The following is a 99,526-nucleotide window of genomic DNA, read 5'->3' on the forward strand; positions in this document are numbered from 1 at the left end:
GCTTTAGGATCTTTACTTGTTCGTAGGTCATTAATGCTACCCAACTCTAACTTATTTGTCCCACGCATCTGGGACTTTTGCAAGAGGTCTAATATCGCCACCCTCTAAAGCACTGTTGTAACGGAAGATATCAGCTCCTGCTCCACCAGCTAAGATATCTTTGCCCAATCCGCCAATCAGAATATCATTACCATCTCTACCATCAAGGTTGTCATCACCCGAACCACCGTTCAGGGTATTGGCTCCAGCATTCCCAGTTAAGCGGTCATTTCCATTACCTCCGGTAAGGTTGTCAAAGTTCACAACTCCGAAATTTAAAGAACCGAAACCGGGAATATTGCTGACGTTGACTTGTTGTGCGGATAAATCACCAATTAGCTGTACATTGGTTCCAGAAGCGTCTATCGTATCTATCGCAGTTGCTGAACCAATAATTTTTTCAATCCTAATAAGTTGGTCTGCACCACCACCACTTTTTTGAACTGTACCTGTTGGTAATACTGTGACACCACCACTGAGGCTGTAATCTACGGTGTCTTGTCCATCCCCGCCATCAATGCTGTCGTTACCCTGACCACCCTTAATGGTGTCATCGCCTTGTCCACCGTCTATCAGGTCGTTGCCACCTCTACCATCAATCAGGTCATTGCCACCAAGACCAAATAATTGATTATTTTGGGCATCGCCCTTAATGGTGTCATTGTTAATTGTGCCGATAACATTATCAAAGTTGACTACATTAAATGTCAATGTTCCCAAACCAGGAACGTTGAGGGCAGAGATAGTTTGGGCTTCTAGGTCAGCGATCGCTGCTACCCCAGGCAAAGATTGAGATGCATCTATGGTATTGTTGGCAACAGTGGCATCAGCAACTACCCTTTCTACTTGAAAAACTGTGTCTGTTCCCAAACCACCAGCTTTGATAATTGTCCCTACACCTGAGAGGGTAATGCTTTTACCCAAGTTACTGTAGTCTGCGGTATCAAAGCCAACTCCGCCATTAAGACTGTCGTTGCCCTGACCACCCTTAAAGGTGTCATCGCCTGCACCACCTAACAATGTGTCATTGCCTGCACCACCATCAATCAGGTCATTGCCATCAAGACCAGATAATAGATTATTTTGGGCATCGCCCTTAATGGTGTCATTGTTAATTGTGCCGATAACATTGTCAAAGTTGACTACATTAAATGTCAATGTTCCCAAACCAGGAACGTTGAGGGCAGAGATAGTTTGGGCTTCTAGGTCAGCGATCGCTGCTACCCCAGGCAAAGATTGAGATGCATCTATGGTATTGTTGGCAACAGTGGCATCAGCAACTACCCTTTCTACTTGAAAAACTGTGTCTGTTCCCAAACCACCAGCTTTGATAATTGTCCCTACACCTGAGAGGGTAATGCTTTTACCCAAGTTACTGTAGTCTGCGGTATCAAAGCCAACTCCGCCATTAAGACTGTCGTTGCCCTGACCACCCTTAAAGGTGTCATCGCCTGCACCACCTAACAATGTGTCATTGCCTGCACCACCATCAATCAGGTCATTGCCATCAAGACCAGATAATAGATTATTTTGGGCATCGCCCTTAATGGTGTCATTGTTAATTGTGCCGATAACATTGTCAAAGTTGACTACATTAAATGTCAATGTTCCCAAACCAGGAACGTTGAGGGCAGAGATAGTTTGGGCTTCTAGGTCAGCGATCGCTGCTACCCCAGGCAAAGATTGAGATGCATCTATGGTATTGTTGGCAACAGTGGCATCAGCAACTACCCTTTCTACTTGAAAAACTGTGTCTGTTCCCAAACCACCAGCTTTGATAATTGTCCCTACACCTGAGAGGGTAATGCTTTTACCCAAGTTACTGTAGTCTGCGGTATCAAAGCCAACTCCGCCATTAAGACTGTCGTTGCCCTGACCACCCTTAAAGGTGTCATCGCCTGCACCACCTAACAATGTGTCATTGCCTGCACCACCATCAATCAGATCGTCACTACTAGTACCCAACAAAAAGTCATTGTTAGGAGTACCAACAATAATGGACATATTTTATAACCTTTATAATTGTGGAGATCAAAATTGATTCGATCTATGTAATACTCGCATCTTGCAATAATTCAAACGATAAACTTCTCATAAAACATCATGAAGTTAAATCTATAAAACGATAATTTTCTGATGAAATATATATAAAGATAAATAATGTTGATGTCCTTTTATATATCTGTAAGACTTACACAGTCTACAAATTAGCGATAATATTTATTAGGCAAAATGAAAGTTTCCGGCGCTGAACATAACCCTTATTTTGGTCGCATATTGCTGAAGGTGCGTTAGATATGGCTCAAAAGCCAAAATTTCGTACCCCACATATATATTTATGATGCGTAAGTCCTAATCTGGTAAAATAAAAATGCGTAAGCATTCAGGTTTCTCTAAAACGCGGGCACTTTTGTGCCGGAAATATTGGGAAGCAATAAAATATTTTTTGAAAAGGTAACATGATTCAGTCACAAAATTATGTTTAATATCAAGACACAAATTATGTTACAGAATGTAAATTTAACAAATTCCGTGGGTTTAAGTTTCATAGCAACTAAGTAGGTGGTGTAATTAAACATAAGATCAAACCTCACCCTCAATCTCTCTCTGTGAGTTCGGAGAGGGAAGCCGGAGGCAGGGTGAGGTTTTATATTTAATTTGACCCACTTACTTATCAAGACGTTCGGCGATCGCTCAGTCGAGTCGCGGTAAGTTTTTTGTTGGGGTTAATTGTTCACGTCTACTTATACCAATTGGCTTTAAACGAACCACCAACTACGTCAACGTCTTCTGGTGTGTCCGCTAGGCGTAGCTTGCTTCACCGTTCCCGTAGCATTCCGTAGAGAAAGGGTACGACGAAGCGATCGCAGTTAGATCGAAATTGCCTAGCTCTCAGCCCAGGAGAGCCTAACTTTGGATATATTACCGCAAATGCGCTGATACTTTAATTTCCCCTCTTCATAAATTCCGCAAAAACACTGTTACGCTATTTGTACTTGTGATCAAAACTTAGAGCATCCAGTTTATTAGGGCGTGTTTATGACCAACCCTGTAAAGACGGTTATCCAAGTCAATCTGGAGATGGCTCTAGAAGTAGCTCAAGAATTGGAGCAAGCTCCATACACTCAATTCAGTACTTATTGTTTGGAGATTTTACGGGAGATCGGATGTCCTAGTAATGAACTCCCAGTTAACTTACAAACTCGTGATCAGCAGCTAAACTTTATTACAGGCTTTGCATCTTATGCTTTTGGGGAGGTACAAAGTGTATAAAGCATTAATTGATGATACATTTCATGATTCAGAAGGAGCAGAAACAACTACTTTCCCTGCCACAGATAAAAGTTTGTTAGTTTTAATAGAAAAATTTTTAGGGTTTGAAATTCCCCCAAAAGTTTTTTTGCAAGCTATAGCCATTGCTGATTACGACTGTGCAGCTGCTTTTCGCTACGTTGAGAATTATTTGATTGTCCTCAAGAATAAGAAGAAGCGTAAGCATAAGAAATTACTTGTGTTAGGGTATTCGACTAGGTTTGAAAATAATTGAAGTGAATTTTCACGAGCTAACCCTGAACGAATACGATTTAGATAAGATAATTTGCTCTACCGATGTAGAGATGTTGCTTTGCAACGTCTCTACACATATTTTTCCCACACCGACAAGAAATAACAATTGTAATTTACAGCAGATTTCAGGCTTATGAGGTACAGTAGCAGCAGTTTGCAAACCAATTTCTTAGATGCTTAGGATTGAATAAGTAAGGAGACAAATTAAGAGTAGTTGCAGCAATGGATTCAATTAAAGTTTCAATTGAAGCTGTTTTGTGGACAGGAACATTATCTATGACAACAACTGCACCCGACCATAACTTTGGGACTAAGCATTCTTTTATAAAAACTTCACTCGTGGTTTCCGTCCATCGAACCATTTAAAATAATTCGTAATTCGTAATTCGTAATAGAGCCTCCGGCACGCACTCGCGTTCGTAATTAAGTTTTGTGACGGGGATTTTAATTAGGCTTCAATTCGTGCTGCCTGTCTTGCTGGAGAATTAAACTGAACATACTTTGTTAAAGTCATTACTGCTAAAACTTGTTTGAGGCTTACTGCCCCAATAACCGTGTTTGGGATGAATTATAGTGAATGAAAATACTAGACCGGAATTTGACTAGACCATTTCAGACAATTTTTACTGAACACCGCGTATTTTGGGCTGTTTTACTCTTTGGTACAGCACTGGTGGTAACGCTAGCGCTGTCGCTTTCTCAAGGAGCAGTACCCTTAAGTATGTCAGAATTTTGGCAAGCTATACTCCACCAAGGCGATCCGGTTAAACAGACAATTCTCTGGGATTTGCGCCTCCCGCGCATTACAGCTGCTCTGATTGTCGGCGCAGCCTTGGGAATGTCAGGGGCACTGCTGCAAGGAATGTTACGCAATAGTCTTGCTGATCCATTTATTTTGGGCATTTCAGCAGGTGCAGGATTAATTGTGATTCTGATGATCGTGTGGCAAATATTCCCGATCGCAATTCCTTTAGCAGCGTGGATGGGAGCTATTTTGACTTCTGCGATCGTGATTTTGATCGGTCGTTCGGGGTCGGGAATTTCTGTTGAGCGGTTGATTTTAGGCGGAGTGGCGGTGAGTTCTTTATTTGGTGCTGTCCAAAGTACATTGCTGCTTTTAGCTGAAGACGGTCAAATTCAAATTGCGCTGAGTTGGCTGGTTGGTAGTCTCAATGGACGGGGGTGGCAAGAAATTGCTACGGCTGGCCCTTATATCATCGTTGCATTGATCGGGGGATGCTTGCTGGCGCGATCGGTAAATGTGTTGGCTTTGGGAGATGATTTGGCTGTGGGTTTGGGGGTTTCGTTGACGCGATCGCGCCTTTTGATTGGTGGTGTCGCCACTCTATTAGCCGCAGGTGCAGTCAGCATCAGTGGCTTGATTGGATTCGTTGGTCTTGTTGTTCCTCACGGTGTCCGCCTGATCGTTGGTACAGATCATCGCTTTGTGTTGCCACTTTCCGCCCTTGCGGGTGCATGGTTACTGACTTTTGCAGATTTACTCTCTAGACTAGGAGCAGTAGAATTACCAGTAGGTTCCGTTACTGCCTTGCTGGGTTCACCCTTATTTATCTGGTTACTTTATCGTCGTTCTGCTGGGTTTAATAAATAACTACAAGCCTGGAGAAGACACGAAAGCTTTCCGGCTTTGCACTGCGTGTCTACACTTTTATCAGTGAATCCAAATGTACTTTCCTAGACTCATTTATTGACTTGCATTTATGCCAATTACCCCCATGATTATTAAGGCGATCGACATAAGTTTTATGAATGTGGCAGATTCCCGAAACCAGATAATACCAATGATCGCAATTAGGATAGTTCCCAATCCAGCCCAAACAGAATAAGCCACACTCACTTCAAGTCTTTTGAGAGCAAGGGTCAAAAAACTAAAACAAAGTCCGTAGAAAACAAATATTAATACCGAAGGAACTATTTTAGTAAATCCTTGCGATAACTTCATGCAAGTTGTGCCTGAAACTTCAAAGAGGATTGCTGCAATAAGGTAAAACCAACTTGTTGACATATCTGTTATCAGCAGTTTGTTAGGAATCTCTTATTATCTCTGTGAAATAAAAAAAATACAACAGGTCTAATTATGATCATTAGTCGCGTGAATATACTAAATATTTGTAGGATACGTTACTCCTAGCAAGCTTTAAGAGTAGGGCGCGGGTGAGAATAGTATCAGTGTTTTCAATAGAATTACTATATTTCAAGTCTGCTTTTGTAGAGTTTACCGAACACACACTATTGAAAATTACCGTACTTGTTATTAACTAGATTTTTGGTTCGGTAATCTTCCTAAATCAGGTGATAAAAACCGAATTTACACCACTTTTATTTTTAAATACTATGAGAACAAAGCAAGGAATCAAATCCTCAATTAGTTCAACAGCAAAGATACTGATTCTCCGAGGTAGATATATGACATTAGTACGTTGGAACCCCTGGCAAGAATTTAACACAATACAACGCCAAATCAATCGCTTATTTGATGAAGATACTTTGGCAACTGCATTTTTGGATAGAGGTTTATCTAGAGTTCCCTCTGCTGAGTTAAAAGAAACTGAAGATGCAATTCACCTGAAGCTAGAACTTCCGGGAATTGAAGCTAAAGACGTGGATTTGCAAGTTACAGAAAATGCTGTATACCTGAGTGGTGAGCGGAAGTCTGAAGCAAAATCTGAAGATAAAGGTGTGATCAAAAGCGAATTCCACTATGGTAAATTCCAACGTGTAATTCCTTTACCTGCTCGGATTCAAAATACCAACGTCACGGCAGATTATAAAGATGGCATCTTGAATCTGACGCTACCCAAAGCTGAAGAAGAAAAGAATAAAGTTGTCAAAGTTAATCTAGCATCATCTGGCTAATTTTCACTTGATATCTGCTAGCTATCTATTAAACTAAATAAAAAGCGCTCTACTTTTAGAGAGCGCTTTTTAGTATGAATTATTCAGCCTATACAGATTTATTAGGAAAGTGCAAAATTTTAAATCTTGTAGACTATGTTATTGCGTAGGATAACGCACCATTTCAGATTTTAGGTACGCTGGGACGAATGTCCTAACGTATCTGACAAAACTTGCTCTTGATTAAATCCACATTTGTTGGTTAAGCGTTAAGCGCATCTTCTTGATGGGTTTGGATTACACAGTCAGAAGTGGCATAGGCAACGCAGGTGAGAACCCATCCCTCGTCAATTTGATCGTCGTCTAAGAAATTCTGATCATCTTGGTTAACTGTACCTGAAATCAGCTTTCCGGTGCAGCTAGAGCAAGAACCAGCATTACAGGAATAGGGTAAGTCTAGCCCATTTTCCTCGTTAGCAATCTCTAGGATGTACTCATCATCAGGGACTTCAATTGTTTTTTCTCCATCTGGAGTACGTAATGTGACCTTGTAAGTTGCCATGTAACAGTCCCTAGTTAAGATAAACTCTATTTCCGATACTACGGGTTTATGTGCAGCTAGTCTAGAGTGAAATGTGGTTGATTACCCTACATCACCAAGCGCTGAGTGTGAACTAGAACTGAGAGTAAAAAATTCTGCGATCGCATCACCAAATCCCTCAAATGAACTATAATCCGCAGACACGATAGAGACATTCATACCCAACTTTTGGGCGTTAGCAGTTGTATAAGGGCCAAAACACGCAATAATACAGCCTTCATAATCGCTTTGCGAGTTGACCATTGTCAAAAAGCTTTCAACTTCCGCCGTGCTACTAAAGGCAATTACATCGATCATTCCTTGACGCATCAGGTTTAATTCAACACCATAGATACTTGTGTCTAAACCCTGTGTAATATAAGTGGGTACGCGAGTAACTTCTATGCCCAATTGCTGCAAATCGGTAATTAAATTGGGTACAACATCAGGCTCAGGCAAACCCACAACTTCTGGAGCCGGTATCAGCACTTTTTTCTGGTTAATTTCCGGTAGTTTCGCTAGTTCAGTGACAATTCCGCCTGGGCTAGATTCTGTAGGAATTAAATCCACTTTGCCACAAAAAGATAATAAGCTTTCTGCGTCTTTTCCTAATGCACATAAGTGACATTTTTCTACCACAGACACGGGAATATCTAAATCATTCATGCGATGAAAAAATGCCGTGATGCCGTTTCTACTGGTGAAGATAATCCAATCAAATTCGTCTATATGGACTAGAGCAGTATCTAACTTAGTGTAGTTTGATAAATAGCTGGTTTCGATAGTAGGCATGAAAATAGGCAAGCCACCTTGTTTGATGATTTGTTCAGATAACCTATAAGCATAATTTCTCGGCGCTGTGACTAAAATTCTCTTGCCATATAAAGGTAATTCTCTAGATGGAGTGAGCAGGTTGATTTCTCTTGATTGGGTGTGCATTTGTTTATCTGCCATTTGATTGCTATTCCAGCTTAGAATGCAATATAGCAGTCCTAAATCATTTGTAAAAAGAAATTAACCGCAGAGGCGCAGAGAACACAGAGAGAGGAATCGGAGATTTTCACGACTCATTTAGTATTGCTGTACGCTCGATGTTGTTGATATTTTCTCCCTGTTATCTACATTTTTGTAACAGTCAAAGTGTCGTGCTAACCAATATCCCGCCCAGAACTTAAGTTCTAGGCTAATAGCTCAAGTCCACTAAGCGTGGACTGAAATTTTTCCTTTCACCGAGGATAGCCATTTACATCGCTTGAAATGTTATTAGGACTTACGCAAAATATCTCTCAAACTCTGATTTCTCCATGCCCTCTGCGCCTCTGCGGTTCGTTATTCTGTAACTCGTGCGTAAGTCCTAGTTATGTTTAGTCCTCTTGAGAGGACTTTAGCTATTAGCCTCGGAATAAATTCCGAGGCGGGATGGCAGCGAAGCAAAAGATTTATAAAGATGTTGCTAATGATAAGCCTTAACCCAAACGTATTGCACAAAATTATTCATATCTTGATTCAGCAACCCCAAAAAACTTATATAAATCCTAGCCATTTTTCTAGGATGAATTCTCCCCATTTTTCCGATGTCATCTGTGTGTAGAAGACGGCACGATATGAACATCTAAAGAACATTTGCAGAAAAATCTTATGTCTTCATTATTGGCTTTATCCAACAGTTTAGCTGACACCGTAGAACAAGCTGGGAGTGCTGTGGTTGCTGTGAATGGGGGTACTCGTGTTTCTCCAACTGGCATTCACTGGCGTAATGGCATCATTGTTACCTCTGATGAGTCCCTACAGCGCTATGACGACATCACCATCACTCTCTCAAATGGTAGCACTGCGCCAGTAACACTCGTTGGTCATGACTCTAGCACCGATATCGCTGTTTTTAAACTAGAAAATGTAGAAATACCTGTGGCAAAAGTTGGCGATGCCAAAACGCTGAAAGTTGGTCATCTGGTATTAGGACTGGCAAGAGGTAGCGAAGGTGATTTAAGGGCGGCGATGGGTGCAGTGAGTGTGGTTAGCGGTGCTTGGCAGAGTATGAGTGGCGGGAATATTGACCAATTCATTCGCCCAGACATCACCCTTTACTCTGGTTTTTCAGGTGGTCCGCTCGTAGATGCTGCTGGTTTTGTGGTAGGTATGAATACATCAGGGCGACGTGGTACTGCTTTGACTATTCCCACTGCTACAGTCGATCGCGTGGTTGACCAATTAATCGCAAAAGGACGCATTTCTAAGGGCTACTTGGGTGTGGGAATGCAACCTGTACGCTTACCAAACAACTTGAAAACTGCTCTCAATTTAAGCTCTGCAACTGGGATAATTGTCGTTAATGTTGAGGCTTCTGGTCCTGCTGAAAATGCAGGTGTGCTGCTTGGCGATGTTTTGGTAACGTTCGATGGCGTAACTGTAGGCGATACAGGTGATGTGTTGGCGCTACTCAATAGTAGCGATCGCATTGGTAAAACTGTCAACCTGCAATTTGTCCGGGGTGGAACGTTAATTGAGTTAGCGATCGCACTTGGTGAAAGACCTACTAAGGAGGAATAATCCCAATTTGGGATGGGTTTAACTAGCTCTGTCAAGATTTATCTAAATTTTCTATTCATTCGACTTTTTTGCTCGAATGTTGAGCTTCTGAACTCGGAACTTTCACCTTTTTGCTCGAATGTTGAGCTTCTGAACTCGGAACTTTCACCTTTTTGCTCGAACGTTGAGCCTCTGAACTCGGAACTTCCACCTTTTTGCTCGAACGTTGAGCCTTTGAACTCGGAACTTCCACCTTTTTGCTCGAACGTTGAGCCTTTGAACTCGGAACTTCCACCTTTTTACTCGAACGTTGAGCCTCTGAACTCGGAACTTCCACCTTTTTGCTCAAACGTTGAGTCTTTGAACTTGGAACTGTCAGAATTTGCTTTCCAAAGTTGGGTTGACTGATATCTTGGAGCATTCTCAATTATCCCAACCCGACTAAAAACTATTGTCAGTTCACTGATTCTACTTTGACGTGCTCAAAAATTGTATAACATGGCAAACACAACATTAACTAACATCGCTGCTGAATTGACAGAGGTAGCTGCTAAACTACGCGATCGCACTGTCAAAGTAAAAAGCGGCTCTCTGGGAGTCGGTTCTGGTGTAATTTGGCAATCTGACGGACTAATTATCACTAATGCTCATGTCGCAACCAGCAACCGCGCAACTGTGGAATTGGCTGACGGAAGGGTATTTGATGCGGTGCGTACACAATTTGATCCCCAGCAGGATTTAGCCGCCCTAAAAATTGTCGCCATTAATTTAACTGCTGCAACCATTGGTAATTCTGAGGGGTTACGAGTCGGTGAATTAGTCTTAGCGGTGGGTAATCCCTTTGCTGAGAGTGGTGCTGTAACAACTGGAATTATCTATGGAAATAATCCGCAAGCAGTTATGGCCGATTTGCAGCTGTATCCGGGAAATTCTGGGGGACCGCTTGCCGATTGTCTCGGTCGAGTCGTGGGAATTAACACCATGATTGTTAATGGTTTGGCTGTGGCAGTTCCCAGCAGCACAGTTGAGCATTTTTTACAAGTAAATAGTCGTCCGCAACTGGGAGTCACACTGCAACCTGTGCTTTTAGATCGGCGTAGCTTGGGTTTATTGGTGTTGTCAATTTTACCTGGCAGTGCGGCGGAAACTGCTGGTGTGCAAATCGGCGATGTTTTAATTGGAGTTTCGGGGCGATTATTCACTAGCATGAATGATTTAACTAAAAATCTCCATGACAGTAAAGGATCTCTGCCGCTACAACTCCTACGCGGTGGACAGCAATTCGTGATTTATGTTGCCGTGCAGTCTGGGAAAACTGCTGCGGAGGCGAGATGATCCGGGTGATGGTAGTTGCGACTTCCCCTGTAGTGCGGGCAGGGTTATCAGCTGTGGTAACTACCAATCCTCGGCTAACGGTTGTGGGGAGTGCATCCGATTTGGATGTATTGGCAAGGGAAGTTGGGCAATTACAGCCAGATGTAGTGCTGGTAGATTTGAGCAGTAATCTTCAACAATCCGTGTGGGAAAAATTGCTGCTTATTCAAGAGAAAGAATACCCATTAGGAATGATCGTCATTGTTGAGGAACTCGATAGCATCGACTTAGAGACGGCATTACGTTCTGGTATCCGGGGGATATTGCCCACTACTAGCACAGAGTCAGAAATTGTCGCAGCTGTGGAGGCGATCGCATTTGGTTTAGTGGTGCTGCACCCGGATGCTGTAGAATTACTATCTATCCGCGAAAAAGTGGTAACAAATCCTGTACAAAGCTTGACACCACGGGAGATAGAGGTTTTAGGAATGCTGGGGTCAGGGTTGGGGAATAAAGCGATCGCTAAACGTTTGCATATTTCTGAGCATACCGTCAAATTTCATCTCTCATCCATTTTTCAAAAGCTCAGTGTCTCCAGCCGTACCGAGGCTGTTGCTGTGGGTGTGCGACTGGGTTTGATTATGCTGTGATTTGTAGTCATTATCATAGGACTTACGCACTCAGATCCCCCAACCGTTGCTTAAATATGAACATTTTAATGCTATCTTCCACTTTTCCCTACCCACCAACACGCGGGGGAACCCAAGTGAGGACATTTAATTTACTTAAATATTTAAGTCAACGCCATACTGTCACCCTCGCGACTCAACGCGAGGGCGATGTTACAGACGCAGAAATAGCAGGATTACGCGATTGCGTGGATCATCTAGCCATTTTTGAACGCCCGCCAGATTCGGCAACCACCGGAATATTGCAGAAAATACAGCGATTTGGGAGATTTTTGCAAGAGGGGACACCGCCAAGTGTACTCAACCGCTACTCAGTTGAGATGCAAACATGGATTGATAACTGGGTGGAAGCGGGGAAATGTGATGTAATTACCTGCGAACATAGCGTCAATGAAATTTATGTAAAATCGCATTTCCACAAACAGCTAAAAACCATAGTTAATGTTCATAGTTCCGTTTACGCTACCTGTCGGAACCAACTAGCAACGGGCATTTCCGAAAATTCCCTCAGAGACAAAATTAATCTGCCACTTTTGCGTCGTTATGAGCAAAACTACTGTGCTAAATTTTCGGCAATTGTCGCCACAACAGAAGAAGATAAAATTCAACTACAAGAATTTAACCCCAATAGTGAAATTACAGTTATTCCTAATGGCGTAGATTTAGTTTCTTTCCCCAACCGCACCACCGATCTAGGAGGACATCGCTTAATTTTCATCGGGGCAATGGATAATTTAGCAAACATTGATGCTGTCTGCTTTTTCAGCAACGAAGTTTTGCCAGAAATCCAAAAATTGTATCCTGATACAACTTTTGATATTGTCGGTTCTCATCCGGTGCCAGCAGTTTTAGCACTTGATCAAAAACCAGGAATTAATGTGATTGGGCGTGTGCCTGCGATGGTAGAATATTTACATCAAGCCACCATCTGCGTTGTACCGATGCGGACTGGGTTTGGCATTAAAAATAAAACTTTAGAAGCAATGGCCGCTGGTGTACCTGTAGTAGCGAGCGATCGCGGCTTAGAAGGATTAGCCGTAGATGTTGCTAGTCATACACTACGGGCATTACGAGCCAATAAACCAGCAGAGTACGTCACCGCTATTAGTCAACTATTTGATCATCCACATCTGCGTTTAGAATTGTCTCACAACGGCAGACAACTGGTAGAAACAGAATTCACTTGGGATATTGCTGGTAAAAGCTATGAACAAGTTTGTCTTGGGAAAGAGTAAGGGACTTCCAAATAAAAAAACATCCCAAATTCTCTTGTGGGATGGGTGTCCTCACCCGTCCGATATTCAGGGCGGGCAAAGATGCTATGCGTGTCAACTTAAGCCCTGGCGAATGGAATTCGCGGCTACACAAACAAAGTCTACCTTCGTGGACTAATGCAAAATCAAGGGTTCTTAACCCACGAAGGTGGGTTTTGCCTGTGTAGACGCGGTTTCTAACCGCCCTTTTAACCTTAAGTTGATACCAATGGCAAGATGCCCACCCCACAAGATGGATAATTTATTTCTTGTCAGTCCCTAAGTCAACTCCAGCCCACCTTGATAGCCAGTGACAATGCGGCCACCATCCTTGAGGATGTGGACTTCTATCTGGTCGCTAGCCCAAGTAATTTGGTCTTGAAAAGCTGGATTTAAGACACGAACCCGTTGATTGCTAGAAGAAACTGGAGAATTGGGAGAATTAATTGCCAGAGATTGTACAAAAGGCCCGTCAATCAGGATATCAAGTTGTTCTAACAATGCTTGAGAACCTGGTGGCGCAGATTCAGACTGTAGCTGCTTAAGAGTGAACCCAGAAAAAGACATTACATTTAACCCAGCAGCTTTTACTTTTTGAGCTAAAGATGCCAGTGCAGTTGCTTGCCAAAACGGTTCTCCACCAGAGAACGTTACACCCATATTGCGGGGATTGCTGAGAATATTCTCGGCAAGAGTATCAATAGCAATCAATTGGTTAGCCTCAAATGACCAGGAGTTCGTATTAAAGCAGCCAGGACACTCACGAAGACAACCTTGTACCCAGACGACTGCGCGACAACCAGGGCCATTAACTTCTGACTGATCAACGTAACCCATAATGTTGAGATAGCCAGAGGGAATTTCTATGAGTGCTAGCGATGGGTCAGTTGGCTTAATTTCCATCTCTTTAACTCCTTTTAGCCATTGCCTGTTAACCGTTAACTATAGCGAATCTCCAATTATATAACCGTGACAATGGTCATATAACTGGAGAAGCAGAAGGCAGGAGCAATTTCCAAAATCCAAAATTTCACGAATTCGGTCAATCAGGTTATAACGGCGTTGATGGTAATGTTACTTACCAGATTATTATCAGGAGAGCTATAAGCGATCGCATTGTTGTAGTTCACTGTGATCGTGCCAGAGTTAGAGTTGTAAATCCTACTATTATCTATCTTGTAACCATCAGAAGTAGAAGTGAGTTCGATCCCAAAAGCGTTATTGAGCTTGATAGTGCTGTTGCCCACCGTGAGGGAGGCATTATTGTAGATGTCACTGCCAAGGGGTGCCTGATTGCTACTAATGGTAGTATCATTCACATTAACGATACCTAATTTATTGGAGCTGCCGTTATTAACAGTAGATCCATAAATGTCGCCGCCATCGTTGCCATTATTGTAAATACCACCGCCGGCTTTCCCTGCCTGATTACCACGAATGATGCTATTAATCACGTTAACGATGCCTAATTGATTGTAGTCGTTGTATTCGTTAGAGCTAGAGTTGTAGATGCCGCCACCGTAGTCGCTAGCATAGTTATCACTGATCAGGCTGTCACTACTCACCGATAGGTTGCCATTATTGTAGATGCCGCCCCCAGTGGATGCATGATTCTTAGTGAGAGTGCTATTGTTCACCTTAAAGGTGCCATATCCGAGAATATCTGGGTCATGGTAGCCGGGAATGATAAAGCCCCGATTATAGATGCCGCCGCCTTCGATTGCCGTGTTGTCACTGATGGTAGTCTCACTCACCATTACAGTGCCATAACCAGCAATACCGCCGCCGTATGATGCACTATTGCCATTAATGGTGCTGTTATTCACGGTTATAGTGCCGGCAATTATATTGGGTCCGCCGTCTGTCTGACCGCCATTATAGATACCGCCGCCGTATGAGGCAGTGTTGCCACTGATGCTGCTGTCATTTACGGTTATAGTGCCATCGCCCTCGTTAAGACTGCCGCCGTCATCATAGATACCGCCGCCATCATAGATACCGCCGCCGTATGAGGCATTGTTGCCACTGATGGTACTCTTATTCACTAATAGGGTGACACCAGTGTAAATGCCAGCGCCGTTGCTGGCCTTGTTGCCACTGATGACGCTATCACTCACGTTTATAGTGCCTTCATAGATACCATAGATACCGCCGCCATATTCGGCAGTGTTGCCACTGATGGTACTCTTATTCACTGATAGGATGCCAGAACTAAAGATGCCGCCGCCACCGTAATAGCTCGATCTGAAGCTGACGCTGTTCCCATTGATCAGGCTGTTATTCACGGTTATAGTGCCACGTTCGTAACCATAGATACCGCCGCCGTCGTATGACGCAGTGTTGCCGCTAATGGTGCTATTACTTACGGTAACGATGCCTATATTGGAGCTGCCGTTCTCGTTAAAGACATAGTTGTAGATGCCGCCACCTTCGCGGTCTGCCGAGTTATCACTGATGGTGCTTTTACTTACCGATAGGATGCCAGAGCTGTTGATACCGCCGCCGTTGCTGGCCTTGTTACCACTGATAAGGCTATTACTCACGGTTATAGTCCCTTCGCTGTAGATGCCGCCGCCTGCATCCGTAGCTGAGTTGCCAGTGATGGTGCTGTTGTTTACAGTGAAGCTGCCAGAGCTAGAGTTGTAAATGCCGCCTCCGTCCGCAGCCGAGTTGCCAGTGATAGTGCTGTCGCTTAAGGTAAAAACGCCTGCATTGGAGATAGCACCGCCTCCTCCGGCATTTTTGTAGCTATTAGTAATAGTCAGCCCGTTGATTGCAGCTGTTACACCACTGCCAATGTCAAAAACACGAGAAGCACTATCATCACTAATAGTTAGTAAGCTCGAATTTGTGCCTTTAATGGTAAGGTTATCTGTGATACTTAGACTACTACCAGTCAAACTGATGGTATGAGCGATCGCATCAGTAAACAGTCCACCAAATTCGATGATGTCGCTTCCTGTAAGAGCATTGGCATCTAGAATTGCCTGCCGCAGTGAACCTGTACCACCATTGTTGGTGTTAGTGACGGTAAATAGAGACATTGAAATTACTCCGATTTTTTTTCAGGTGTATAAATATTGCGCTCAAGGCTCGTCTTTTTACTAATACGAGTCTTTAGCATTTTTTCTACTGCTCACTGAGTATTCAGAACTGAGTTTTCTCAAAGAGGATCAACTACTACGCTGTTGTAAACAGCGCTGTGTGAGGTGTATCAAAAATTACTGATCTTTATAGCCAAATCTTTAGTACAGTACAGCGAAAATCCAGCTATCATCTCAATTAACAAGACTTGGGGCTTAACACTCTTGTCAAAAGCAGGCAAACCTCCGCCACAGTGTACTAGGGAACTGTTTTTTCAAACTTTAAAAGCGTTTGAATATATACTTCAACTTCAAAACTTTTGTAACACAGATATGAGGTGATAATTTTAAATTTATTCAGAGTTTATTTTACTTTATATTTGCTTGTATCGAAATCGAATTTAAGCTGGAAAAATACTAAGTAATAATACGGCTAGATACATTTTGTCTAATATCGAAATAATTGTTTAACTGATGACTAATGACTAATGCCTCAAAAACCTTGGAGGATTTGGAAAAGTCAGCTTTAACTGACTAGACTGAAGTTAGTTGCTCAACCAATATTGACTGTCCCATAAATAGAATAGATGACTCAACAAACTTCTAGAATTTGTATCCTTGGCGGAGGCTTTGGCGGTCTTTACACAGCCCTGCGCTTAAGCCAGTTACCTTGGGAATCTACGCAAAAACCCGAAATTGTTCTAGTAGATCAAAGCGATCGCTTCCTATTTTCTCCTTTACTTTACGAATTACTCACTGGCGAACTGCAAACCTGGGAAATTGCCCCACCGTTTGAAGAAATTTTACAAGGCACAGGAGTGCGTTTTTATCAAGGGGTTGTGTCTGGAATTGACATCAACCAGCAACGGGTAAATATACAGTCAGGGCCGGAAATCGCTTACGACCGATTAGTGCTGGCGCTAGGAGGTGAGACACCGCTAGATTTAGTCCCTGGTGCAACATCTTATGCCTACACATTCCGCACAATCTCTGATGCTTATCGTTTGGAAGAACGCCTGCGATTTTTAGAAGAATCGGATGCTGATAAAATTCGGGTGGCGATCGTTGGGGCTGGCTACAGTGGTGTAGAGTTAGCCTGTAAGTTAGCCGACAGACTAGGAGAAAGAGGACGCTTTCGGATCATTGAAATCGCTGACCAAATTTTGCGAACTTCCCCAGAGTTTAACCGGGAAGCAGCAAAGAAAGCTTTAGAAGCCCGTGGCGTGTTTCTTGATTTAGAAACCAAAGTAGAATTAATAGAACAAAATAGCATCTCCCTAGAGTACAAAAACCAGGTAGACACGATTCCGGTAGATTTGGTAATTTGGACTGTAGGAACTAGGGTTGCGCCCGTAGTGAAATCTCTTCCCCTCAAGCAAAATCAGCGTGGTCAAATCACTACTACATCTAATTTGCAAGTCCTTGATCATCCAGAAATCTTTGCCTTGGGAGATTTAGCAGACTGTCATGATGCTGAAGGGCAGGAAGTTCCCGCTACGGCACAAGCGGCTTTTCAACAAGCTGATTATACTGCTTGGAATATCTGGGCAACTCTGACTAATCGCCCCCTCCTTCCCTTCCGCTACCAACAGGTAGGAGAAATGATGGCACTAGGAATAGACAACGCCACTCTCACTGGTTTGGGAATTAAACTAGATGGGCGCTTGGCATACGTCGCCCGACGTATTGCCTATTTATATAGATTGCCAACTTTAGACCATCAACTCAAAGTTGGTTTTAATTGGCTAGTCCGTCCGATCATCGAATCACTTTCTCAGTAACTTCAGGTTGGGCATTGGGCATTGGGCATTGGGCATTGGGCATTGGGCAGCCAGCGCGTTGGGCGGGTTTCCCGACTTGAAGCGACTGGCGTCATTGGGCATTGATGCCCCAGTCCCGATTCAATTTTGAGTTAGTCGAGTACTAAAGTTTTTAACAAGGCAAAATCTAAAATTCAAGATTTAAAATCTTCAAACTTTGATGGAACAACCGAAAGTTATTTTTTTAGATGCTGTGGGTACACTCTTTGATGTCAAAGGTAGTGTGGGCGAAGTTTATAGTCAGATAGCTGAGGAATTTGGCGTTACAGTTCCAGCCGAAAGATTAAATACAACGTTCATCCAAAGCTTTAAAGCAGCACCGCCGCCAATATTTCCAGATGCAGAAGTGCAAGATATTCCCCAGCGCGAGTTTGATTGGTGGCGGATAATTGCCCTGAACACTTTTGAAGGTGCAGGTGTTCTCAAGGAATTTTCTGACTTTTCGGCTTTTTTTAGTGAACTTTACATCCACTTTGGCACTGGCGAACCCTGGTTTGTCTATCCCGATGTCTTACCAGCTTTAATTAACTGGCGGCGGTTGGGAGTTAGTTTGGGGGTGCTGTCCAATTTCGATTCTCGGATTTACTCAGTATTGCAAAGTTTGGGATTGAGAGAGTTTTTTACCTCCGTCACCATTTCTACCCAGGTACGTGCAGCTAAACCTGATCCTCAAATTTTTGCCATTGCCTTAGACAAACATAAATGTTCCCCAGAGGCAGCATGGCATATTGGCGATAGCATCATAGAAGATTACCAAGGAGCGAAAGCATCTGGACTCAGAGGTGTTTGGATCAATCGTGGGAAATGAGGGAGATAGGTGACGGAAGAATAAGGGTTTGGGCTGACACGATCGCACACCTGCGAATTTTATCGCGATCGCCACAGAGTTACTCGAAAAGTTTGATCGGGCTTCTGGAAATCTTTTCGTTCTCCTGATTGTTACCCGCACGCGTCACAACACGGGAGGATATCACTTTGAAGGATTTGATGATGGTATTCTGACCATAGGTTAGATTATTTGCCCTTGTACACTGAGGCTAATAATGTCTGATTATTAGCTCAAAAGGTATGCCAGCCCCGTAATTATCCTTAAATGCTGAAGCAAACTTTTCCTTCCCCTGAAGCACTGCGACGGTTCCCTTTTGGCCTAGCTGATATTGCCCTTATTCTGGGCACATTGGTTCTGCTGGCGCTAATTGCGCGTGTCGGTGCTGGAACGTTGGTGAGCTTTGTACCACCAGATGTGGTGCCAGGTATCAGCCTCGACCCGCGTAATCTACCGTATTATGCTGGGCGCTCAACCCTGCGAATGTTTATTGCCCTGTTTTACTCAACGCTGTTCACCTTAATTTATGGCTACATTGCTGCCAAAAGCCGCCGCGCTGAACGAGTTCTGATCCCACTACTCGATATCTTGCAGTCGGTTCCGGTACTAGGCTTTTTGTCGATCACGGTTACAGGTTTTATTGCCCTGTTTCCCGGAAGCCTATTAGGACTGGAGGCAGCATCGATTTTTGCAATTTTCACCAGTCAGGTCTGGAACATGACCTTTTCCTTCTACCACTCACTGAGAACACTGCCACCGGAACTGGATGAGGCCGTGAAACTCTATCGGTTGTCGGGATGGCAACGATTCACCAAACTGGAATTGCCTACAGCGATGATTGGGCTGCTTTGGAATGCAATGATGAGTTTTGGAGGTGGCTGGTTTTTTGTCGCTGCCAGTGAAGCGATCAGCGTACTGAAGCAAGAATACACACTACCGGGAATTGGCTCCTATGTAGCAGCCGCAGTTGTCGCTGAGAATTTACCTGCTCTAGGTTGGGCGCTATTGACGATCGCGGTAGTGATTGTGCTGGTAAATCAACTGTTCTGGCGACCGTTAATCGCCTGGGCAGATAAGTTCCGTTTGGAACAGAGTGCAGCCGCACAACCGCCTGAATCCTGGGTCTACGATCTGCTAAAAGCAGCCCGAATTCCTCGTCTGCTGGGGCGGGCGCTAGCTCCTTTGGCTGAAGCTATCAACCGGATTCTATCATTGCTCACGCCACCGCAGACTCCCCGATATGTGGAGACTAATCGCCATGAAATGGGCGATCGCCTCTATAACTTTATACTGCTGGCTGTGATTGGAGGGCTGTTGGTTGTCGGGTTGCACTTCATTGTCACAACAGTGGGACTGGGTGAAGTCCTCAAGACTTTTGGACTGGCATTACTGACTCTGTTACGTGTACTGGTATTGCTGGTATTTGCAACTCTAGTTTGGACACCCGTGGGAGTGGCAATTGGGTTTAATCCCCGACTGGCAACTTTGTTGCAGCCCGTGGTGCAATTCCTGGCCTCCTTTCCAGCAAACTTTATCTTTCCCTTTGCTACACTATTCTTCATCCGTTCCCATATCAGCATTGATTGGGGTAGTATTCTGTTGATGTCACTAGGCGCCCAGTGGTACATCCTCTTCAACTCCATTGCTGGAGCGATGAGCATCCCAACGGATCTACGCGAGATGGCAACCAGCCTTGGTTTACGTGGTTGGCGGCTGTGGCGTAAGTTAATCATTCCCGGCATCTTCTCCGCCTGGGTAACAGGTGGGGTCACTGCTACCGGTGGGGCATGGAACGCCAGCATTGTCTCAGAGATTGTCGCTTGGGGGTCAACCACCCTGACGGCCAATGGGTTGGGAGCATATATTGCTCAGGCAACAGCAGCAGGTGACTGGCCTCGCATTACACTGGGGATTGGGATGATGAGCCTATTTGTTGTCGGCCTGAACAGAGTGTTTTGGCGACGACTGTATGAACTAGCAGAAACCAAATACCATCTTTAAACCATCGCTCACCGAATTTTAGATTTTAAATTTTGGAATCTAAAATCTAAAATCTGTCTTGAAAAGTTTGCTCAACGGGGGGAACCCCCGCACGCAACTTTTCGCAAAATCCTTGCATTGTGTGACTAGAGGAGCAAGTATGACATCTACGCAAGTTATTAATAACGTACTAATCGCTGTCGAACAGGTCAATAAGAGTTTTCCTCGGCCAGAGGGCAAAGGTGAGTTTAACGTTCTCCGCAATATTAATCTGACAGTAGCTACGGGTGAAGTCCTAGCGTTGCTGGGGCGCAGTGGCAGTGGCAAAAGTACCTTACTGCGAATTATGGCAGGCTTGATTCCCCCAAGTGAAGGAAAGGTGATCAGCAATGGGAAACACCTGCAAGGTGCTAACCCTGGTGTAGCAATGGTATTTCAAAGCTTTGCACTACTGCCCTGGCTGACAGTACAGGAAAACGTCGAGTTAGGGCTAGACGCGCAGGGTGTCGGTCGGGATGAGCGACGACAACGAGCGCTTAAAGCCATTGACTTGGTGGGCTTAGATGGTTTTGAGAGTGCCTATCCTAAAGAGTTATCTGGGGGGATGAGGCAGCGAGTTGGTTTTGCCAGAGCATTTGTGCTGGAGCCGCAAGTACTATTTATGGATGAGCCATTCAGCGCCCTAGATGTGTTGACGGCTGAGAACCTGCGGGGTGAAATTGATGATTTATGGAATGCTGGCACTTTTCCCTCTAAAAGCATTTTGATTGTCACTCACAACATTGAAGAAGCGCTGTTTCTGGCAGATCGGGTAATTATATTGGGATCAAATCCGGGGCATATTCGCGGTGAGGTTGTGATTGATATGCCACGACCTCATGACCGTACCAGCATCCGCTTCAAATCGCTGATAGACTATATTTACACGGTGATGACTAACCCAGAAGTGGAAGTGAGTGGGGCTGTTGCAGCATCCACATCACCTGTAGAAGTATCGCGATCGCCTAGCACAATCCAACAATCGCCCTATGCAAAACCCCTGCCCCACGTCAGAATCGGTGGTATTAGCGGTCTACTGGAGTTAATTGTGGATCAACCAGAGGGCAAGGATGATATTCCTCGCCTAGCAGAACGAATCCAACTATCGGTGGATGATTTGCTACCGATGCTTGATGCAACTGTGATGCTGGGGTTTGCGGAAGTTGCACAGGGAGATGTTAAGCTGACCGAGATTGGGCAAGATTTTGCCACCACAACCATTCTTCGCAGTAAAGACTTGTTCCGGCAGCAGGTGTTGTCAAATGTGCCAGTCGTAGTTAGCATGGTGCAGACATTGCGGGAAAAACGGAATCGGTCAATGCGTGCGGATTTCTTTATCGATTTACTTGAAGAATACTATCCCCATGAAGAAGCCGAGCGGCAATTTGCCACAGCCGTAGATTGGGGGCGTTATGCCGAACTGTTTGAGTATGATGCTAGTGAAGATAGACTGTATCTGCCGGAGCCAGTAGTAGCGCAAACTCGTGAATCGGAATCGATTGAGGGATGAGAGGGATGAGGGAGATGAGGGGGATGAGGGGGATGAGGGGGATACTTTGGGTAGAGTCGAGGGGAGCTATTAGACTCCGCCCCTCATTGAATCACATTATCAATACCAATGCGATGGCCTTTGATACGATGTCATCTGGGTCTAAAAACTCAAAATAATCTTCTAATTCCATTAAATAGTTTCATGCGATCGCTGAGATACTGTAGCTTGCATTTTTTCCAAGTCTTACAGCGTCAAGTACTTACTATAAATAGTATGTATGGAGACAGTAAACCTCTTCAAGAGCGATCGCCTGATCAATTCCCGACTCATTGCAAAACCTAATTACTCCAAAAACTTCCTATGTTCTACTCAAACGATGAGGGATAAGGGGGATAAGAAAGAGTTAGAACTCCATTCATGAACCTCGGAACTCCATTAATAAACCTCAGAACTCCATTCATGAACCTCGGGACTTCATTAATAAACCTCAGAACTCCATTCATGAACCTCAGAACTCCATTCATGAACCTCAGAACTCCATTCATGAACCTCGGAACTCCATTCATGAACCTCGGAACTCCATTCATGAACCTCGGAACTCCATTCATGAACCTCGGAACTTCATTAATCCCCAATGCCCAATGCCCAATGCCCAATGCCCAATGCCCAATTCCCAATACCAAATGCTGCCCTAAGACCCGTATGATCAAAATATCAGGAAAACATAACAGCCAGATTTTTACCGCAAAACATGGGCAGTATTTGGGAAATCGATTTTTACTCCCGTCCGATTTTGGACGCTAATCAGAAAAAAATTTGGGAAGTCTTAGTCTGCGAAAGCCCCTTGGATATCAGCACAAAAGCAGATTCTTTGTTTCGCTATGCTCAATATTGTCCCAGTACCCAGGTAAATTCTGGCTGGTTGCGGACAGCATTGCAGGAGGCTATTAACCAAGCTGGAAAAGCACCAATTAAAATCCGCTTTTTCCGCCGCCAAATGAACAATATGATTACTAAAGCTTGCCAAGACTTGGGCATTCCCGCCCAGCCTAGCCGCCGCACTTTGGTTCTTAACCAATGGTTAGAACAGCGTATGGAGGAAGTGTATCCTCAAGAACCAGGGTATCAAGGGGGGACTAATCCCTCAGTCCGGTTAGAAAAACCTTTGCCACAACGTTTACCAGATGCTTTGGAAGGACAGCAGTGGGTATTTGTTACCTTAGATGCTGCGGCTTTGGCAGAAATGCCAGAGTGGGAAATTGGCTTTGGTGAAGCTTTCCCCCTGGAGTTGGCGCAAGTTTCACCCGAAGCCCGGATTCCTGGTATTTTGATTTTCTCACCGAGAGCGTTGCCTTTGGCAGGCTGGATGTCTGGTTTGGAGTTAGCTTTCTTAAGATTTGATACCAGCGAAGAGGCAAGATTGCTTTTAGAAACTGGTGTAACTGAAAGCTGGATTGTGGCAAATATCAAAAAACCTCAGATATTAGCAGAGGCCAAAGGTTTTGAAGAAGCCAAGCAAAAAGCTAACGGAGTGCATTTTATTGGTGTACAGTCTGATCCCAAGGCAGAATCTTTTGCTGGTTTTTGGCTGTTACAAGAGGTTAATCTTTGAAAATTGGGCATGGGGCATTGGGCATGGGGCATGGGGCATTGGGCATGGGGCATGGGGCATGGGGCATTGGGCATGGGGCATTGGATATTGGGCATGGGGCATGGGTGGAGAATGAGGGACTTCCAAATAAAAAAACATCCCAAATTTTCTTGTGGGATGGGTGTCCTCACCCGTCCTATACTCAGGGCGGGCAGGATGCCCACGCCACAAGATGGATAATTTATTTCTTGGAAGTCCCTCACAAATGACCAATGACTAATGACTAATGACCAATGACTAATGACCAATGACTAATGACCAATGACTAGATACGTCGAGATATGGCGATGATTTGGGATAATTAACTGCGTCCATCAGCGTTGATCTGCGGTTATAAATTGCAACTGCCGAAATACGCTGATGATTTTTGGATAGTTATCTGCGTCCATCAATGGAAAGTCCAATCCCTAGCGATCGGACTTTCAAGAGACAGCGTTGATATACGGTTCAAAATCCACAATTCACTAAGGGTCATGGGTTCTGAAAATTTATCACAAGATACACTAGCAGAACAGCTGCTGGAACTAGCTATAAAATCTGGAGCAGAAGCTGCTGAGGTGTATCAGTCGCGATCGCTTTCTCGTCCAGTGTTTTTTGAGGCAAACCGACTCAAACAACTAGAAACCAACCAATCTGAAGGTACAGCACTACGGCTTTGGCGAAACGGGCGACCGGGACTCATGGTGGCTTACGGTTCTGTCCTTGCCGAAGTAATGGTGGAAAAAGCTCTGGCACTGAGTCAACTCAATCATCCAGAAACAGTAGAATTAGGCTCTAACTTTCAGCCCTCTTACTCAGATTTAGGGGAAAGTGTGCCGATAGAAGTTTTGGTAGATTGGGGCAAAGAAGCGATCGCACTCGTCCGTGATGCCTATCCAGATGTTGTTTGCAATGGTGACTGGGAATGTGATATTGAAACCACTAGACTAGTTAATACCAAAGGTTTAGATTGTCATTATACTGATACTACCCTCAGTTGCTATATATCAGCAGAATGGGTGCGTGGGGATGATTTTTTGAATGTTGCTGATGGACAAACCAAGCGGGGCGAACTCCACCCGGAGAGATTAGCTAATCAAATTTTACAGAGGTTAATTTGGGCTAGAGAAAATGTCTCACCTCCTACTGGTCGCGTCCCGGTTTTGTTCACTTCTAAAGCCGCCGATATGCTTTGGGGCACTGTGCAAGCAGCTTTGAATGGCAAGCGAGTTTTAGAAGTAGCTTCCCCTTGGGCAGAACACTTGGGGAACCTAGTAGTTGCACCCAGCCTCACCCTCTACCAAGACCCGGAAGCGGGCCCTTACAGTTGTCCTTTCGATGATGAAGGCAGTCCGACTCAATCTTTAGTATTTATCGAAAACGGGACTTTACAGCATTTCTATGGCGATCGCATCACCGGACGCCAACTCGGTACTGACACCACTGGAAATGGTTTTCGCCCTGGTTTAGGCAGCTATCCCACCCCTGGTTTATTTAATTTTCTCATCCAGCCCGGTTCGGCATCACTACCAGATTTGATTCAACAACTAGATGATGGCTTGATTGTGGATCAAATGTTGGGTGGTGGCGGCAGTATTTCTGGAGATTTTTCGATCAACGTAGATTTAGGCTACCGCGTCCAAAATGGTCACGTAATTGGGCGTGTTAAGGATACGATGGTTGCAGGTAATGTCTACACAGCCCTGAAGCAATTGGTGACACTGGGCAACGATGCTGATTGGAATGGTTCTTGTTATACTCCATCTCTGATAGTAGAAGGGCTATCCACCACGGGGAGAAGCTAATTGAAGAAGAATTCAGAATTCAGGAGTCAGAATGGAATCAATTCATCGCAAGTAAGTGGGTGTGAATAATTAAATTTGCATTACGTAACAAAGTTTGATTTATCCTTGCCCACTTACTTAACGGGTTTTACAAGTAGCAAATATTGCCTTTGATTCGTTGAAAGTTTAGTAAATCATCTCCGAATAACCCAAGAGATTTGACATCATGTGGTATACACCTATCTTCCAGCGCTTTCGGCAACTGCTACAACCACGGCGTCGTTTAGCAATTTTTGAAGCTTGTCTGATTGGTTTGGTTTCAGCCCTTGCAGCAGTCTTACTTAAATCGGGGGTGGGATTGCTAGGTGCTTGGCGAGTGCAGACATCGCTGTTGCTACCAGCTTGGTTTGTGCTACCCGGTATCGGACTCGCCTTTGGATTCCTCGCCGGATGGCTGGTTGAGCGCGTAGCCCCAGAAACTTCCGGGAGCGGTATTCCTCAAGTCAAAGCAGTCCTAGCCCGCATACCAATTGCTTTAGATTTGCGGGTTGCTCTGGTGAAGTTAGTCGGTGGTATTCTGGCACTGGGTTCTGGGCTAGCTTTAGGGCGGGAAGGCCCAACAGTTCAGGTGAGCGCCGCTTTAGCAGCTCAACTCAGTCGGTGGTTTCCGACTTCACCAGACCACCGCCGCCAGTTGATTGCGGCTGGTGCAGGAGCAGGGTTAGCGGCTGCCTTCAATACGCCGATTGCAGGTGTGTTGTTTGTCGTCGAAGAACTGTTACAGGATTTCTCGGAATTTACTCTCGGCACTGCAATTCTGGCTTCTTTTATCGGTGCCGTCGTCTCGCGCTTATTGGGTGGTCGCAGCCTGGATCTGAATCTAGCATTAACTGCTTCCAAAACAGAGTTTTTTGTTCAAGATATTCCTTTCTATTTGGTGTTGGGGATTGTAGCTGGGTTGATGGGGGCGCTGTTCAATCGCGGGATTATTGCCAGCTTAACTGTTTACCGCCGCTCTCTACGTTTTGGATTACCGGCTCGTGTGGCACTAGCTGGGCTAGTGTCGGGGATGATTGTGGCATTACTACCGCTAGCCTTTCGAGATAATACGGGACTGCGGGAAATTTTAATTACAGGTGAGGCTAGCTGGTCAATGGCCGCGATCGCCTTTTTATCCCAGTTTATCCTCACCTTGGTAGCCTATGGCTCTGGTGTACCCGGAGGATTATTTGCCCCCGCTTTGACCCTTGGGGCTGCCCTTGGCTACTTGGTGGGTATGGGAGAACACAGTCTGCTTGTTCCTTTCGGGATTGTGACTGGATTACCAATTACCTACGCTTTGGCAGGAATGGGGGCATTTTTTACTGCGGTGGCCAGAGTGCCAATCACGGGGATAATAATTGTGTTTGAAATGACTACAAATTTCAACTTAGTGCTGCCCTTAATGATTGGTTGTGCGACGTCGTATCTAGTCGCCGAAAAGTTAGAGCCAGGATCACTATACGACAAACTTTTAGCGTGGAATGGCATAACTATCGAAAAAGCGGCACCTGCGGGGGGGATAATGACAAATTTGACTGCCAAAGATGTCATGCAGCAACAAGTAGAAACTCTGGATACAGAGATGCCTTTAGATGAAGTGATCCAAGCATTCGCCCGTTCCCACCATCGTGGCTTTCCAGTGGTAGAAAACAGTAAGCTTGTAGGGATTGTGACGCAATCAGATTTATTCAATATCCGCGATCGCAACTTAGCAAACGATACTCCCTTACGGGAAATTATGACCGCCGCTCCGATGAGCGTAACACCCATCCACACATTGGGCAATGTGCTGTATTTACTGGATCGCTATCAAATCAGTCGCTTACCAGTGGTAAATGGACGGAAACTGATTGGAATTATTACCCGTGGAGATATTATTCGGGCGGAAGCAGACCATCTTAATGGTGAAAATGACACCCCAAGACTACGACCAGATCCTTCATACATAGTTTACCAAACGCGATCGCCCAGCATCGGCAGAGGTAGATTATTAGTGCCAGTAGCTAATCCCGAAACAGCCGGTATTTTATTAGAAATGGCAGCAGCTATTGCCCGCGATCGCCATTATGAAATAGATTGCGTGCAAGTGATGCTCATACCCCGCCACAGTTCCCCATCGGAAACAGAGGTAAGAACGGCAAAAAGTCGCCGCTTGCTACGACAGGCGGAAGTCTTAGCAAAAAAATGGGAAATTCCCCTGCACACGCAGATTCGAGTTACCCATGATGTCGCCCAGGCAATTTTGGAGACAATCAACGAAGAACACATCGACCTCATCTTAATGGGATGGAAAGGTGGCACATCTACCCCTGGTCGGATTTTTGGCAACGTTGTAGACACCATAATTCGCCAAGCCACCTGCGAAGTAGTGTTAGTAAAATTAGGCACTACTCCCCACTCCCCAGTACAGACGCGATTAATCGCCTCTGTGCCAACTCCCCACTCCCCACTCCCCACTCCCCACTCCTTCAATCGCTGGTTAGTTCCAATAGCTGGCGGTCCCAATTCTCGACTGGCGATTAAATTGCTCCCAGCTTTACTGACATTGGCAAATGATCCACAAATTCGCCTGACACAGGTGTTTAAGCCATCTGAACTCAAGCCAGATATGTCAATTTCAGAACAAGCCATCCGCCATTTGATGCGTCGCCGCAAATTGCCGAGTACTGTAGTTGCTCTCCCAGTCGAAGCTAATTCAGTTGCAGAAGGTGTAATTAACCTAGTGAAAACCGAAGGTTACGATGTTGTAGTTGTGGGAGCTTCGCGTGAGGGATTGTTGCAGCAGGCGATTCAAGGTAATATTCCCGAAGCGATCGCTTCTGGCGTAGAAAGTACAGTAATTTTGGTTAGGGGTGCAATTAACAATAAATATTGATTTTACTTACGATAAAATAAATATACCAATAATCAGAGAAAAAATTATTGGTATTGGTAAACTTCACTGATTTTATAGACAAGTAGTGATAAATGTAGCCAAATGGTTGAGAATGGTTACATAGGTCGAAAAACAAGTATGAAATTATCGGATTACCCTAAATCAATAGGTGTGAGCTATAAAAAGCGATTGCGAATGTGGAAACGCGGAGATTTAAACGCAACTCAGCTAACTACTGGAATGGAAAAACCCATAAAACTGAATGTATTGTTAAATGCTTGCAGGAGGAGGAATGCAGTTAGTTGAAAAACACGTAATCAAGAGTTCTCATAGGTACTACCAAGAAATTGATCACTTATGCTTTCTGTCTAAAAACCTTTACAATGCGTCTAACTACTTGATTAGACAAAATCTATTTAAGACAGGTAAAATTCTGAATTATAATCAGGTTCAAAAACTCACTCAAGAATCTGTTGATTATAAAGCAATGCCTGCGAAAGTAAGTCAACAAATTTTAATGGTTCTAGACAGAAATTGGAAAAGTTTTCCAGCTGCTTTAAAAGCTTACGAAAAGAATCCATCCAAGTTTTTAAGTAAGCCAAAGTTACCCAAATATAAAAATAAAGTTGAAGGTAGAAACTTAGTTGTTTATACTGTTCAAGCTTTGTCCAAACCGGCGCTAGTAAAAGGTTTGATTAAGTTAAGTCAGACGAAAATTGTACTGAGAACAAAAGCTAATAATATTGCACAAGTTAGAATAGTACCAAAGCTTGACCATTATATTGTTGAAATTGTTTACAACAAAGAAATAGAACCTCATCTTCTTGATCAAAGTAAAATTGCTAGCATAGATTTAGGATTGAATAATTTAGCGGCTGTAACTTTCAATCAGTCCGGTTTAGTACCGTTCCTGATAAATGGCAGACCTTTAAAATCTATCAATCACTTTTTCAATAGACAAAAAGCACTTTTTCAAGCTATTCTGAAAAGTGGAACTTCTAAGCAATTACAAAAGCTTTGTACTAAACGGAATTTTAAAGTTGATGATTACTTGCACAAAGCCAGTAGATATTTAATCAATAAATTAATTGAATTAAATATCGGAACTTTAGTTATTGGTAAAAACGAAGGCTGGAAACAAGAAATTGCTATAGGCAGTCGTAACAATCAAAACTTTGTACAAGTACCTCACGCCAGATTTATTGACCAGATTACTTACAAAGCCGAGTTAGTTGGAATTCAAGTAATTGTCAATGAGGAAAGCTATACATCTCAGGCAAGTTTTCTAGATCAAGATTTAATTCCTAGCTACCAAAAAGGCAGTTTTCATACTTTTTCTGGTAAAAGAATTAAGCGAGGTCTTTACAAATCTGAAGGAGGTAGTTTACTTAATGCAGATATAAATGGATCGTTAAATATCTTGAGAAAAGCAATCCCTGAAGCGTTTGCCCAAGGGATAAAGGGGATTGTAGTTTCCCCAGTGAAGGTAAAACTTCCTAAGTAAAAGTTGTTAGATATTTGTCTACATTTTTTACAACTATTAGGATTGGAATAGCAACTATAAGTTGACAACAAAAACAAAAAACAAAGCCTGCATCAGCAGGCTTTGTTTACCCGTAATTATCTTTAGAACTTACGCCAAATTGTATGCAACTTGTTATTAATAGTTAGAACGGGAGCCAGAGGAACCTCCCACATTAGAGTCACCATAACCTACAGTATCATTGGCTCTACGACTCTTGCGACCAAACAGACCAAATAAACCGAGCAAGCCCAGTAAACCCCAATCACCATCCCGATAATTTCTGTCGGTAGCAGTGCGGTTTGTAGTAGTATCCCTAACTGTAGCATCAGGAGTGGTTGTTGTCTGAGCAGAAGCAGGTAGAACTGTGGGCAAGGTAGCTAAACTTAGAGCTAGAACACTACTTCCCAAAATTTTGGAGATATTAAAGCGTTTCACGATCACATTCCTCAATTGAATTGCTGCAAGTAATAGTTAAAGTTTATTAAGTTATGACAGCGCCAGCATCAATCTTTAGCTGCAAATATAAATCCACTTCAAGTTGGATTTGTGTTCAAGCAAATAAGCATTTTGGCATACAAGAAATTACCGTGTATGGTAAATTATGCAATACTGAAGTTACCGATTACATTAAAGCTAGCTCGATTTCAGAAGCTAAAATCCTGAATTCTGTTTCGATATTATCCAAAAATCGGTTCTAAAATCTAATAAAAATCCTGGTAATACATCTTCACCTGATAGATTTCGGGGAGATTGTAAAACTTCCACTGGTTGGTTAGAGCGATAAATTTCTACTTGCCTATTTTTAGGATTAATCAACCAACCTAGACGCAAACCATTCTTGATATATTCCCGCATTTTTGCTTGGGTATCTTCTAAATCATCAGTTTCAGAAACTAATTCCACTACAAAATCAGGACATAAAGGTGGAAATTTCTTTCTTTGCTGTGGCGTGAGAGCTTCCCATCTTTCCATCTTTACCCAAGACGCATCAGGAGAACGAGTTGCACCATTTGGCAACTTAAAACCTGTAGAAGAATTAAACGCTTTTCCGAGCTTATTTTGACGGTTCCATAACCATAATTGACCTTCTATATCCAAGTTACGCTCTCCAGTTTCTCCCCCGGTGGGTGACATAATAACTAATTCTCCTTGAGCAGTTAATTCCAGTCGTAACTCCTGATTAACAGCAATCAGCTGTTCAAATTCTTCGTCTGTCAATTTCAGCGCCGGAGGGAAATGTAAAGTTAGAGCATTCATACCAATTTTGGATTTTAGATTTTAGACTTCGACTTCTCTACGAGACGCTGTTCGCGTTCGCTCAGTCGAACGATTTTAGATTACAGGAATTTTCAGGTAAATGTTTCTAACCGTCGATTTCACTGAGACAACCGCCAAATCTTAATAGTGCTGTCCTCACTACCACTGACAAGGGTTTTGCTATCAGGACTGAAGGTGACAGATGTCACGGTGTTAGTATGTCCCGTTAATGTGAGAATTTCTTCTCCTGTGGCTGGATTCCAGAGTTTGATGGTGCGATCGCGGCTACCACTAGCAATAATTTTACCATCGGCACTAAAGGCTATGGATGTAATAGTGTTGCCATGTCCCGCCAGTGTGCGAATTTCTTTTCCGGTAACTAGATTCCAAAGCTTGATGGTGCGTAGGCGTTGCCCGTCGTAGACATCGCGGCTAGCACTGGCTAAAGTTTTACCATCTGGACTAATAGCTACGGCTGTTACTGTTTGAGAATTTCCCTCTAGTGTACGGATTGAGTATCCCTTTGTCAGATTCCAGATTTTGATCGTCTTGTCAAAACTGCCACTGGCAAGAATCATCGCATCGGGGCTGATGGCTACCGATCGCACCCAGAATGTATGCCCTAGCAGTGTCCGAATTTGCTCTCCTGTTGCTAAATCCCAGATTTTGATCGTGTTGTCATCACTGCCACTAACCAGAGTCTCGCTATCAGCACTGATGGCGAGGGCATGAACTGAGTCAGAATGCCCTGACAAAGTGCGAATTAGCTTTCGCGTTGCCAGATTCCAGATTTTGATCGTCTTGTCATCACTACCACTAACCAAAGTTTTCCCATCTGGGCTGATCGCCACAACATTCACCTGCTGCGAATGCCCCTTGAGTAAAGAGATTTGTTTTCCGGTTGCGAGATTCCAAAGTTTGATTGTGCGATCGCCGCCACTGCTGGCAATGGTTTTCCCATCGGGGCTGATGGCGACAGATAAAACTGAGCTTTCGTGTCCTTGGAGGGTGTTAACTAAGGAAACCTCGCCCAAAGTAATCTTTGGTGGTTCACCTAAAAGCGCCTGATCTTTGCCAAAGCTATTATGCTGACTCAGCCTAGAGAACAAACTCCTCTGAATCTGGCGAAAATGTTTATACCAAGATTCTCCAAAGCCGAACAACAGAATCAAAGCACTTATTAAGATTAAAATTCTCAGTAAGGGATAACTTTTTGGTAAATCTGGGGCTTTAGTTGGTGGTATTTTCCCAGACGATTTACCAGCTGGTGGCAGTGCCAGGAGTTGCTTTGGAATCAAGTCTCTGAGAACTTCATCGGCTGACTGGTAACGTTCTTGGATGTCTTTTTTCAAAAGCTTGTCGATCACAAAATCCAACTCAGGAGTTAATGGACTCCGCAAATATTCCCGCCAATTACTCACCCAGGCGTACCCAGATTCCATCCATAACTGAAAGGGGGAATTTCCCGTTAGCAGATGAAAACAGGTAGCGCCCAAACCGAATAAGTCACTGGCGGGGAAAGCTTTACCATCTCTAATTTGTTCTAGGGGGGAATAGCCATGTGAACCAATGGATGTGCCAGATTTATGCTGAACTTTGGCGGTGAATTGCTTTGAGGAACCAAAATCAATCAAGCTTAATCGCCCATCACTTTTATGACGGATAATATTTTCTGGCTTGATATCCCGATGAATGACTTTGCGATCGTGGATAAATTTCAGGATGGGTAGTAAATCTAGCAAAATAGATTGAATTTCCCTAGCGTTATACCCCTTGCGCTGTTGCAACTCCTTTAACAAATTTTCTCCATTGATATACTGCTGCACCAAATACAAGCAGCCCTCTTGCTCAAAGTAAGCTAGCAAAGTCGGAATTTGGGGATGTTCCCCAAGGTCTTGTAGTCGCTGCGCTTCTTCAGCAAACAACTCCATCGCCTTTTTTTGCGACCAAGTTCCTTGGAATTTTGGAGCTAATTGCTTGATAACACAGCGTTCATTGAGTTTATCTACATCTTCTGATAGATAGGTTCTGCCAAATCCCCCCTCATCTGAAAGGACTCGGATGACACGGAAGCGATTTCTTAAAAGTGACACCAATGGGGTGTTACAACTTTGGCAAAACTTCTTTCCATTGGGATTCAGGGGATTTGAGCAATCGGGATTTAAGCAGCAGATCATGATCTGACAGGCGCGACTGCATGACAACTTCGGCTAAGTTTGCCCCGAACTTTCCCTGAAAAAAAAATTAGCTCTCGCTTACTTGTGGTAGAAAACCCTGTTCTGGGGATTGGGGAATTACTTAATATTAGTTAGCGTTTGTAAATAGTAGTCAGTCTTCCTCATCTGTGGAAAACTACGAGAGCCATAGGATTAATTATTCTATCGATTATATAATAATCTGAATAGAAATTTTTTTTGATGTGCCAGCCCTAGTAATTTTGCTTGTATATTGGCCAGCAACAAGTGACTAAGTATTAAAGATAAACCCTTTGAAATCAACCATTACTGACTAGAAAATGTAGTCAAAATGCTTACTAAATTTGTTTTTTATATTTTCAATCTTCCATGATTAATTGTTAATTTGATACTTTAGCTCAATCAGCGAGCTAGTTTATTTTACCCTTGCTTTCCATTTCCGAATAGCACTAGCAGTTCTGGCAGCAGGTGACATATATACGTCAGGCTTTTCGTGAAGATTTTCGTGTTGTGTAATACTTTTATTATTTAATTTTTCGGTAGATTTTTGGGTAGTTAGACAGTCAGCCAAAGTAGGCACATAGCTTTGATTACCTAAAGCTTTCATTACTTCATCGGTAGTCTTAAACCGATCATTTAATCCAACTTTCACCATTTTTCCTAAAATCTGGGCGAAACTGTAGCTAATATTTACCTCTTTTTGCCAGCATATCTCACCAGTATTCGCGTCATACTCAAAGTCTAAAGGACTTTTCGCAGTCAACATATAAATACAAGTTACACCCAGTGCATAAATATCACTGGCATAAACTGGACGTAGAGAAAACTGTTCTGGTGGTGCAAATCCCCTAGTTCCAATAAAATTGGTGTTTGCAGCTTGATTGATTGAGTTTTCACAAACGTCAACTAATTGCTCTTTCACCGCCCCAAAATCAATCAGCACTACCCGTGCGTCATACTCACACCGTAATAAATTCTGGGGCTTAATATCCCGATGAATCACATGATGTTTATGAATATACTGTAATACAGGTAATAATTCCTGTAAAAATTGTTTAACTGAGGCTTCACTTTTGATCCCAGTTTGCCGCACTTCTCGTGCCAAAGTCAAACCCGGCACGTATTCTTGAATTAAAAAAAACTCCCCATTCGATTGAAAGTAGTCTAAGAGCATGGGAATTTGCGAATGACTACCGAGTTGACCCAAGGTTCTTGCTTCTTTTTCAAAGCGCATACACGCCCTTTGCCAACTTTGAGGATTAGTCACTTTCGGACAAAGCTGTTTAATTACACACAGGGGATTCCCAGGTAATACGGCATTTTTGGCTAAAAACGTGATCCCAAAGCCACCTCGACCCAAAATTTGCAATATTTCATAGCGATCGCGAAATAGTTGCTTGGAACCACACATCTGGCCAAGTTGAGTTTGCGGTGAAATGCTCTCTTGAAAATTTGTAATTTTGTGATAAAAGCGATGCATTAGTATAAGATATATGCTCTGCAATGCTTCTAATTCTACGACAAATATTCATTGGCAACAGTAAGATTACTGAATCTTTGCCAAATCATTAAAATCTTTCAAAAAGTAAAAATAAATTTATTTATGTAGAATTTACGCATTGACAATAAAGATTAAATATGATTTTAAAAATCTTCAAACCTCGTTTCCAGCCAGAGGCTGGAAATGCTCTTCAATTGCGGCTCTGCCGCCAATAAGGAAGGCGGAGCCTCAACGACGGGCATTCCCAGTCTGAGACTGGGAACGAGATAACCGCCCTTTTAACGTTAAGTTGACTAGCTATTTTGTGAAATGGTATAACACCAACGGTATTGAGTTCTAAGGCACCTCAATGGGAATCAAAGCATTTTCTGGCAAGTAGTTGGAAAAACGCCCTTCATCCGCAAGCACCAAAATCAGGCGCAGGGGATAATCTGGCGGAACTTGCAAGTCTGCCCACGGTACTGCCAACTCTAAACAATTATTTAAAGCTACTTGAGCGCGACTGAAACGGGGCTGCCATTGATGATTGTCTCCAGCTTCCCGAAACTGAATCGATTGCGTCAGTAAGTTAACTTCTAAAAGATGGTGAAAAAGGTAATTAAGTGGCGCTGCATCTGGTACATCTGCCAAGGGAACTGGACTGTTGACCATTGTTTTTTCTGGATAGAACCACAGCAAATTCAACTCTGCTGGCAAATCTCGCCCTGGTGCAACGCCACTTTTAAAGTCCAGCCGCAAATAGAAATTCAGGTGATCCACCCCATACCAAAGTCGCTGGATGACGCTGCTATTGTGCATTGTCCCCCGCGCCCCGCCGATTTCTATGCGTCCAGCTTTGTCCCAATCTTGTTCATCACCCCTACCGTCGATGACGGGATGAATAAACCCTTGTGGGGCGTGGTTTGCCTGTGCTTGGTGGTTTTCCACTGGTTGCTTGAGATAGGGCGGTACAGGTTCATTTAATGCCTTGTAAATGCCAAACAAGTGTTCTCGAAACAATCGATCAAAGATGGCATCTTGATTTGAAGAGTGTCCTGCACCAAACCACCAGAACCAGTCGGAACCCTCTGCGGCATACAATGCTTCCCAGGCTTCTGGGTTGTTTTCTTCCGTCGCTTCGGGATGACTTGCGAGCATAACCCTTGCTGCTGTCAAGTAATCCCAAGCACGATTTTTAGCGCGATCGCCGATCCAAGTGGTGAAGTTGCCATCCACCCAAGAACCACTATGTAGTTGCTCTCCGGGAATGGTGGCTGTGGCGGGAAATTCTTCCAGAAATTCAGAAACTGTGACAAGTTTGAGGTGGGGTTCGTCGCTCAAGCTTTGATACAAAGCTTCTAGGAAGGGTTTGCCGTCTTGGGGATAAAATTCCCAGCAATTCTCCCCATCCAAGGCGATGGTAACTAGCCAAGGCTGTTCACTTTGACTATCTCTTTGCATTTTAGCGATCGCTTGCAAATGTCCCACTAAATCTGCTGCGGCTTGTTTTGCTGGCATCGCACTGTAGGTAAAGCCAATCAAATCTGATAATCTGTGGTCACGAAACACAATTGACAAATCACCCTCGGCGGTTTGCAGGCGATAGGGTTGGTACAGCAGTTCTGGTTGCTCCACATTCCCCGCCCCATCCCGATGAAAAAAGTGTTTCAGCGTCCACCCTAAGACGGCTTCATCTGAGCATATCCACTTAAATCCTTGGTTAATAATATATGGTAGTACCGCCGGACTTACTGACTGTTCCGAAGGCCACAAACCACGAGGTATCTGTCCAAAGCGGTCTTTATAAAAGTTCCAAGCTTTCCGCAAGTGGCGGGGGATATCTTCTGCCCACTGAAATCGCTGCTCAGGTAGTGTCATATTTGGCACAGCTACCCGACCGGAGTTGGTATCAGCTAGCAAGGGTAAAATTGGGTGAGTGTAGGGTGTAGTAGTAACTTCTAACTGCCCCGCCTCCTGCATTTTCCGATGTTGGGGGATAATGCGGCTGAGAATTTCTCGCTGTTTAGAATAAATGCGCTGGCGATCGCTTAAAGTAAAATTCCGACCCTGTTTTAACCAAGCAGCAATTTCCAGGTCATCCCAAAACAACGGATCAATCCAAGCCAAATTGTGCCAAGCTAGCAAATCACTATAATCTGGCAATTCCCAATTTGCCAAACACCAAGCTTGCCCTTTTTCCTGTCTTTGCTGGTACAAATTGGCATAGCGGGGATGAGGGTCAATCAGGGTGTGGTGATTGGCATCGAAAAAGTGTTGGATAATGAATTCGCGCTGTTGCTGGGTGAGTTGTTCATCTGGTGTCAAGCTGGCGGTGAGATAAGGGTCAAAAGCAGTCCCAGCAATATAATCTTCGAGTTGCAATATCAGCGATGGTACTAAATTCACCGTTTGGTGTAACTTAGGATACCGCTCTAAGAGCAATACCAAATCCAAATAATCTTTAGTCCCATGCAAACGTACCCAAGGTAGACGGTACTGCTGACTCGGAGATAGCGAAACGCCGCTGCCAGGAGATTTGTACAGAGGCTGATGTTGATGCCAGATAAAAGCAATGTAGAGAGGATGGGACATAGGAATAGTTAGGAGTTAAAAATAAGGAGTTAGGAGTTGATTCAAAACTCATAACTCCTAACTCCTAACTCCTAACTTTTACACCACTTGCTCAATTTCTGCAATTTCGGGAATCATTTCCTTGAGGCGGCGCTCAATACCCATTCTCAGGGTCATTGCAGAACTGGGACAAGAACCGCAAGCACCTTGCAACCGTAGTTTCACAACAGGCCCATCAAGTTCTACAAGTTCCACATTGCCGCCATCAGACATGAGATAAGGGCGCATTTCATCTAAGACTGTTTCAACGTTATCAATTGTGAGTTCCATAGTTTTAGACCTGCTAAGTTAATGATGGGCATTGGGAATGGGGCATTGGGCATGGGGCATTGGGCATTGAATAATAATCATCCTTGTACCGTATACGCCGTTACTCAGTGAAGTACTCCAACCTGCAACGCTTACGGTTGGAGCTTCGCGTCTCATTCGCCGTCGCCACGTTAGGAACAATCATTGCTGAATGTCCGGAACCAAATCCGGTGATGGTCTGACACAGCGTTTCTCGGTTTTCACCGTTTATCCTCTCAAGAAGGAACCCGCGCAGCCGCCCGTCTTCCACGGGCAGATATTGATTTGTGTTCCCGGGGTTCGCCATGATTATCTAAGAATCAGCGGGCAATCCCATTTCCCCTTTCTCACGCTAGTTACTTATGGTTTGCGTACTACCGCTAATTTGACCTGTTGTTTGCAGCCGTGTGGGTGGTTAAATCGATCCTAAATCTAATTGCCGCTAGATTGTCAAGTGTCAGTTTTTAATGACTTTTGACTAAACCACTGCTGGTTTTAGCAACTTGATATCAGATTAGCTAAAACATTGTTTTTGCGTGAGCCTCCTACTTTACTCTAGCCTTTAGGTTCTGCTTTGCAGTCCGACGGAAGGCAGGGTTTAATCTTCCTAAGTACACCTTTGCGTCAAAAGGAGTCAAAAATCTATTTTTCGTAGATTGAGTAGAGCCGAGCAAAAGCCAACATTTAGACGTTTGTTGGGTTTTGTTCTTCAACCCAATCTATAATTATACAATTTTGTCGGTTATATTAGGGACGGAATTATTCCCAATTTCCAATTTAGTTATTAAATAATAATTTAATTGCTCAAAAAATTTAAATTTAAAAACTCAAAACCCAGTATTGCCAAGTATCCTAACTCCTAACTCCTAACTCATCACTGTTTGTTGAGTCGCTATCACTAGATGAAACCATAACTGGTTGTTGATATAGTGGCACTGTAAATGTGACTGTTGAGCCAAGTCCTTCGCCCAGACTATAAAAATGTACCTCACCGCCCATTGCCTCCACTAGCTTCTGGGATATAGCCAGTCCTAAACCTGTACCGCCATAGTGACGAGTGCGGGAGCCATCCACCTGAGAGAATAATTGAAACAGTTTATCTTGTTTGTCCAAAGAAACACCGATGCCAGTATCCGCAACACGTACTCTCACCATGCCAGGAAATTCCTGACCTTGAAAGTTCGGCTTCGCTTTTTTGAGTACTAAATCAGCGCTGACGGTGATACCACCTTCATGGGTAAATTTGATGGCATTACCTACCAAATTGAGCATAACTTGTAGCAACCGTTGGTAGTTGCTTTGGACAATAATTTCATCGGAGATAGCAGGCATTTGCATCCGAAAGCTGAGGTTTCTCATTTCTGCTTGGGGACGCATGAAATTTTCTACAGCACTGAATAGCTCATCTAGCTTGACTGGAGCGTAAACTAGCTCCATTTTGCCAGCTTCGATTTTGGCAATGTCCAAAATATCGTTGATGATATTCAGCAGATGTATCGATAAGTGGTGAGCTTCTGCCAAAAATTGGTTTTGTTCTTCTGGGTCATCTGCCATCCCTTCTAAAATTAGCTTCAAGAAGCCTATCATGCCATTGAGGGGGGTACGAATTTCATGGGATACATTAGCCAGAAATTCGCTCTTCAGGCGGGAAGCTTCTTCGGCTTTTTGACGTGCTGCTTCTAATTCTTTATATAAAGTAGCATGTGCGATCGCAGTTCCCAATTGATCTGCTGCTTCTTTTGCCAGTTCTAATTCCGATTCTGTTAATGTGTAGCATTCATCCTGCCAATTCAAGGCAACCAATCCATTCGCCTGGTCTTGATAGCAAGTCGCAATCACCAAAGTTTTCTGCCGTCCAGACTCTGTGTATCCAGCCACTTCCATCACAACTGGTTCTAGGGTTGCCAAGACCTGAGCAAAGGCAGGCTCAGAAGCTATATCTATTTCTAAGCCAAGCATTGATTTGAGTTCTGGCTGGCGATACTCAGCCTTCACCTCCACTTTTGAGCTAGAGGGCTGATAAGGACAAATAATGCAGCGATGTAGGCGCAGTGCTTTCCCCAAACTGTCAACTGTTTGCTGCCAAATAATATCTAAATCCAATGTCCGCCGAATATTTCTGGTAATCCGATTTATCAGTTTTTGGTGTTGCTGTGAACGTATTGCCAACTCTATTTGTGTGGGCGTTTTTGATGCCACACCCACTTGTTTTTTGTTGAGTGTCGCTTGCACTAACCGTCCCATCACTAAAACTGTAGTGGCAGCCGTTCCCAAACTCGGCATAATCGGACTAATCACTAAGTCCAACTCAAATAATTCCTGGTGGTAGCTAAACCAACACTGAAACCTTTCTGGCACCAAACTGATCAAAATTCGGTGCAATCGTTCCAAATAAGTAACCTTATCCACCGGGGCAAAAGTTTGGGTCTGGTTAAGTTCGTCAACTATCTTTTCGGCATTTAACCCCAGGAGTTCGCTGTGCTGCCAACAAAAAGTTAGATAGCGCCCTGCCCCATCTTGCGTATATACCAACTCGGCTCCTAGAGTTGGTAATGAGCCATCAGTTTTACTGGTAATAGATTCCAGATTTTGGGAAAATACATTCGGCAATTGGGAATTGGCAGTAATAGTCATTAATTGAGTTGGATAGACAAAAGGTATCCGACCGTAATTTTCTTAAAGCTGCTCAAATTTTTGCATAAATTTTTACAGCTTTTTCGTTTTTTATTGAGTATTTCTTGGTATTTTGAAATCCAGATTGGCAAACTTCACTTTTTTTAAGTTGTATTGACAGTTGACTGATGGCATCAATCGTTCCATTCACCGCGAGGAGGAACGGGGGTACGCACAGGGGTACGCGTCAATTCATCATCTCTGAGGATTTCACCCCGCAACCACTGGCGAATCGCCACCTCAATCACTTTACTTGGGTCATTGGTGAGATGCTGAATTTGCTCTAGTAACTTGGAGTCTAGGCGGACAGCAATTTCTACCTTTTCGGCTCGTGTGTTTTCCGCTTCGGCAGTTTTCTCTTGCATATTCATAGGTTTATATACTCTGAATTGGTTTTGTCTAAAGCTTTGTGAAGTAGTTATATTGATCATTTGGGCTAATTCACTGAAAAACCTTCAAGGGCACAATTACATAGTTCCCCGAAATAGCACTAAAGTAACAGCCTTAAGTTTCAAATCGCATTTTTCATATAACTGACTAAACAATGGCTCTAGAAGTTTTGTCGATAAATCGGCGATTATGGGTAATTACGAGTCGCAATTGCCCCTGATCCCTACATGATCCCTACATGTACTTATTTACATTCATTGTACGCTCCTAGCTGTTGAATACTAGCAGCGACAAATAGACTTTCATAATATTCTTAAAAGTCCACCTATTTAGATCCAAAGCTAAAGATGGGGTGAAGAGGGGCATTGGGCATTGGGCATGAGGCATTGGGCATTGGGCATGAGGCATGGGGCATTGGGCATGGGGCATGGGGCATGGGGCATGGGGCATTGGGCATGGGGCATTGGGAAGAATTTATTCACTATTCTTTACTCCCTCATCTCCCCCATCTCCCTCATCTCCCTCATCTCCCCACTCCCCACTAAAAGCTAGGAGCGTCTTGGCTAAGAAAGCATTAAAATACATTAAGTAAATTGCTCTTTTAACTTTGGTTGCTGCTAAGGCAAAGATAGTATATGACTGACGTTCCCGCAGTTCGCATTCGCAATTTTTGTATTATTGCTCACATCGACCACGGGAAATCAACCCTCGCCGATCGCTTGCTGCAAGCTACTGGCACTGTTGCAGACCGGCAGATGAAGGAACAGTTTCTCGATAATATGGATCTGGAACGGGAGCGCGGCATTACAATTAAGCTGCAAGCTGCCCGGATGAACTACACAGCTAAGGATGGTCAGCAGTATGTGCTGAACCTAATTGATACTCCAGGACATGTGGATTTCTCTTATGAAGTCTCCCGCTCTCTTGTTGCTTGTGAAGGAGCGTTGTTAGTAGTGGATGCGTCCCAAGGTGTGGAGGCGCAAACTTTAGCAAATGTATATTTAGCGTTAGAGAGTAACCTGGAAATTATCCCGGTTTTGAATAAAATCGATTTGCCAGGGGCAGAACCAGAACGGGTAATTGGCGAAATTGAAGAAATTATCGGTCTAGATTGCAGTGGGGCGATTTTGGCCTCTGCCAAAGAAGGAATTGGTATTGCTGAGATTTTAGAAGCAGTTGTCGAGCGGATACCGCCACCGCCCAATACGATAAATGAACGTTTACGAGCGTTAATATTTGATAGCTATTACGACAGTTACCGGGGAGTAATTGTGTATTTCCGGGTGATGGATGGCACCGTGAGAAAAGGCGATCGCATCCATTTAATGGCATCTGGTAAAGAATTTGAAATTGATGAGTTAGGCGTCCTTTCTCCCACTCAAAAGCAAGTTGAAGAACTGCACGCTGGGGAAGTAGGCTATTTGGGAGCGGCAATTAGAGCTGTAGCCGATGCACGGGTGGGAGATACAATTACCCTAAGTAAGGCGAAAGCAGAGTCACCCTTACCAGGTTATGCAGAAGCGAAGCCAATGGTTTATTGTGGGATGTTCCCCATTGATGCTGACCAATTTGAAGACTTGCGGGAAGCCCTGGAAAAGCTCGAACTCAACGATGCAGCGCTGCACTACGAACCAGAAACTTCGAGCGCGATGGGGTTTGGTTTCCGTTGCGGGTTCTTGGGTTTGCTGCACATGGAAATTGTCCAGGAACGTCTAGAGCGAGAATATAACCTAGATTTAATCATTACAGCCCCCTCGGTGGTTTATAAGGTGATTACCCTGAAAGGTGAGGAACTGTACATCGATAATCCCAGCCGCTTACCTTCTCCCAACGAGCGCGAAAAAATTGAAGAACCCTACGTCCAAGTAGAGATGATTACGCCGGAAACCTATGTGGGCAGCTTGATGGAGTTGTCACAAAATCGCCGTGGTATCTTTAAGGATATGAAATATCTCGCCCAAGGACGAACTACACTTACGTATGAGCTACCTTTGGCGGAGGTTGTGACTGACTTTTTTGATCAGATGAAGTCGCGATCGCGCGGTTATGCCAGCATGGAATATCACCTGATTGGCTACCGTGAAAATCCTCTGGTGAAGCTGGATATCATGATTAACGGCGATCCGGTGGATTCCTTGGCGATGATTGTGCATCGAGATAAAGCTTACAACGTCGGGCGGGCAATGGCAGAAAAACTCAAGGAACTAATTCCTCGCCATCAATTTAAAGTGCCAATTCAAGCATCTATTGGCAGTAAAGTTATCGCCAGCGAACACATTCCCGCCTTGCGGAAAGATGTGCTAGCCAAGTGCTACGGTGGTGACATCAGCCGCAAGAAGAAACTTTTGCAGAAGCAAGCAAAAGGTAAAAAGCGGATGAAATCTGTTGGTACTGTGGACGTACCCCAGGAAGCGTTTATGGCAGTACTGCGCTTGGATCAAAGCTAATATTAACTAAGTTTAGGAGTTTAAGTCCCCTGCTATCAATTGCCAGAACGTTTTGGGTCGGGGTCTGTCTTGAGAAATCGCTCCACTTGGGCAAAGCCCAAGACCGCGTTTCTCGCTAAATCCCCGTCACAAAACTTACTTGCGACTTGCGACTTGTTTTAATCCTCAGAGACAATTGACTGCTTGCGGCTACATGTAAACCTGAAAAAAGATAAAAACCTAACCGCCCAGCCTAGTCTGGGCGGTTAGGTTTTTGATGACTGATAAATGAATTCACTGCTTTAAAAAACCGTGTGGACAAGGGGTTTTTTGCTTTTTCCCCTTGCCCCCTTCGGTCAAAGGAGCCACGAAAACAATATAATTCACCCCTACTTACAGATCAGAAAAACAGCAGTTATTATGACTCAATACTGATTATCGTAAAAAAGCTTGTATATTAGCACAGGAAACAACGTATCAGAATCCTAACAGAGGAATAAAATATGCTGGAATTATTGGGTTCAGGTTTGGTGTCGCTCTGGCTGGAAATGGCCGGGGTACAAATCAAGCCACTAGATGCCTTAGATGCATTGACTTGGCAAAGTAGCCCTGGTTTGGTTCTTGCCCCTGATCCCAATCCAGCTGGGGCGACTACGGTGCAGGAATATCTGAAAAAGCTGATCACATCAAAAGTGGTGGCGCCAAATCTAGCCCAGAGTCAGGGAATTTGGATGCAGTCAGGGCCGATGCTGATGGCAAATCACCAAGGTACAACACCTCTGCCGGCTGCCTCCTTAACCAAAATTGCCACGACATTAGTTGCTTTGAAAACTTGGGGGCCAGATTACCAATTTGATACTTTGGTCAGCGTCACTGGGCCAGTGGTAAATGGAGTTGTGCAGGGCGATTTGGTAATTACAGGCCGTGGCGATCCTTTGTTTGTTTGGGAAGAAGCGATCGCTCTTGGTAATACTCTGAATAAAATGGGCATCAAGCAGGTAAAGGGAAATTTGCTCATTACTGGCAGTTTTGCCATGAATTTCCAACGTCAGCCGATGCTAGCGGGTCTAATGCTCAAGCAAACACTAAATCGGGCAACTTGGGGCCGCCCCGCTATTTACACGTACTCAATTATGCCCAAGGGAACACCTAAGCCTCAAGTTCTGATTGCAGGTGGGGTGAAAGTTGAGGCACAACCAAATTCTCAACAAACTTTGTTACTGCGTCATCGTTCGTTGCCCTTGAAACAACTAATTAAGGAGATGAACGTTTACAGTAACAATGATATGGCAGAGATGCTGGCAGACTCAGTAGGGGGAGCAAATGTGGTGCAGTCAACCGCCGCCAACCTTGCGAGGGTGCCACAACAGGAAATTCAGTTAATCAATGGTTCTGGACTGGGGCCTCAAAATCGCATTTCCCCCAGGGCTATCTGTGCCATGTTGATGGCTATTCAAATTGAGGCATCTAGCCATCAACTGAATCTAGCTGACTTGTTCCTCATGTCTGGATTTGATCACCGGGGCACACTGCACTCCAGACACATTCCCCTGGCGACTGTGATCAAAACTGGCACTCTCCGAGATGTGAGCGCTTTGGCGGGAGTGATGCCCACACGCGATCGCGGTTTAGTGTGGTTTGCGATTATCAACCGTGGCACAAATGTCGGGGGTTTGCGGACTGGACAAGACCAACTATTGCAAAGTGTTATCAAACAATTACAAGTATCTCCAACCGTTCCTGCTGCCATCACTCCCCACTCAGTGATCAACTCTTTACCCCAGCTAGGCGCAACTAGTCGGAATGAAATCTTGTTCAAAAGTTAGTTTATCTTGGTAAAAATAACTATATATAGATTTGTCACGACTAAGCAACAATTAGGCTTATAAGAATGTTGGCTGTGATTATGCGATTTCCCAAAATATACCGATCTCTACGTCAACTTACTACTCATGTTTTAGCGATCGCGCTCGGAGTTGTGCTAATGGTTAGTACATTGCAGGTGTTGCCCTCCCAAGCCGAACCAGCAGCCAGAGTAACTGCTTTTGATACCTTTGATACTTCAAAACTAACTGTCCAACGGCAATCACCAGCCACTGCTGCGATCGGTAGCACTAGCTTTGTCACAGCAGCAGTGAATCGCGTCGGCACAGCAGTTGTCCGCATTGATACTGAGCGGACAATTACTCGTCGCGTTGATCCATTTTCGGAAGACCCCTTTTTCCGTCGGTTTTTTGGTGACGGTTTCTCCCAACAGATGCCTTCTGAGCAGCAGTTGCGCGGTTTAGGTTCAGGTTTCATTATTGACAAGAGCGGGTTAGTTCTGACTAATGCTCATGTGGTCGATAAGGCTGATAAAGTAACAGTCCGACTCAAAGATGGCCGCACCTTTGAAGGAAAAGTTAAAGGCATTGATGAAGTCACAGATTTGGCAGTAGTCAAGATTGAGGCTGGTAACGATTTGCCAGTCGCGCCTTTGGGTTCTTCCACTAATGTCCAAGTAGGAGACTGGGCGATCGCAGTTGGTAATCCTTTAGGATTTGATAACACCGTTACCTTGGGAATTGTCAGTACTCTCAAACGTTCTAGCGCCCAAGTCGGCATAAGTGACAAACGTTTGGATTTTATACAAACCGACGCCGCGATTAACCCTGGTAACTCTGGCGGGCCACTATTAAATGGCCAAGGTGAAGTGATTGGCATTAACACAGCCATTCGTCCTGATGCGATGGGTATTGGGTTTGCGATTCCCATTGATAAAGCCAAAGCGATCGCCGCGCAACTGCAACGTGATGGTAAAGTTGCTCACCCGTATCTAGGCGTGCAAATGCTAACTTTGACACCCGAACTTGCCAAGGAAAATAACACCGATCCCAACTCTCCGATTCAGATACCAGAAATTAATGGTGTTTTTGTGATGCGAGTTGTCCCCAATTCTCCAGCTGCATCTGCGGGTATCCGGCGCGGGGATGTAATTCTGCAAGTTGATGGTAAAGTTATTACCACTGCTGAACAATTGCAGAACTTTGTAGAAGACAGTCGTCTTGGTCAAGTATTACAGGTGAAAGTGCAACGAGGTAATCAAACACAGCAGCTTTCAATACGCACAGCTGAGTTGCAAAATGCTTCGTAGCACACATTTGTTATTGGTGTCAACTTAAGAATATTAGACAGTCTAGAAAAGCTTTCTCTCGTTCCCAGCCTCTGGCTGGGAATGCGCCCTGTGAGGCTCCGCCTCGTTTACTAGCGGCAGCAGCCCAATGAGGTAGATTTCCCGATTCTACCTTCTTTTCCACCCAAATATGTAATTTAAAAAATTTATTATCGCTGAACTCTTTTCTAGAGTCTGTTTATGTTTCGATGTCTCCATACCTTTGATGAACCTCATTCAGAGTACTTAAACAGCTTGAGCTTAAGCCCAGATGGAATTCTTCTGGTAGGCTGTTTTCACAATCTTGTCAAGGTTTGGGATTTAACGACTGGGAATAGCAACCATTCATTTGGACTGCATGGAGATCGGTATGGTCACTTTAATACTTTGGTAAATCCAGACTGGAAAACCATCATCAGTGATGATAGCTATGGCAATCTCCGAACCTATGACTTTTGGACAGGAGAGGAACTCATCTCTTTTCAAGGAGATTCCAGTGCTTTAGCATTTACTCCCGATGGAAAAGTATTATTTTCAGCCACATGCAAAGCTCCTTATGGTACGAATGCCACGATTGAGATTAATGTTATTGAATCCTCAACGGGACAATTACTCCGCACCTTGCTATTTGCAAATGCATATCTTCCAATTCGCTGTTTACTACCCAGCCCAGATGGTAGTATTTTGGTAGCTCAAGCATTTGATCTCCTAACTCAAGTTTGGGATTGGCAAAATGGGCAAGTTCTCAGCACATTTAATGCCCTACCTTCAAATTCTTCCCTCCATTCCCCCAATTGTATTTGTAGGCATTGGCTTGATGCAGTTGCAACTCGCCCAAATGGTCAAATCATTGCTGGTGTGGCACAAAGGGACAAACCTAGTGAAGAAACGACCGTTGCCATTTGGGATATACAAACTACGGAATTCCTTTATACACTTGGCATCAGCCAGCGCGAACCTGATTCGGATATGCCTCATAGTGCTATGACACCTGATGGTTCACTGCTTGCCGTTGGCAATATTAACGAAATTGAAGTTTGGGATCTAGAGAATAGGCAGCAGCTTTGTGTACTGTATGGGCATAAGTCTAGGATTGACAATCTCACAATTAGCCTAGATGGGAAAACCATTGTCAGCTATGCGTTTAATGACAGCATCAAAGTTTGGCATAGTAATGAGAGTTGCCGTAATCGTTAGGTTATCAAAGGGTGCGATCGCTCCAGGAATACTGCTCGCTGGTTCCGCTTAGTCATATCACGACACAGTTAATAAACTTCATCATGCGTCCCGATGTCGAGCAGAACAATGGCTTCACTATTCGTTTCTGCATCCAGTTCAATTGAGAAGACAACACGACAATCATAGCCGCAAGAGCAGGACTGAAGACCGTCGAGTTTGCCACTCAGTTTGTGGGTGCCCAAGGCTGGGGCAAATACGTCTGCTTCCATTTCTTGAAGCGTGTCTTCAATGCGTTGCTGGAGTTCAGCATTTCGCTTCACAAACTTACGGAATGCTCGTTTGAATTTTGGGGTCAAAACTAGCAGTCTCATTTCTCCGGTTCGTTTAAAGACTGGCGTAATGCTGAAATAACATCTTGGGCTGACTGATGCCGAAATTTACCTGTATGAAAATCAGCTAGGGTTTGTTGAGCATCCGCCGCTATTTCTGCACGACGATTTTCGTGGTGGCGGTTTTGGAGAATCTTGATCAGCATTTCTTGCTGTTCGGAGGAAAGTTGCAAAGCGTCTTTCAGCACTTGTTCTAGAGTACTCATGATCGAATTAGACTATCAACTGCTCTTAGAAACTTGATCGTGTCTAAATCACTTACCAACAGCTAATACTAGACCTTCATGGGCTAGTATGGCTTGAGGAAAAGCAGATTTAACATCGACTTGAACCTGGTCGAGAAAATCATCATGGTCATCTGGGTGATGATGAGAAATGGCTAGCCGTTGGACACTAGCATTCAGAGCCGCATTCACCGCAGCTTGCCAGAGTAAATCAGCAGAGTCATGATTGTGAGATGTCGGGGGAGTGTAAGTGGCATTGGCAATCAGCAAGTCAACGCCTTTAATAAACTGTAAAATCCGCTCTCGCTCCACTTGATCTGCATTCTGGTGCAAATCGGTGACATAAGCAACACTATACTCTTGCCAAGTAACTCGGTAGCCAACTGAACGCTGAGTTTGATTGATTAATGCAGTTGTAATGGTGACATCATCTAGCTTTACCTCACTGTCTGGAGTCAGATTGTAAAACTGCAATTCCGACTGCATTACCTGTAAAGGGTAAGGAAAGTGTGGCTGGAGCATCTGGTCATACAGACATTGTTTGATTGAGGCTCCATTTGAGGCAGCTGTGCCGTAAATGTGAAAACAATTTTCCCCAATAAATGCCGGAGCAAAAAAGGGAAACCCTTGAATCCGATTTGCTTGGCAGTTGGTAAAAAATAAATGGGCTTCTAGTGGCTCTTGTACTTGTTGCCAAGTTTTACCCAGTATGCGTAAGCCAGTACCGCCATCAAAAATCAAGCGTTTCCCAGCTACATGCATTTCTACACAAGCGGTATTACCACCATAATGATTGGTGTTGCTAGTTGGAGTGGGAATCAAACCTCTTACACCCCAGAATTGCACGATAAATTCACTTGCTGGACTACTTGGCATGGTAGCTGACTTTTCTCTTATGTAGCTCTGGGAACCCGACAACTCAAAATTTGACATTTTCTTTGAAATTAGACCTTACTGAGGAGGTCATCGTAGCGCCGCACTTCCAACAGCCTGTTTTTTTCGTCCACAATGACTACCGTAGGAGAGTAACTTTTTAACTCTTCTGGAGTTAACTGCCCGTAAGTCATTATAATCAAGCGATCGCCAATAATGCCCAGACGTGCCGCACCCCCATTTAATTCAATGACTCCTGAATAGGCTGGAGCCGGGATCGCATAGGTAATAAAGCGCTGACCGTTGGCACTATTAACTACTTGCACCTGCTCATAGGGTAAGATACCAGCTTTTTCCAAAAGGATTTCATCAATGCTGATACTACCCACGTAGTTGATATTCGCCCCTGTGAGGGTGCAGTTATGAATTTTTGCCAAAAGGATAGTACGCTGCATTCTGGTTTGGGATTAGTGGCAGTTTTTGCGATCCGTAACAAGCGAAAGTTATTAGAGTGAAAAGTGAGGAGTGAGGAGTTAGGAATAAAAATTCATAACTCTTAACTCCTAATTCTTAACTCTTAACTCTTCTATTATCCTCTATAAGCTTTGACGGATTTTTCTACTAAAGCTGCAACCTTGTCCACATCTTGCCAACCGAGAATTTCAGTCACCTTTTTTTCCAAATTTTTATAACTACGGAAAAATTCGGCAATTTCATCTAAGCGGTGTGGGGCTATGTCTTTCAGGGATTTTACTTGAGTGTAGCGCGGATCTTTGTCAGGAACACAAAGGATTTTCTCATCGCGATCGCCACCGTCAATCATCTCCAAAAAGCCAATCGGTCGTGCGGCAATCACACAACCTGGAAAGGTTGGCTCGTCAATGATCACCATACCATCTAGGGGATCGCCATCATCAGCCAAAGTATTGGGTACAAACCCGTAGTCATAGGGATATTGTACCGAAGAATAAAGTACTCGGTCTAGAGCAAAAGCTTCTAGTTCCTTGTCGTATTCGTATTTATTTTTACTTCCACCAGTAATTTCAATCAGAACGTTGATTAGACCCGGTTTCGGTTGGGCAGGAATACGAGATAAGTCCACAAAAAAACTCCTCCGCTAACAGTGAATCATCAGGGAACTCAACTTCGCTCCCCGTGTAGAATTTTAGGGCAATATGGATCTCTTCCCAAGGTATTTATTCCAGGGCATGGGGCATTGGGCATTGGGCATTGGTTATTTCTCCCTCATCTCCCTCATCTCCCTTGAATTAGCCAAAAAATGGAAAAAGCGTTGCGAGGAAACTTCGCAACGCTTTATTCAAGAGGGTATTTAGAGATATCCTCCGCCCTTGATTGCTGGGGGAGGAATTTCTGCCCCTATTCTGTCAATACAACTGAAACCTGGAGTCACATAATACAGATTCAGCTTCTTGCTGATTAAACTAAAGCCAAATTTACAGAGATTGTCTCAAAATCTGTTTTCTCCTTTTTTCTAGCTCTCCTGCTGGTGAAATGCTACTGGGAAGCTTTATCAATCTTTACTTCCTTGTAGGTTTTGAATCAGGGGTTGCTGGTTGTTTTCAACATTAGTTGAAGAATAGTGGGCGATGACAAATACGGGTAGGGTGAGAGTTAACAGAGCGATCGCAGTTCCCACAATGTCTGCCAAACGTTGGGAATATGTGTCGGCAGAATTGGCAGACTGGCTATTTGAATTCATACAAAATTGAAGTTATTCGTAATACTGTGCAGGTCTACTCTCTCAGTGAGAGTCTTGATGCTATTTTAGCTATTTTTCAATTGTAAAATGTGTAGCATTGTACAAGCTCAACCAGTTTTACAACTGTCATGATAGCGTTTTAATACATGAAATTCTTAATACCAAATTACAAGTCAACAAATCATGTTTTATTTTGTGATTAATATTTTCAGATGTTTCCCTGTATGGTGTAACGGTTCGCATACGCAAAGCCAACTTTAACAGCATCATAAATTACATTTTTTCGCTACTTAAAGATTAATTAGCAAAATGTATTTGTCCGATACTTTATGATTATATCATTCTGCAACGCCTTTGATAAGGTCATTTTACTGAAATTGCTAATTTGTGATACAGAATACAAAACCGCAAAAGCACTGAATATCTATCGGTGCTTTCGATTGTTGTATAGTAGATATACACAAAAATATTTGACACCAAAGAAGAAACTAGTAGGAATGATTTTTGTAACCACTCTAACTACCGAATAAATACAGATACCTCAACTGTGTGGTGCAGCATGAATTCAGTGATACCACTAAACAAATATTTCCGAATTTCAATTTTCAAATCTATGTAATATCACAGCAATTTTGTCAATCTATATATAGGTAGAGTAAAAATGCTTTGTCAGGTGGTACAGACGAGTAACGGATTCTCGCCAGATTTCGTTTGTGTCTTTCTCTCTGTTTGTATGAAACCACTCTGCCTCTCCTTGATTAAGGATAGGACTTACGCACGAGTTACGGAATAACGAACCGCAGAGGCGCAGAGGACACGGAGAAATCAGAGTTTGAGAGATATTTTGCGTAAGTCCTAAAGGAGATGGGTTGGGGCTAAAAAAACCGCCACTAACTATAGTAGGGCGGTCTGGTTAAGCAATCGGAGGGTAATTACAGATTACTCTGCTAATAAATGAAATTGCTGTAACGAAGTTTGCACTTGCAAATTCGGCATTGGGCATTGGACAATTCAATTTTGGATTTTGGATTGACGATTTTGGATTAAATTTCAATTCTTTAATCTAAAATCTAAAATCTAAAATCTAAAATTCTTACTCCCTTCCGTAAACACTCATTGGTTCCTTGATAAATCGGGTGTAAAGATGCTTAAACGTAGACTTAATTACGCGGGGCATACCAAAATCGATGGGCATTAACTTGTCTGGTAGTCGCCAATCTTCTATTTTTAATAAGTCAGGATTTAAATGCGGAAACTCTATGGCAGCAAGTTCTGGACAAACTCCTAATCTTTGGGAAGCTGCAACTGTAGGCACTTGTTCAGGAGAAACATTGAGGATTTCTATCATTGCCCGATCTAAAGCAAATATATCTGATGCGGCTGCTAAAATACCAAGTTGGCGAGGTTCGCCGTTGCTGGGGCCATTGCCTTCATGACCGATTATGCCATCTAATATGGTTAAGTTAGGATTAATTGCTCTGGCAGTTTCTACTAACATTTCACCAAATCTATTCGCGTCTTTTCCGGCTTCCATGTGCCACCAAGCTTTCATTTTGCCAGGGACGCAACCAAACAAGTTTTTTACGCCCAGTGTTAATGTCAATTGCATATGTGATTTCACTTTAGGTAGGTTAATCACTACGTCTGCTTCCATTGCTTCTTTAGACAGTCGCAAATGGTTAAAATTGTCACTAATGGTTTGGTAACGCTGACCGTGAAAATCAATAATGGGAAGATTGAGTTCTTCTAAAATAGGCAGATAGCCATTTGCCACTGCTACGCCCTTGGCACTGCCAAAAGCCGGACTATCGCCCAAAAACGGCTTACCGCCAACCTCAATTACCATCTGGGCAACTTCGTAAACTAGTTCGGCACGGGTGATACACTCTTTACCAGGACGCGTCCCTGTAAGTAGATTTGGTTTGAGTAAAACGCGATCGCCTTTTTTTACAAATGCTGCCATCCCTCCAAAAGGTTCCAGGAGAATGACTAAGGATTCCCGTAACGCTTCTCGTTCGTAGGATGTAGCCCGAATGAGACTGACAGATGGTTTTTGAGTCTGCATGGATAGATAGGGGAGTGGGGAGTGGGGGATGAGGGAGATGGGGGAGATGAGGGAGTGAGAATTTTAGATTTTAGATTTTGGATTAAAGAATTGAAATTTAATCCAAAATCCAAAATTGAATTGCCCAATGCCCCATAACCTATTATTCTGTTTTGAGCGGTAAGATACCACTCATTTGTTCTAGATTTAAGACTGTGGCTAAGTCTGTTTCACTCATCAATCCTCGTTCTAAAACAATTTGGCGCAGGGATTTACCAGTTTCTAAAGATTCTTTGGCGACAGCAGCAGCATTTAAATAACCGATGTGGGTATTTAGTGCGGTTACTAAAGCTAAACTGCCTTCGGCATAAGCCAAACAACGTTCCTGGTTAGCAGTAATTTTCTGGATGCAGCGTTCGGTGAGTGCGGCGATGGTATTGCCGAGAATTTCGATACTGTGAATTAGGTTATAGGCAATCAGCGGCATCATCACATTTAATTCTAATTGCCCTGCTTGTGCGGCTAATGCGATCGCACTGTCGTAACCCATCACCTGAAAACACACCATTGATGTCATCTCTGCCATGACTGGGTTATATTTCCCTGGCATAATTGAGGAACCGGGTTGCACTGGCGGGAGTTGAATTTCTTTTAAACCTGTTTTTGGCCCTGAATCCATCAGTCGCAAATCATGAGATATTTTGACTAAATCCTGCGCTAAGTTGCGTAAAGCACCGGAAACATTTACAAATGATGCCATACTTTGCATGGCTGCCATGAGATGGGGCGCAGGTTCTAAAGGAGTTTCAATCAATTCTGAGAGAACTTCTACTACACGGGCGCGATACAGAGGATGAGTATTTAAACCCGTTCCGGCTGCACTACCTCCCAAGCCCAACACCATCAAATCTCCAGAGGCGGTGTAAATCCGGTTTTGATGTTCTGTAAGAATTTGCGCCCAAGCCCGAAAATTTTCACCCAAACGCACTGGTACAGCGTCTTGTAAGTGGGTTCTGCCAGATTTGACGATATCTTGAAATTCTACAGCTTTGTCTTCTAAAGATGCGATCGCCCCATCTAGTGCTGGGTGTAATATCTTGGATAATGCCAATAATCCACCAATGCGGATTGCCGTAGGAATCACATCATTGGTAGACTGCCCATAATTAACATGATCATTGGGACTAACACGTTTATAATTGCCCTTTTCTTCACCAAGAATTTCTAGGGCGCGATTTGCGAGAACTTCGTTGACATTCATGTGGTGAGATGTTCCAGCACCCGCCTGATAAACATCCACGACAAATTGATCCCGGAATTTCCCAGCCAGGATTTCATCAGTTGCTTGCACAATCGCCTGACTAATATCTTGGGGAATGCAATTCAGTTCAGCATTCACAATTGCTGTAGCTTTTTTAATTAGTATTCCAGCATCTATGTAAGTAGATAAAGGCTTTAGTCCGCTAATTGGGAAGTTTTCGATTGCCCGGAGCGTTTGAATGCCGTAATAAACGCTACTAGCAATTTGGCGATCGCCCATCGAATCGCGTTCGATACGGAATTGGGAGTCTGTTTGTTCAGTCATAGTATTATTTTAAGAGAGCTACAGAAAACAGATTTTCCCACGCAAGCACACTCAGATACACTAATCTGCATAGATTTTGCATATTTGCTTGGCTGCTTGTTGCTTTACACTTGTTAACTTTGATTTTTGAATTCCCTATGAGCATACCCAACTGGATTACTTTCTCTCGCTTATTAGGGATACCATTTCTGCTTTACGGTTTATATAATCCCACACCTCAAGCTAAGTGGATATGTTTAACGATTTTTCTGATTGCTGCATTGACTGATTGGTTAGACGGCTATTTGGCGCGGAAACTCAACCAAATTACTGACTTGGGTAAATTTCTTGATCCTTTAGTGGATAAATTGTTGGTACTTGCGCCGTTGCTGGTTTTTATTGAACTAGGAAAAGTGCCAGCTTGGGGAGTGTTTCTGATTTTAGCGCGGGAATTAGCGATCGCAGGTTGGCGAGTAAATCAAACGACAATTACCGGGGCGAATATTTGGGGTAAACTCAAAACTGTTAGTCAAATAGTTGCGATCGCGCTTTTGATTGCACCTCTACCGGAAGTGTGGCAAATTCCCTCTGTGATTACCTTTTGGGTTTCTGTTACCCTGACTTTAATCTCTGGGGGTATTTATCTTTTGCCGCAAAAAGCTAGCACTGAACATGAATGAAACCACAATATAGTATTGTAATTCAGTGGTCGATGGAAGATAAAAAGCAATACAGTTCAGTTAAGCATTTCTTCCTTCTCTCTCTTTCTCTCTCTCTGTGTTCTCTGCGCCTCTGCGGTTCGTTAAAAAATTAACTTTCACAAAGACTTTTAGCCTTAACTGAACAGTATTGAGATAAAAAGTACATTGTCAGCCTACCTGAGTTTGGCCCTTATACACTCATGGAAATACCTACGCTGATGCTCTCAATAATGGTGAGGAAGTGCTGGAACTTTTGATTGAAGATTACCAAGCACAAGGAAAACCACTACCACAGCCTTTAACTGCAAATGTTTCCTTTCAGTTTATCTAAGTTAAACGAAATCAGTACTCTATCAGTTTATCAGAATTTTTTGAAACCACTCTTCGGTGCGATCGCCCATAGCTTCTAAAGAGTATAAAGTTTCTGCTTGCTGGCGACAAGCTTGGCGATCAATTTCATCCAAATGCTTAATTGCTTCTACTAAACCTGGGACACTATCAGGTTCCACCAAAAAACCAGTTTTGCCTTCTTGAACAATTTCTGTTAAACCACCCCGACGATAAGCAATTAGAGGCACTCCACAAGCAAGCGCCTCTATTGCGACATTTCCAAATGCTTCTATCCAACGAGGAGTTACTAAAACTGCTCGACATTGGCCTAACTCTTTTTGTAGCTCAACTGTTGGTAAAAATCCGACATATTCTATGGGAGCATCAGGGTATTCTTGACAAATCTTTTCCCAGTAAGATACATCCTGTTTTAATCCGAATATTTTCAGTGTAATCCCGGTGATTTCTGCTGCTGCTACTGCGTCTTCTAGTCCTTTTTCAGGAGCTATCCTACCTACCCACGCCAAGCTCTGAGTTGGTTTGGGACAAAATTGATAAATAGATAAATCCAAACCATTTAGTAGACAAATACACCGTTTTGCAAATGTGAAAGTTGCCGCCTGTGTTTGACTGTGAACACCGATAGTATTCGGGAAATTGATTGCTACTTGTTCAATAATTTCATCCATTGCATCTGTCAAAGAACCCATGCTGATCAGATGTGCGATCGCACAGTTGAAAAATGGTGTTAAATACAATGGCAACCAATCATAAGCAAAATTAACAATCAAATCATAATCTGCTTGCACTTGGCGAGCATAATCCCACATATTCGCTAAAACAGAATTTTTATGCAGAAAAATCGGATCACTACGACTCTGATTTTGCGCTGGTATCTGTATTAGTTCTCCGGGAATTTCTTTAATAGGCAATGAATTACTGATAGATCCTTGCGGTGCAACAATTTCTAATTTATGTCCCCGCCGCAGCATCTCTATAGCAATATTAGATAGGGTCAACTCTACTCCGCCTCCCAATCCTGAACCTAACGCACCCATTGGGGTAGACATAAATAATAATTTATGGTACATTTTCACCGTTAACATATTTTCATAAAGATCATATTTTCATCTAAACAACGTACTTATTGGCTTTCGCTATGGCTCCACCCAAAAGATATAAAACTAAATTCAACTCTGCTTCCGGTAGCAGCGAGTTGTAATCAGGTAAGGGCGAAAAACTTCTAAGAAGTGACTCTGAAGTGTCTGGAAAAATATTTCTACTACTTTCGGATCATCTAAATGAAAAGGGTATTCTTGATTAAAACCTTTAAAGAAATACCAATTCACTATCATCTTACCTTCAGAGTTCAAAGCTTGATAAAATTGTAATAACTGCTGGCTAGGATCTAACAGATGTTCTAAAACATCAAAGCACAAAATTGTATCAAATTTCTCTTTTGCAGGCATTTCCACAGCAAAAATTATTTTTTTATCCAGTCCCATTTTCTCAGCTCGATACTGAACAAAATCACGATTTATCGGATTAATATCATAATAAATCACTTGCTCCACTTGTGGAGAAAGAGCAGCGCCAAGGGTATGAGTTCCGATTCCACCACCAAAATCTAACACTCGACCTTGGGCATAATCTGCAATCAACCGCAAGGTATCTCCTATATATTCATGACTTGACAGATGCCAAGCCCCCAATTCAAATAAGTAAAGTTCTCCTACTTGATCACGATAGAAAGCACTTGCTTCTTGCCAATTAAAATCTTTGTGTCCTAAGTTTTTTATTTCATCTTGTTTTGCTGCTAACTTTGTCTCTATGGTTTCTGAATCTAAATGTAAAAAATCTTGTAGATGATGCTTGAAGTGAAATGAATTTTCTAAAAAGCTACTTAAGAAAAAAGGCGTGGTAGAATTTACCATCAAATTTGTGTGCCAAGTAAATAAACGTATTCTATATAGAATAAATATATACTAGTTTTACTTATTTGCACTCGTAAATATACGGAGAAATATAGTATATTTGAGCAATATTTTCTAAATTAGAGAGATTTTTTGATAAAAATTGCCTTAGTTGCTGGATTTTAGATAATCTTGGATATAAAGGAGATATTTTTAAATATAAAAATATGGATAAAATCAATAATTGTAATTAAATTTTTATGTATTTACACGCCGATATTTTTTTAAATTCAATAAAACCATTGAAGCAAAGTATTATTTCACCTTAAAAACTTGCATGATAATTACCCTTTTTCAATCGAAAATTCCGAGTTTTTACCGCCAGTTGACCAATTCTGCTTGGCGGCTTTTGCTGATGGGAATTATTCTGAGTATATTTTTCATATTCTTATATAGTTGTCAGGGGACAGTCCAGAAAAATGACGGAGTAATTCATCTGAGTTTATGGCAATCAATCAATCCCCCTAGTAATCGGGATGTGTTTGACAAACTAGTAGATAAATTTAATCAGACTCATCCTGATGTTCAGGTAGAATCTATCTTCATCGGTCAACCCCAATTGCCAAAAATATTAACAGCAGTTGTGGGCAATGCGCCTCCAGATATTCTGTCATTCGATCCTCAATTGACAGGTCAGTTTATGGAATTAGGGGCAATTCGACCTTTAGAAGAATGGCTGGATAAATTGCCAGTGAAGTCGGAAATTAGCCCCAACTTATGGGAGGAATTAAAATTAGATGGTCATCTTTGGTCAATCCCACTTTACACGGCCAATCTGGGCATTTTTTACCGACCTAAACTTTTCCAAGCTGCGGGAATTACCCAAATTCCTCAGACTTGGGAAGAGTTGAGGGAAGTCGCCAAAAAATTAACCATAGACCGGAATGGCGATAATCGACCTGAACAGTACGGAATGTTACTGCCTTTAGGAAAGGAAGAATGGACTGTCTTTAGTTGGTTCCCCTTTTTATTGAGCGCTGGCGGAGAAGTTGTGACAAATAATCGCCCAAATTTGATGAATCCCGGTGCGATCGCAGCCTTACAATTTTGGCAAGACCTATTAAAAGATGGTTCAGCAACTCTTTCTTCCCCAGAGCGAGGTTATGAAGAAGACGCTTTTATGGCAGGTCGGGTTGCTATGCAAATCACAGGCCCTTGGACTTATATAATGAAGTCCAATGTTGACTTTAATGCATTCCCTATACCTGCAAATCTGAAGCCGACGACGGTGACAGCTACTGGAAATATGTATTTGATGAAGACCACACCAGCAAGAGAGCAAGCTGCACTGAAATTTTTAGAGTATGTCTTGAGTGAAGAATTCCAAACAGAATGGAGTATGGGGACAGGTTTTTTGCCAGTTAACCTCAAATCTGCCCAAAGTCAGGCTTATCAAGAATTTCTCAAGCAAAAACCTGTCTTAAAAGTCTTTATTGACCAAATGCCTGTAGCAGGTTCTCGACCAATCATTCCTGGCTATAGTCGTTTATCTGACAGTTTAGGTCGAGCCATCGAAGCCACCATGTTAGGCGCTTCTCCAGAAACAGCACTCAAACAAGCCCAAGCAAACCTCGACTCAATTTGGGATTCCCTGTAATCTAGATGAAATCTAAAATTCTGCCAGCACCTCTAAAACCTGGTAACTTGCTACGAGTTATTGCGCCCAGTGGGGCTTTACGAGAATTTGAGCCGTTTGAACAGAGTTTAGAAATCTGGCGATCGCGTGGCTATCAAGTAGAAATCAGCCCAAAGATAGATGATAAATGGGGCTATTTAGCAGGCAGAGATGAAGAACGTCGTAACCAGCTAGCAGCAGCATGGCAAGATCCAGATTGTCGCGGTATCCTCTGTGCCAGAGGTGGTTTTGGTAGCACCCGCATCTTAGAAAACTGGCATTGGCAACAAAACTCAGAACTTCCAAAGTGGTTGATTGGCTTTTCTGACATCACCGCCCTTTTGTGGAGCCTTTATAACGTAGGGATTTCCAGCGTTCATGGCCCAGTGATGACAACTCTCGCCGATGAGCCAGATTGGTCAATCGAGCGATTGTTTGATTGGCTAGAAGGGCGATCTCTCGAACCTCTCAAAGGTTATGGTTGGGGTGGCGGGATTGCGACTGGCATTTTGCTACCAGGAAATCTCACAGTCGCAACTCATCTTTTAAATACACCAATGCAACCAAATTTTGATGGTGTGATTTTGGCACTTGAGGATGTCACAGAACCACCCTACCGCATTGACAGAATGCTAACACAGTGGCGTTTAAGTGGTTCTTTATCAAAACTTCGGGGGATTGCTTTAGGGGGTTTTACTCGGTGTCAAGCCCCGCCAAATGTGCCTAGTTTTAGTGTGGAAGAAGTTCTGCACGATCGCTTAGGCGATTTGGGGATTCCTGTTGTCTCTCATCTACCTTTTGGTCATGATACCCCGAATGCAGCCTTACCAGTGGGTGTAGAAGTAACTTTAGATGCTGATCAGGGAATATTAAAAATTCATAATTCGTAATTTATTAGGACTTACGCACAAGTTACGGAATAACGAACCACAGAGGCGCAGAGGACACAGAGAAATCAGAGTTTGAGAGATATTTTGCGTAAGTCCTATTCGTAATTTATGTACGGTGATGTGAATTTTTTTTCAAAGTACATAAGCCAATTGCTGGTATAATTCCCAGAATTATTGCTGTAAATAATTGTCCACTCCAATACAATATAAAATTACGGTTGGCTTCTGGAATCAAGCTTTGTAGAACGAAAAGTAACCAAACCAAAATACTAATTAATAAGAAAGAAATTGAGGGTAAAAAATTCCACCACCAAATACCTGCTGTATATCGCCTCAATACTAGCCATTGGCAAATACCCAGCCAAATTCCAGAAATTATATATGCGATCGCAGATAGAAATCCCAAAATCAAAGTATCTTCAAGAGATGATGAGGCAATGCTTGAAATGTAGTTAATCCAGGCTGTAGAAACACCGTTGGCAATTAGCCAACCGACGCTAGTAGCAAATATCCACTGCCAACCCGGTAAATATCGGTAAAGGATCAGGCTCTGGTCGGCAGCGAAAATCACGGCAAATACAACGTTACTGAGACTTCTGACCAAAATGCCCCATGTTTGTGGTTGGATAGCAACGCCAGGTGAGAAACTCTGGAGAATAATTTTCTCTAAGGCGATACTGGCAACGCCACCCACAACCCATCCGATCAGGGTCATTAAGGTAAACTGAATAAAGAACCTCTGTCGCTGCGATCGCGGAATCAAAAACTTTCCTGGGTTAGGCTCGTTATTAGCAGATGCAACATGATCGGGACTGTTAGAGTCAGTTTGCATAGGAGTTAGGGGAGTGGGGAGTGGGGAGTGGGGAGTGGGGGATGAGGGAGATGAGGGAGATGAGGGGGATGAGGGGGATGAGAGAGTAGGGGAAGAAGAACTATTGATTATTGACCAATGCCCAATGCCCAATGCCCAATGCCCCATGCCCTATGCCCAATTCCCAACTCCCAATGCCCAATCCTCAATTCAATATTGATTCCTGTTTTATCCTATTTCCCACTCCCTACTCCCCACTCCCCACTCCCCTTTTACTCCAAACCTGCTGAAAAAGCGTAATCCCGGAATGATAAGCTAAACAGTGGCATAAAAATTGTGACTTAGGGTGAAGTAATAAATGGGTGTTTCTTCAACGACTCCTCATCTCTTACGGGCTGCTCGTGGTGAAGTAGTAGATCGTCCCCCTGTTTGGATGATGCGACAAGCGGGACGATATATGAAAGCATATCGAGACTTAAGAGAGAAGTATCCTTCGTTTCGCGATCGCTCGGAAATTCCAGATGTAGCAATTGAAGTTTCCTTGCAACCGTGGAGAGCTTTCCAACCAGATGGAGTAATTTTATTTTCTGATATTGTCACCCCATTACCTGGTTTGGGCATTGACATGGATATCGCCGAAGGTAAAGGGCCAATCATTCACTCGCCCCTCCGCACTCAAGAACAAATTGATCGTCTGCATCCTTTAGAACCAGAAGCAGCTCTACCATTTATCAAAACCATTTTGCAAGCGCTGCGCTCGGAAGTAGGCGATAAATCAACGGTGTTGGGCTTTGTGGGTGCGCCGTGGACGTTAGCAGCTTATGCAGTTGAAGGAAAAGGCTCTAAAACCTATTCCATCATCAAAAACATGGCATTTTCCGACCCGACGATATTGCATCAACTGTTAGCTAAATTAGCAGATGCGATCGCCATCTATGCCCGCTACCAAATCGATTCTGGTGCCCAAGTTGTGCAAATGTTCGATTCTTGGGCGGGTCAATTGAGTCCTCAAGATTATGACACCTTTGCTCTCCCCTATCAGCAGAGAGTTTTCCAGCAAGTCAAGCAAACCCACCCCGATACACCTTTGATTTTGCTAGTTAGCGGTAGTGCGGGTGTGTTGGAAAGAATGGCACAATCTGGCGCTGATATTGTCAGTGTAGACTGGGCAGTGGATATGGCAGATGCACGAGCAAGATTAGGTAAACAAGTAAAAGTTCAGGGAAATCTTGACCCAGGCGTACTATTCGGCTCTAAACAGTTTATCCGCGATCGCATTCTCGATACCGTTCGCAAAGCTGGCAATTGGGGTCACATTCTCAATCTCGGTCATGGTGTCTTACCAGAAACACCAGAAGAAAATGTTGCTTTCTTCTTTGAAACGGCAAAGGAACTTAATCTTGCAGGAGTTAAGGCTTGAGAGTGAGGAGTTATGAGTTATGAGTTAGGAGTTAGGAGTTATAAACTATAAAGTTATCAGTTGCGAGGTGCAAAGTTATTTTTTACTTCTCACTTCTAACTCCTAACTTTATTAATAACTCCTGATTCGGAACTTTTAACTTTATTTTTAACTCTTTAGTTTTAACTGCTAACGTTTGATAAATTATTTATGAGCCAGAAACGGATTTTAGTGACTGGTGCAAGTGGTTGTATAGGTCATTATTTAACAGAAGCCTTAATTAAAGAAACAGATCACGAACTGTATCTACTAGTTAGGAACCCAAGTAAACTGCAAGTTGATACCAAGGCACGTTCAGGTATCAACGTTTTGCAAGGTGATATGCAAAATATTCGCCAGTTTGCCGATTTGCTATCCACAATTGATACGGCGGTACTCACAGCCACAGCTTGGGGTGGTGATCAGACATTTGATATTAATGTCGTCAAGACTATAGAGTTGCTCGAACTGCTAGATCCAGAACGTTGCCAGCAGGTGATTTATTTTTCGACAGCTAGCGTTTTGGATCGCTACAATCAACCATTAAAAGAAGCCGGGGAAATTGGTACAGATTATATCCGTTCCAAATATGAGTGCTTACATAAAAAAGAAAAATTAGCGATCGCACCCAAAATTACCACACTATTTCCGACTTTAGTAGTGGGCGGTGATGCCAATAAACCCTATTCTCACCTCACATCCGGCATTCCAGAAGTTACGAAATATATTAATTTAATTCGCTTTTTGGAAGCAGATGGCAGTTTTCACTTTATCCACGGACGAGACATTGCCACTGTCGTGCGATATTTAATTGATCATCCTCCCGAAAATGATCAACCACGTCGGCTTGTTTTAGGTCAAGCGCAATTAACAGCTAATCAAGCAATAGAACAAGTTTGCGCTTATTTGAGCAAAAAGATTTACTTTCGCATTCCCATATCTATAGCATTGGGTAATTTGATTATCATTCTGTTCCGCATTCAGATGGCTGCTTGGGATAGGTTTTGTATGAACTATCGGCATTTTACTTATGAAAAGGCGATTAATCCCGATAGTTTCGGCTTGCCAAATTATTGTGTAACCATGAGTGATGTTTTAAAAATCAGTGGTGTTAAACGTTAGCCAGTAAGGGAGTTTATGCCTTCCTGGTTTGATAAGGCGAAAAAATAATGAGCATTGACTTACGAGTAACTTATTAGGTAATCTGATGATCGTTACTGTTGTGCGATCTAGAGGCAACATTCGTTGGTTTCGGTCTGATATAGATATCTGGATACTTGACTGGAACAAGTGGCGGGATGAATTTTTAAATGCTGGTTATGAGGTTCCAGAGCTAGATGTTTCTGAAAGATTTGGAATTACTGTAGTTAACCAAGAGACTGCGGAAATATTTCTATCAGCAGTTTCGATATTCCAGATATCTAAGAATAATTTGCACACCGAATTGCTTACCCGTTATACAAATGCAAAATCATGGTGGGATGTTTCCGATCTATTCCCGACAGTATTTGTTGATTTTGATAAAAATCGGGTTGGTGCATTTTATTTTGAAGGTCCTGGGATAGAGAGGTATGTTCCAGATGGGTGGATTGGAGAGTTTGTAGACTTTGCTAATACCTACAACGAAAACGTATTTCCATCTAGCGAGAAATTTTGGATTTCAGATGGTTTTGACATACTTAAAATCCTTAACGAGCGAGGTAGTATGTTGAATGGTACATAAATTAGATTGGTACTAATTTTTTGACTTGTGGCAGACGCAATCAGGAGCATTTCCAGGTAGAACCTGGAAACGAGGTTTTAATACAGACCACTCGTAAGGGCACAGCATTGCTGTGCCCCTACCATCTGTTGCATCCAAACGAGAACTGCTATAGTTACCCATTCAGGTAAAAATATCAATGTTAAAATAAAACAACTTTAATAAAAAGTCAATAACTCTTTATTTTCGTTAGAGTGGAATAACAATCAAAGTGTGAGGATTGATACTACATGCGAATCTTGTTAGTGTATCCGATATTTCCCAAAACCTTTTGGTCATATGAAAAAATCTTAGAGTTAGTCGATCGCAAGGTTTTATTACCACCTCTGGGTTTAGTAACAGTAGCCGCGATTCTGCCCCAAGAATGGGAATTCAAGCTGGTCGATCGCAACATCCGCCCAGCAACAGAAGCAGAATGGGCATGGGCAGATGTAGTAATTCTCTCCGCGATGATTGTCCAGAAACAAGATTTACTTGACCAAATCCAGGAAGCAAAAAAACGTGGCAAGCTAGTCGCAGTTGGCGGACCCTACCCCACCTCTGTACCTCACGAAGTTGAAAATGTTGGCGCAGATTTTCTAATTCTGGATGAAGGGGAAATCACTTTGCCCATGTTTATTGAGGCAATAAAAAGGGGAGACACATCTGGCACTTTCCGCGCCACAGAAAAACCTGATGTGACAAGCACACCAATACCCCGCTTTGATTTATTAGAATTGAATGCCTATGACATGATGTCGGTGCAGTTTTCGCGCGGGTGTCCCTTCCAGTGCGAATTTTGCGACATTATTGTTCTCTACGGGCGCAAACCGCGCACCAAAACCCCAGCACAACTGTTAGCAGAGTTAGATTATCTCTATGAACTCGGTTGGCGGCGGGGTGTGTTCATGGTGGATGACAACTTTATTGGCAACAAACGAAATGTGAAATTGTTGCTGAAAGAGTTAAAAGTCTGGATGGCAGAACACAAGTATCCCTTCCGGTTTGACACTGAAGCTTCAATTGACTTAGCAGAAGACTCAGAAATGTTGGAGTTGATGGTTGAGTGTGGTTTCGCGGCGGTGTTTTTGGGAATCGAAACGCCGGATGAGGATAGTTTGCAAATGACCAAAAAGTTTCAAAATACTCGCAGTTCCCTAACTGAGTCAGTGCAAACCATCACCAAAGCGGGATTACGCCCAATGGCTGGGTTTATTATCGGCTTTGATGGCGAAAAAGCCGGCGCAGGCGATCGCATTGTCCGCTTTGCTGAACAAGCAGCTATTCCTTCTACTACTTTTGCCATGTTACAAGCGTTACCAAACACCGCACTTTGGCATCGCCTGAAAAAGGAAGGACGACTACGGGAAAATCAAGATGGCAACATCAACCAGACAACATTGATGAATTTCCTCCCCACCCGTCCCCTGGAAGAACTTGCCAGAGAATATATTGAGGCATTCTGTACTTTATACGACCCAGTGCAGTACTTAGATCGTACCTATCGCTGTTTCTTAATGATGGGTTTGCCGAGTTGGAAAGCCCCAGCAAAAATGCCAGAGTTAGTAGTTGTGAAAGCGCTGCTGACTGTGATTTGGCGACAAGGCATCAAACGGGAAACTCGTTGGAAGTTCTGGCATCATTTGTTCAGCATCATCAAGCGTAACCCTGGAGTTGTTGAGCATTATATTGCCGCTTGTGCCCACAACGAGCATTTTCTAGAGTATCGCCAAATTGTGCGCGATCAAATTGAAAGTCAGCTTGCAGAATATCTAGCGCAAGGTGCAGAAAAGCCTTATGTGCTAGTGAAGGAAAAAGTAGAAGAAAAAGCTGAAGCGGTAGTCAGTTAAGGGTGGTAATGGGTAATACGTAATAGTAAGACTCTATTTTCTCTTTTCTGTAACTCTTTTTTGAAGAATTGGTATAATTACAGCCCATGATTTGAGAGTTACAAAGCAGTAGTGCTACAAAGTTAGGGATACTAGTCAGTACCCCTAACTTTTTTAGGTTTTGGACTTTAACTATCAACATTACACATCTAATTTTAAGAAAAAATATAAATTTTCGATAAAAGTCTCATTATCTATTAAGTTTAAACACTGAATCATAATCACAGTACATGAGGTGATTAATTCAGTCCATTTTTCAGTAAAAATACTTGAAATAAAGAGCTATTTAAATATACAAATAAAAGCCAAAATAAAGATTGACTTTGCCAAAGCATAGCTGTTAGAACTTGAGTAGCGAGACAGACGGAGTGCTAAAAATATTACTGTCTAAATTGTTTTCCCTACTTAATGAATTCTGATATGAAAGCTACTTTGTTGACTACCTTGATTGCCGCTACAGCTACCTTGACCGGATTAGTTTCCAAAGTAGAAACTGCATCTGCTGCTGGTTTTACTTGGAATAATGCCTGGACTCAACCAACGATATCTAGTGAATCTGCAACTGGTTTTAACGACACTCCTTTTCAACAATTTGTCCAAAAAGAAAGCGTTGCCATCCCAAATAGCGGACAAGTTAAATTAGACCCTAGTAAATTAAACCTAAAATACGACTACAACGTATCTGTTGACTTTATCAATGAGGGCGCTAGTTATAGAAACCAGTTAGCCTTCAATGCCACAGGAACTACTAACAAGTCTGGACTGCTTTTTAAGGATGCTTCTTGTGACGAATCTAAGTGTATAATGGGCGGGGCTAGTAGTGGACTAAAAATCGGTGATGGGGTCAATATTGGTACTATTGCCGGAGGTACTCAACTGGACTTATTTTTGAAAGCTAATGGTTTGAACAATGCCAATGGCAACATCTTTGGTACTCAAACTGCCTCTAATGCTGACGGACTACAGCACGTAGTTGCTTATGCTTATAACAACTACATCATTCTGGGATTTGAGGATTTATACGGGGCTTTACACGCAACTGGTGACTTAAACCAAAATTCTGACCGTGACTTTAATGATCTTGTCGTCGTTCTTGATATCGGCGAGGCAAATGTTAAAGCGCTAATTAGCGCTACCGTTCCTGAACCATCTGTTACTCTGTCAATGTTTGCAGTGGCAGCAGTTAGTATGTTTGGATTGCGTCGTCGCCTTCAAACTCGCACTTCTAACTAAACTTTGAAACCTTCTTAATATCCGGTGCGTTTAGTTTGATTGAAAAATAGCAAGTGATTAATCGCATTTTCACCCGTACACTTCTACGGGTGAATTTTCGTGTATAGTGGCATTTATATTTTATTTACCGCGATCGCGTTCTAAATCATCAATTACTTTTTGCAAATACCACTCGTCTGACATCCCAGGATGATAATCCTGCTTCTGCTGAATCAATCGGTCGGCAATTTCCCAATATCCCCCAACCATTTGCAAAAGTCGCTGACGTAGCAGATTATACTTTTGCTTTTTTGCCTCTGGACTAAATTTCTGGATTTTTTCTAGGCTAGTTAAGACTTGTTGATAATTTCCCCAGTCTTCTTGTTCACAAAAAATACTCGCCGCCCGTTGATAATCTTCCAGAGCATTTTGCATTTCTTCTAAGCAAGTATAGGCAATGCCGCGATTGTAGTAAGCTTGAGCATCATCGGGATTGATTTGCAGCGCTTGGGTGTAATCTTGAATTGCACCGAGATAATTGCCCGTTGTCCGATAGGCATTACCTCTGGCAATATAGACTAAGGCATCTTGGGGTTGCATCTGGAGTGCTTGGTTAAGATCCGCGATCGCACCTTGATGATCTCCCAATACAGAACGGGCTTTACCTCGGTTGCGATAGACAATGGCATCTTGAAAATTTAGTCGCAATGCTTGATTAAAATCTGCGATCGCTTCTCGATAATTCCCCATTTTACAACGCACAACCCCACGACAGCAGTAAGCTTGGGCATCTTGCGGATCGGCTTTTAATACCCAGTTTAAATCGGCGAGTGCCTCTTGGGTATCTCCCTTTTCAGCTTTTTCTAATAATTGCGTGAAATATTCATTTGTGGATAAAATTGGCGCATTTGGAGAACGTGATTGCTGTACAACAGGTAATTCTTTGGGTTGTAGCTGTTTAATTAGTTCCAGACACAGACGACAATTCTCTTTATCCTGTTGCTCTAGATATAATTGTGCAGCTTTTTTAAAGTTAGCGATCGCATCTTGAATATAACCCTGTTTGCGCCGCACCATCCCCCGCAGATTATAAGCAGCAGCATAATTTAGATTCAGACGAATAGCACGGTCAACATCCTCCAGCGCCCCCGGCAAATTTTTCAGCGCCACCCTAGCCAATGCACGACAATAATATGCTTCTACACTCTCAGGATTAAGCTTCAGTGCTTCGGTATAATCGGAAACAGCCTTAAGGATTGCACCTGAGTCATAATATGCCAAACCCCGTTGCAAGTAAGCTTCGGGAAAGTAAGGTGTCAGTTCTAAAGCCTGGTTAAATTCTTCAATTGCTCCAGCGTAGTCTTTTCGCCTAGCCTTTTCCAATCCTCTATTGTAGAATTCGTCATTCATGGCATTTGTTTGGTTGATTCAGTTAGTTAAATTCCAGTAGACTTCCTTCGTAGCCTAACCTATCCACTTACCCTTAATATTCTAAGTATTCAGCGTGGCTTTGCTTGATTTCGTATTTTGAGTGAATTCAAACGAACACACCACCCTAAGAGGATGTTTTAAAAGCCTTTGGCGAATAGAATAGAGCCTCTCGGCACGCTGACGCGTAGCTTGCTTCTCCGTAGGAGTACGCTACTATGCAAACAAAGTCCACCTGCGTGGACTAATAAAAAATTATGGGTTTCATAACCTGCGGAGGTAGGTTTTGTCTGTATAGCCAACGCAAGTAAACAACCACTATCAGCCCGATTATTTTCAATTCCAAATAAAAAAGGTGGGGAAATGACTACATTCAATTCCCCATCTCTCGTAGATTGCAAAATATTTACAGTTGACTAGAATTATTCTGAAAGCAAGCTAGGAGAAGTTAGTACAAAAACATCCCTACTTCCTTGAGCGTCAGTCTGTGGTTTTATGGGAGTGGTAAAGTGCAAAAAATCATGGTCATTAACCAATAATAGTTCTCCCGGATTTAGAATTTTGCTAAACACAGGCTTTTCTTTTTTGGCAGTATACAAATGTGTTTCTGCACCTTCAATATTATCTCTATCTACTGAGAATATGCCAATAAAATCAGTACCATCTTGATGTATACCTTCAGGCGCTGGATTACCCAAATTATCTGGCGAACAAATAGTTCTAATTTGATGAACTCCGATTTCAGCTTCAGGATGAAGTTTACAAGAATCACTAAATGCTAAGACAAGATTTCTAAAAATATCAAGTTCTATGAGTGCATCATCTAATTCTGCAAACTCTCTTTTTATGTCACCCACTAATGGATTATACTCTTTAGTTTGAAAGAGGTAGCCATGAGGTAATTTGATTAACTGATTTCCAGAAGCTGTGAACCGAGATAATCTTCTCGAACGATAGTTGCCTTTGATATAAGGGTCAATAGGCATATTACTAAAAAATGGCTTGAAACCTTCTGGATTGATCGAATTTACCTTTCTTAGAGTAAACAGAAAAGCATATTCTAATTCCGTTGCTGTCCACACTTTTTGTATAGGATTTACCTCCTTGCACGTTGAAATTCTCCCAGATTTTTCTTTATGGGAGGCTTATAACACCTAGTATATGCTAATTTTTATTAAAATGTTGTTAATTTAACTACGAAATTTGACACTTTATGATATATAAAGTTACTCAAATGCTGTCACAGGGCGGAGTAATGCTGATGGGTGTATGAGTAGCTGCTGAAAAGATTTGCTGATGGGGGTTCGGTCAGCAAGAAATCGACGTATATTTACTAGAGCAACAAGGTTTCATAATGATTGATTGGCTTTACCGTTACCCACCTTTATATCCAGGTATTCTGCTAAAACGCTACAAGCGGTTTTTTGCTGACGTTCAACTTACTTCTGGCGAAATAGTGACAGCACACTGTCCCAATACAGGGCCAATGACTGGAGTATCCACTCCCCAAAGTGCTGTACAGCTTTCCAAAAGCGATAATCTTAACCGCAAATTGGCTTACACTTTAGAACTAATTCAGGTACATGACAATGAGCCAACTTGGGTAGGTATAAATACTTTTTTGCCCAATCGGGTGGTAAAACTGGCTTTGGCGAAACATCTTTTCCCAGAATTGGGCGACTATAGCCAAATTAAGGGCGAGGTGGTTTATGGGCTAGATAAAAAAAGTCGAGTGGATTTTTTCTTGACGGGGAGTGATGAGGAACGCCCGATTTATTTAGAAGTGAAAAATACAACTTTATCAGAGGGGAGATTAGCCTTATTTCCTGACACGGAGACTACAAGAGGACAAAAGCACTTGCGAGAACTAATGGCGCTGTTACCTCTAACTCGTGCAGTGATGCTTTACTTTATCAATCGCAGTGATTGTACTGAGTTTTCCCCTGGCGATCGCACAGATCCTATATATGGTAAATTATTACGGGATGCGATCGCTCTTGGTTTAGAAGTCTTACCTTGCCGTTTTGACATTTCCCCCGAAGGTATCCGTTATTTGGGTTTGGCAAAACTAAAAATTTGATTACATATAATTAAGAGAGGTTGCAATGCAACGTCTCTACACCTATAAAACAATAAATCCATCTAGACAGTATCTAGATGGATTTATTGATAGTTGGTATTTACTAAAAAATATTCAACCAGACTGTAATCGAGAAACGACTATAGGTAGTCGCCGCCCCACAAATAGCATTCGCTATTCTGAGGTTTGCTTATGCAGGAATCAAAACTGTATCAATTACGTGGATAACACCGTTATCAGCAGCAACATCTGCTGTTGCAACTTTTGCATCATTTATCTTAACGCCATTAGAAGCGTCAATTTTTACATCTGAACCTTCAACTGTTTTAGCTGTCTTCAATTTAGCTACATCAGCAGCCAGCACCTTGCCTGAGACGACATGATAGGTCAAGATTTTCTTGAGCTTGGGAATATCTTTCAGTAATGCATCTACTGTGCCTGCTGGAAGCTTATCAAACGCTGCATCAGTGGGTGCAAAAACGGTGAATGGACCAGGACCTTTCAGTGTATCTACCAGACCAGCCGCTTCGATTGCTGCTACTAGTGTCTTGAAAGAACCATTATTAACCGCAGTGTCAATTATGTTGGACATGTGTTTTACCTAGTTCTGTGTAAGCTGCTACAAACCTAAACTATTTATTTAATAAAATCTATCTATCATTAGGTGTATGTTAAATAAAAATTTTTATTGATATCATAAAAGTTTATATATATTTTTATACAAATAAAGAATTATATGTACATTGTCTGGGTGGATGTGTTATTAGCGCTCCTGGATACGTAGTTTACCGCCGCAGGCATCGCTGCTTTTTCTAGAAAGTGGTAGGGGCGGCCTGTTCGCTAGTATCAACACAGCATTTTTTACCAAAAAAGTTAGTTTAAAAGATGGGTAAAGGCATCTTAATTTTATAAAGTTGGTATAAAACTAGGTTTTTCGCTATTTAAAATTTACCTGAAAATTTTTAACGCGACCCTTGTTAAGCAGGCAATGCAGAGCTTATTTAGTGTTTATATTCCTTTTGTCCTAGCCTTTTGTCAGGATTTTATCACCAAAAATATTGGTAATACGCGTATTTAACTGATATTATTTCATCACTAAATACATTTCACCCGCTGTTTGTGTAATCCTACTCGGAAATAATAAACGGCTGATCACACTAATGCTTTTAGCAATTGCGATCGTCCGTTTATTTCCAGAATTGATTATACGTAGGACTTACGCAAAAACCCTCTGAAACTCCCATTTATGCATATCCTCTGCCATCTCTGTGGTGGTTTTTCTGTTGCCTGTGCATAAGTCAGGTATGTCAACAATGAGACTCTTAGGTAATATTTTCCTCGAACTATAACTTTTATGAACAGAAGAAGACTTATTGTTTGGATTGCTACGGCAGTTACCAGCATGATGCTGGTAATAGGCTTGCAGTTTGTCAATTTATCGCCAGCAAGCTCCGTAACCACACTTAACGTCTATGCGGCTGTCAGCTTAACAAACGCGCTGAATACCATTAAGACTCAGTACCAAAATGCTAATCCAGGTGTCAACGTTGTTTATACGTTTGGTGCTTCTGGTACCTTACTGAGCCAAATACAAGCAGGAGCTCCAGCAGATATTTTCATTTCTGCTGCTACCGACCAAATAAATGTTTTGCAGAATGCAACCCCAAGTAAATTAGTTACAGGTAGCCGTAAAAACGTTGTCAAAAACAGTCTAGTTTTGATTGTTCCGACGACATCTGCTGTTAGTCCTGCTCTCACTAGCTTCAATGGTTTGACCAATGCCAATATTACTGGTATTGCTATAGGTGACTACACGGGTACTCCTCCAGTTGTGCCAGCAGGAAATTATGCCAAACAAGTTCTCACTAGCCGAGGTATTTTCACTACTCTCCGACCTAAATTATACCTTGCTAGTAATGTACGTAACGTTTTAACTGCTGTTGAAAGTAAAACTCTTGTAGTTAATGGTGTAAGTAAAACTATCAGTGCAGGCGCGGTTTACAAAACCGATGCTGCCATTTCTAACAAGGTAAGAGTCGTAGACACTGCCCTGACCACAGAGAGTAATCCGATTGTCTATCCACTAGGTATACTCACCAGAACTAAAGTTTTATCCACGGCACAGAGTTTTTCTAACTACTTAAGTGGTAGTACTGCCAAGAATATCTTCAAAAATAATTATGGCTTTATCCTGCCTTAATCGCTGCAAAGTAAATCAACTAAGTACTCGTTGTTGTGAATTTTGAACTATTTGGAGTAATGTCTTGTGAAGTTCACTAAAAAACTTTCAATTATTGTTTGTAGTTTGACCACTGCCTTCTTGCATACTGCTGTGATTAGCAATACTTATAAGTCAGCAGCACAAGCAGAAGGACAAAATTTGATTATCAACGGGGGATTTGAAAGCGACCCTCTCGCAGATCCGAATAATCCCAACATTACAAATTCTCATGTTACAGGATGGGTTAAATCTGGTGATCCGATAGATATATCAGGTATTACAATTAGCAACTTTCCTAAAACTGGGAACCAAGGTTTATCGCTTGGTGCATTTTCAGGTATTAGCTACATATCACAGACTATCCATACAGTTCCTGGTCAAGACTACCAACTTACTTACTATTTAGCATCTACAGAAGAAGCACCTGAGCTTAAGAATGAATTTAAGGTTTTTATCGGTGGAAAGACCGTTTCTGTTAAAAACAATACTCCTTTTCAACCCTACACACAATACACATTAGATTTTAAAGCGAAAGGAAGATCCACAGAGATCAAGTTTGGTTCCATCGCAAAGTATGCGTTTTTATATTTGGATGATGTGAGTGTCAAAGCTACACCTGAACATTAAGGAGAAAACTATGGAGATAAATAAATCACAGATGACAAGCTAACCCTGATTCTATTAGAGGATGTTTGAAAAGTCCTATTGTCGGTATCAAATAGTTTTAGATCCCCCTAAATCCCCCTTTTCAAGGGGGACTTTGATCCGGTTCCCCCCTTTTTAAGGGGGGTTAGGGGGGATCTAAAAGTGCATAAAGTCACAACAGCGAAACACTTTTCAAACATCCTCTAAGAGGATGTTTGAAAAGTGTTGGCGAAGAGAATTCGCTACTACACAAACTAAGTCCACCTCCGTGGAATAAGAGAAAATCAAGGGTTTTAAACAAACAGAATTCAGAAGTCAATAGCCCACTCATTGATTCTGAATTCTGAATTATTCTTTGGTTAATTGTCGTAATTTGGAATTATTTGGAGTCAAGTTTCATGAAGTTAACTAAAAAACTCTCAATTATTATTTTTAGTTTTACTACTACCTTAGCTAGCACTGCTTTGATTACTGGTATTTATATTCCAGTAGCGCAAGCAGAATATGATCCCAACTATGCTCTAGAACCGAGAAACCTTGTTTTTAATGGAGGATTTGAACTCGACTCTCTCATAGATCCTAATAATCCCGACACTACAAATCCTAACGTTACAGGATGGACTAAGTTTGGTGATCCAATGGATAGATCAGGAACTAGAATTAGCAATTTTCCTCAAAGTGGTAATCAAGGCTTATCACTTGGTGGATTTATAGACCTCAGCTACATATCACAGACGCTTTCTACACAACCGGGTCAGAAATACGAACTAAGTTACTATTTAGCATCTACAGACGAGCCACCTAACCTTGATAATCAATTTCAGACATTTATAGGTGGAAAAAATCTTTTTGATCAAAAGAATATTTCTTTTCAAGCATACACACCATATAAGTTCAATTTCACGGCAGATGCATCATCCACAGAGTTAAAGTTTGGCTCTATGGATAGATATGCATTCTTATATTTGGATAATGTCAGTGTAAAACCTGTGCCTGAGCCATCAACTATTGGAGGAATAGCAGTTACTGCTGGTTTATTGGGAATATGGCTGAAGAAAAAGAAGGTAATTAGTTAGAAAGCTTGGAAAAAACAGGGAAGCATCTCAATACTGCGTAGGTTTTGAGTCGATCCCCCCAACCCCCCTTAAAAAGCTACGGTGTATACACAAGTCTCTCTTGATGCAATTTACGGTTTATCGAATAGCCCAAAGAAACCTCACCCTGATTCTGCTACGCAAAACCTGTCCCTCTCCTTAGTAAGGAGAGGGAGCAAGAATCTTGTTTCTCATCTGGTATATTTGTTCAAATTTGATAATCTAATGCAACTAAAACTCTGCCACAATGCTGATTTGCCGGTACAGCTTCCAGCATCTTTTTCGGTTGGGGTAAGTTGAGGTTTTTCATTAGTTCGATGAACTGGTTGCGGCTGCGTCCAGCAAATCGAGGATTCCAGCGCTTTTCTTCGCCAATGGTGGATACTGTCTGTCCTTGGTAGTCGTGACCGGGATATACCAAGGTGTCATCTGGTAATGTAAATAGCTTCTGAGTGACTGCATCATACAGTGATTCAGCGTCGCCGCTTTGGAAGTCGGTACGACCGCAACCCCTGATAAACAGGGCATCTCCAGTTAATAGATGAGTGTCGTTGACTAAGTATGCCATGTGGCTGTCAGTGTGACCAGGGGTAGCGATCGCCCGAATCTGCACGTTCCCTAATTCCAATATATTTCCATCGGCAATGTAGTGGTCTGCACAGTTAGCCGCCGCATTCTCAGGCAAAATCCCCAAACAACCCGTCAATGTCCTCAGTCTGTCTGTTCCAGTAATGTGGTCAGCATGGATATGGGTTTCTACACAGTAGCTTAGGGTCAGCCCCAATTGTTGCAATATCTGAAGATCACGTTCGACTTGCTCCAATACAGGATCAATTAGAATAGCTGTTTTACTTTCTGGGTCGGCAATTAGGTAAGTATAAGTACTAGATTCTTTATCGAATAGTTGACGAAATAACATAACAGGTTTCTTCAACATAAAAGTAGTAGCATCGGGTTTTGGATTGAGAGGCTTCAGTAACTCCTGTGCCAAATTTCCTGCCTGAACCCGAATTTCGGGAACAGCAGTACTTTCCCAAAGATTGCCCTTGCGCGGTGTCCCCAAGGTGTACAGCATTTGAGATGCATTTCCATCTGCATCAATTAGCGCACCATTTGCAGCAGTGTCGATTCCCATTGATAATGTGTTGGGACGGATCAGCCGTTGTTCTTGAAGGCTAGCGACTAATGGGTGCTGCAATCTGCGGTAATCACAATTTGCACCAGTGCAGTTGATAATCCGCTTCACCTGCAAAACGATATTTTTGTGCGTTCCCCGTTCGCAGATGCTCACATTCACTCCATTCTCAAACTCCTGACAACTTTGAATCCGACCTGCGTAATGGATTAGTTGACCAGATTCCATTGCAGCATCCAATATTTCGGCAATTCCTTCAGCAATCCGATGACGGTGAACTTCCCAGTAAGCTTTGACATGGCGGAGAAATCGCTTTTGTTCCGGTAATGGCAGTGCTTGCCAAAGTTCTGGAATAATTGGGCGGATGGCATCGATTACCGCCCGCCAATCTTGAGCCAGTCCGTTGTTGTCGGAACTGGCGTGTCCTTGAGTAAGAGCCTCCCGCAGTTCTTGACGTACCAGATGCAGCAGTCCTCGCGCCGTTTTTGGCGCAGTTTCTACGTCAATAAATGCCGGATAAGGGTTCGTTGATTTGTGGCTACAGGGCATCAATCCGTGGCGCGAGACGGTATGAATTTGTCCCTGGAACCCTTGTTGATGTAGGGAAACAACCGCATCTACCATTGTTAACCCAGTACCCACCAGCAGAATAGCATCCTCTGGATTTAGGTCTGCGATCGCATCCGCAGACCAAGCATCTTTGACATAGCGGTTGTCTAAAACGGCGAGGGGTGCAGGCAGAATTGCCGGGAAATTGCCCAACGCTAACACCGCCTTTTGCACATCCAAACATTGACCACTGCTCAGGTAGACTATTGTATTGTGGGGTTTTGTTTCGATGGCGATCGCTTCATCCACAATCTTCTCTAGCTGCACATTCGCTGGTGCATTTACCTCTGCTGCTTTTAAAGTCGCCTGCACATAGTCCCCATAAACCCGACGCGGAAAGAAGGTAGATGAAGTTACCTGTTCATGCCCATTTTTATGCAGCCAGTTCAGGAAGTGATTTGGTTGATCAGCAAACGCGCTCATCTTACCTGCTGGCACATTCAGCAAGTGACAGTCCACTGGTGTACCATAAGCAACTCCTCTACCCACTTCCGAATTACGTTCAATCAACTTGATCGACAATGGCATGGTTGCGTTGCGTAAAAGATTCGCTGCAACCAGAGAACCGCTAAAGCCACCACCAATAATGGCGATCGCAACTGGAGAGACGGTTAGGTTAAAAATGCTGTTGTTCATAGGACGTGTGAGTTGCTGCTTTCTACTCATCAATTTACGGCCAACAAACTGAAATTTACGCTGATTGGAAGTTATTAAGCGGATGAATTAACTCAAAAAACCACATAGGCACATGAATAAGTGGGAATTGCCCTTGAGTGTCCAATTCCTCAAATCGAGAGAGTGGCGATCGTTAGATTACACAAACTAAAATCTAGAGTAGACAAGGTTTTGGAACTATTTATCTAAAATTTATGTGTCTATTGCATCCAAATCCGATGCAAATACCGTGGTTTTTAGTTAACATTAAAAAACCCTTCAAAAGCGAGAATTTTACCTCTACAATTGTCAATATTTTCTGACAATACTAGTATTTAACTTTCAGATCATGTTTGGCTTCATGTCTTAAAAGTAATATATAGGAATCATATTTGATTTCTGAAAAAATCTCGGTAGTCTTGTAGTGCATTTCAAAAATCAAATACTAGTCCTATAGAGGTATTGACAAATACAGTCGCTCTAAATCGATTGTGAGAAAATAATCAGGTTGTGAATGTCACTAGGTATTGGGTGCAAAAAGTGGAGGCGTTCGCGTAGCGTGCCGGAGGCATTCGCTAACTGAATTGAACCAAGCCTATCCAAAACTTCGTGAAATCAAAAGCGCATTTACACACAAACTTCTAAGGGAATTAAAATGACTTACGATTCAGAAGATGTGGAACAAATCCTTCAAATAGCACTCACTCGTAAACAGGAAGGTGAATTTTCACGAGAACAGCTTGTAGAAATGGCATCTGAGTTAGGTATTTCTTCTAATATTTTGGCAACAACTGAGCAAAAGTGGTTAGCTCAACAAAAAGAGGAAGGTTCGCAACGCACATTTAATACTTTCCGACGTAGAGCTTTTTGGGCACACTTTGTTTCCTTCCTAGCGGTGAATTTATTCCTGATTCTCTTAAATTTAATCACTAGTCCTAGTTATTTTTGGGCTATCTTCCCAATATTAGGCTGGGGGTTAGGATTATTTTTTCATTGGTGGAGCGTTTATCAAAGTAAAACATGAAGATTAAGATAGCATTTCCGAAATGGCGTGCAGGAATTTAACTTCGGGAGCATCTCAGTGGGAGCAAATATACCAGATGAGAAACAAGATTCTTGCTCCCTCTCCTTACCAAGGAGAGGGTTGGGGTGAGGTTTTACAAGGCTTTTTATGAAAGTGAGATGCTCCCTTTAACTTCTCCCGACTTTCAAAAATGGAGCCATCAACGCACAGCTATGCGTCCCTACGACTTGGGAGTAATCTTTCACCTACAAATGGGGAAATTTCCGTACTTGATACTCTGCTGACTCCACTATCGGATCGGATTCTCCCAGTATTGGGATGAATTTGTTTTCAATAGTCTGCAAATGTGCTTGGGGTATGGCTTTTCACGGCTCCAGCGTTGCCTAAGAAATGATCAGGATAAATTCTTTGTGGTCATTGGGGCTGATTCAAACCTCTTTAGCGAGAAATTTAGGATATTCAGCCAGCACTGTTGTCCAAATTTGTGCATCCTTCTGGATAAAATCTTCCCGTAAATTCGGGGCACCCTTAAAGTTGAGGAATTTTATAACCACGCCCTTTGAACCCTGTACTTGCTAATTTGTCAAAATAGAGCTGTAGGCTAGAATAACTACGCTTTCAGCATAGCTTGATTGCCTACACTCAGGAGCAAGGGTCGGCTGATTAATAAGTAAGAGGAAGGGATTATGGACAGCAACAACTGGTTGCAACAGCTAATGATGGTGGGTCTTGGCACAACGTCTTTAGTAGCAGAAAAACTGCGGCAAGTCGGCGATGATTTAGTTAAAGACGGTAAGCTCAATCCTGAGCAAGCCAAGGCGGTAATAGATGATATTGCCCAGCAGTTAAAGTCCGAGCAGGGAAACTTCGATGTCCAAATGCAAAGGCAAATGCGAAATATGATGCAAGATTTGGGAGTAGCTCGTCAGTCGGAAGTGGACGAACTCAGGGGCAGAATTGACCGTTTAGAGCGTCAACTGCGCGATTTAGAAAATAAGCTTTGGCGTTAGAATGCCCTTTCTGATTTAAACTAATTGTGTCCTGTTGGTAATCTTTTTCCCTGGATACTTAAGTAAGGAGAACTGATTTTGAAACCAATTTTTCTCAGCGTGGCGTTCATGCTGGTATGTGTTGTGCTTTTGGTTGTGGGGCAAGTAGGCAGTAAACAGAACACTGCCATTGCTGCCCAGTTTACCCAAACGCCGCCAGCGCCCACAACTGTAACTGAAAACAATATCTTAATTGCGAGTAATGCTATGTCTGATGCTAATGTTGCAAGTACCCCCTCGTCTGATGATAATGTTGTAACTACCCCCTCTGGATTAAAGTATGTCGAGTTAAAAGAGGGGACGGGGGCGACTCCTAAATCTGGACAAACGGTTGAAGTTCACTATGTTGGCACTCTCGAAGATGGAACTAAGTTTGATAGTTCACGCGATCGCGGCCAACCCTTCAGCTTTAAAATTGGCGTTGGACAGGTAATCAAAGGTTGGGACGAAGGACTTAGCACCATGAAAGTAGGCGGTCGTCGTCAGTTAATCATCCCCCCAGAGTTAGGTTATGGCTCTCGTGGTGCTGGTGGGGTGATTCCGCCCAACGCCACTCTACATTTTGATGTGGAATTGCTGGGAGTTAAATAGAGACTGGGGCATGGGGATTAGAGACTGGGGACAAGGGAGAATTATTAAAAGAAATTTCTATTCTCTCTGTTCCCAATGCCCAATGCCCTATCAAATAAATTACTTATTTAATGATTTTGATCATTTAATGATCAAAATCATTTAATGATCAAAATCATTTAATGATCAAAATCATTTAATGATCAAAATCATTTAATGATCAAAATCATTTAATGATCAAAATCATTTAATGATCAAAATCCTCGCTTTTGCGTGAACTCGACTTGTAATTAATATATTGCTGTATCACTATGAGTTATAGCTGATACCAAAATTAGACTAGTTCCCGGTGCGAAACTCAGAAGGCTCATTCTATAAAGCCTAAAAACCAAGGTTTTAGTTCCTGGAAACATCTTAAATCCGTATCCTTATTTTTTGGAAATTTAGTTTCGCACCGAGAACTAGACTATACTATTTGTGAAAAAATAAGAAAGATATAAACCCCAAACTCAAAGACCACTGGCGAACACTTCAGTCCATTAACTCAAGCAATCGCAGTCAGATTTGGGGGATTTTAGCCACAAAAGCCGAGAAACTTTAGCGTTGAAGTAAACTTTGTTTTGGCGGGGTTCCGTTCCAAGAGAAAGTAGGTTCGCTTTCGCAGTAGCTCCATCTGGCCTCCCAAGGCATGGGAAAATTAGGAACCTTAAAGCGGATCGAAAATCGTCCCCAAGTGTTGCTCAACTTACCAGAACCATCTTCTCGTGACGTATCACATTTGACATTCGATTTACCAACCCAATAGCCGTGATAAATTCCCCGATTGCTTGTTATTCCAGCCAGCCCTTCAATGAAGATAGTTCCAGATGGATAAGTCCAGATCGCACTTTTACCGCGATCGCTTTCATAGACCACTCTGCCGTAGTCACTATTCCACACTTCATCTGCGATCGCAATACTCGGCGCAGCAGCCCAAACAAATACTGCACTGACAATTACTAGTTGCTGAAGCTTCATTGCACTCCTGGTTTATAGTCAGCAGATAACACCACACACAGATGATATCGCTTACGGTCATAAAACTAACAATTATGATGCGATCGCCGTCAGCGAGGAGTGCGTTTTTTGAGAGTGGATGAAAGCCAAGTACAACAACCTTGTACACAAACAATAAAGTTCTTTACTGGCAACGCCCGAAATACTGATTATTGCGTTGCCAGTTTTTTGTTAAAGTTCTTTATTGGAGAAGGTGCTAACCCCAATATAATGTGAGCCACAAACAATAAACTTCTTAACTGTCACAAGTTCGTATGTACTAATTGAGAAAGGTTGATTGTTATTCTTGGAGAAGACTCCCTCACCATAAAGTATAGAACCCATTTGACATCTTATGAGGTTTTGGATTAAGGTACTCCTCAGCATCTACAATCCAATGCTAATGGCGTATTCCAGCAACCTCACTGATACAGAATGGGAAATTTTTGAACCCTTATTGCAAGATATCTTACCGACTAAGAAGCAGACTAGACCGACCAACTGGACAAAGCGAGAAATATTCAATGGAATTCTCTATCAACTGAAAAATGGGTGCAATTGGCAAGACTTACCCAAGGATTTTCCTCCTTATTCCACCGTCTATTGGCACTACAAACAGTGGCGAGCAGCTGGGGTATTTGAGGAACTGATGAGTGTCTTACATGTCCAAGTGCGTGAACAGGTTAAAAAAAACCGTACTGGACGACGTTAATTATCATTGACTCACAAGCGGTGAAAAATACCTGCAATGCCAGTGTGGAGTCGAAAGGTTTTTGTTTCTACAAAGCCACCAACGGTATTAAAAGGCATCTGGCTATTGACACCCTTGGGTTTCCCTTCTTTACACACTGCACTCGAGCCAATGTCTCGGATGATGCCGGATTAATTGAGATGTTTACTCTCAACATTGAGAAGACTTACATTAACATTAGACGATTTGAAGGATGATTTAGAGGATAAGCTTACAGGAAATCTCACCAAGCTAGGAGAAAAACACTACTACGTTATGCAATGCAGCTATTTGCGTTATACCTTAACGAATAATCAGGAATTAACTGAATTACTTGCGGAGTCTATTACAGCAGAATTCAGAATTAAGGAGTCAGAATTCAGAAGTAAAACAGGCTTTATACCTGACTTTGAGACTTAGCTTGTGTACTTCACCAACCTGAAATCTGCTGTAAGTAATAAATTTTATAAAACTTATTCACAAAATGCTAGTAGACTTCGAGTTTACAACTTTTGGTCAACTAATGCCTTGTATTTCTACTCTTGGTCAACTAATAATTGTCAGTGGGTTTTCCTGCTGCGATCACTCTAACGAAAGAATAAACATTTCTGTCACTTAAAGGATAAGATAGCCGCTTTTCAAAGATAAAGTGTCCGCTCCTGAAAAGCTGTAATGCTTATTTTTATGTTGCTATGCTCTGCACGCGATCGCATTTAAATCCCTCAAATACTCTTTTATCTTAAGTTTTTGCGGTCATTTTATCCTTTAAGTGACACTGGCTGCCATCGGGGGCAAGGCGATCGCGATTACGAATCGTCTAGGAAGTTCATTCCTCTCCTAAGAAAACAGAATGGTTTGTTTCATTCATAGTGGGCGATCGCTCGTACCAATCGTGTCTTAAGTATTTTTACTCTGTGACAGTTAGTAAAGGACTTTACGAACCAGTAAAGAACTTTACGAACCAGTAAAGAACTTTATTGTTTATGTACAAACCTACACCTGAAACCAAGCAGTCAATGCTACCGCCAAAGCATCCGCAGCATCATCTGGCTTGGGAATTTCATCTAAATCTAACTCCCGCGCCACCGCCTCTTGCACTTCTGACTTATCAGCATTGCCATAACCTGTTAAAGCTTGCTTAATTTGAGCAGGAGTAAACTCTACGTAGGGAAGACGACGCTGGCCCAACACCAAAATGAGTACACCCCGCGCCTGTGCAACCACGATTGTATTTGACATCCGATAGAAGAATAGCTTCTCGATCGCCACCAAATCCGGTTGGAACTCCTCCATCAGGGTGTGTAAATCATCAAACAAGGTACATAGGCGCTGTCCCATTTCTACATCTGCTGACGTTCTGATTACCCCAAAATCCAGCATATTTACTGTAGTTTCTTGTACCTTGTGAGAAATTTGTGTGCAGGTAATTGCCCCAAATCCTAAAATTGCCAGTCCTGGATCTAATCCTAAAATTCGTTTTTCCATTAAATTCACTTTTACCAAGCCAGGCTATTGTTTAACTAGGAATATTGGCAATCTTCACGACTTGCTCTTAGTCTAATGGGATTGACAAATATAATAGTTCCACGCCTGGTGTTTTAAACCAAGTGGTATACATTTTCTGTTAATTATTGTTTGTAGCACTGCTCCAAATCAGGTATGTCAATTGGTTTTCTCAGACAAGCCCTCAACGCCCTGCAAAAGCAGTCGCGTTCTCGTACTTCCTATCGGGTTAACCAGTGGTTCAAATGGTTATCCCCTGGACTATCGGTAAAACGTTGGTTGTTGATCAGTGTTGGGGGTGTACTGCTGGCGAGTTTGGGATTAGCTATCTGGATTAAGCTGACCCCAATTTTTTGGATGATCGAGTTGGTTAGGGGTTTCCTGGGAGTAATCACCAACATCTTACCCAACTATATCAGTGGACCTTTGGTGCTGCTTGGCGGCTTGCTGTTGGTGCTTTGGGGACAAACTCGCACCGTAGGCTCAATTACTAAGGTACTAAGAGCAGAAGGCGGAGAGGAACTCATTGATGTTTTGCTAGCCCATCGTCGATTGTACCGAGGCCCGAAAATAGTAGTAATTGGTGGTGGTACGGGACTTTCTACGTTGTTGAGGGGACTGAAAACCTACAGCGCTAATATTACTGCGATCGTCACTGTCGCCGATGATGGTGGATCTTCTGGGCGGTTACGTGAAGAGTTTGGTGTGCTACCACCAGGGGATATTCGCAATTGTTTGGCTGCACTAGCAGATGAAGAAAAGCTATTAACAGAATTGTTTCAATACCGTTTTCGGGCTGGAGATGGGTTAACGGGTCACAGTTTTGGTAATTTGTTTTTAACGGCAATGAGTGATATTACTGGAGATTTAGAACAAGCAGTTGCAGCTAGTTCCAAAGTGCTAGCGGTACGGGGACAAGTATTACCAGCAACTCTCAGTGATGTTCGTCTCTGGGCAGAATTAGCCGATGGTCGCCGCATTAATGGGGAGTCTAGCATTCCCAAAGCTGGCGGTAAAATTGTTAAAATTGGCTGCATTCCAGCTAATCCTCCGGCGGTACCAGCAGCGATTAAGGCACTTAAAGAAGCTGATTACATTATTATTGGCCCAGGTAGCCTTTATACTAGCCTGATTCCTAATTTATTAGTACCAGAAATTGCCGATGCGATCGCTCAGTCAGATGCTCCTCGGATTTATATCTGCAATATAATGACTCAACCAGGAGAAACTGAAGACTATACTGTTGCCGATCACATCAGAGCAATTGATGCTGCTTGTGGGCAAAGACGGCTATTTGATGCTGTGCTAATACACAACAAATCCCCCTCGGAGCAATCACTCATCCGCTACGCCCAACAAAACTCCCATCCCGTTTTCCTGGATAGAGAAGCCGTAACTCAGCTAGGGCGAAGGATTGTTCCAGCTAATGTTTTGTATGAAGATGAAACAGGTTTTGTACGTCATAATCCGCAGAAGCTAGCGCGAGTTTTGTTGCGGTGGTACGGTAGAGCTCATCACGGAAAATGAAAATTAGTCATTAGTCCTTTGTTTAGACTAATGACTAATGACGAATGACGAATGACTAATGACGAATGACTAATTATGAAAATTTTTCTTGCAGATACAGAGGCGACGCTACGCTTAGGTATTACTCTTAGTGAATCCCTGACCCCTGGCAGTGTAATTTTACTAGAAGGTGATTTAGGTGCTGGTAAAACTACCCTAGTTCAAGGTATTGGCAAGGGTTTGGGAATTGCTGAACCCATTGTCAGTCCCACTTTCACCCTGATTAATGAGTACACAGAAGGACGCCTCCCCCTTTACCACCTGGATTTATATCGCTTAGAACCACAAAAAGTTGTAGCCCTAAATTTAGAAAGTTACTGGGAAGGTGTTGAGGTCATACCAGGAATTGTGGCAGTTGAATGGGCAGAACGATTGCCTTACAAGCCAGATAGTTATTTAAGTGTGAGTTTAACTTATGGGCATGAAGGCACTCGTCAAGTCGAACTTATACCATTCAATTGTGCCATTAGCGAACTTATTGCCGCGATTTAAGCTCATCTCCTGACTTAAGTACGAGGGATTTCACTTTTTTGATCACAACACTAGAAAATTTCTGCAAATAGTCGAGGAAGAACTCTACACTCGTCCTATCTGCCACTACCACGCTCACCACTGTCAGTCCCTAACATTGTTATCTCAACTAAAAATAAACGAAAGAATTGTTCAACAGCAAATACAGCAGAATTCAGAATTAAGGAGTCAGAATTCAGAAGTAAAACAGGCTTTATACCTGACTTTGAGACTTAGCTTGTGTACTTCACCAACCTGAAATCTGCTGTATATTGCAACAGAGCAAATGTTAATAAACTGTTGTTGGGTTAAATGAGAGTTTTTACAGAACTTAGTTAGCTTGGTTGAACCAGATTAGTTCTCTACTGTCATTCGGAGATCCAATCGGAATTATTTAGCAGCGAAAGCTAGTAGAGAAAAGTTAAACAACAATAAAGCTCTGTAGAAGTCGGTCGTCTAACTTTCCTTACATTTAGTATTCCCAAGTTAGGTTCACAATCTATACAAAAAAAGAAATTAGTTGATGATTTTTCAAAATAATTTTAAATGATTTTAATTAGCAAATAATTATTATATTTACATCTGTAATTAGCGCTGATATCAAGGAAATATTTAATAAAACATTTCGTATTTATACGATAATTCTGTAGAAATACGAGATATTTAAACCTCGTTTCCAGCCAGAGGCTGGAAATGCTCTTCAATTGCGGCTCTGCCGCAAGTCTTGAGGCGGAGCCTCTAAATAGGCATTTCCAGTCGGAGACTGGGAACGAGACAAAATCACAAGACTCAGCTCCCCGACTTCTCTAAGAAGTCGGGGAGCTAATTGTTCACGAATAATTAAGGACTTTAATCCTTATTTTCTAAGCACTAAAGTCCTTACTACAAACCCTTCATTACTAGCTTGACAAAGTACTAGTACCGTGCGGCGTAAATACACATACCATCTTTGAGCCTTGGCAGCAGCAAAATTTTCGTAGCTTTTAATGGTCTGCTTATTTCCGCCAAGCTGTACTAGTTATCTCTAATGAAAGAGGCGATCGCATTTTTTATCGGATAACCGGAGTCATCTCTGGTATAATACGTCAGACCTTTATCAATGAATGCAGAGGTAGTATCTATTAACTGCTGAAGAACCTCGGGATTAGTGTTATCTATTTCTTCAGTGACTTTTTCGCCTGTAAATCGGTTTTTTCGATCTTCTGGAGGTAATACAATCCGAGGATCTTTATAAGTTTCTTTTGGCTTAGGTTTAAATGTCTCATTTAAGTCAAACTGAAGACGTAAGTAACGTTTAGAATCGTATCCACCCATGATTTGTCGGGAAATTGTACTACCAATCTCAGATGTAGGTTCCATAAAGATATTAGTAAGATTTTTTGCCCAGTCGAAGCCTCTCCATTTGCTTATTTGCTTATATTGATATGGTTCACCAGTTTGACCTGTGCCAATAGAAAGGATAGAAATATCTTCCAATCGCAGATTATCCAGTTTATATTTTTGCTTGATTGTTGGAGAGACTGAAGACTGACTGATTCTCATAACTAGACTCAAAGCTGCGAGAGAGGGGTTATTAGCAGAAACTCCTCCATCAATGTGTGGGAATTCCCAATCACCAAATTTTTCTTTATCTACAGGTTCTAATTTGTATGGTGGGAAAAAAGTGGGAGCTGAGGCAGAAGCAGTACATATCTCCCATAAATAACAGTCATCGTACCATCTGTCTCCTAGATCGGGATGACAATTTGTAAAAAAGGTTGTATTCCGATATAGCGTATCGTAAGCAAGAATCAAAATAATCGGTTTTTCAATATCCTTTATTCTTGTGGATTTATACGCATCTTTGAGGACGCTAATAATTCCATCATGAGAATATTTAGGTGGTGAAAGTACATCCAAAATCGATTTTATGATCGGCGGTAAGTTTTTGTAGCGGTCTTTTCTCTGCTGCGGGAATATATCTTTCCCCCGATCTTTATACAGTTTAATAAGTTCATCACTCTCCTTTCCAACACCAATACCTCCTGTTAATATTGAACCAGTAGAAGTACCAGCAATTAGGTCAAAGTATTCGTGTAAAAAGTTTCCTTTACCCTGATTTCTAATTTCTTGCTCTACTTGTTGAAGTATTCGAGCTGCAATGACTCCACGAATACCGCCACCGTCTAAAGCCAAAATTTTGAAGGACATAGCAATTCTCCTTGATTATTTCTTTTGATGTGTATAGCGGTTCTCGCTTGAGTAGGTACTGAACCCCCTCCCCGCTCTTCGCTATCCATTAGTCACATCTTTCTTTACAATCTTGAAACGCTTGTTTTATAAGTATCTTGAACACTGAGGTGTCAGGCATACTTGACAAATTAGCTCTTACTATTCTCGCCAAAATGAGGTTTTTATTGAGAATGAACAACGAACGAATAAGGTTTAGAAAAAACGTGAGCGTAGACGCAAAGCGTCTTGTCGTCAGACATCGCTCTCGCAAATGTTAAGAAAGATCCGGGTAATGGATAGGCTCTTCGAGAGAGGGGGCTATGATGTACCTTGTATGATTAGGAAACGCTATAACTATTTGTCTACTACGTAAGCTTAAATAAATATTTGCTACAAGAAAGTTAAAGCTTGACCCCGCACTTGCGTATTTACCTGGCCTTTGTCATAAACTATCTCACCGCCGACAATAGTGGTTGTAGCCCAGCCGGTGAGGTTCCAGCCTTCAAAGGGACTCCAATGGCATTTGGTTAAAAGTTCTTCGCGCCGGACTTGACGGTATGTGTTTAAATCTACAAGCACTAAATCGGCATCGTAACCAGGCGCGATCGCTCCCTTATTGGGAATACCATAAGCTACAGCTACAGCTTTAGACATCCAGTTCACAACTTGAGCCACACTACACTGTCCTTGCATCGCCGCAGTTAACATCAAAGCTAGAGAAGTTTCTACCCCAGGCATTCCCGAAGGACTATTGGGGTATTCTTGAGCTTTTTCTTCTAAGGTGTGCGGCGCGTGATCTGTAGCGATGAAATCAATCACGCCATCGCGCAAAGCTTGCCAGAGAACTTCATTATCGTGGGGCGATCGCAAAGGTGGATTCATCTGTGCTAAGGTACCAATCTGCTTATAAGCACTAGTATTCAACAACAAATGCTGTGGCGTTACCTCTGCTGTCACCCAACTAGGTTTATTCTGACGCAGCAAATCTGCTTCTTCGGCTGTTGACATATGCAGAATATGCAGACGACGTTGATATTTTTGAGAAAGTTTTAATGCCAGTTGAGTTGCAAGCATTGCCGCTTGATTATCTTGAATTTGCGAGTGAACGGCGGGATCGTGAATGTTGGCAAATTCTTGGCGGCGTTGGTTGATTCTAGCTTGGTCTTCGGCATGAACGGCAATCAAGCGAGCGCCTTTAGCAAATATCGCCTCCAATGCTGTTTCGCCATCAATCAGCAATTGACCATGCATCGACCCCATAAAAATCTTAATTCCTGGTGTTGGCTTTGCCAAAAGCAAATCTGGTAGATTCTCTGCTGTTGCCCCAATAAAAAAGCCATAATTAACCAAGCACTTCTGGGAGGCACGTTCTAGCTTATCGTCTAAAGCCTGCTGTGTGGTTGTCAGGGGGCGCGTATTGGGCATTTCTAAAAAGGAAGTAACTCCGCCTTTAGCACAGGCACAACTGGCGGTGAATAAATCTTCCTTGTGTTCTAGTCCAGGTTCGCGGAAATGCACCTGCGGATCAATAACTCCTGGCAACAAAGTTAACCCTTCTGCGTCAATTTCAGTGGCTAGTGCTGTTTGAGAGATTTCTGGCGCAACTTCGACGATTTGGCGATCGCGCGTCAACACATCCCCAATCATCAGCTCACCATTGGGTAAGATTATACGAGCGCGGCGAATCAGTAAAATTTTTGGAGATGACATAAGCATAAGGAATTCAAAATTCAAAATGGGTAAATGCAATCTTGGCAAGCATCCTGGCTATCGACTCAATCTAAATTCAAGCAACAGCAGCTTATATTTTATGGAGAACTATGCTTTTAGGTTAAACTGAGTCGCGATCGGAGTAACCAATTTTTGCCGCGCCTAAAAAAAGTTTATTTTTAATTTATGAAGAACCCCGTCAAGATGCAAACATGACTAGGAAATTAAAGTTTTCCCGTTAAGATTAACAGATAAAGTCTCACTAGGCGAGTTAATTACCTACATTTTTCTTTCAGTTAAGTAATTTCATGCAAAATCAAGTGTCTGATAACAACTCTAGTCAACAACCCGATAATTCCTGGATCGCAGAGCTAGGTAGAACAATTGTATTGAGCATTGTTCTAGCTCTGGGAATTCGTACCTTTGTTGCTGAAGCACGCTGGATTCCTTCTGGATCGATGGAACCAACTCTGCATGGTACGCCCAACCAGTGGGAGGCAGACAAAATCATTGTCGATAAGTTGAAGTATAAATTTGCTGACCCGCAACGGGGAGACATCGTAGTATTTTCACCTACAAAAGAGCTACAAAAAGAACAATATCAGGATGCTTTTATTAAACGTATAATTGGCCTACCTGGAGAAAAAGTACAACTCAAGGATGGCAAAGTTTATATCAACAACAAATCTCTCCCAGAATCCAATTACCTCAGTTCTGGGCAGAGTACACTCATTGATGTTTGCCAATCGGGGCCACAGCCACCTTTTTTGGCAAAACCCCAGACTATACCACCCGATTCATATTTAGTACTAGGTGACAATCGTAACAACAGTTATGATGGCCGCTGCTGGGGTCTTGTCCCCCGTCAGAATATTATTGGACGTGCTGTAATTCGCTTCTGGCCTCTAAATCATATTGGCGGAATAGATAAATCGCCGCTATATCCATAATTAACAATATTAGTAAGGTGGATAATTACAGCTATTTTCAGGTAAATAGACCACGCGGTAGGGGCACAGCACTGCTGTGCCCCTACGATAGATGTGGTTCAAATATATGAAAACTGCTGTAACAAAAGAATTTGAGATTTTAGATTGGTGATTTAGCAATCCCCAATCTTTAATCCGAAATCCAAAATCCAAAATTGCGATGATGCCTTACCTAGCAAAGATTTTATTGTATCCCGTTAAGTCATTAGATGGTGTTGAAGTTGAGAACGCTAGAGTTCTTGGCAGTGGCGCACTACAGCATGACCGCGAGTTTGCAATTTTTGACGAACAGGGTAAATTTGTCAATGGCAAGCGTCATGCTAAAATCCATTTACTAAGGGCGCAATTTGCACTTTTAAATAGAACTATTTCGTTGCAAATCCCAGGCTGCGACTTCCAACAAATTTTTCATTTGGATGAGGAACGGCAAGCATTAGAAGCAACTTTAAGTGATTTTTTTGAGTTTGCTGTCAGATTCGGACAAAACTCTCTGATGGGTTTTCCTGACGATACATTTTCACCTGGCTCAACAGTAATTAGCACGGCAACCTTGGCAGAAGTAGCTTCTTGGTTTCCGGGTTTAAGTGTAGATGAAATCCGCCGTCGAATGCGTGCCAACATCGAGATTGATGGTGTACCAGCATTTTGGGAAGATCAGCTATTTAGTGAACAAGGTGATTTAGTCTCCTTTCGAGTGGGGGATGTGTGCTTTTTTGGGGTTAACCCATGTCAGCGTTGTATAGTCCCAACACGCGATTCTTACTTAGGGGAAGCTTACCCAAACTTTCAAAAAATCTTTGCTACCCAGCGACAAGCAACTCTGCCAAATTGGGTTGCTTCATCGCCTTTTAATCACTTTTACAGATTGAGTGTCAATACCCAATTACCTCCATCGTCAGCCGGAAAAATTTTACAACTTGGCGATGAGGTTGACATACTTCCACAACAAAATTAACATTTATTTAAGATAACAAATACTAAGTAAATTTTTTGGTATTTTTTTGTTTTTACTCTGTATTTGGATGACATTTTTAAAATTATTGTAGTTAAATATAAGTTTTTATACAAGTCCAGAGGTTTTGAAACCAGAAAATCAAGACATCAGCAATTAAAATAATTCGTAATTCGTAATTCGTAATTAAGTTTTGTGACGGAGATTTTAATTAGGCATCAAAACGTGATGCCGTCGTTAGGCAGGGGAATTAAACTGAACATACTTTGTTAAAAATTAAATTTAGAGTCGGGTGCTAATGGCGACCTAAATTTTAGAATGGCATACTGTAGTTTCTCGGTCGAATTTCAGTGAGTCCGAGAAAATCTGTTGGCACATTGCCAGATCAAACTGAGCAAATTCAGGTGCGGTGATCTACCCGCCTAACCTACGCGATGTCTACGGCGGGTTGTTCGGTGACGCAAAGTTTGAAAATTAGGCGTTGGAGGAACTTAGTCAATAAAAAAAGTATAAAAAAGTACTTTTGTTTTTTATACTAAATAATAAAAATATGACCAAAGCGATCGCACGTCGTAATTATACTGCAATTAAATGTAGGAAAGATAGCAAAAGCAGCACTAATATAGGCTGGGGAAGAATTAAACAATAATGTTATCCAAAATTCAGCCCGTCAAATCTATTAATCGCTTAGTTCGCAGAGTTTATGCCAAGATGCCTCTGAGATATATTCTGATTGTGCCCTTTATATTGCAAATTTGTGGGGCGGTGGGACTTGTGGGCTATCTTTCGTATCAAAACGGGCAAAAAGCGGTAAATGAGCTTGCTACTCAATTAGAAAGTGAGATATGCGATCGCATTGAACAACATCTTGATAGCTATTTAACAACTCCGAAGCAAATAAATCAAATCAACTTAGATGCGGTTGAGCTAGGTTTGCTCAATCTTTCGGACTTTAAAACCACCGGAAATTACTTTTGGAAGCAAATGCAGGTTTTCAATGTTGGCTACAACAGCTTTGCCAATCCCAAAGGTGAATTTATCGGTGTTGAACGTCTAGATAATGGCAAGCTATTGATTAATGAAGTTAGCGAGAAGGGTGGTATAGGCAAACTTTATATTTATCCTACAGACAACCAAGGAAATCGCCGCCAGCTTCAGGAAGTCAAAAATTATGATCCTCGTCTAGAAGCTTGGTATTCAGATCCAGTTAAAGTAGGCAAACGAGTTTGGAGTCAAATTTATCAATGGCAAGATAAACCAGAAATTTTATCTATATCTTCCAGCTATCCTGTTTACGATAAAAATCGCAAATTAGTTGGGGTGATTAGTGTTGATTTGCTCTTGTCACAAATCAGCACATTTTTAGCCAACTTAAAGATTAAAGAGTCGGGTAAAACTTTTATTTTAGAGCGTTCTGGGTTAATAGTGGCTTCTTCTACTAGTGAGCCACCATATAAGATCATTAATGGTAAAGGAAAACGTCAATCAGCATTAGATAGTAAAAATTCTTTAATTAGACTCACAACACAATCTTTGATCAAACGTTTTGGCAATCTTAAGTTTGTTGTGGGTAAGCAACAGCTAAGTTTTAGTGCCGATGGAATGCGTTATTTTGTGCAGGTAAAAAGCTGGAGGGACGAACTGGGTTTAGATTGGCTAATTGTGGCGGTGATTCCCGAAGGCGAATTTATGCAGGAAATTAACGCTAACACCCGCATCACCATTTTGCTGTGCATAGTTGCTTTTTTAGTGGCTACAAGAATTGGGATTTTGACTGCTCGCTGGGTAATTAATCCGATTTTACAATTAAACAGATCAGCGAAGAAAATTGCTCAAGGTGAATGGGAGCAAACACCAGAAATTCAGCGCTCCGATGAATTGGGGGAACTAGCTAAGTCATTTGAAACTATGGCAAAACAACTCCAAGCATCCTTTAGTGCTTTGTCAGCAAAGAATGCCCAGATGCAAGTTTTAAATGAGGCGCTATCTCACAGTCAGAGTCGGCTAACTAAATTTTTAGAAGCCATGCCGGTAGGTGTATTTATTATAGATGCGGAAGGTGAACCTTATTATAGAAATCAAATTGGGCAGCAAATTCTTGGTCAAGGAGCGATGTCTAACGACAAGCCCTCCGGGTTCGGGAGTTCGCAATCGACGCGAAGCGCCAAGACTGCGACACCCTCACCGCTAGGCGTCTACGCAGAAGTTAGGGTTGAGAAATTGTCAGAGGTATATCAAGCTTACCTTGCCGGGACAGATCAATTTTACCCCAGCGATCGCATGCCGATTGTGAGAGCATTGCAAGGGGAAAGCACCAGGGTTGATGATATAGAAATTCACCGTTGTGGCAAGATTACTCCCATTGAAATTTTAGGAAAACCCATCTATGATGAATCGGGAAATCTGGCTTTTGCGATCGCCACATTTTTTGATATCACCCAACGCAAACAATCAGAAAAGTTATTAGCAGAATACAATCGCACCTTAGAGGCTCAAGTAAAAAAACGTACTGAAGAGTTCCAGCAAGTTATCGAGCAACTGCAAACCACCCAAGAAGAACTGATTCAATCGCAAAAAATCGCTGCACAGGAACAACAAGCAGCCATTCGTGAAGCAGCGCGAAGCACCAAAGCTAACCTCGCCAAAAGCGAATTCCTCGCTAATATGAGCCACGAACTGCGTACCCCACTCAATGCCATTCTTGGTTTCAGCCAAATCATGAGCCGAGATTATTCGCTATCTGGTGAACATCAAGAAAACTTGGCAATTATTAATCGTGCTGGCGAACATCTACTCAAGCTAATTAACGACATTCTCGAAATGTCTAAAATCGAAGCTGGCAAAATCAGATTAAATCGCAGTAGCTTTGACTTAATTCATCTATTGAAGAACTTAGAAAAGATGTTGCACTTGCGTGCTGCATCTAAAAATTTAGAATTACTGTTTGAATATGCACAATACATTCCTGAGTACATAGAAACGGACGAAAATAAACTGCGTCAAATCTTGCTCAACCTTTTGGGAAATGCCATCAAATTTACTGATACGGGGAGAGTGACGCTACGGGTGAGACTGGGGGCTGGGGAAGCAGGGGAGCAGGGGGAGATGAGGGAGCAGGGGGAGATAAGGGAGCAAAATCTTCCTCATCCCCCTCATCTTCCTTATCCCCCTCATCTCTTCTTCGAGGTACAAGACACTGGCTGTGGTATTGCCCCACAAGAAATTGACTTGCTGTTTGAGGCTTTTGAACAAACCGAAATCGGCAGAAAATCGCAACAAGGGACGGGACTAGGCTTGGCGATTAGCCGTAAATACGTGCAACTGATGGGAGGAGATATTAGTGTCAGCAGTATTCCTGGTGTCGGTAGTACATTTGCCTTTGATGTTCAGATTGCTCTAAGTTGCCCCAGAGAAATCCCGATGAACCAAATTAAATACCAAATTCTAGCTTTAGCACCTACTGAAAAAGCATACCGGATCTTAGTAGTTGACGACTCCAAAGAAAGCCGTCTATTGCTAGTTAAAATTCTCACGCCTCTAGGCTTTGAAGTCAGGGAAGCTACTGATGGTAGTGAAGCGATCGCTAATTGGGAATCTTGGCAACCACACTTGATTTTTATGGATATGCGAATGCCAGTCATGGACGGTTATGAAGCCACAAGAATTATTAAAGCTAAACAAATAGGGGATGGGGAATGGGGCACTTGTACTAAGCAGTTCGACAGGTCTGACAGTGAGCAGTTCGACAAGCTCACTGTCAGACGTTGCCGAAGTATGGGGCATACGGCCAACCCGGCGTTGGGGCAGCCTTGTGTTGCCGAAGTTCCGAAAGTTATAGCAACTGCGCCAACAGCCCTGGCTCACCCTTGCGACTTCTCTGGGGTAACGCAGGATTACTCCAATACACACACGATCATTATTGCCCTAACTGCTAGCGCCTTTGAGGAAGAACGCCAGAAAATTTTGTCCATTGGCTGCGATGATTTTATTCGCAAGCCATTCACACAGGAAGTACTATTGGAAAAACTGAGTCAACATCTGGGCGTAAAGTATACCAACCAACTAGAAATCACAAAAGGTGCAGTTGTTGATCAACCTACACAGATGTTTGTCAGTGTTGCCGAACTCCTGAGCCGTTTATCACAAATGCCACCTGAGTGGCTCCAACAAATCCATTATGCCGCAGCCAGCTGTAGCGATGAACTGATTTTAGAGTTAATCAAGCAAATTCCATCAGATAATCGTCAAGTTTTCCAAGTTCTCCGGGATTTAGCAAATAACTACCAGTTTGAGAAAATCATGGAATTGACTATAACAAACGTAAAATGAATTACGAGCATTTAGACTCTGATAAAAAAGATATTTTAATCATTGACGATATGGCGGATAACCTCCGAATTTTATCATCCATATTGACAAGGGATGGGTATAACGTTCGTAAAGCCTTGAACTGGCAAATGGCACTGACAGCAACTCAAACACTATTACCAGATTTGATTTTACTCGATATTATGATGCCAGAAGTAGACGGCTATGAAATTTGTCAGACATTTAAAGCTTGGGAGCTAACAGCCGATATTCCGGTGATTTTTATTAGCGCTTTAGATGATGTTTTTGACAAAGTTAAAGCCTTTAGGGTGGGTGGTGTAGACTATATCACCAAACCTTTTGAGTTTCAAGAAGTTTTAGTCCGCGTTCAAAATCAACTGGCGTTGAGGTCGGCGCGATTAGAAATCTTGAAATTAAATGTGGAACTGGAACATCGCGTAAAACAGCGAACTTGCGAGCTAGAAAAAACTCTACAAAAACTCCAACAAGAAATCACTTCCCGCCATAAATTGCAAAATAAACTGCTCGATATAGCACTGCATGATTCACTGACTAGATTACCAAACCGAGTTTTGTTTATTCGGCGACTAGAAAATGCTCTAAATCGTACCCAGCAAGAATCTAGTTATCAGTTTGCGGTACTTTTTTTAGATTGCGATCGCTTCAAAGTTGTCAATGATTCTCTTGGCCATCCAGTGGGAGATGAATTACTGTTAGCCATCGCTCACCGCCTGCAAGGATGTCTGATCCCTATTGATACTCTAGCACGATTGGGCGGTGACGAATTTGGAATTATCCTAGATAATATCACAGATATAAATATAGCAATCAAAGTTGCCGAAAGGATTCTGCAACAGCTATCACTTGCTTTTAAACTGTCAAGATATGAAGTATTTATGAATGCCAGTATTGGTATTAGTTGGGGCAATAAAAATTATGATCGCCCAGAGTATTTGCTGCGGGATGCTGATACGGCAATGCATCGGTCTAAGGCTCAAGGAAGAGGCAAATATCACGTTTTCAATCCAGGGATGCATCAAAAAGCTATTCAGCTTTTAGAGTTAGAAAATGACCTGCGAAGGGCTGTTGAAAGGCAAGAATTCCTCGTTTACTATCAGCCAATTATTTCCCTGACTACAGGCAAAATTTCTGGATTTGAAGCCTTGGTGCGCTGGCAACATCCGATTCGCGGTCTGGTTTATCCCGGAGAATTTATTCCTGTGGCAGAAGAAACAGGTTTGATTAATCCCATCAATACTTGGGTATTACAGTCAGCTTGTCATCAGTTAAGCATCTGGCAACATTATCCTGTAACCCCAGAACCTCTAACTATTAGTGTCAATTTGAGTGCAAAGCTATTTTCACAGCCTAATTTGGTAGAACAAATTGACCGAATAATTTATGAAAATCAACTAAATCCGGCATACTTAGAATTAGAAATTACAGAAACTGTAATTATGGAAAATACTGATGCGATTAAAATAATTCTTCAACAACTAAAGCAGCGAAAAATCAAGTTGATTATGGATGATTTTGGTACAGGATATTCCTCTTTGAGTTACTTGCACAACTTTCCTTTCGATGCACTCAAAATTGATCAATCTTTCGTCAAACGTATGCAGGAAAATAAAGAGAATATGGGGTTAGTACCAGCAATGGTTGGCATTGCCAACTCAATGGGCATGAGTGTAATCGCTGAAGGTGTCGAAACACAAGAACAGTTAGCCCAATTGAGAAGTTTAAACTGTAATTTTGCTCAAGGATATCTGTTTTCTAAACCCATAGAACAACAATTGGTTCTTAAGTTGCTTGCCACAGCACCTCAATGGTAGCTATCAAATAGCACTGGGGAAAAATTTCATTGTTGACATTCGCCTAGAGAATCTGCGCGTACTATGGCGTTTCTTAATAAGAATGAGGTAGAGCTTAACCTCATACCGATAAAGTTGTACTTTATCTTACCTCTGTGTGAGTTAAGAGAGGGGTTGGGGGTGAGGTTTTGATATGTACTTCATGCACCAGGGAACCGCTATATCTACTATACTGCTGTTAAGTAGGTAGATTGAATTAAATATAAAATCGCTGTAGCTGTAGGGTGTGTTAAGTACGGTGGGAGTTAAACTATAAATATAAGTATTTCGGTGAAATTGGTCAACAAATTTCAGGGTAATTTCAAAGAAGCATTTACTATTCTCAATAATCATCCGCCTAGCTTTTGATAATAATGCATTTTAATCAACCTAAGCATGATAAAAGAAATATTTTGGTAGTCGATGATACCCCAGATAATTTGCGGCTTTTATCGGCGATGTTGACTGCACAAGGTTTTGAAGTTCGCAAAGCCTTAAACGGTAAAATGGCACTAACTGCGTGTCAAATGGTTTTGCCAGATGTGATTTTGCTGGATATCAATATGCCAGATATGAATGGCTATGAAGTTTGTCAACAACTAAAAGCTGATCATAAAACTTGTGAAGTCCCAGTAATTTTTATTAGCGCCCTGGATGATGTTGTCGATAAGGTAAAAGCCTTTGATGTTGGTGGTGTAGACTATATTGCAAAACCTTTTCATGGGGCAGAGGTTGTATTGCGAATTGAAAATCAGATTAATTTACGTTTGCTCCAAGTTAAACTGCAAGAAAAAAACTTTTTACTCCAACAGGCTCTTGACAACTTGAAAGCCGCCCAAGTTAAACAGATTCAGAACGAAAAGATGGTGGCGTTGGGGCAGTTAGTGGCTGGACTGGCTCATGAGATTAATAACCCGATCAGTTTTATTTATGGGAACCTCAAATATGCTGGTGAATATGTGCAAGAACTAGTAAATATCATTGAGGTCTATCAACAGGAATATCCCAAACCCACACCAAAAATTCAGCAAATAGCCAAAAATATAGACCTGAATTTTATAATTAAGGATCTGCAAAAGCTGATAGGTGCAATGTATAGAGGATCTGATCGCATTCGGGAAATTGTACAGGCGCTACAACACTTTTCTCGGCACGATGAAGCAGAGATGAAGCCGGTAAATATCCATGAAGACATCGAGAATACTTTGGTGATGTTACAACATCGACTCAGGGAAACAGCAGACCGTCCCGCAATTGTTCTAGTGAAAGATTATGGTAATTTGCCTCTAGTCAGTTGTTATGCAAGTGAACTAAACCAAGTATTTATGCATCTGTTAAATAATGCTATTGATGCAATAGAAGAAAGAGTGGGGAATCAATCTTCTACTCCCCAAATTCGGATTCATACAGAGGTGACAGACTTGAATATGGTCAAAATTGCGATCGCTGATAATGGCACTGGTATAAAAGAGTCCTTGCGATCGCGTTTATTTGACCCATTTTTTACCACAAAACCTGTGGGCAAAGGTAGTGGGCTAGGATTATCCATTAGCTATCAGATTATTGTCCAAAAACACCGAGGAAATATTACCTATACCTCATCTGTTGGGCAAGGAGCAGAATTTGCGATCGAAATTCCCATAGAGCAACCTGAGCCTTAAGTATATTGCAGCTTCAGAAAAAATGCTATTAGTCTTGTTTCCAAATGCGTCTATCGAGATTTAAGTCTTCAATAATTCCCAACATCAAGTTGAGAGTTTCAAAATATTCTCTTAACGGCGCGAAGCTTAACATACTTTTAAATAGATTAGGTTCAAATATATTATTTTCTACTGCTTCTTCAATGGCTATATATATCATATCATCAACAAAGGAAATATAAATATTTCTATTGATTTTCTTGCGAAAGTTAACTATTTTATCTATTAAATTAGTAGAGAAGACATAACGTGCTTCTACTTGGTCATCACCATAAAGAGTGAAAAGTTCAGCAAACTCATAGAACGAATAAAAAATTGAAAAAAAATATGAATGTAAGTGTTTAAGTTTCAATATTTACATTATTTATTGCTTGTGCATTAGCTTGAAACTGTAATTTTAATTGATATTTCTTTCATCCCCAAAGCTATAATATTTGTCGGAAACATTTCTACAGCATTATTATATTCAGTTACAGCAGAATTATAAAATCTCCTGGCGGCGGAAATTTGTTCTTCTACTTCATTCAATGAATATTGCAATTGGATAAAATGCTGATTTGTTTTTAATTCTGGATAAGCTTCTACTGCTATTATAATTTTGTTTAACGTTCTCGAAATTTGGTCTTCTACGGCAATTCGGCTATTATCACTTAAATTTTTTGAAGTTGCTCTACTTCTGAGTCTGCTAATTTCTGTCAATATTTTTTGCTCAAATTGCATATACATTTGAGCTAATGTTACAAGTCTGGGGATCAAAGCACATCTTTTTTGCAGAACTACATCAATACTAGAAAATGCATTATCAACTTGATTTTTTTTGTAACTTAGGTTGTATCCGCTCGGTAAATCGGGGTAGAACTAAAAAATCAGAATGTAAATTGGTACACACTGGGTTATAAAATATGACACATGACGCAAAAATCAT

General features: G+C 42.3%; 85 protein-coding genes and 1 pseudogene. 46 read left to right on the forward strand and 40 right to left on the reverse strand.

The window, feature by feature from the left end:
- Positions 1–51: 51 nt before the first annotated feature.
- A complete protein-coding gene (locus V7L05_RS07315) occupies positions 52–2,043 on the reverse strand; it encodes a beta strand repeat-containing protein (protein ID WP_335163208.1) in 1,992 nt (663 codons plus the stop codon).
- A 1,035-nt stretch (positions 2,044–3,078) separates the two neighbouring features.
- Between V7L05_RS07315 and V7L05_RS07320 the strand changes: the two genes are divergently transcribed.
- From V7L05_RS07320 to V7L05_RS07330, 3 genes are all read left to right on the forward strand, one after another.
- Complete coding sequence (locus tag V7L05_RS07320) at positions 3,079–3,312, forward strand: hypothetical protein (RefSeq protein ID WP_334944294.1); 234 nt, start codon at positions 3,079–3,081, stop codon at positions 3,310–3,312.
- Positions 3,305–3,586, forward strand: a complete 282-nt coding sequence (locus V7L05_RS07325) for a hypothetical protein (RefSeq protein WP_335163210.1) — start codon at positions 3,305–3,307, stop codon at positions 3,584–3,586. The genes V7L05_RS07320 and V7L05_RS07325 overlap by 8 nt, the downstream gene beginning before the upstream one ends.
- A gap of 597 nt (positions 3,587–4,183) precedes the next feature.
- Complete coding sequence (locus V7L05_RS07330; RefSeq protein WP_335163212.1) at positions 4,184–5,218, forward strand: FecCD family ABC transporter permease; 1,035 nt, start codon at positions 4,184–4,186, stop codon at positions 5,216–5,218.
- A gap of 93 nt (positions 5,219–5,311) precedes the next feature.
- On the opposite strand, the gene V7L05_RS07335 is transcribed toward V7L05_RS07330, so the two are convergent.
- Positions 5,312–5,632 (reverse strand): DMT family transporter, encoded by a 321-nt coding sequence (locus V7L05_RS07335; RefSeq protein WP_335163214.1) that lies wholly within the window; start codon positions 5,630–5,632, stop codon positions 5,312–5,314.
- Between the two features lie 401 nt (positions 5,633–6,033).
- Between V7L05_RS07335 and V7L05_RS07340 the strand changes: the two genes are divergently transcribed.
- Positions 6,034–6,483 (forward strand): Hsp20/alpha crystallin family protein, encoded by a 450-nt coding sequence (locus tag V7L05_RS07340; protein ID WP_335163217.1) that lies wholly within the window; start codon positions 6,034–6,036, stop codon positions 6,481–6,483.
- Between the two features lie 241 nt (positions 6,484–6,724).
- On the opposite strand, the gene V7L05_RS07345 is transcribed toward V7L05_RS07340, so the two are convergent.
- Together V7L05_RS07345 and V7L05_RS07350 are read right to left on the reverse strand one after the other, a co-directional pair.
- The gene (locus V7L05_RS07345; protein WP_335163219.1) at positions 6,725–7,024 is read right to left on the reverse strand and encodes a ferredoxin; all 300 of its coding nucleotides are present in this window, start codon (positions 7,022–7,024) and stop codon (positions 6,725–6,727) included.
- A gap of 81 nt (positions 7,025–7,105) precedes the next feature.
- The gene (locus tag V7L05_RS07350) at positions 7,106–7,996 is read right to left on the reverse strand and encodes a uroporphyrinogen-III synthase (RefSeq protein WP_335163221.1); all 891 of its coding nucleotides are present in this window, start codon (positions 7,994–7,996) and stop codon (positions 7,106–7,108) included.
- 684 nt (positions 7,997–8,680) lie between these two features.
- Between V7L05_RS07350 and V7L05_RS07355 the strand changes: the two genes are divergently transcribed.
- Entirely contained in the window at positions 8,681–9,592 is a 912-nt protein-coding gene (locus V7L05_RS07355; RefSeq protein WP_335163223.1) for a S1C family serine protease, read from the forward strand.
- 55 nt (positions 9,593–9,647) lie between these two features.
- On the opposite strand, the gene V7L05_RS07360 is transcribed toward V7L05_RS07355, so the two are convergent.
- Positions 9,648–9,992, reverse strand: coding sequence for a hypothetical protein (locus V7L05_RS07360; RefSeq protein ID WP_335163225.1), 345 nt, complete (start codon positions 9,990–9,992; stop codon positions 9,648–9,650).
- Between the two features lie 77 nt (positions 9,993–10,069).
- On the opposite strand from V7L05_RS07360, the gene V7L05_RS07365 reads away from it, so the two are divergent.
- Genes V7L05_RS07365 through V7L05_RS07375 form a run of 3 tightly spaced genes read left to right on the forward strand, consistent with a single transcriptional unit; the run spans position 10,070 to position 12,809 of the window.
- Positions 10,070–10,906, forward strand: a complete 837-nt coding sequence (locus tag V7L05_RS07365) for a S1C family serine protease (protein ID WP_335163227.1) — start codon at positions 10,070–10,072, stop codon at positions 10,904–10,906.
- Complete coding sequence (locus V7L05_RS07370; protein WP_335163229.1) at positions 10,903–11,535, forward strand: response regulator transcription factor; 633 nt, start codon at positions 10,903–10,905, stop codon at positions 11,533–11,535. The genes V7L05_RS07365 and V7L05_RS07370 overlap by 4 nt, the downstream gene beginning before the upstream one ends.
- 56 nt (positions 11,536–11,591) lie before the next feature.
- Positions 11,592–12,809: a glycosyltransferase family 4 protein gene (locus V7L05_RS07375; protein WP_335163231.1), complete on the forward strand. Its 1,218-nt coding sequence runs from the start codon at positions 11,592–11,594 to the stop codon at positions 12,807–12,809.
- A gap of 297 nt (positions 12,810–13,106) precedes the next feature.
- Here V7L05_RS07375 and V7L05_RS07380 read toward each other — a convergent pair whose 3' ends face one another.
- Positions 13,107–13,730, reverse strand: coding sequence for a 4Fe-4S single cluster domain-containing protein (locus V7L05_RS07380; RefSeq protein WP_335163233.1), 624 nt, complete (start codon positions 13,728–13,730; stop codon positions 13,107–13,109).
- A 143-nt stretch (positions 13,731–13,873) separates the two neighbouring features.
- Complete coding sequence (locus V7L05_RS07385) at positions 13,874–15,871, reverse strand: beta strand repeat-containing protein (protein ID WP_335163235.1); 1,998 nt, start codon at positions 15,869–15,871, stop codon at positions 13,874–13,876.
- 626 nt (positions 15,872–16,497) lie between these two features.
- Here V7L05_RS07385 and V7L05_RS07390 point away from each other — a divergent pair.
- The 6 genes from V7L05_RS07390 to V7L05_RS07415 all read left to right on the forward strand — a co-directional run bounded on the left by V7L05_RS07390 (position 16,498) and on the right by V7L05_RS07415 (position 23,679).
- Positions 16,498–17,691: an NAD(P)/FAD-dependent oxidoreductase gene (locus V7L05_RS07390; protein WP_335163237.1), complete on the forward strand. Its 1,194-nt coding sequence runs from the start codon at positions 16,498–16,500 to the stop codon at positions 17,689–17,691.
- A 199-nt stretch (positions 17,692–17,890) separates the two neighbouring features.
- Positions 17,891–18,538 carry an HAD-IA family hydrolase gene (locus tag V7L05_RS07395; RefSeq protein ID WP_335163239.1) on the forward strand — a complete coding sequence of 216 codons (648 nt, stop codon included), beginning with the start codon at positions 17,891–17,893 and terminating at the stop codon, positions 18,536–18,538.
- A 285-nt stretch (positions 18,539–18,823) separates the two neighbouring features.
- Positions 18,824–20,557: an ABC transporter permease gene (locus tag V7L05_RS07400; RefSeq protein ID WP_335163241.1), complete on the forward strand. Its 1,734-nt coding sequence runs from the start codon at positions 18,824–18,826 to the stop codon at positions 20,555–20,557.
- Between the two features lie 139 nt (positions 20,558–20,696).
- Positions 20,697–22,085: an ABC transporter ATP-binding protein gene (locus V7L05_RS07405; protein WP_335163243.1), complete on the forward strand. Its 1,389-nt coding sequence runs from the start codon at positions 20,697–20,699 to the stop codon at positions 22,083–22,085.
- 567 nt (positions 22,086–22,652) lie between these two features.
- The gene (locus V7L05_RS07410) at positions 22,653–22,871 is read left to right on the forward strand and encodes a hypothetical protein (protein ID WP_335163245.1); all 219 of its coding nucleotides are present in this window, start codon (positions 22,653–22,655) and stop codon (positions 22,869–22,871) included.
- A complete protein-coding gene (locus V7L05_RS07415; protein ID WP_334944342.1) occupies positions 22,819–23,679 on the forward strand; it encodes a Tab2/Atab2 family RNA-binding protein in 861 nt (286 codons plus the stop codon). Before V7L05_RS07410 ends, V7L05_RS07415 begins: the two co-directional genes overlap by 53 nt.
- Here V7L05_RS07415 and V7L05_RS07420 read toward each other — a convergent pair.
- Entirely contained in the window at positions 23,659–23,817 is a 159-nt protein-coding gene (locus tag V7L05_RS07420) for a hypothetical protein (protein ID WP_335163247.1), read from the reverse strand. The genes V7L05_RS07415 and V7L05_RS07420 overlap by 21 nt on opposite strands.
- A gap of 374 nt (positions 23,818–24,191) precedes the next feature.
- Here V7L05_RS07420 and V7L05_RS07425 point away from each other — a divergent pair, with 374 nt between their 5' ends.
- The 3 genes from V7L05_RS07425 to V7L05_RS07435 all read left to right on the forward strand — a co-directional run bounded on the left by V7L05_RS07425 (position 24,192) and on the right by V7L05_RS07435 (position 29,902).
- Positions 24,192–25,502 (forward strand): TldD/PmbA family protein, encoded by a 1,311-nt coding sequence (locus tag V7L05_RS07425; protein WP_335163249.1) that lies wholly within the window; start codon positions 24,192–24,194, stop codon positions 25,500–25,502.
- A gap of 205 nt (positions 25,503–25,707) precedes the next feature.
- Positions 25,708–28,398, forward strand: coding sequence for a chloride channel protein (locus V7L05_RS07430; protein ID WP_335163251.1), 2,691 nt, complete (start codon positions 25,708–25,710; stop codon positions 28,396–28,398).
- 292 nt (positions 28,399–28,690) lie between these two features.
- Positions 28,691–29,902: an RNA-guided endonuclease InsQ/TnpB family protein gene (locus V7L05_RS07435; protein WP_335163252.1), complete on the forward strand. Its 1,212-nt coding sequence runs from the start codon at positions 28,691–28,693 to the stop codon at positions 29,900–29,902.
- A 156-nt stretch (positions 29,903–30,058) separates the two neighbouring features.
- On the opposite strand, the gene V7L05_RS07440 is transcribed toward V7L05_RS07435, so the two are convergent.
- The 10 genes from V7L05_RS07440 to V7L05_RS07485 form a co-directional block, all read right to left on the reverse strand.
- Entirely contained in the window at positions 30,059–30,358 is a 300-nt protein-coding gene (locus V7L05_RS07440) for a WGxxGxxG family protein (RefSeq protein ID WP_335163253.1), read from the reverse strand.
- A gap of 216 nt (positions 30,359–30,574) precedes the next feature.
- Complete coding sequence (locus tag V7L05_RS07445) at positions 30,575–31,180, reverse strand: Uma2 family endonuclease (protein WP_335163255.1); 606 nt, start codon at positions 31,178–31,180, stop codon at positions 30,575–30,577.
- A 119-nt stretch (positions 31,181–31,299) separates the two neighbouring features.
- Positions 31,300–33,357, reverse strand: coding sequence for a serine/threonine-protein kinase (locus tag V7L05_RS07450; protein WP_335163257.1), 2,058 nt, complete (start codon positions 33,355–33,357; stop codon positions 31,300–31,302).
- 433 nt (positions 33,358–33,790) lie between these two features.
- A complete protein-coding gene (locus V7L05_RS07455) occupies positions 33,791–34,855 on the reverse strand; it encodes a serine/threonine-protein kinase (RefSeq protein ID WP_335163259.1) in 1,065 nt (354 codons plus the stop codon).
- 357 nt (positions 34,856–35,212) lie between these two features.
- Positions 35,213–37,447, reverse strand: coding sequence for a glycoside hydrolase (locus tag V7L05_RS07460; RefSeq protein WP_335163261.1), 2,235 nt, complete (start codon positions 37,445–37,447; stop codon positions 35,213–35,215).
- 78 nt (positions 37,448–37,525) lie between these two features.
- Positions 37,526–37,756: a NifU family protein gene (locus V7L05_RS07465; protein ID WP_012408256.1), complete on the reverse strand. Its 231-nt coding sequence runs from the start codon at positions 37,754–37,756 to the stop codon at positions 37,526–37,528.
- An 18-nt stretch (positions 37,757–37,774) separates the two neighbouring features.
- Positions 37,775–37,912: a hypothetical protein gene (locus V7L05_RS07470; protein ID WP_335163263.1), complete on the reverse strand. Its 138-nt coding sequence runs from the start codon at positions 37,910–37,912 to the stop codon at positions 37,775–37,777.
- Positions 37,913–38,626: 714 nt separating this feature from the next.
- Positions 38,627–40,408, reverse strand: a complete 1,782-nt coding sequence (locus V7L05_RS07475) for a sensor histidine kinase (protein WP_335163265.1) — start codon at positions 40,406–40,408, stop codon at positions 38,627–38,629.
- A 173-nt stretch (positions 40,409–40,581) separates the two neighbouring features.
- A complete protein-coding gene (locus tag V7L05_RS07480; protein ID WP_335163267.1) occupies positions 40,582–40,818 on the reverse strand; it encodes a hypothetical protein in 237 nt (78 codons plus the stop codon).
- Positions 40,819–41,178: 360 nt separating this feature from the next.
- Positions 41,179–41,319 (reverse strand): hypothetical protein, encoded by a 141-nt coding sequence (locus tag V7L05_RS07485; protein WP_335163269.1) that lies wholly within the window; start codon positions 41,317–41,319, stop codon positions 41,179–41,181.
- A 153-nt stretch (positions 41,320–41,472) separates the two neighbouring features.
- On the opposite strand from V7L05_RS07485, the gene lepA reads away from it, so the two are divergent.
- From lepA to V7L05_RS07505, 4 genes are all read left to right on the forward strand, one after another.
- On the forward strand, positions 41,473–43,284 hold the full coding sequence (gene lepA, locus V7L05_RS07490) for a translation elongation factor 4 (protein ID WP_335163271.1): 1,812 nt from the start codon (positions 41,473–41,475) through the stop codon (positions 43,282–43,284).
- 482 nt (positions 43,285–43,766) lie between these two features.
- A complete protein-coding gene (locus V7L05_RS07495; RefSeq protein ID WP_335163272.1) occupies positions 43,767–45,089 on the forward strand; it encodes a D-alanyl-D-alanine carboxypeptidase in 1,323 nt (440 codons plus the stop codon).
- 80 nt (positions 45,090–45,169) lie between these two features.
- Positions 45,170–46,396, forward strand: a complete 1,227-nt coding sequence (locus V7L05_RS07500) for an HhoA/HhoB/HtrA family serine endopeptidase (RefSeq protein ID WP_335163274.1) — start codon at positions 45,170–45,172, stop codon at positions 46,394–46,396.
- A gap of 219 nt (positions 46,397–46,615) precedes the next feature.
- Positions 46,616–47,611: a WD40 repeat domain-containing protein gene (locus V7L05_RS07505; protein ID WP_335163276.1), complete on the forward strand. Its 996-nt coding sequence runs from the start codon at positions 46,616–46,618 to the stop codon at positions 47,609–47,611.
- Positions 47,612–47,679: 68 nt separating this feature from the next.
- On the opposite strand, the gene V7L05_RS07510 is transcribed toward V7L05_RS07505, so the two are convergent.
- From V7L05_RS07510 to V7L05_RS07545, 8 genes are all read right to left on the reverse strand, one after another.
- Positions 47,680–47,964: a type II toxin-antitoxin system RelE/ParE family toxin gene (locus tag V7L05_RS07510; protein ID WP_335163278.1), complete on the reverse strand. Its 285-nt coding sequence runs from the start codon at positions 47,962–47,964 to the stop codon at positions 47,680–47,682.
- Positions 47,961–48,188 (reverse strand): hypothetical protein, encoded by a 228-nt coding sequence (locus V7L05_RS07515; RefSeq protein WP_335163280.1) that lies wholly within the window; start codon positions 48,186–48,188, stop codon positions 47,961–47,963. The genes V7L05_RS07510 and V7L05_RS07515 overlap by 4 nt, the downstream gene beginning before the upstream one ends.
- 48 nt (positions 48,189–48,236) lie before the next feature.
- Positions 48,237–49,139, reverse strand: a complete 903-nt coding sequence (locus V7L05_RS07520) for an MBL fold metallo-hydrolase (protein WP_335163282.1) — start codon at positions 49,137–49,139, stop codon at positions 48,237–48,239.
- 11 nt (positions 49,140–49,150) lie between these two features.
- Positions 49,151–49,534 carry an aspartate 1-decarboxylase gene (gene panD, locus V7L05_RS07525; protein WP_335163284.1) on the reverse strand — a complete coding sequence of 128 codons (384 nt, stop codon included), beginning with the start codon at positions 49,532–49,534 and terminating at the stop codon, positions 49,151–49,153.
- Between the two features lie 134 nt (positions 49,535–49,668).
- On the reverse strand, positions 49,669–50,181 hold the full coding sequence (locus tag V7L05_RS07530) for an inorganic diphosphatase (RefSeq protein WP_335163286.1): 513 nt from the start codon (positions 50,179–50,181) through the stop codon (positions 49,669–49,671).
- A 429-nt stretch (positions 50,182–50,610) separates the two neighbouring features.
- A complete protein-coding gene (locus V7L05_RS07535) occupies positions 50,611–50,799 on the reverse strand; it encodes a hypothetical protein (RefSeq protein ID WP_334944383.1) in 189 nt (62 codons plus the stop codon).
- Positions 50,800–51,892: 1,093 nt separating this feature from the next.
- A complete protein-coding gene (locus V7L05_RS07540) occupies positions 51,893–52,864 on the reverse strand; it encodes a DUF362 domain-containing protein (RefSeq protein ID WP_335163288.1) in 972 nt (323 codons plus the stop codon).
- 142 nt (positions 52,865–53,006) lie between these two features.
- Positions 53,007–54,428: an aspartate ammonia-lyase gene (locus V7L05_RS07545; protein ID WP_335163290.1), complete on the reverse strand. Its 1,422-nt coding sequence runs from the start codon at positions 54,426–54,428 to the stop codon at positions 53,007–53,009.
- 137 nt (positions 54,429–54,565) lie between these two features.
- Between V7L05_RS07545 and pgsA the strand changes: the two genes are divergently transcribed.
- A complete protein-coding gene (pgsA, locus tag V7L05_RS07550; RefSeq protein ID WP_335163292.1) occupies positions 54,566–55,087 on the forward strand; it encodes a CDP-diacylglycerol--glycerol-3-phosphate 3-phosphatidyltransferase in 522 nt (173 codons plus the stop codon).
- Positions 55,088–55,461: 374 nt separating this feature from the next.
- Here pgsA and V7L05_RS07555 read toward each other — a convergent pair whose 3' ends face one another.
- Complete coding sequence (locus V7L05_RS07555) at positions 55,462–56,529, reverse strand: glycosyltransferase family 4 protein (protein WP_335163294.1); 1,068 nt, start codon at positions 56,527–56,529, stop codon at positions 55,462–55,464.
- A 99-nt stretch (positions 56,530–56,628) separates the two neighbouring features.
- A complete protein-coding gene (locus tag V7L05_RS07560; protein ID WP_335163296.1) occupies positions 56,629–57,372 on the reverse strand; it encodes a class I SAM-dependent methyltransferase in 744 nt (247 codons plus the stop codon).
- Positions 57,373–57,688: 316 nt separating this feature from the next.
- Here V7L05_RS07560 and V7L05_RS07565 point away from each other — a divergent pair, with 316 nt between their 5' ends.
- Positions 57,689–59,008 carry an ABC transporter substrate-binding protein gene (locus tag V7L05_RS07565; RefSeq protein WP_335163299.1) on the forward strand — a complete coding sequence of 440 codons (1,320 nt, stop codon included), beginning with the start codon at positions 57,689–57,691 and terminating at the stop codon, positions 59,006–59,008.
- Between the two features lie 5 nt (positions 59,009–59,013).
- Complete coding sequence (locus V7L05_RS07570) at positions 59,014–59,916, forward strand: S66 peptidase family protein (RefSeq protein WP_335163301.1); 903 nt, start codon at positions 59,014–59,016, stop codon at positions 59,914–59,916.
- 106 nt (positions 59,917–60,022) lie between these two features.
- Here V7L05_RS07570 and V7L05_RS07575 read toward each other — a convergent pair whose 3' ends face one another.
- Positions 60,023–60,748 (reverse strand): hypothetical protein, encoded by a 726-nt coding sequence (locus V7L05_RS07575; protein WP_335163303.1) that lies wholly within the window; start codon positions 60,746–60,748, stop codon positions 60,023–60,025.
- A gap of 13 nt (positions 60,749–60,761) precedes the next feature.
- Between V7L05_RS07575 and V7L05_RS07580 the strand changes: the two genes are divergently transcribed.
- The 6 genes from V7L05_RS07580 to V7L05_RS07605 all read left to right on the forward strand — a co-directional run bounded on the left by V7L05_RS07580 (position 60,762) and on the right by V7L05_RS07605 (position 67,028).
- Entirely contained in the window at positions 60,762–60,947 is a 186-nt protein-coding gene (locus tag V7L05_RS07580; RefSeq protein WP_335163305.1) for a histidine kinase, read from the forward strand.
- Positions 60,948–61,085: 138 nt separating this feature from the next.
- Complete coding sequence (gene hemE / locus V7L05_RS07585; RefSeq protein ID WP_335163306.1) at positions 61,086–62,147, forward strand: uroporphyrinogen decarboxylase; 1,062 nt, start codon at positions 61,086–61,088, stop codon at positions 62,145–62,147.
- 189 nt (positions 62,148–62,336) lie between these two features.
- Positions 62,337–63,287 carry an NAD-dependent epimerase/dehydratase family protein gene (locus V7L05_RS07590; RefSeq protein ID WP_335163307.1) on the forward strand — a complete coding sequence of 317 codons (951 nt, stop codon included), beginning with the start codon at positions 62,337–62,339 and terminating at the stop codon, positions 63,285–63,287.
- Between the two features lie 85 nt (positions 63,288–63,372).
- Positions 63,373–63,888 (forward strand): hypothetical protein, encoded by a 516-nt coding sequence (locus V7L05_RS07595; RefSeq protein WP_335163308.1) that lies wholly within the window; start codon positions 63,373–63,375, stop codon positions 63,886–63,888.
- A gap of 269 nt (positions 63,889–64,157) precedes the next feature.
- Positions 64,158–65,756 carry a B12-binding domain-containing radical SAM protein gene (locus V7L05_RS07600; RefSeq protein WP_335163310.1) on the forward strand — a complete coding sequence of 533 codons (1,599 nt, stop codon included), beginning with the start codon at positions 64,158–64,160 and terminating at the stop codon, positions 65,754–65,756.
- Between the two features lie 459 nt (positions 65,757–66,215).
- The gene (locus V7L05_RS07605; RefSeq protein WP_335163312.1) at positions 66,216–67,028 is read left to right on the forward strand and encodes a DUF4114 domain-containing protein; all 813 of its coding nucleotides are present in this window, start codon (positions 66,216–66,218) and stop codon (positions 67,026–67,028) included.
- A gap of 120 nt (positions 67,029–67,148) precedes the next feature.
- Here V7L05_RS07605 and V7L05_RS07610 read toward each other — a convergent pair whose 3' ends face one another.
- Both V7L05_RS07610 and V7L05_RS07615 read right to left on the reverse strand, forming a co-directional pair.
- Positions 67,149–68,417 (reverse strand): tetratricopeptide repeat protein, encoded by a 1,269-nt coding sequence (locus tag V7L05_RS07610; protein ID WP_335163314.1) that lies wholly within the window; start codon positions 68,415–68,417, stop codon positions 67,149–67,151.
- Positions 68,418–68,857: 440 nt separating this feature from the next.
- Positions 68,858–69,526: a 2OG-Fe dioxygenase family protein gene (locus V7L05_RS07615; protein ID WP_335163358.1), complete on the reverse strand. Its 669-nt coding sequence runs from the start codon at positions 69,524–69,526 to the stop codon at positions 68,858–68,860.
- A 263-nt stretch (positions 69,527–69,789) separates the two neighbouring features.
- On the opposite strand from V7L05_RS07615, the gene sfsA reads away from it, so the two are divergent.
- The gene (gene sfsA, locus V7L05_RS07620; protein WP_335163316.1) at positions 69,790–70,515 is read left to right on the forward strand and encodes a DNA/RNA nuclease SfsA; all 726 of its coding nucleotides are present in this window, start codon (positions 69,790–69,792) and stop codon (positions 70,513–70,515) included.
- A gap of 190 nt (positions 70,516–70,705) precedes the next feature.
- Here the strand turns inward: sfsA and V7L05_RS07625 are convergent, their stop codons facing one another.
- A complete protein-coding gene (locus V7L05_RS07625; protein WP_335163318.1) occupies positions 70,706–71,107 on the reverse strand; it encodes a fasciclin domain-containing protein in 402 nt (133 codons plus the stop codon).
- Positions 71,108–71,917: 810 nt separating this feature from the next.
- Between V7L05_RS07625 and modA the strand changes: the two genes are divergently transcribed.
- The 3 genes from modA to V7L05_RS07640 all read left to right on the forward strand — a co-directional run bounded on the left by modA (position 71,918) and on the right by V7L05_RS07640 (position 74,457).
- Positions 71,918–72,715 (forward strand): molybdate ABC transporter substrate-binding protein, encoded by a 798-nt coding sequence (modA, locus tag V7L05_RS07630; RefSeq protein WP_335163320.1) that lies wholly within the window; start codon positions 71,918–71,920, stop codon positions 72,713–72,715.
- Between the two features lie 66 nt (positions 72,716–72,781).
- Positions 72,782–73,363, forward strand: a complete 582-nt coding sequence (locus tag V7L05_RS07635; protein ID WP_335163322.1) for a DUF642 domain-containing protein — start codon at positions 72,782–72,784, stop codon at positions 73,361–73,363.
- 416 nt (positions 73,364–73,779) lie between these two features.
- A complete protein-coding gene (locus tag V7L05_RS07640; protein ID WP_335163324.1) occupies positions 73,780–74,457 on the forward strand; it encodes a PEP-CTERM sorting domain-containing protein in 678 nt (225 codons plus the stop codon).
- 226 nt (positions 74,458–74,683) lie between these two features.
- Here V7L05_RS07640 and V7L05_RS34630 read toward each other — a convergent pair whose 3' ends face one another.
- Both V7L05_RS34630 and V7L05_RS34635 read right to left on the reverse strand, forming a co-directional pair.
- On the reverse strand, positions 74,684–75,610 hold the full coding sequence (locus V7L05_RS34630; protein ID WP_442937842.1) for an MBL fold metallo-hydrolase: 927 nt from the start codon (positions 75,608–75,610) through the stop codon (positions 74,684–74,686).
- A 765-nt stretch (positions 75,611–76,375) separates the two neighbouring features.
- A pseudogene (locus V7L05_RS34635) lies at positions 76,376–76,885 on the reverse strand (FAD/NAD(P)-binding protein); the annotation flags it as partial.
- 643 nt (positions 76,886–77,528) lie between these two features.
- Between V7L05_RS34635 and V7L05_RS07650 the strand changes: the two are divergent.
- The 3 genes from V7L05_RS07650 (at position 77,529) to V7L05_RS07660 (ending at position 79,537) form a co-directional block, all read left to right on the forward strand.
- Positions 77,529–77,897 carry a 2TM domain-containing protein gene (locus V7L05_RS07650; protein WP_335163328.1) on the forward strand — a complete coding sequence of 123 codons (369 nt, stop codon included), beginning with the start codon at positions 77,529–77,531 and terminating at the stop codon, positions 77,895–77,897.
- Between the two features lie 686 nt (positions 77,898–78,583).
- Positions 78,584–78,907 carry a phasin family protein gene (locus V7L05_RS07655; RefSeq protein WP_334944437.1) on the forward strand — a complete coding sequence of 108 codons (324 nt, stop codon included), beginning with the start codon at positions 78,584–78,586 and terminating at the stop codon, positions 78,905–78,907.
- A 78-nt stretch (positions 78,908–78,985) separates the two neighbouring features.
- Positions 78,986–79,537 (forward strand): FKBP-type peptidyl-prolyl cis-trans isomerase, encoded by a 552-nt coding sequence (locus V7L05_RS07660; protein WP_335163330.1) that lies wholly within the window; start codon positions 78,986–78,988, stop codon positions 79,535–79,537.
- 576 nt (positions 79,538–80,113) lie between these two features.
- Here the strand turns inward: V7L05_RS07660 and V7L05_RS07665 are convergent.
- A complete protein-coding gene (locus V7L05_RS07665; RefSeq protein WP_335163332.1) occupies positions 80,114–80,533 on the reverse strand; it encodes a hypothetical protein in 420 nt (139 codons plus the stop codon).
- A gap of 373 nt (positions 80,534–80,906) precedes the next feature.
- Between V7L05_RS07665 and V7L05_RS07670 the strand changes: the two genes are divergently transcribed.
- Both V7L05_RS07670 and V7L05_RS07675 read left to right on the forward strand, forming a co-directional pair.
- Positions 80,907–81,263 carry a transposase gene (locus tag V7L05_RS07670; RefSeq protein WP_335163334.1) on the forward strand — a complete coding sequence of 119 codons (357 nt, stop codon included), beginning with the start codon at positions 80,907–80,909 and terminating at the stop codon, positions 81,261–81,263.
- 44 nt (positions 81,264–81,307) lie between these two features.
- Positions 81,308–81,499: a hypothetical protein gene (locus V7L05_RS07675; RefSeq protein WP_335163360.1), complete on the forward strand. Its 192-nt coding sequence runs from the start codon at positions 81,308–81,310 to the stop codon at positions 81,497–81,499.
- Between the two features lie 775 nt (positions 81,500–82,274).
- Here the strand turns inward: V7L05_RS07675 and ruvC are convergent.
- Complete coding sequence (gene ruvC, locus V7L05_RS07680) at positions 82,275–82,766, reverse strand: crossover junction endodeoxyribonuclease RuvC (RefSeq protein WP_335163336.1); 492 nt, start codon at positions 82,764–82,766, stop codon at positions 82,275–82,277.
- 174 nt (positions 82,767–82,940) lie between these two features.
- Here ruvC and V7L05_RS07685 point away from each other — a divergent pair, with 174 nt between their 5' ends.
- Together V7L05_RS07685 and tsaE are read left to right on the forward strand one after the other, a co-directional pair.
- A complete protein-coding gene (locus V7L05_RS07685; RefSeq protein ID WP_335163338.1) occupies positions 82,941–84,311 on the forward strand; it encodes a gluconeogenesis factor YvcK family protein in 1,371 nt (456 codons plus the stop codon).
- 75 nt (positions 84,312–84,386) lie between these two features.
- Positions 84,387–84,842, forward strand: a complete 456-nt coding sequence (tsaE, locus tag V7L05_RS07690; protein ID WP_335163340.1) for a tRNA (adenosine(37)-N6)-threonylcarbamoyltransferase complex ATPase subunit type 1 TsaE — start codon at positions 84,387–84,389, stop codon at positions 84,840–84,842.
- A 1,032-nt stretch (positions 84,843–85,874) separates the two neighbouring features.
- Here the strand turns inward: tsaE and V7L05_RS07695 are convergent.
- Positions 85,875–87,050 (reverse strand): patatin-like phospholipase family protein, encoded by a 1,176-nt coding sequence (locus V7L05_RS07695; protein ID WP_335163342.1) that lies wholly within the window; start codon positions 87,048–87,050, stop codon positions 85,875–85,877.
- 411 nt (positions 87,051–87,461) lie between these two features.
- On the reverse strand, positions 87,462–88,781 hold the full coding sequence (locus tag V7L05_RS07700; RefSeq protein ID WP_335163344.1) for a dihydroorotase: 1,320 nt from the start codon (positions 88,779–88,781) through the stop codon (positions 87,462–87,464).
- 308 nt (positions 88,782–89,089) lie between these two features.
- Between V7L05_RS07700 and lepB the strand changes: the two genes are divergently transcribed.
- The 5 genes from lepB to V7L05_RS07725 all read left to right on the forward strand — a co-directional run bounded on the left by lepB (position 89,090) and on the right by V7L05_RS07725 (position 98,562).
- Positions 89,090–89,731, forward strand: a complete 642-nt coding sequence (gene lepB, locus V7L05_RS07705) for a signal peptidase I (RefSeq protein ID WP_335163346.1) — start codon at positions 89,090–89,092, stop codon at positions 89,729–89,731.
- Positions 89,732–89,933: 202 nt separating this feature from the next.
- Positions 89,934–90,725, forward strand: a complete 792-nt coding sequence (locus tag V7L05_RS07710; RefSeq protein WP_335163362.1) for an MOSC domain-containing protein — start codon at positions 89,934–89,936, stop codon at positions 90,723–90,725.
- A 645-nt stretch (positions 90,726–91,370) separates the two neighbouring features.
- Complete coding sequence (locus V7L05_RS07715) at positions 91,371–95,051, forward strand: ATP-binding protein (RefSeq protein WP_335163348.1); 3,681 nt, start codon at positions 91,371–91,373, stop codon at positions 95,049–95,051.
- A complete protein-coding gene (locus tag V7L05_RS07720) occupies positions 95,048–96,883 on the forward strand; it encodes a GGDEF/EAL domain-containing response regulator (protein ID WP_335163350.1) in 1,836 nt (611 codons plus the stop codon). The genes V7L05_RS07715 and V7L05_RS07720 overlap by 4 nt, the downstream gene beginning before the upstream one ends.
- Before the next feature lie 392 nt (positions 96,884–97,275).
- The gene (locus V7L05_RS07725) at positions 97,276–98,562 is read left to right on the forward strand and encodes a hybrid sensor histidine kinase/response regulator (RefSeq protein WP_335163352.1); all 1,287 of its coding nucleotides are present in this window, start codon (positions 97,276–97,278) and stop codon (positions 98,560–98,562) included.
- A 28-nt stretch (positions 98,563–98,590) separates the two neighbouring features.
- On the opposite strand, the gene V7L05_RS07730 is transcribed toward V7L05_RS07725, so the two are convergent.
- Together V7L05_RS07730 and V7L05_RS07735 are read right to left on the reverse strand one after the other, a co-directional pair.
- The gene (locus V7L05_RS07730) at positions 98,591–98,953 is read right to left on the reverse strand and encodes a DUF3137 domain-containing protein (RefSeq protein ID WP_335163354.1); all 363 of its coding nucleotides are present in this window, start codon (positions 98,951–98,953) and stop codon (positions 98,591–98,593) included.
- 26 nt (positions 98,954–98,979) lie between these two features.
- The gene (locus V7L05_RS07735; protein ID WP_335163356.1) at positions 98,980–99,357 is read right to left on the reverse strand and encodes a LemA family protein; all 378 of its coding nucleotides are present in this window, start codon (positions 99,355–99,357) and stop codon (positions 98,980–98,982) included.
- Positions 99,358–99,526: the final 169 nt, after the last annotated feature.

It is taken from the genome of Nostoc sp. (assembly GCF_036917755.1).
In the GTDB taxonomy this organism is placed as follows: domain Bacteria; phylum Cyanobacteriota; class Cyanobacteriia; order Cyanobacteriales; family Nostocaceae; genus Nostoc.

Coding starts and splice junctions, on each gene's coding strand:
- V7L05_RS07315 (WP_335163208.1), bottom strand. CDS start 2,043: ATGTCCATTATTGTTGGTACTCCTAACAATGACTTTTTGTTGGGTACT.
- V7L05_RS07320 (WP_334944294.1), top strand. CDS start 3,079: ATGACCAACCCTGTAAAGACGGTTATCCAAGTCAATCTGGAGATGGCT.
- V7L05_RS07330 (WP_335163212.1), top strand. CDS start 4,184: ATGAAAATACTAGACCGGAATTTGACTAGACCATTTCAGACAATTTTT.
- V7L05_RS07335 (WP_335163214.1), bottom strand. CDS start 5,632: ATGTCAACAAGTTGGTTTTACCTTATTGCAGCAATCCTCTTTGAAGTT.
- V7L05_RS07340 (WP_335163217.1), top strand. CDS start 6,034: ATGACATTAGTACGTTGGAACCCCTGGCAAGAATTTAACACAATACAA.
- V7L05_RS07345 (WP_335163219.1), bottom strand. CDS start 7,024: ATGGCAACTTACAAGGTCACATTACGTACTCCAGATGGAGAAAAAACA.
- V7L05_RS07350 (WP_335163221.1), bottom strand. CDS start 7,996: ATGGCAGATAAACAAATGCACACCCAATCAAGAGAAATCAACCTGCTC.
- V7L05_RS07355 (WP_335163223.1), top strand. CDS start 8,681: ATGTCTTCATTATTGGCTTTATCCAACAGTTTAGCTGACACCGTAGAA.
- V7L05_RS07360 (WP_335163225.1), bottom strand. CDS start 9,992: ATGCTCCAAGATATCAGTCAACCCAACTTTGGAAAGCAAATTCTGACA.
- V7L05_RS07365 (WP_335163227.1), top strand. CDS start 10,070: ATGGCAAACACAACATTAACTAACATCGCTGCTGAATTGACAGAGGTA.
- V7L05_RS07370 (WP_335163229.1), top strand. CDS start 10,903: ATGATCCGGGTGATGGTAGTTGCGACTTCCCCTGTAGTGCGGGCAGGG.
- V7L05_RS07375 (WP_335163231.1), top strand. CDS start 11,592: ATGAACATTTTAATGCTATCTTCCACTTTTCCCTACCCACCAACACGC.
- V7L05_RS07380 (WP_335163233.1), bottom strand. CDS start 13,730: ATGGAAATTAAGCCAACTGACCCATCGCTAGCACTCATAGAAATTCCC.
- V7L05_RS07385 (WP_335163235.1), bottom strand. CDS start 15,871: ATGTCTCTATTTACCGTCACTAACACCAACAATGGTGGTACAGGTTCA.
- V7L05_RS07390 (WP_335163237.1), top strand. CDS start 16,498: ATGACTCAACAAACTTCTAGAATTTGTATCCTTGGCGGAGGCTTTGGC.
- V7L05_RS07395 (WP_335163239.1), top strand. CDS start 17,891: ATGGAACAACCGAAAGTTATTTTTTTAGATGCTGTGGGTACACTCTTT.
- V7L05_RS07400 (WP_335163241.1), top strand. CDS start 18,824: ATGCTGAAGCAAACTTTTCCTTCCCCTGAAGCACTGCGACGGTTCCCT.
- V7L05_RS07405 (WP_335163243.1), top strand. CDS start 20,697: ATGACATCTACGCAAGTTATTAATAACGTACTAATCGCTGTCGAACAG.
- V7L05_RS07410 (WP_335163245.1), top strand. CDS start 22,653: ATGAACCTCGGAACTCCATTCATGAACCTCGGAACTTCATTAATCCCC.
- V7L05_RS07415 (WP_334944342.1), top strand. CDS start 22,819: ATGGGCAGTATTTGGGAAATCGATTTTTACTCCCGTCCGATTTTGGAC.
- V7L05_RS07420 (WP_335163247.1), bottom strand. CDS start 23,817: ATGTTTTTTTATTTGGAAGTCCCTCATTCTCCACCCATGCCCCATGCC.
- V7L05_RS07425 (WP_335163249.1), top strand. CDS start 24,192: ATGGGTTCTGAAAATTTATCACAAGATACACTAGCAGAACAGCTGCTG.
- V7L05_RS07430 (WP_335163251.1), top strand. CDS start 25,708: ATGTGGTATACACCTATCTTCCAGCGCTTTCGGCAACTGCTACAACCA.
- V7L05_RS07435 (WP_335163252.1), top strand. CDS start 28,691: ATGCAGTTAGTTGAAAAACACGTAATCAAGAGTTCTCATAGGTACTAC.
- V7L05_RS07445 (WP_335163255.1), bottom strand. CDS start 31,180: ATGAATGCTCTAACTTTACATTTCCCTCCGGCGCTGAAATTGACAGAC.
- V7L05_RS07450 (WP_335163257.1), bottom strand. CDS start 33,357: ATGATCTGCTGCTTAAATCCCGATTGCTCAAATCCCCTGAATCCCAAT.
- V7L05_RS07455 (WP_335163259.1), bottom strand. CDS start 34,855: ATGCATCGCTTTTATCACAAAATTACAAATTTTCAAGAGAGCATTTCA.
- V7L05_RS07460 (WP_335163261.1), bottom strand. CDS start 37,447: ATGTCCCATCCTCTCTACATTGCTTTTATCTGGCATCAACATCAGCCT.
- V7L05_RS07465 (WP_012408256.1), bottom strand. CDS start 37,756: ATGGAACTCACAATTGATAACGTTGAAACAGTCTTAGATGAAATGCGC.
- V7L05_RS07470 (WP_335163263.1), bottom strand. CDS start 37,912: ATGAGACGCGAAGCTCCAACCGTAAGCGTTGCAGGTTGGAGTACTTCA.
- V7L05_RS07475 (WP_335163265.1), bottom strand. CDS start 40,408: ATGACTATTACTGCCAATTCCCAATTGCCGAATGTATTTTCCCAAAAT.
- V7L05_RS07480 (WP_335163267.1), bottom strand. CDS start 40,818: ATGAATATGCAAGAGAAAACTGCCGAAGCGGAAAACACACGAGCCGAA.
- lepA (WP_335163271.1), top strand. CDS start 41,473: ATGACTGACGTTCCCGCAGTTCGCATTCGCAATTTTTGTATTATTGCT.
- V7L05_RS07495 (WP_335163272.1), top strand. CDS start 43,767: ATGCTGGAATTATTGGGTTCAGGTTTGGTGTCGCTCTGGCTGGAAATG.
- V7L05_RS07500 (WP_335163274.1), top strand. CDS start 45,170: ATGCGATTTCCCAAAATATACCGATCTCTACGTCAACTTACTACTCAT.
- V7L05_RS07505 (WP_335163276.1), top strand. CDS start 46,616: ATGTTTCGATGTCTCCATACCTTTGATGAACCTCATTCAGAGTACTTA.
- V7L05_RS07510 (WP_335163278.1), bottom strand. CDS start 47,964: ATGAGACTGCTAGTTTTGACCCCAAAATTCAAACGAGCATTCCGTAAG.
- V7L05_RS07515 (WP_335163280.1), bottom strand. CDS start 48,188: ATGAGTACTCTAGAACAAGTGCTGAAAGACGCTTTGCAACTTTCCTCC.
- V7L05_RS07520 (WP_335163282.1), bottom strand. CDS start 49,139: ATGTCAAATTTTGAGTTGTCGGGTTCCCAGAGCTACATAAGAGAAAAG.
- panD (WP_335163284.1), bottom strand. CDS start 49,534: ATGCAGCGTACTATCCTTTTGGCAAAAATTCATAACTGCACCCTCACA.
- V7L05_RS07535 (WP_334944383.1), bottom strand. CDS start 50,799: ATGAATTCAAATAGCCAGTCTGCCAATTCTGCCGACACATATTCCCAA.
- V7L05_RS07540 (WP_335163288.1), bottom strand. CDS start 52,864: ATGCAGACTCAAAAACCATCTGTCAGTCTCATTCGGGCTACATCCTAC.
- V7L05_RS07545 (WP_335163290.1), bottom strand. CDS start 54,428: ATGACTGAACAAACAGACTCCCAATTCCGTATCGAACGCGATTCGATG.
- pgsA (WP_335163292.1), top strand. CDS start 54,566: ATGAGCATACCCAACTGGATTACTTTCTCTCGCTTATTAGGGATACCA.
- V7L05_RS07555 (WP_335163294.1), bottom strand. CDS start 56,529: ATGTACCATAAATTATTATTTATGTCTACCCCAATGGGTGCGTTAGGT.
- V7L05_RS07560 (WP_335163296.1), bottom strand. CDS start 57,372: ATGGTAAATTCTACCACGCCTTTTTTCTTAAGTAGCTTTTTAGAAAAT.
- V7L05_RS07565 (WP_335163299.1), top strand. CDS start 57,689: ATGATAATTACCCTTTTTCAATCGAAAATTCCGAGTTTTTACCGCCAG.
- V7L05_RS07570 (WP_335163301.1), top strand. CDS start 59,014: ATGAAATCTAAAATTCTGCCAGCACCTCTAAAACCTGGTAACTTGCTA.
- V7L05_RS07575 (WP_335163303.1), bottom strand. CDS start 60,748: ATGCAAACTGACTCTAACAGTCCCGATCATGTTGCATCTGCTAATAAC.
- hemE (WP_335163306.1), top strand. CDS start 61,086: ATGGGTGTTTCTTCAACGACTCCTCATCTCTTACGGGCTGCTCGTGGT.
- V7L05_RS07590 (WP_335163307.1), top strand. CDS start 62,337: ATGAGCCAGAAACGGATTTTAGTGACTGGTGCAAGTGGTTGTATAGGT.
- V7L05_RS07595 (WP_335163308.1), top strand. CDS start 63,373: ATGATCGTTACTGTTGTGCGATCTAGAGGCAACATTCGTTGGTTTCGG.
- V7L05_RS07600 (WP_335163310.1), top strand. CDS start 64,158: ATGCGAATCTTGTTAGTGTATCCGATATTTCCCAAAACCTTTTGGTCA.
- V7L05_RS07605 (WP_335163312.1), top strand. CDS start 66,216: ATGAAAGCTACTTTGTTGACTACCTTGATTGCCGCTACAGCTACCTTG.
- V7L05_RS07610 (WP_335163314.1), bottom strand. CDS start 68,417: ATGAATGACGAATTCTACAATAGAGGATTGGAAAAGGCTAGGCGAAAA.
- sfsA (WP_335163316.1), top strand. CDS start 69,790: ATGATTGATTGGCTTTACCGTTACCCACCTTTATATCCAGGTATTCTG.
- V7L05_RS07625 (WP_335163318.1), bottom strand. CDS start 71,107: ATGTCCAACATAATTGACACTGCGGTTAATAATGGTTCTTTCAAGACA.
- modA (WP_335163320.1), top strand. CDS start 71,918: ATGATGCTGGTAATAGGCTTGCAGTTTGTCAATTTATCGCCAGCAAGC.
- V7L05_RS07640 (WP_335163324.1), top strand. CDS start 73,780: ATGAAGTTAACTAAAAAACTCTCAATTATTATTTTTAGTTTTACTACT.
- V7L05_RS34630 (WP_442937842.1), bottom strand. CDS start 75,610: ATGGGAATCGACACTGCTGCAAATGGTGCGCTAATTGATGCAGATGGA.
- V7L05_RS07650 (WP_335163328.1), top strand. CDS start 77,529: ATGACTTACGATTCAGAAGATGTGGAACAAATCCTTCAAATAGCACTC.
- V7L05_RS07655 (WP_334944437.1), top strand. CDS start 78,584: ATGGACAGCAACAACTGGTTGCAACAGCTAATGATGGTGGGTCTTGGC.
- V7L05_RS07665 (WP_335163332.1), bottom strand. CDS start 80,533: ATGAAGCTTCAGCAACTAGTAATTGTCAGTGCAGTATTTGTTTGGGCT.
- V7L05_RS07670 (WP_335163334.1), top strand. CDS start 80,907: ATGAGGTTTTGGATTAAGGTACTCCTCAGCATCTACAATCCAATGCTA.
- ruvC (WP_335163336.1), bottom strand. CDS start 82,766: ATGGAAAAACGAATTTTAGGATTAGATCCAGGACTGGCAATTTTAGGA.
- V7L05_RS07685 (WP_335163338.1), top strand. CDS start 82,941: ATGTCAATTGGTTTTCTCAGACAAGCCCTCAACGCCCTGCAAAAGCAG.
- tsaE (WP_335163340.1), top strand. CDS start 84,387: ATGAAAATTTTTCTTGCAGATACAGAGGCGACGCTACGCTTAGGTATT.
- V7L05_RS07695 (WP_335163342.1), bottom strand. CDS start 87,050: ATGTCCTTCAAAATTTTGGCTTTAGACGGTGGCGGTATTCGTGGAGTC.
- V7L05_RS07700 (WP_335163344.1), bottom strand. CDS start 88,781: ATGTCATCTCCAAAAATTTTACTGATTCGCCGCGCTCGTATAATCTTA.
- lepB (WP_335163346.1), top strand. CDS start 89,090: ATGCAAAATCAAGTGTCTGATAACAACTCTAGTCAACAACCCGATAAT.
- V7L05_RS07710 (WP_335163362.1), top strand. CDS start 89,934: ATGCCTTACCTAGCAAAGATTTTATTGTATCCCGTTAAGTCATTAGAT.
- V7L05_RS07715 (WP_335163348.1), top strand. CDS start 91,371: ATGTTATCCAAAATTCAGCCCGTCAAATCTATTAATCGCTTAGTTCGC.
- V7L05_RS07720 (WP_335163350.1), top strand. CDS start 95,048: ATGAATTACGAGCATTTAGACTCTGATAAAAAAGATATTTTAATCATT.
- V7L05_RS07725 (WP_335163352.1), top strand. CDS start 97,276: ATGCATTTTAATCAACCTAAGCATGATAAAAGAAATATTTTGGTAGTC.